Annotated in this window: 102 protein-coding genes and 4 pseudogenes (2 of these 106 running past the window's edge); 46 read left to right on the top strand and 60 right to left on the bottom strand. The window is 62.5% G+C overall.

All coding sequences use genetic code 11. The features are described from left to right. The 32 genes and pseudogenes from NLY44_RS16200 to NLY44_RS16045 form a co-directional block, all read right to left on the bottom strand. Positions 1-442 carry the 5' portion of an MFS transporter gene (locus tag NLY44_RS16200; RefSeq protein ID WP_023804741.1) on the bottom strand. The gene continues 1,202 nt to the left of window position 1, outside the view, so the window shows 442 of its 1,644 coding nt (coding positions 1-442); it begins with the start codon at positions 440-442; the stop codon falls past the left edge of the window. Positions 443-664: 222 nt separating this feature from the next. Then, entirely contained in the window at positions 665-2,533 is a 1,869-nt protein-coding gene (gene asnB, locus NLY44_RS16195; RefSeq protein WP_023691732.1) for an asparagine synthase (glutamine-hydrolyzing), read from the bottom strand. 71 nt (positions 2,534-2,604) lie between these two features. Continuing rightward, a complete protein-coding gene (fliQ, locus tag NLY44_RS16190) occupies positions 2,605-2,871 on the bottom strand; it encodes a flagellar biosynthesis protein FliQ (protein ID WP_023671896.1) in 267 nt (88 codons plus the stop codon). 24 nt (positions 2,872-2,895) lie between these two features. Next, positions 2,896-3,303 carry a flagellar hook assembly protein FlgD gene (gene flgD / locus NLY44_RS16185; protein ID WP_023671895.1) on the bottom strand — a complete coding sequence of 136 codons (408 nt, stop codon included), beginning with the start codon at positions 3,301-3,303 and terminating at the stop codon, positions 2,896-2,898. Further along, positions 3,303-3,746 carry a flagellar biosynthesis repressor FlbT gene (gene flbT / locus NLY44_RS16180; protein WP_023671894.1) on the bottom strand — a complete coding sequence of 148 codons (444 nt, stop codon included), beginning with the start codon at positions 3,744-3,746 and terminating at the stop codon, positions 3,303-3,305. Before flbT ends, flgD begins: the two co-directional genes overlap by 1 nt. Then, positions 3,743-4,090 carry a flagellar biosynthesis regulator FlaF gene (flaF, locus tag NLY44_RS16175; RefSeq protein ID WP_023671893.1) on the bottom strand — a complete coding sequence of 116 codons (348 nt, stop codon included), beginning with the start codon at positions 4,088-4,090 and terminating at the stop codon, positions 3,743-3,745. Before flaF ends, flbT begins: the two co-directional genes overlap by 4 nt. Positions 4,091-4,120: 30 nt before the next feature. Next, the gene (locus NLY44_RS16170) at positions 4,121-5,164 is read right to left on the bottom strand and encodes a flagellar hook-associated family protein (protein WP_023804742.1); all 1,044 of its coding nucleotides are present in this window, start codon (positions 5,162-5,164) and stop codon (positions 4,121-4,123) included. Positions 5,165-5,167: 3 nt separating this feature from the next. Then, positions 5,168-6,622, bottom strand: a complete 1,455-nt coding sequence (flgK, locus tag NLY44_RS16165; RefSeq protein ID WP_023686357.1) for a flagellar hook-associated protein FlgK — start codon at positions 6,620-6,622, stop codon at positions 5,168-5,170. Between the two features lie 176 nt (positions 6,623-6,798). Further along, entirely contained in the window at positions 6,799-8,052 is a 1,254-nt protein-coding gene (locus tag NLY44_RS16160) for a flagellar hook protein FlgE (RefSeq protein WP_023691731.1), read from the bottom strand. Positions 8,053-8,146: 94 nt separating this feature from the next. Further along, positions 8,147-8,815 carry a response regulator transcription factor gene (locus NLY44_RS16155; RefSeq protein WP_023683295.1) on the bottom strand — a complete coding sequence of 223 codons (669 nt, stop codon included), beginning with the start codon at positions 8,813-8,815 and terminating at the stop codon, positions 8,147-8,149. A 220-nt stretch (positions 8,816-9,035) separates the two neighbouring features. Beyond that, positions 9,036-9,623: a transglycosylase SLT domain-containing protein gene (locus NLY44_RS16150; RefSeq protein ID WP_023804743.1), complete on the bottom strand. Its 588-nt coding sequence runs from the start codon at positions 9,621-9,623 to the stop codon at positions 9,036-9,038. Further along, the gene (fliK, locus tag NLY44_RS16145; RefSeq protein ID WP_023804744.1) at positions 9,556-10,941 is read right to left on the bottom strand and encodes a flagellar hook-length control protein FliK; all 1,386 of its coding nucleotides are present in this window, start codon (positions 10,939-10,941) and stop codon (positions 9,556-9,558) included. Before fliK ends, NLY44_RS16150 begins: the two co-directional genes overlap by 68 nt. Then, positions 10,938-12,368 (bottom strand): MotC family chemotaxis protein, encoded by a 1,431-nt coding sequence (locus NLY44_RS16140; RefSeq protein WP_023804745.1) that lies wholly within the window; start codon positions 12,366-12,368, stop codon positions 10,938-10,940. Before NLY44_RS16140 ends, fliK begins: the two co-directional genes overlap by 4 nt. Beyond that, entirely contained in the window at positions 12,365-13,711 is a 1,347-nt protein-coding gene (locus NLY44_RS16135; protein WP_023686352.1) for a MotB family protein, read from the bottom strand. The genes NLY44_RS16140 and NLY44_RS16135 overlap by 4 nt, the downstream gene beginning before the upstream one ends. A 31-nt stretch (positions 13,712-13,742) precedes the next feature. Then, positions 13,743-14,369 carry a hypothetical protein gene (locus NLY44_RS16130; RefSeq protein WP_023686351.1) on the bottom strand — a complete coding sequence of 209 codons (627 nt, stop codon included), beginning with the start codon at positions 14,367-14,369 and terminating at the stop codon, positions 13,743-13,745. 3 nt (positions 14,370-14,372) lie between these two features. Further along, the gene (gene fliF / locus NLY44_RS16125; RefSeq protein WP_023804746.1) at positions 14,373-16,013 is read right to left on the bottom strand and encodes a flagellar basal-body MS-ring/collar protein FliF; all 1,641 of its coding nucleotides are present in this window, start codon (positions 16,011-16,013) and stop codon (positions 14,373-14,375) included. Positions 16,014-16,207: 194 nt separating this feature from the next. Beyond that, positions 16,208-17,091, bottom strand: a pseudogene (locus NLY44_RS16120) (flagellin N-terminal helical domain-containing protein). Positions 17,092-17,373: 282 nt separating this feature from the next. Continuing rightward, the gene (locus NLY44_RS16115; RefSeq protein ID WP_023683303.1) at positions 17,374-18,258 is read right to left on the bottom strand and encodes a flagellin N-terminal helical domain-containing protein; all 885 of its coding nucleotides are present in this window, start codon (positions 18,256-18,258) and stop codon (positions 17,374-17,376) included. A 210-nt stretch (positions 18,259-18,468) separates the two neighbouring features. Further along, the gene (gene fliP, locus NLY44_RS16110; protein WP_023686348.1) at positions 18,469-19,200 is read right to left on the bottom strand and encodes a flagellar type III secretion system pore protein FliP; all 732 of its coding nucleotides are present in this window, start codon (positions 19,198-19,200) and stop codon (positions 18,469-18,471) included. Then, positions 19,197-19,697 carry a flagellar basal body-associated FliL family protein gene (locus NLY44_RS16105; RefSeq protein ID WP_023673655.1) on the bottom strand — a complete coding sequence of 167 codons (501 nt, stop codon included), beginning with the start codon at positions 19,695-19,697 and terminating at the stop codon, positions 19,197-19,199. The genes fliP and NLY44_RS16105 overlap by 4 nt, the downstream gene beginning before the upstream one ends. 19 nt (positions 19,698-19,716) lie before the next feature. Further along, positions 19,717-20,418: pseudogene (gene flgH / locus NLY44_RS16100) on the bottom strand (flagellar basal body L-ring protein FlgH); the annotation flags it as partial. After that, a complete protein-coding gene (locus NLY44_RS16095; protein ID WP_027049841.1) occupies positions 20,415-20,996 on the bottom strand; it encodes a MotE family protein in 582 nt (193 codons plus the stop codon). The gene NLY44_RS16095 and the pseudogene flgH, both read right to left, overlap by 4 nt. 3 nt (positions 20,997-20,999) lie before the next feature. Continuing rightward, complete coding sequence (locus NLY44_RS16090) at positions 21,000-22,241, bottom strand: flagellar basal body P-ring protein FlgI (protein ID WP_023728375.1); 1,242 nt, start codon at positions 22,239-22,241, stop codon at positions 21,000-21,002. Then, a complete protein-coding gene (flgA, locus tag NLY44_RS16085; protein WP_023804747.1) occupies positions 22,238-22,765 on the bottom strand; it encodes a flagellar basal body P-ring formation chaperone FlgA in 528 nt (175 codons plus the stop codon). Before flgA ends, NLY44_RS16090 begins: the two co-directional genes overlap by 4 nt. Before the next feature lie 6 nt (positions 22,766-22,771). Beyond that, a complete protein-coding gene (flgG, locus tag NLY44_RS16080; RefSeq protein WP_023686343.1) occupies positions 22,772-23,560 on the bottom strand; it encodes a flagellar basal-body rod protein FlgG in 789 nt (262 codons plus the stop codon). Between the two features lie 12 nt (positions 23,561-23,572). Beyond that, a complete protein-coding gene (fliE, locus tag NLY44_RS16075) occupies positions 23,573-23,908 on the bottom strand; it encodes a flagellar hook-basal body complex protein FliE (protein WP_023737680.1) in 336 nt (111 codons plus the stop codon). Continuing rightward, positions 23,908-24,324, bottom strand: a complete 417-nt coding sequence (gene flgC, locus NLY44_RS16070; RefSeq protein WP_023686341.1) for a flagellar basal body rod protein FlgC — start codon at positions 24,322-24,324, stop codon at positions 23,908-23,910. Before flgC ends, fliE begins: the two co-directional genes overlap by 1 nt. 2 nt (positions 24,325-24,326) lie before the next feature. Beyond that, positions 24,327-24,707 carry a flagellar basal body rod protein FlgB gene (gene flgB, locus NLY44_RS16065; protein ID WP_023691724.1) on the bottom strand — a complete coding sequence of 127 codons (381 nt, stop codon included), beginning with the start codon at positions 24,705-24,707 and terminating at the stop codon, positions 24,327-24,329. Positions 24,708-24,791: 84 nt separating this feature from the next. Beyond that, entirely contained in the window at positions 24,792-25,658 is an 867-nt protein-coding gene (locus tag NLY44_RS16060) for a hypothetical protein (protein ID WP_031201355.1), read from the bottom strand. Continuing rightward, positions 25,645-27,066, bottom strand: a complete 1,422-nt coding sequence (gene fliI / locus NLY44_RS16055; protein WP_023804749.1) for a flagellar protein export ATPase FliI — start codon at positions 27,064-27,066, stop codon at positions 25,645-25,647. The genes NLY44_RS16060 and fliI overlap by 14 nt, the downstream gene beginning before the upstream one ends. Before the next feature lie 4 nt (positions 27,067-27,070). After that, positions 27,071-27,796 (bottom strand): flagellar basal-body rod protein FlgF, encoded by a 726-nt coding sequence (gene flgF / locus NLY44_RS16050; protein ID WP_023683481.1) that lies wholly within the window; start codon positions 27,794-27,796, stop codon positions 27,071-27,073. A gap of 7 nt (positions 27,797-27,803) precedes the next feature. Further along, positions 27,804-29,615: a DUF1217 domain-containing protein gene (locus tag NLY44_RS16045; protein ID WP_023804750.1), complete on the bottom strand. Its 1,812-nt coding sequence runs from the start codon at positions 29,613-29,615 to the stop codon at positions 27,804-27,806. Between the two features lie 144 nt (positions 29,616-29,759). Here NLY44_RS16045 and motA point away from each other — a divergent pair, with 144 nt between their 5' ends. The 6 genes from motA to NLY44_RS16015 are packed head-to-tail and all read left to right on the top strand — an operon-like array spanning position 29,760 to position 34,611. Beyond that, positions 29,760-30,635, top strand: a complete 876-nt coding sequence (motA, locus tag NLY44_RS16040; RefSeq protein ID WP_023671751.1) for a flagellar motor stator protein MotA — start codon at positions 29,760-29,762, stop codon at positions 30,633-30,635. A gap of 35 nt (positions 30,636-30,670) precedes the next feature. Next, positions 30,671-31,603, top strand: coding sequence for a FliM/FliN family flagellar motor switch protein (locus NLY44_RS16035; protein ID WP_023714015.1), 933 nt, complete (start codon positions 30,671-30,673; stop codon positions 31,601-31,603). Positions 31,604-31,636: 33 nt separating this feature from the next. After that, a complete protein-coding gene (fliN, locus tag NLY44_RS16030; protein WP_023714014.1) occupies positions 31,637-32,026 on the top strand; it encodes a flagellar motor switch protein FliN in 390 nt (129 codons plus the stop codon). A 38-nt stretch (positions 32,027-32,064) separates the two neighbouring features. Beyond that, positions 32,065-33,081 carry a flagellar motor switch protein FliG gene (locus NLY44_RS16025; RefSeq protein WP_023683476.1) on the top strand — a complete coding sequence of 339 codons (1,017 nt, stop codon included), beginning with the start codon at positions 32,065-32,067 and terminating at the stop codon, positions 33,079-33,081. Between the two features lie 13 nt (positions 33,082-33,094). Beyond that, the gene (gene flhB, locus NLY44_RS16020; protein WP_023683475.1) at positions 33,095-34,177 is read left to right on the top strand and encodes a flagellar biosynthesis protein FlhB; all 1,083 of its coding nucleotides are present in this window, start codon (positions 33,095-33,097) and stop codon (positions 34,175-34,177) included. Then, a complete protein-coding gene (locus NLY44_RS16015) occupies positions 34,174-34,611 on the top strand; it encodes a BspJ family T4SS effector nucleomodulin (RefSeq protein WP_023671756.1) in 438 nt (145 codons plus the stop codon). The genes flhB and NLY44_RS16015 overlap by 4 nt, the downstream gene beginning before the upstream one ends. A 31-nt stretch (positions 34,612-34,642) precedes the next feature. Here NLY44_RS16015 and NLY44_RS16010 read toward each other — a convergent pair whose 3' ends face one another. Together NLY44_RS16010 and NLY44_RS16005 are read right to left on the bottom strand one after the other, a co-directional pair. Beyond that, the gene (locus NLY44_RS16010) at positions 34,643-35,413 is read right to left on the bottom strand and encodes a helix-turn-helix transcriptional regulator (RefSeq protein WP_023683474.1); all 771 of its coding nucleotides are present in this window, start codon (positions 35,411-35,413) and stop codon (positions 34,643-34,645) included. Next, positions 35,410-36,120: a helix-turn-helix transcriptional regulator gene (locus tag NLY44_RS16005; RefSeq protein WP_023683473.1), complete on the bottom strand. Its 711-nt coding sequence runs from the start codon at positions 36,118-36,120 to the stop codon at positions 35,410-35,412. Before NLY44_RS16005 ends, NLY44_RS16010 begins: the two co-directional genes overlap by 4 nt. Positions 36,121-36,627: 507 nt before the next feature. Here NLY44_RS16005 and NLY44_RS16000 point away from each other — a divergent pair. Continuing rightward, positions 36,628-39,534 (top strand): M16 family metallopeptidase, encoded by a 2,907-nt coding sequence (locus NLY44_RS16000; RefSeq protein ID WP_286457648.1) that lies wholly within the window; start codon positions 36,628-36,630, stop codon positions 39,532-39,534. 64 nt (positions 39,535-39,598) lie between these two features. Beyond that, entirely contained in the window at positions 39,599-40,792 is a 1,194-nt protein-coding gene (locus NLY44_RS15995) for a TMEM43 family protein (RefSeq protein ID WP_023804752.1), read from the top strand. Between the two features lie 87 nt (positions 40,793-40,879). Here NLY44_RS15995 and NLY44_RS15990 read toward each other — a convergent pair whose 3' ends face one another. Together NLY44_RS15990 and NLY44_RS15985 are read right to left on the bottom strand one after the other, a co-directional pair. Beyond that, positions 40,880-41,911 (bottom strand): histone deacetylase family protein, encoded by a 1,032-nt coding sequence (locus NLY44_RS15990; RefSeq protein ID WP_023804753.1) that lies wholly within the window; start codon positions 41,909-41,911, stop codon positions 40,880-40,882. Positions 41,912-41,935: 24 nt separating this feature from the next. Beyond that, positions 41,936-42,589, bottom strand: coding sequence for a TetR/AcrR family transcriptional regulator (locus tag NLY44_RS15985; RefSeq protein ID WP_023804754.1), 654 nt, complete (start codon positions 42,587-42,589; stop codon positions 41,936-41,938). Between the two features lie 276 nt (positions 42,590-42,865). Between NLY44_RS15985 and NLY44_RS15980 the strand changes: the two genes are divergently transcribed. The 9 genes from NLY44_RS15980 to NLY44_RS15940 all read left to right on the top strand — a co-directional run bounded on the left by NLY44_RS15980 (position 42,866) and on the right by NLY44_RS15940 (position 53,734). After that, positions 42,866-44,545 (top strand): amidohydrolase, encoded by a 1,680-nt coding sequence (locus tag NLY44_RS15980; RefSeq protein WP_023686328.1) that lies wholly within the window; start codon positions 42,866-42,868, stop codon positions 44,543-44,545. 156 nt (positions 44,546-44,701) lie between these two features. Continuing rightward, a complete protein-coding gene (locus NLY44_RS15975; protein ID WP_023804755.1) occupies positions 44,702-45,802 on the top strand; it encodes an ABC transporter ATP-binding protein in 1,101 nt (366 codons plus the stop codon). Between the two features lie 2 nt (positions 45,803-45,804). Beyond that, positions 45,805-46,725: an ABC transporter permease gene (locus tag NLY44_RS15970; RefSeq protein ID WP_023686326.1), complete on the top strand. Its 921-nt coding sequence runs from the start codon at positions 45,805-45,807 to the stop codon at positions 46,723-46,725. Then, positions 46,718-47,518 (top strand): ABC transporter permease, encoded by an 801-nt coding sequence (locus NLY44_RS15965; RefSeq protein ID WP_023671766.1) that lies wholly within the window; start codon positions 46,718-46,720, stop codon positions 47,516-47,518. The genes NLY44_RS15970 and NLY44_RS15965 overlap by 8 nt, the downstream gene beginning before the upstream one ends. Before the next feature lie 23 nt (positions 47,519-47,541). Further along, on the top strand, positions 47,542-48,576 hold the full coding sequence (locus tag NLY44_RS15960) for an ABC transporter substrate-binding protein (RefSeq protein ID WP_023804756.1): 1,035 nt from the start codon (positions 47,542-47,544) through the stop codon (positions 48,574-48,576). 62 nt (positions 48,577-48,638) lie between these two features. Next, the gene (locus NLY44_RS15955; RefSeq protein WP_023804757.1) at positions 48,639-49,835 is read left to right on the top strand and encodes a serine hydrolase domain-containing protein; all 1,197 of its coding nucleotides are present in this window, start codon (positions 48,639-48,641) and stop codon (positions 49,833-49,835) included. 33 nt (positions 49,836-49,868) lie between these two features. Further along, positions 49,869-51,050 (top strand): serine hydrolase domain-containing protein, encoded by a 1,182-nt coding sequence (locus NLY44_RS15950; protein ID WP_023804758.1) that lies wholly within the window; start codon positions 49,869-49,871, stop codon positions 51,048-51,050. Positions 51,051-51,164: 114 nt separating this feature from the next. Continuing rightward, positions 51,165-53,486: a Tex family protein gene (locus NLY44_RS15945; protein ID WP_023804759.1), complete on the top strand. Its 2,322-nt coding sequence runs from the start codon at positions 51,165-51,167 to the stop codon at positions 53,484-53,486. Between the two features lie 65 nt (positions 53,487-53,551). Further along, positions 53,552-53,734 (top strand): hypothetical protein, encoded by a 183-nt coding sequence (locus NLY44_RS15940; protein WP_023671771.1) that lies wholly within the window; start codon positions 53,552-53,554, stop codon positions 53,732-53,734. An 11-nt stretch (positions 53,735-53,745) separates the two neighbouring features. On the opposite strand, the gene NLY44_RS15935 is transcribed toward NLY44_RS15940, so the two are convergent. Then, positions 53,746-54,657 carry a LysR family transcriptional regulator gene (locus NLY44_RS15935; protein WP_023686321.1) on the bottom strand — a complete coding sequence of 304 codons (912 nt, stop codon included), beginning with the start codon at positions 54,655-54,657 and terminating at the stop codon, positions 53,746-53,748. Between the two features lie 106 nt (positions 54,658-54,763). Between NLY44_RS15935 and NLY44_RS15930 the strand changes: the two genes are divergently transcribed. From NLY44_RS15930 to amaB, 11 genes are all read left to right on the top strand, one after another. Further along, positions 54,764-55,960, top strand: coding sequence for an acyl-CoA dehydrogenase (locus NLY44_RS15930; protein ID WP_023804760.1), 1,197 nt, complete (start codon positions 54,764-54,766; stop codon positions 55,958-55,960). Between the two features lie 247 nt (positions 55,961-56,207). Then, on the top strand, positions 56,208-59,567 hold the full coding sequence (locus NLY44_RS15925) for a transglutaminase family protein (protein ID WP_023804761.1): 3,360 nt from the start codon (positions 56,208-56,210) through the stop codon (positions 59,565-59,567). Between the two features lie 6 nt (positions 59,568-59,573). Further along, complete coding sequence (locus NLY44_RS15920) at positions 59,574-61,985, top strand: circularly permuted type 2 ATP-grasp protein (RefSeq protein ID WP_023696879.1); 2,412 nt, start codon at positions 59,574-59,576, stop codon at positions 61,983-61,985. Between the two features lies 1 nt (position 61,986). Then, entirely contained in the window at positions 61,987-62,871 is an 885-nt protein-coding gene (locus NLY44_RS15915) for a transglutaminase family protein (protein ID WP_023804762.1), read from the top strand. A gap of 101 nt (positions 62,872-62,972) precedes the next feature. Next, complete coding sequence (locus NLY44_RS15910; protein WP_023686317.1) at positions 62,973-63,908, top strand: glycosyltransferase family 2 protein; 936 nt, start codon at positions 62,973-62,975, stop codon at positions 63,906-63,908. Then, entirely contained in the window at positions 63,901-64,779 is an 879-nt protein-coding gene (locus tag NLY44_RS15905) for a glycosyltransferase family 2 protein (RefSeq protein WP_286457639.1), read from the top strand. The genes NLY44_RS15910 and NLY44_RS15905 overlap by 8 nt, the downstream gene beginning before the upstream one ends. After that, positions 64,776-65,537 carry a hypothetical protein gene (locus tag NLY44_RS15900; RefSeq protein ID WP_023686315.1) on the top strand — a complete coding sequence of 254 codons (762 nt, stop codon included), beginning with the start codon at positions 64,776-64,778 and terminating at the stop codon, positions 65,535-65,537. The genes NLY44_RS15905 and NLY44_RS15900 overlap by 4 nt, the downstream gene beginning before the upstream one ends. A 63-nt stretch (positions 65,538-65,600) precedes the next feature. After that, positions 65,601-66,701 carry a DNA topoisomerase IB gene (locus NLY44_RS15895; protein WP_023713995.1) on the top strand — a complete coding sequence of 367 codons (1,101 nt, stop codon included), beginning with the start codon at positions 65,601-65,603 and terminating at the stop codon, positions 66,699-66,701. Between the two features lie 82 nt (positions 66,702-66,783). Beyond that, entirely contained in the window at positions 66,784-67,158 is a 375-nt protein-coding gene (locus NLY44_RS15890) for a YciI family protein (protein ID WP_023671781.1), read from the top strand. Then, entirely contained in the window at positions 67,155-68,429 is a 1,275-nt protein-coding gene (locus NLY44_RS15885; RefSeq protein ID WP_023707663.1) for an RNA polymerase sigma factor, read from the top strand. The genes NLY44_RS15890 and NLY44_RS15885 overlap by 4 nt, the downstream gene beginning before the upstream one ends. Before the next feature lie 175 nt (positions 68,430-68,604). Further along, the gene (amaB, locus tag NLY44_RS15880) at positions 68,605-70,119 is read left to right on the top strand and encodes an L-piperidine-6-carboxylate dehydrogenase (RefSeq protein WP_023671784.1); all 1,515 of its coding nucleotides are present in this window, start codon (positions 68,605-68,607) and stop codon (positions 70,117-70,119) included. 207 nt (positions 70,120-70,326) lie between these two features. Here the strand turns inward: amaB and NLY44_RS15875 are convergent, their stop codons facing one another. Then, positions 70,327-71,196 carry a hypothetical protein gene (locus tag NLY44_RS15875; RefSeq protein ID WP_023804764.1) on the bottom strand — a complete coding sequence of 290 codons (870 nt, stop codon included), beginning with the start codon at positions 71,194-71,196 and terminating at the stop codon, positions 70,327-70,329. A gap of 626 nt (positions 71,197-71,822) precedes the next feature. Here NLY44_RS15875 and asnB (NLY44_RS15870) point away from each other — a divergent pair. The 4 genes and pseudogenes from asnB (NLY44_RS15870) (at position 71,823) to nadE (ending at position 76,617) form a co-directional block, all read left to right on the top strand. After that, positions 71,823-73,760, top strand: a complete 1,938-nt coding sequence (asnB, locus tag NLY44_RS15870; protein ID WP_023804765.1) for an asparagine synthase (glutamine-hydrolyzing) — start codon at positions 71,823-71,825, stop codon at positions 73,758-73,760. 25 nt (positions 73,761-73,785) lie between these two features. Beyond that, a complete protein-coding gene (locus NLY44_RS15865) occupies positions 73,786-74,046 on the top strand; it encodes an acyl carrier protein (RefSeq protein WP_023686311.1) in 261 nt (86 codons plus the stop codon). 23 nt (positions 74,047-74,069) lie between these two features. Next, positions 74,070-75,617: a class I adenylate-forming enzyme family protein gene (locus tag NLY44_RS15860; RefSeq protein WP_023737700.1), complete on the top strand. Its 1,548-nt coding sequence runs from the start codon at positions 74,070-74,072 to the stop codon at positions 75,615-75,617. Next, positions 75,614-76,617: pseudogene (nadE, locus tag NLY44_RS15855) on the top strand (NAD(+) synthase). The gene NLY44_RS15860 and the pseudogene nadE overlap by 4 nt, the downstream one beginning before the upstream one ends. A 134-nt stretch (positions 76,618-76,751) precedes the next feature. Here the strand turns inward: nadE and NLY44_RS15850 are convergent. The 5 genes from NLY44_RS15850 to NLY44_RS15830 all read right to left on the bottom strand — a co-directional run bounded on the left by NLY44_RS15850 (position 76,752) and on the right by NLY44_RS15830 (position 83,144). After that, entirely contained in the window at positions 76,752-77,867 is a 1,116-nt protein-coding gene (locus NLY44_RS15850) for a hypothetical protein (protein ID WP_023696870.1), read from the bottom strand. Then, positions 77,864-78,592, bottom strand: coding sequence for a N5-glutamine methyltransferase family protein (locus NLY44_RS15845; protein ID WP_023696869.1), 729 nt, complete (start codon positions 78,590-78,592; stop codon positions 77,864-77,866). Before NLY44_RS15845 ends, NLY44_RS15850 begins: the two co-directional genes overlap by 4 nt. 169 nt (positions 78,593-78,761) lie before the next feature. After that, entirely contained in the window at positions 78,762-79,868 is a 1,107-nt protein-coding gene (locus NLY44_RS15840) for a glycosyltransferase (RefSeq protein WP_023691695.1), read from the bottom strand. 1 nt (position 79,869) lies between these two features. Then, a complete protein-coding gene (locus NLY44_RS15835; RefSeq protein ID WP_286457630.1) occupies positions 79,870-81,471 on the bottom strand; it encodes a GumC family protein in 1,602 nt (533 codons plus the stop codon). Between the two features lie 215 nt (positions 81,472-81,686). Further along, complete coding sequence (locus NLY44_RS15830; protein WP_286457628.1) at positions 81,687-83,144, bottom strand: VpsF family polysaccharide biosynthesis protein; 1,458 nt, start codon at positions 83,142-83,144, stop codon at positions 81,687-81,689. 183 nt (positions 83,145-83,327) lie between these two features. Here NLY44_RS15830 and NLY44_RS15825 point away from each other — a divergent pair, with 183 nt between their 5' ends. Continuing rightward, on the top strand, positions 83,328-84,431 hold the full coding sequence (locus NLY44_RS15825; protein ID WP_196813817.1) for an acyltransferase family protein: 1,104 nt from the start codon (positions 83,328-83,330) through the stop codon (positions 84,429-84,431). Between the two features lie 42 nt (positions 84,432-84,473). On the opposite strand, the gene NLY44_RS15820 is transcribed toward NLY44_RS15825, so the two are convergent. Further along, the gene (locus NLY44_RS15820; RefSeq protein ID WP_502882058.1) at positions 84,474-85,133 is read right to left on the bottom strand and encodes a glucosamine inositolphosphorylceramide transferase family protein; all 660 of its coding nucleotides are present in this window, start codon (positions 85,131-85,133) and stop codon (positions 84,474-84,476) included. Next, positions 85,091-85,513 carry a hypothetical protein gene (locus tag NLY44_RS15815; RefSeq protein WP_286457624.1) on the bottom strand — a complete coding sequence of 141 codons (423 nt, stop codon included), beginning with the start codon at positions 85,511-85,513 and terminating at the stop codon, positions 85,091-85,093. Before NLY44_RS15815 ends, NLY44_RS15820 begins: the two co-directional genes overlap by 43 nt. Before the next feature lie 609 nt (positions 85,514-86,122). On the opposite strand from NLY44_RS15815, the gene wecB reads away from it, so the two are divergent. Genes wecB through NLY44_RS15800 form a run of 3 tightly spaced genes read left to right on the top strand, consistent with a single transcriptional unit; the run spans position 86,123 to position 89,407 of the window. After that, positions 86,123-87,277, top strand: coding sequence for a non-hydrolyzing UDP-N-acetylglucosamine 2-epimerase (wecB, locus tag NLY44_RS15810; protein ID WP_023804769.1), 1,155 nt, complete (start codon positions 86,123-86,125; stop codon positions 87,275-87,277). Beyond that, positions 87,270-88,607 carry a UDP-N-acetyl-D-mannosamine dehydrogenase gene (gene wecC / locus NLY44_RS15805; protein ID WP_023686301.1) on the top strand — a complete coding sequence of 446 codons (1,338 nt, stop codon included), beginning with the start codon at positions 87,270-87,272 and terminating at the stop codon, positions 88,605-88,607. Before wecB ends, wecC begins: the two co-directional genes overlap by 8 nt. Next, a complete protein-coding gene (locus tag NLY44_RS15800; protein ID WP_031195422.1) occupies positions 88,604-89,407 on the top strand; it encodes a WecB/TagA/CpsF family glycosyltransferase in 804 nt (267 codons plus the stop codon). Before wecC ends, NLY44_RS15800 begins: the two co-directional genes overlap by 4 nt. Positions 89,408-89,447: 40 nt before the next feature. Here NLY44_RS15800 and NLY44_RS15795 read toward each other — a convergent pair whose 3' ends face one another. Beyond that, positions 89,448-90,887: a lipopolysaccharide biosynthesis protein gene (locus tag NLY44_RS15795; RefSeq protein WP_023804770.1), complete on the bottom strand. Its 1,440-nt coding sequence runs from the start codon at positions 90,885-90,887 to the stop codon at positions 89,448-89,450. A 168-nt stretch (positions 90,888-91,055) separates the two neighbouring features. Between NLY44_RS15795 and NLY44_RS15790 the strand changes: the two genes are divergently transcribed. After that, the gene (locus NLY44_RS15790; protein WP_023671802.1) at positions 91,056-92,174 is read left to right on the top strand and encodes a glycosyltransferase family 4 protein; all 1,119 of its coding nucleotides are present in this window, start codon (positions 91,056-91,058) and stop codon (positions 92,172-92,174) included. 18 nt (positions 92,175-92,192) lie between these two features. Here the strand turns inward: NLY44_RS15790 and asnB (NLY44_RS15785) are convergent, their stop codons facing one another. The 3 genes from asnB (NLY44_RS15785) to NLY44_RS15775 form a co-directional block, all read right to left on the bottom strand. Then, positions 92,193-94,082 carry an asparagine synthase (glutamine-hydrolyzing) gene (gene asnB / locus NLY44_RS15785; protein WP_023728343.1) on the bottom strand — a complete coding sequence of 630 codons (1,890 nt, stop codon included), beginning with the start codon at positions 94,080-94,082 and terminating at the stop codon, positions 92,193-92,195. 222 nt (positions 94,083-94,304) lie between these two features. Further along, on the bottom strand, positions 94,305-95,063 hold the full coding sequence (locus NLY44_RS15780) for a glycoside hydrolase family 5 protein (protein ID WP_286457622.1): 759 nt from the start codon (positions 95,061-95,063) through the stop codon (positions 94,305-94,307). A gap of 14 nt (positions 95,064-95,077) precedes the next feature. Then, complete coding sequence (locus tag NLY44_RS15775; RefSeq protein WP_286457620.1) at positions 95,078-95,545, bottom strand: glycoside hydrolase family 5 protein; 468 nt, start codon at positions 95,543-95,545, stop codon at positions 95,078-95,080. 16 nt (positions 95,546-95,561) lie between these two features. Here NLY44_RS15775 and NLY44_RS15770 point away from each other — a divergent pair, with 16 nt between their 5' ends. From NLY44_RS15770 to NLY44_RS15760, 3 genes are all read left to right on the top strand, one after another. After that, positions 95,562-97,568: a heparinase II/III family protein gene (locus tag NLY44_RS15770; RefSeq protein WP_023804771.1), complete on the top strand. Its 2,007-nt coding sequence runs from the start codon at positions 95,562-95,564 to the stop codon at positions 97,566-97,568. Between the two features lie 203 nt (positions 97,569-97,771). Further along, positions 97,772-98,764 (top strand): sterol desaturase family protein, encoded by a 993-nt coding sequence (locus tag NLY44_RS15765; protein WP_023804772.1) that lies wholly within the window; start codon positions 97,772-97,774, stop codon positions 98,762-98,764. Next, positions 98,761-99,915: a GNAT family N-acetyltransferase gene (locus NLY44_RS15760; RefSeq protein ID WP_023804773.1), complete on the top strand. Its 1,155-nt coding sequence runs from the start codon at positions 98,761-98,763 to the stop codon at positions 99,913-99,915. The genes NLY44_RS15765 and NLY44_RS15760 overlap by 4 nt, the downstream gene beginning before the upstream one ends. 540 nt (positions 99,916-100,455) lie before the next feature. On the opposite strand, the gene NLY44_RS15755 is transcribed toward NLY44_RS15760, so the two are convergent. Genes NLY44_RS15755 through NLY44_RS15730 form a run of 6 tightly spaced genes read right to left on the bottom strand, consistent with a single transcriptional unit; the run spans position 100,456 to position 106,522 of the window. After that, positions 100,456-100,818 carry a EutQ-related cupin domain-containing protein gene (locus NLY44_RS15755; protein ID WP_023671808.1) on the bottom strand — a complete coding sequence of 121 codons (363 nt, stop codon included), beginning with the start codon at positions 100,816-100,818 and terminating at the stop codon, positions 100,456-100,458. A gap of 3 nt (positions 100,819-100,821) precedes the next feature. Then, complete coding sequence (locus NLY44_RS15750) at positions 100,822-102,255, bottom strand: NAD(P)/FAD-dependent oxidoreductase (RefSeq protein ID WP_023804774.1); 1,434 nt, start codon at positions 102,253-102,255, stop codon at positions 100,822-100,824. After that, positions 102,255-103,433, bottom strand: coding sequence for a M20 aminoacylase family protein (locus NLY44_RS15745; protein WP_023713984.1), 1,179 nt, complete (start codon positions 103,431-103,433; stop codon positions 102,255-102,257). The genes NLY44_RS15750 and NLY44_RS15745 overlap by 1 nt, the downstream gene beginning before the upstream one ends. Next, complete coding sequence (locus NLY44_RS15740) at positions 103,430-104,239, bottom strand: ABC transporter permease (protein ID WP_050588874.1); 810 nt, start codon at positions 104,237-104,239, stop codon at positions 103,430-103,432. Before NLY44_RS15740 ends, NLY44_RS15745 begins: the two co-directional genes overlap by 4 nt. Continuing rightward, complete coding sequence (locus tag NLY44_RS15735; RefSeq protein WP_023686279.1) at positions 104,236-105,435, bottom strand: ABC transporter permease; 1,200 nt, start codon at positions 105,433-105,435, stop codon at positions 104,236-104,238. Before NLY44_RS15735 ends, NLY44_RS15740 begins: the two co-directional genes overlap by 4 nt. Before the next feature lie 31 nt (positions 105,436-105,466). Next, entirely contained in the window at positions 105,467-106,522 is a 1,056-nt protein-coding gene (locus NLY44_RS15730; RefSeq protein ID WP_023696855.1) for an ABC transporter substrate-binding protein, read from the bottom strand. 121 nt (positions 106,523-106,643) lie between these two features. Between NLY44_RS15730 and NLY44_RS15725 the strand changes: the two genes are divergently transcribed. From NLY44_RS15725 to NLY44_RS15700, 6 genes are all read left to right on the top strand, one after another. After that, entirely contained in the window at positions 106,644-107,978 is a 1,335-nt protein-coding gene (locus tag NLY44_RS15725) for an aspartate aminotransferase family protein (protein ID WP_023713980.1), read from the top strand. Beyond that, complete coding sequence (locus tag NLY44_RS15720; protein WP_023713979.1) at positions 107,978-108,715, top strand: GntR family transcriptional regulator; 738 nt, start codon at positions 107,978-107,980, stop codon at positions 108,713-108,715. The genes NLY44_RS15725 and NLY44_RS15720 overlap by 1 nt, the downstream gene beginning before the upstream one ends. Positions 108,716-108,792: 77 nt before the next feature. Continuing rightward, entirely contained in the window at positions 108,793-109,821 is a 1,029-nt protein-coding gene (locus NLY44_RS15715; protein WP_023713978.1) for an ABC transporter ATP-binding protein, read from the top strand. A 31-nt stretch (positions 109,822-109,852) separates the two neighbouring features. Then, positions 109,853-110,788 (top strand): 3,5-dioxohexanoate:acetyl-CoA acetone transferase, encoded by a 936-nt coding sequence (kce, locus tag NLY44_RS15710; protein ID WP_023713977.1) that lies wholly within the window; start codon positions 109,853-109,855, stop codon positions 110,786-110,788. Further along, on the top strand, positions 110,785-111,258 hold the full coding sequence (locus NLY44_RS15705) for an acyl-CoA thioesterase (protein WP_286457608.1): 474 nt from the start codon (positions 110,785-110,787) through the stop codon (positions 111,256-111,258). Before kce ends, NLY44_RS15705 begins: the two co-directional genes overlap by 4 nt. Next, positions 111,230-111,667 carry an oligopeptide/dipeptide ABC transporter ATP-binding protein gene (locus NLY44_RS15700; RefSeq protein WP_050592897.1) on the top strand — a complete coding sequence of 146 codons (438 nt, stop codon included), beginning with the start codon at positions 111,230-111,232 and terminating at the stop codon, positions 111,665-111,667. The genes NLY44_RS15705 and NLY44_RS15700 overlap by 29 nt, the downstream gene beginning before the upstream one ends. A gap of 277 nt (positions 111,668-111,944) precedes the next feature. On the opposite strand, the gene NLY44_RS15695 is transcribed toward NLY44_RS15700, so the two are convergent. The 5 genes and pseudogenes from NLY44_RS15695 to NLY44_RS15675 form a co-directional block, all read right to left on the bottom strand. After that, positions 111,945-112,637, bottom strand: a complete 693-nt coding sequence (locus NLY44_RS15695; protein WP_023669865.1) for an amino acid ABC transporter permease — start codon at positions 112,635-112,637, stop codon at positions 111,945-111,947. A gap of 17 nt (positions 112,638-112,654) precedes the next feature. Further along, positions 112,655-113,371 (bottom strand): amino acid ABC transporter permease, encoded by a 717-nt coding sequence (locus tag NLY44_RS15690; protein WP_023669866.1) that lies wholly within the window; start codon positions 113,369-113,371, stop codon positions 112,655-112,657. A gap of 67 nt (positions 113,372-113,438) precedes the next feature. Beyond that, positions 113,439-114,265, bottom strand: a pseudogene (locus tag NLY44_RS15685) (transporter substrate-binding domain-containing protein). Between the two features lie 24 nt (positions 114,266-114,289). After that, complete coding sequence (locus NLY44_RS15680) at positions 114,290-115,030, bottom strand: amino acid ABC transporter ATP-binding protein (RefSeq protein WP_023669868.1); 741 nt, start codon at positions 115,028-115,030, stop codon at positions 114,290-114,292. Between the two features lie 57 nt (positions 115,031-115,087). Further along, positions 115,088-115,343 carry the 3' end of a peroxidase-related enzyme gene (locus NLY44_RS15675; RefSeq protein ID WP_023669869.1) on the bottom strand. The gene runs 308 nt beyond the window's last position, so only the last 256 of its 564 coding nucleotides appear in the window; its start codon lies off the right edge, out of view; the stop codon is at positions 115,088-115,090.

Below are 115,343 nucleotides of genomic sequence, written 5' to 3'. Positions count from 1 at the left end.
GCAGCTTGTTGCGCGGCACCATGTCGCCGACCGATGCCTGCCAGGACGGGTTGTTGAGCGCCGTGCCGCTGTCGATTAGGAAGGTGAAGGCAAGCAGCGTCCACGGCGTCATCCAGCCGTTCCAGGTGAACAGCGTTAGAAGTGCAGAGACGACCAGCATGAAGATTTGGGCGATCAGCATCACCTTGCGCCGGTTGAAGCTGTCGGCGATGGCGCCGGCGACGAGTGCAAACAGCATGATCGGCAGAGTGGCCGAGGCCTGGACCAGCGCCACCTGATAGGGCGACGTGGCGATGGTGGTCATCATCCAGGCGGCGCCGACGCCCTGGATCAGGCCACCGAAATTCGACACCAGGCTGGCCGACCAGACGGCGCGGAAGATGCCGTGCCGGAACGGCGCCAGCGCCGAAACGCGTTCGCTGTCCGGCTCGTCATCGATCATCAGACCTGTCCCACCTTAACGTGCTGGTTTCGTCCGCGGGGACGACAATCATGGCATCCGTTTGAAATAGAGCACGACATCCAAAAGGGCGAACGCGTCTTCGAAAAGATCATGGTCCAACAACAGGATAGCAAGGCGAAAATACGTCAGCCGGGAATGGTCCGCTACCCAGAGCGATGTTCTCATTGGTCCACTGCGCGGGGCTGTCGGCCGCGCGCGAAGTCAGCTTCTGTCCCGCGCAGCGGTATGCAAGGCTTCGGTCAGCGTGCCTGTCGTCTCGCCGCCGGCGTGAAGGCGCAGGAAAAGCTCCATGCCGACAAGCCGCAGCCTGGACGGTTGCTCGCGCCGCGCCAACTGGACCATGTCCTCCAAATTCGCGGCGGGCCATTTCAAGGCATCGCGCAGGAAACCGCCGCGTAGCAAAGTCTCCGTGCCGGCCGAAAATTGCGACGACATCTCGAAGCCGATCTTGCGCGCCTGGACGTTCTGGCGCGGAATATGCTTTTCAGCGACCTTTCGCAAAAGCCATTTTCCTGTTTTGTCGCGGTATTTCTGCCGCCTCGGCAAATGGATGGCGAAGTCGATCAGGCGGTTTTCCAGGAACGGGACCCGCAGTTCCACGGACGCCGCCATGCTCAGCCGGTCGTGCCGGTGCAGGATGTCCTGCAGATGCGAATAGAGGTCGTAGAGGCAACTACCGAGAAAGGCGCGATCCGCGGGCGGCATAACCGGCTCCAGGCGGTCGAAGATCTCGGTTTGCAGAAAATTCAGCTCCGGCGACAAAGCACGCAGGACCATGCTGCGATCCATTTGTGAGTGGCTTCCAGCCGAGACCTTGTAGGGGGCATGACGCTGTTGCTCGAATCTCCGGTCGAGCGAGCGCTTCGAATGGACCAGGCGCCGGGGCCACGACCAGGAACGCCACTTCTTCATGCTCAAGGCCTGCAAGGGGTAGCCGCCAAACAATTCGTCTGCGCCTTCGCCGGTGAGCAGCACCTTGACGCCATCGGCCCGGCATCGTTCGGCAAGCGCCAGCAGTGCGACATGGCTGGCGTGCCAGCCATCGCTTTCAAGATGCCAGATTACCCTTGGCCAAAGTTCGAAAAACCGGTTCCTGTCGACCGGCACCCGGCGCAAGGGCACGCCGACATGGCGGCCGGTGCGTTCGGCGTCTTCGGCCTCGCTGTTGCCGAGCTGCGGGTCGACGACATAACCGTGGACTTCCGGCCTGAACCGCTTTGCCAGCGCCGTTATCAGGCCGGAATCGACACCGCTGCTGCAGGCGGTGGCAACGCTGGTATCGGCGATGCAGTGAAGTCCGACGCTGTCCTTGAGCAACGCCTCGAGCGTCGCCATGTGTTCAGCATCAGCGGATGCATCGCCGGTAATGCGCGCGGTCTCCAGCACGTCCAGCACATGCCAGAAGCGGCGCTTCTCGATAACGCCATCGGTGATCTTCCACAGGCCGGCGGGCGGCAGGCGCTCGATGCGGTCGAACAGGCTGTAGCTGGAATCGCGGCTCTGCCAGGCAAGCCGCAAGGTGATCTCGCGGCTGTCGATGTCGCGCGGAAAACCGTCGCAGGCGAGGATCGCCTTGTCCTCCGAGGCGAACAGGATTCGCTCCGGCGTGTCGGCCACCGACATCGGCTTGATTCCAAGACGGTCACGCGCAAGCCACAGCGCACTGCTGCGAGCGTCGAAATAGGCGAAGGAAAACATCCCGTCGAACAGCGGCACGGCTTTTTCGGGGCCCCAGTGATGCAAGGCTTCGAGAACCACTTCGGCATCGCAGATGGTTCGAAAGACGACGCCTTGCGCCTGCAGCGTTTCGCGCAGCGAGCGGTAATTGTAGACCTCGCCATTGTAGACGAGAACGCCATCGCCGGAAGAAGTCAGCATCGGCTCACGGGCGGCGGGCGAGGGATCGATGATGGTAAGTCGGCGGTGACCGAGCGCCAGCCGATTGTTGTGCCAGCTGTCATGATCGTCGGGGCCGCGATGTACCAACGCCTGCATCATGCTGGCGACATCCGACAGGTCGTTGGCGTCGATCGGGTTTCGTTTGCGCCAGACGCCGGCTATTCCGCACATGGCCTGCCGGTGAGTTCTGCCTGAGTCATGGCCTGCAATCTAGCCGGAACACAGCCGCCTGCAAGCGCTGCCTAGAACCCGTTTTCAATGCGCTCGAAAATGACGTTGGTGAAGGCCGAGATCTGGCTGCCGATGAACGGACCGGTCAGCGCCACGACCAGCATGATGGCGACGATCTTGGGCACGAAGGTCAGGGTGATTTCCTGGATCTGGGTCAGGGCCTGGATCAGGGCAATGCCGATGCCGACCACCATGGCGACCAGCACCACCGGCGCGGAAGCAACAAGCACCGTCCATACCGCGTACTGGACGATGTCGAGTGCGTCGGCCTCGTTCATGTGAGCGCGCCTCTATGGAACTGTCTAGCTGGCCGGCTTTATCGAAACGCCCGCGCCGACCGGCACTTCGGTGCCGTTCTGCAACACGGCGATCACGCCGTTGCTTGCAAGCTTGACCGAGGCCACGACGCCGGTCGTCTTGCCGTCGGCCGAGGTGATCGAGCGGCCGATCAAGGCATCGGCCTGCGACAGCGCCGAGGACTGCATGATCTGGTCGAGCTTGGTGTTGGTCTGCACCGATTGCTCTACCTGCGAGAAGGTGGCGAGCTGGGCGACATACTGCGTCGAATCCATCGGTTTCGTCGGATCCTGGTTCTTCATCTCGGCGATCAACAGCTTCAGGAACGACTGGTAGTCGACCGCTGTCTTCGACGTCTGCTGGGTGCCCTGGTTGGCGCCCGTGGGGATCGTCGTCGTCATGTCCACATTCATCAGTATTGTGCTCCCACGGCCAGCGGGCGCTTCGCACCCTGAACATCGTCATTGCCGCCAAGTGCGCGGCGTTCGAGCGGATAAAGCGCACGGATAGCCTTCAGCGCTTCATAGATATGGTCTTCGCCGACCATGCGGTCGATCTGCTTCAGCGCGCCACTGATCTGCTCATCCTCGAAGCTTGCCAAAAGCAAGGGCAGCGAGCGGCGGAACATGGCGCGCGCCTCGATGGCGCCGGCCGGGTTCATCAGCATCACCTGCAGGATGAAATAGAGCTGCTTGAGCGGCGTCAAGGCATCGTCGGCCTGGATGACATGGTTCTCGAGCAGGAACTGTACGTCGTTCATCAGCTCGACGGTGACCTTGCGGTCGACGCGGATGACGGCGCCGTTGATGTAGATCTTCTCGTTCGGCTTCAGCGATATCTTCAGCGTGTTGGTCATTGAATGCCGTCCCGGATGATCTGGGACACTTCGATCAGCCCTTCGAAATTGTCGGTGCGGCCCTGGCGGATGTCCTCGGCCTCGCGCAGCAGCCACAGGCCGATGGAGATGAGGTTGGCGCGCAGTTCCTTGGGCAGGACATTGTCGCTGGAACCGAGATCCTCGACGAAGGTGGTCCAGACCCGGTTGGTGAAGTGCAGCGCTTCGACCGCCTCCATCGAGGTGTGGCCGACCGCCGCCGCCGCCGCCAGCATTTCGATCGAGCGGGTCAAAAGCTGCCGCTCGCGATCTTTCGCATCGGCAACGGAGTCGGTCTGGATGTCGGCGTAGGAGAATTGGTACATCGTTTGGCTCTACCGTTGCGGTTGAGATTGTCAGGTCAGGTAGTTCAGCAGGCTCATCTGCTGCAGGCGCGCGGTCAGCGCGAAGGACGTCTCGATATGCTGCGTCAGATCCGCGACGCGGGTGGCTGCCTCGGCGGGGTCGACGCCTTCCAGATCAAGGATATGGCGCTCGAACAGGTCGACCTGCGTCTTCATGCGGTCGCTGGCGTCGGAGACCCGCTTCTCGGCAAGGCCGGTCTCGGCCTGCAGTTGCCCTAGCCCGCCCAGCGCCTCGCCGACCATCGCCTGGGCGCGGCCGACAACGGTGGTCTTCGCCGCCTGGCTGATATTGCCGGACAGCAGGCCGGTGATCAGGGCGGAAGCCATGGCGAGCTTGCGGATGCTGTCGTCATTGGCGCTGGCCGAGGTTTGGGTGGTTTCGCCCAGCGAAATGCGGCTGACGATCTGCTGGTCGGTGGCGTTCGACCAGTTGGCCTGCCAGCCGGAGCCCATGAACTGCGGCAAGACATTGCTGGTGATGAAGCCGTCCATCTGGGCGGCGGTGATGTTGGCAGCGAGCGGATCGGCCTGCGTGAAGCCGAAATACGACGAGAAGGAAGCGTCGAACGCCGCCTTGGCCGGCGAGCCCGCGGCGGTGAAATCGTCGATCGGCTTGACGTCGGTGTTGGTGCCGGCAAACAGATATTCGCCGTTGACGCTGGCGTTGAGGATAGAGGTCATCTGCTGCACGGCGGCCTTGCCGGCTTGCTGCGTGATGGTGCTCGAGGAATTGCCGGCGGCGGTCAGCGCGGTCAGCAAATTCTGCGCAGTGTCGGAAAGCTGGCCAAGCGCAGCCTGCGTCGAGGACAGCCGCGCGGTGACCAGCGAATTGGAATCGATGATGACGTTCAACCGGTCGAGGTCGCGCGAGAAGGTGACCGCCTGCGAGGTGCGCGCGCCGAGCGCCAGACCGACATCGGCGACGGTGCCGGTCGTCGATTCCTTGGTGGCTTTGACCAGTTCGGCCTGCATGCGCATCTGCTGATAGCGCGCGGCGTTGTAGAGGGCGGCTGATGAGACGGATGTGGCTTTCATGGCTTATCCTACGGCATCGAGCAGGGCCGACAGCATGTCGTCGACGGTTTTCATCATGCGCGCCGAGGCCTGATAGGTGTGTTCGAGGTCGAGCAGCAGCGACATCTCCTGGTCGACATTGACGCCGGTGTCGTTGGACAGCGCCTCGGCGGTGCGCGATGCCAGCGCTTCCTTGGCGTCGGCGTTGCTCGAGGCCTGCTGGCGCTGGCCTTCGAACCAGCCAATGGCATTGGCGGCGTAGTCGGACACGCTGGACGTGACGGTGATGCCGGCCGCAGCGTCGAAAGGCATCGGCTTGTCGAGCTTGTCGCCATAGCCGATCAAGAGCTGCGAATAGGAGGCGTTGCCGGCAGTGTTGGCGATATAGGCCGCACCATTGGCGCCGCCGTCGCGCAGCAGCACCGGATTGCCGCCGACGCTCGAGTCCATTGCGGCGTTGACCTTGATCGAGCCGGCAAGCCCGTCGATCAGCGTGCCGGCGGCCGGAATGGCGGGCGCACCCGACCAGGTGAACAGGCCGGTTCGGTCGGGCTGCGAAGGTGCTGTTTCGGCAAAGGCGGTGATGAGGCCGCGCGCCACTTCGTCGAGCTGGCTCTGCATCGTCGCCGCGACGCCGTCGCGCAAGGTGATGAGCCCGGCGAGCTTGCCGTCGGCGCTGGTGTTGCCGCCAGCCCCGGCGCTGACCGGCACATTGTCGATGTAGATGGTGTTGCCTGGTGTGCCGGCCGTGTAGCCCGCCGACGGGGTGAAACTTACCGAGCGCGGAATGGTCTCGAACAGTGTCGTGCCATCCTTGGTGGTGATGACCATGTCGTTGTCGCCACGCGTGAAGGTCGACACCGGCACATAGTCCGCGATCTTCTTCAGCAAAGCGTCGCGCTGGTCGAGCGCGTCGGATGCGTCGGTACCCGAACGGGTTGCGGAGATGACCGCCTTGTTGGCGTCCTGGAACTGACTAAGCAGCGAGTTGAGATCGTTAACCGCCGTTGATATCTCGCCATCGGCCTGGGTGCGGAAATCCTGGATCGCGTTGGTGCCGTCGTTCAGAGCGCGCACCACCTGCTGGGCCGCGTCGATGACGCTGGAGCCGAGGTTCTGGTTGGATGGCGTAGCGGCGTAAAGCTGCAGCGCGTTCTGCAGCTTGCCGATCGCGGTCGAGGCAGAGGAGGCGTTGTCGACGCCGTTGACGGCAACGGCGAGGCGGTCAATTCCGCTGTAAAGCGTGCTCTGGCCGCTCCATGCCGATTGCGCGCTAAGGTTCTGGCGAAACAGCAGGGCGTTGGTGGCGCGCTGGATCTCGACCGAGCGGGCGCCGGGCGCGCTGCTGACGACGACCGCCGTGCGGCGGGCATAGTCGGGGTTGCTGGCGTCGGCAATATTGCGGGAAAGGACGCTGGTCTGCTTCGATGTGGTCTGAAGCGACTGTTGGGCTATGGTCAATGCGGAAGTCAGCGACATGCGGGTCTTTCACGAGGCCAGTCGGGAGGGGATGACGTCTCTGCCCTGTCGGCGGCGTCGGCGTTCGGAAACCTGCAATTCCAGACCACCCCGGCCGGTTTGCCGGTGTGGCCTTGAATTCGAAATCCGCGCACCGCGCTGCTCTGGTTTGGGTTCATTCCCCTGGCGCCCGTCGTTTATCTCTTCAGGTTGACAAGGACATCCATGAGGTCGGAACCGGTCTGGAACACTTTCGAGTTAGCGGTGTAGCTGCGCTGCGCCGCGATCATGTTGGTCAATTCCTCGGCGATATCGACGTTGGAATTTTCCAACGCGCCGGAGATGATGCTGCCGAGCTTGCCTTCATTGGCGAAGCCGATGCGCACGGTGCCGGAGTCAGTGGACTGCGCATAGACATTGCCAGGCAGTGCGGTGAGGTTGTCGGCGCTCTGGACGTCGGCCAGTGGGATCTTGAACAGCGGCTTGGTCGAGCCGTCCTGATACTGGGCGTAAATGACGCCGTCCTCGCCGATCTGGATCTTTTCGATCGTGCTGGGCGCGTTGCCGTTGACCTTGGCTTCGGAGACCGTGAAGCCGGTGCCGAGCTGAGTCAGCTTGGACAAATCGAGGTCGAGCGACGCACCGCCCGGTACGGGGATGGTAATCGAATCGACGGCGCCGGTGAGTTTGCCGGTGGTGGTGTCGAAGGTCAGGTTGGCCGTGGCCAGCGCGCCGCCCGTATAGGGGAAGGATGTGCCCGGCGTCGCCTGGGACTGGTCGAACACAGAGACCGACCAGGTGCCGGTCCCGGTGTTGGTGAAATAGAGGTCGAGCAGCTTCTTGTTGCCGAGATTGTCGTAGGTGACCATCGAGGATTTCGACGTGTATTCCGCCGTCGGGCTGTTGGTGGACGGCAGCGGACCGGCGGGCGGCGTGGCGCCGGCCGGCAGATTGGCGTTGAAGTTGCCCGCGGTGCTGGGCGTCGCGGTCATTTCCTGGTCGGAGATCTGGACCGGCACCAGCCCTTCGAAACCGTTGGCGGTGGCAGCCGGTGTGCCGTTGGCGTAGCTGTAGGCCATCAGCTGGTAGCCGGCGGCGTTGACCAGCCTGCCCTGAGCGTCGGGAACGAATGCGCCGGCGCGGGTGAGGAAAGGCGTTCCGCTGGGGTCCTGGACGACGAAGAAACCGTTGCCGTTGACCGCAAGGTCGGAAACCGAGGTCGTGTACTGCAGCACGCCCTGGGCGCTGATGGCCGAGCGGATGGTGGTGTTTACGCCGCCGGAATTATAGGCGCCGCCGACCTGCGGCATGATCAGCGTCGAAAACTCGGCCGAGGATCGCTTGTAGCCGGTGGTGTCGGAATTGGCGATGTTGTCGGCTGTGGCCGAAAGGCGGTTGGCCTGCGCGTTCATGCCGGAAACGCCGGTCCGCATCATTCCGTAAAGGCTCATCGAAACGTCTCCTCAATGCCCAACATCGTTGGGCCCATGTCTGTGGTCGCGAGGATATAATTTTTGTCTTGCGCGAGGCTGGCGCAGACCGGCATCAGAACACCAGCCGGTAGCCGAGGAAGCGCTTGGAATCTATCGGGTCCTGACCAAGCTTTTCGCGCAGTTTCTTGCGCAATTTGGAGATGTGGCTCTCGACCACGTTCTCCTCGACCTCTTCGTCGAAGATGCCGTAGATGGCGTTGAAGACCTGGGTCTTGGTGACGCGGCGTCCGCGGTTGCTCGCCAGATATTCGAGGATGCGGCGTTCGCGGCGCGGCAGAGGCAGCGGCTGGCCATCGATCTCGGGATCGCGGCCATCCATGAAGATGCGCATGGCGCCGATCTCGGTGTAGCTGACGTCCTCATGGGCGCGGCGGCGGATGGCGGTGATGCGGGCCAGGATCTCCCGGATATGGACCGGCTTGCGTATGACGTCGTCGACACCGCTCTCGAACAGCCGCAGCGTATTCTCGAGCGAGTGCTGTTCGCTCAGCGCAATGACCGGAGCGCCGGTGCGGTCGCGGATCTGGCGTGGCGAGATGGCGCCTTCGCGGCAGTCGCCGATGAGGAAGGCTCGGACCGATCGCAAATCCGTGTCGGCGGCCGATGTCACCCACTCGCCGAATTCACCGGACGCGAAGCCTGCACAGGCGACGCCCTCACGATCGAAAAGTGAATTATAGCCTTCAGTTACGAGCTCACGCTCGTCAACGATTACAATCATCGGCCCCGCCTCCGAATCAGATCATCTGCCCCGTGGGAAGAGCCGTAACCGGTGCCGGGAATCCTGAACAACCATCATTTCTTGTAGCTATTTTCTTGGGAGTTATTTCGAGTTTCGAAATAACCGCAATCAGGAGGTTGTATCGTTGGTTGCCGAACGGGTGACGTGGCACGTCACCCGCCGGGCGTGGATTTGCAACCGTTCGCAAGAGATTATTCACCTAAGGGTTGCAAAAGTTGCGGGCGTTCGGGGTCCATTTGCCGAAGCCGGTGGCGACCATATTGGCGATGACGCGGCAGACATAGAATTTCTGCGCGGGATCATTGTCGGGGCCGGCGTGGTAGCGGGCGACGGCCATCGACCAGCTGACATGACGCGCATGCAGGCTGGCCAGGAAGCGTGCGGCATAGTCGACATTCTGGCGCGGGTCGAGCATGTCGTCGACGCTGCGGAAATGCGCGGCGTGATAGTGATGGTTGATCTGCATGCAGCCGAGATCGATGAGCGTCTTACCCTCGCGCCGGGCTGCTTCGAAGGTGGCCAGGGCCTCGGTTCGGTTCCTTGGAAATACCGCTTTCCCCTCTATATTCAACGCATTAGGTTGCAAGCTACCCTTCTTGCCGGTCTCGGTCAGCCCGACCGCATAGAGGATGCCGGCGGGCACGCCATAGCGGTCGGCGGCACGCAAAATCTCGGGCTCGCAAGGGTTGGTGGCGGCGGTGGCCGGCTTGGTGGCGAGGCTAGATAAACATATCGTCGCCAGCGCGCTCGCCAGCAGGCGCGCCAGCGCGGCCGAATTCCTGGGCATCGTCATTGCGGTTTCTTCCCGACTGCTGGCCGTCCGAACCCGTATTGTTGCCGCTCGAGTTTCCGGGCTGAAAAGCGGACTGGTCGCGGCCTTGCGGCATTGGATGCGAGTTCGCTGCATCGCTGCGGGCCGCTGCGTGGATCGCTATCGAGGGTTGCAGGATGGTGACCTTGTCGACATCGAAGCCGAGCCCGCGCAACGACTTCACGATGGCGTCGCTATCGGTGGCGAGACGGCGGTAAGCCTCATGGGTTTCGGGCTTCAATTCTATCGAAAGTTGTTCTCCGGAAAGCCTGAGACTGGCGGTGACCATGCCGAGCTCTGCCGGGTGAAGCTCGATCTTCAATATATGTGTCGGAACGGCAACAGAACCGGCCGTCTGGGCGCTCGTCGACGGCGTCGAAACCGCTTGCCGCAGTCCGTTGTCCGAAGCCAGCACGTCGATAAGCGCCGAAGTCGTCTGGTTCATCGGGTTTTGCGCCGGGGCCGGGAAGCTCTGTTCGGCAACAATGTCGACGCGCGCAGCGAATGGCGGCTGTTTTCCCTGTGTGGCCGATGCCGCGGAATGGGCTCCATCGACGGACTTCGCCGACGGCGCGGACCGTTTTGCCTCGGGTGCCGAAACGTCGCTTGCCGTCTGGTCCGCCGGTAGAGGAGGCGTCGGACCATCCTGGTGCGGCAGTTTGCCGGACTGGAGCCCGATCGCGGGCAGCTTTTGCCCCTGATCCTGTGCGGAAACGCTGGTACCGGGCTTGGCCCGTTCCGATCGCGTCGTCGTGTCGAGTCTGTTGTCAATGCCGGACGCTGCGCGGTGTCTCTTCAGAGGCGACGTCTGTGCAGAAATGGCCTCGCCAGCGGGCGCCGGTTGCCCAGTCTGTCCATTCGTCGCGATGCCGTTCCCGCTTGTCCGGACCGTTGAGAAATGCCTGATATCGTGCAGCGCCAGCACCAGTGGCAAATGATCCTGCAGCGATCCTGCATCCGCGTCTCGTCCGGCCACCTCAGCGTCCTTGGATGGTTTGTCCGGGCCACTATCGGCATGTTCTTTTGCGGCCTTGCCGGCAGCGGATTTCGTCCCCGTTTTGCCAGACTGGGTGTGTGGGATTTCGCTTTTGCCGGGACCGGCAGGGCTGCGTTTGGCCCAACGCAGCTCGTGCGACGCGGCCTCAATTGCTCCCTGGCCTATCGGTGTCGGCGCATCGTCGTCGCCGCGCACCATGTCGCCGAAGCTTTTGTCGCCACCTTTGGCGTTTGAGGCCGACTGCTTCGATCCGGCGTGCGCGGGAGCCGGCAGGGCCTGGCCAACATTGGTGGTCATTTCGGGGCTGCTCCAAGCATCTGGTCGATCAAATCGAGTTGGTGACGCGTCCTCGCCATGGCGGCGTCGGTGGGATCGGTAGGCTCTACTGCGGCGGGGGCCGGCACCGATGCCGGCACGACCGGAGCCGCATCGCTGGCCGAGGCGACTGCAGGCGTTTCCGCCGCCTTTGCCTCTGGCGTGCTCGGTGCCTGCGCGGCCGGCTCACTTGCCGCCTTCGGTCGGTCGGTTGCGGGCTGTTCACTCGACGTTGTGGCGGCTGGCTGTTCCGGCATCGCGCCTTCGACCGGCGGCAGCTCTGGCTCGTCGGGTTTTTCCACGGCCGCGGTCTTGACCGGCTCCTGACTGGCCGAGGCAGGTGCGGGCTTTTCGGCAGGCAGCGGCGCCGGCGGGGCGATGACTTCACCCGCCACGGCCTGCGCGGCATCGAGCAGGTCGCGGTCGCTTTGCGAAAGCTGGTTGCGATCGATCTTGTCCAGCTTGGCGCGGACCTCGCCGATGGTGCCGGACGTTACCGTGGACAGGCTGGAATAGAGCTGGGCGCGCGGATCGTCCTGATTGTGGATGCCGTCGCGGCCCCGTTCAGCCCTGGCCGAGGCAAAGGCGGAGAGATCGGCAAAGCCGTCGATCGCGGCGCGGCGGGCGATGCGCAGATAGATCACCTTCTCGCGTTCTGGATCCATCATTGCGGTGATGTCGGCGAGCTTGTCCTGGCTGATCGCCATGTGCAGCGTGATGACGCCGGAGACGAAGGCGTCGGCGAACTGGCTGGCATAGGGCGAATAGAGGTAGTCTTCGACGTATTGGGTTGAGGCAAGCGCGAAACGCGCACCGTCGCCTTGCGCGGCGGCGATGCCGACCGAGCGGCGCAGTGCTGCTTCCTCGACCAGCGTGCCGGGGCTGAGCAGGCGAGCATCGTCGAGCAGCGCAAGCGCGCTGACCGGTTGCTCGGTGGCGAGAAGCGAGCCCTTGACCAGCGCCAGAAAGGCACCGACATCGGGGGGCAGGGTCATCGGATCGATCGGCTTCAGCGCCTCGATCGCAGCCGCCTGCCGGCCGTTCAGATAATCGACAATGCCCTTGGCGATGGTCAGGCTTTGCGGGTCGGTCTTGGCGCGCGACACCGCCGCCTCGACGGTGACGGGGTTGCCGCCACTCATGCCATAGACCAGCAAGGCGCGAAAATTCTTCGGGTCGCTGAAATCATCTGCGTCCGCCGCGCGCAGCCTTGTGTCGGCCATTTCGAGCAGCTTGGCCTGCATCGGCAGCGCGGCGTGATCGCCGGCGGCGATGCGGTCCTGCACAAGCTGCAGCGAGCGCACCAGCTGATAGGGCTGCAAGCCGTCCTCGGCGAAGGCCGATGGCGGATGGACAGCGCTCAGCAGCAGCAGCCCGACGGCGCGGCCGATGATGGCGGCGCGCCTCATCCGTCGGTCGCCATCAGGATTTCGATGCGGCGGTTCGCGGCCGCCATCGGGTCGGCTGCAATTTTCGGCTCGCGATCGGCGAAGCCGGCGACCTCGGTGATGCGGCGCTCGTCGACGCCGCCGCGCACCAGCATGTAATAGGCGGAATGGGCGCGCGCCGTGGACAGCCGCCAATTGTCGTAAGTGTCGCTGCGGAACGGCCGCGCGTCGGTGTGGCCGTTGATGCTGATCGTGCCTTTCTGCTCGTTGACGATGCGGCCGATCTTTTCCATCGCCAGCACCAGTTCACGCCTAGGCACCGCCGATCCGATCTCGAACATGCCGAAATCGAACTGGTCCGTGATCGAAATGACGACACCCTTGTCGGTGGCTTCGACGGAGACGCCATTATGCAATTTGTCGCCTGGCTTGAAGGCCTCGGCCAGTTCCTGCTTGACCTGCGCCGCGGCTCTAACAGTGGCGGCCGTCGGCGCTTTTTCCGCGGCTTCGGGTTTGGGTGCGGGTTGTGCTTCGGCGGCTTCGGCCTTTGCAATTTCGGCCTTCGCTGCTTCAGCCTTGGCCTCTGCTTTGGCTTCAGCCTTGGTCAGCGGCTTATCGGAAACGGATTTCGCCAGCGGCTCGAGCGGCGCCGCGGCCACTGGCGGCGCGGCCGGCACGGCCTTCACCTCCGCCACTTGCGTCTGTGCCGCCTTGTCACCCGGCTTCAGGGGATCGCCTTCGATCTTGGTGCGTTCGGCGGTGGCTTCGGCGCCTGGTGCAGCCACCTGCTGCGACCAGAAATCCGGCGCGAACGGGTCGCGGTAGGATTGGCCGCCGGATGCGCCGGTAGCCGGGCCGGACGCCTGCGCGCCGCCATCGCCCTTCTCGCTGACATTTTGCATGACGCCGGTGTCGGTGGCGATTTCCGACAGCACCGCATAGGGATCGGCAAACAGATGCTCGTCGGAAAGATCCGTCTTTGGCGCCGATTCCTTCGATTGCTTCTTGTCGGAAGTACCGGCGCCGCCGACGCCGTCCTGTCCGGCCTTGCTGGTCTTGTCCCGCGGGTCGTCCGCCGTCAGCCCGACCTTGCTCGGGCCATCGCCGAGGTCTTCGAGGCCCTTGCGGCTGGCGTTGCGATCGACCAGCTTGACCGGATTGAAGTAGCTGGCGACGGCTGCCTTGGTCTGCTCGTTGGCGGCGTTGATCAGCCACATGACGAGGAAGAAGCACATCATGGCAGTCATGAAATCGGCAAAGGCGATCTTCCAGACGCCGCCATGGTGGGCGTCGTCGTGGTCGTCGTGGTTGCGCCGCACGATGATGATCTCATGCCTGGCGTCTGCGGCCTCGACAACGCTCATGACGTCCACTCGTTCGTAAGAGGGCCCTCGCTCATGACAGGGCCTCCGACAAGGCGGCCGACCATTCGGCAATGCGGGTTTCGAACACCGCCTCGTCAATGGCGACGGTAAGGTCGAAGCCGGGCGCCTCGACGAAATCGAGATTGGCCGCGCGTGGGCCGAGCGAAGCCTTCAGCGTCTCGAACAATGACAGCGGTCCGCGCACGGCGATGCGCACCGCCTCGCTGTCGCCGACGGCTTCGCGGATCGTGCCGGCAAGGGTTTCCAGCGAACGCTTCTGCAGATCGTCGCTGACAAGGCCGCCAATGATGCGCGCAATGGTGGCGCCGACGAGGTCGCTGACCTTGGCCTCCATGATCTCGATACGGGCAGTGACGACCGCGCCGAGATCGCCGCCGAAACTTTCCAGAAAGGCCTTTGCTTCATCGGCGTTGGCCTGTCTCTGCGCCTCGAGCGCTGCCTGGTGGGCGATGGCAAGGCGGGCTTCAAGGGCGGCTTCGGCATCGATGACCGCTTCGGCGATCAGCGCGCCGATGTCGGCCTGCGGCGCCGACGTCTCCGGCCTTGGCTCGGCCATGGCGGCGAGCGAGGGCTGGCCGGCACGCTGGCTGCGTGCGCCGAAATCCGGCAAAAGGTCGAAAAGCGCTGCCGAGGCCATGGTCTATACCGCTGCTTCCTGGGCCGCCCATTTGCGCAGGATCTGCGCGGTGCGCTCCTCATTGATGTCGACCATGCGGGCAAGCCGCTCCTGCGGCGCCGGCCTGATCTTCTGACGAAGATCGTCGAGTGGAGTCGGGCCTGGGCGGCTGCCGGGCAAGGCAGCCGGCGCCTGTTCGGCGCCGGCGGCTTCGGGTGTCGGCAGTGAACGCTGGACGTCGTCGAAGCTCGGACCGGCAAGTGCCGGCGTCGGCCGCGCGCTCAGCGCGGTGGCCATCGGCCTCAGGCCGAAGAAGGCGACCAGGAACACCACGACGATGAAAGCGCCGGCGTTGATCATCGTACCGGCATGGGTTCCGATCGACGCCATTATGCCCGGCTGTTCGACCGCCTCGCCGTCGAGCCCGTCGATGAACTCGACGGCCGAGACATCGATGATGTCGCCGCGCTTGTCGTCGAAGCCAGTGGCCGAAGCCACCATCTTCTGGATGTCGGCAACGCGCTTGGCGATCTGCTCGGGCGTTGCGTCCTTGCCGAGGATGGTCATCAGCCGCTGCTGATTGACGACGACGGCGATCGACATCTTGGTGACGGAATAGCCGTTCGAGACTGTGGCGATCTTCTTGGAGTTGATCTCGTAATTGGTGATCTCCTCCTTGCGATCATTCTCCGATGACGTCTGCGGACCATCGGTGCTGGTCGCCTGGGTCTCGGGCAGGTTCTGCTCGACGGTGGCCGGGGTCGAGGCCTGCCTCTGATTGCTGTTTTCGTTGGCGCGCACCGACTGCACGGAACGCTCCACGCGTGACTCCGGATCGAAGATCGTCTCTTCGGTCTGGCGGGTGTCGGTGTTGACATCGGCCTTGACGCTGGCGCGGAAATTGTCGGGGCCGAGATAAGGCGTCAGCGCGCGGCGGATGTTGTCGCCGATCTGCGCCTCGACGGTCTGCTCGACGCCGAGCGTGCGGGCAGCACTTGTGTTGGAGGGATCGTCGCCAGCGGCGAGAAGGTTGCCGTTGGAATCGAGCACGGTAACCTTGTCGGCCGACAGGCCCGGCACGGCGGCGGCGACGAGATGGCGGATCGACATGGCGCTCTTTTCGGCGTCGATGCCGGAATAGCGGATGACCACCGAGGCGGAGGGTTGCTGTTCGTCGCGGCGGAAATTGGCGCGCTCGGACATGACGATGTGAACGCGGGCGGCCTTGATGCCGGATATCGACTGGATGGTGCGGGCGATCTCGCCTTCCAGCGCGCGCACGCGGGTGATCTGCTGCATGAAGGAGGTCAGGCCAAGAGAACCGACATTGTCGAACAGTTCGTAGCCGGCATTGGCGCTGGTCGGCAGGCCCTTTTCGGCGAGCAGCATGCGCGCCTGCGCGGTGGTGCCGGCCGGCACCAGCACGGAGGTGCCGTCGGAGCCGACGTCGAAGCCGATGCCGGCTTCGCCGAGCACCAGGCCGATCTGGTTCACGTCGGAGCGATCGAGCCCGACATAGAGCGTCTCATAGGCCGGGCGGTTGAGATAGACCGAGCCGATGCCGATGACGGCCATCACCAATGCGGCAATGCCGGCCAGCATGGCAAGGCGCCTGACGCCAAATGCCCTGAGATTCGAGATGATGCTCTGGATCTGTTGCGGCACGATTCAAGCGCTCCCAGCATGATATTCCGTGGGAACACTAGACCGCGAAGCTTGTGCGAAGATGATAGAGCATGTCGCCCGGAAGTGTGCAGCGGTTCCGGGTCAACGACATGCGTCAAAACACAGCCACAAAGCGAAAGGGCCGCGCTGTCGGCGCGGCCCTTCAATTCAAGAAGGAGAAAGCCGGGTCAGGCTTACTGCTTGAACAGCGCCAGGATCGACTGCGAGTTGCCGTTGGCGATCGACAGCGACTGGATGCCGAGCTGCTGCTGGACCTGTAGGGCCTGCAGCCGCGTCGATTCCTTGTTCATGTCGGCGTCGACCAGCGCGCCGACGCCCTTGTCGATCGAGTCCGACAGGTTCGACAGGAAGCTCTTCTGGGTATCGATGCGCGACTTGGCGGCGCCGAGATAGGCAGCGCCCGTGGACAGCTTGGCAAGCGCCGTTTCAACGGCGCCAAGTGCGGTGTCGATGGCTGCCGGAAGGACCTGGGTTGTGCTGGGATCGAAGAAGGTCGTCGCCAGCAGAGCGCCGACGATGCCGCCGGTGCCGGGAAGATCGAGGACCTGCGTGTCGGCCGCCTTGAGTCGATGGTGTCGATGGCGACGGTCGTGCCGGTGCGGTTATAGGACGCGACGATCTTCAGGTCGGAGGTCGCAGCAGCGTCGTTCTGCAGCAGGTTCGAGCCGGCATAGGAGGCGTTGGTGACCGACGACTTGATCTGGTCCTGGATAGCCTTGATCTCAGTGGCGATCTTCTGCTGGTCGTCCTTGCTGGCGCTGCGTGCAGTGACCAGCTTGGCCTTGATCAGGTCGACCTGGTCCTTGATGTCGGTGATGGCGGTGTAGGCGGTGTCGACCTTGCCGGCGCCGAGGCCAAGCGCGTCCTGAACGGCCGAAAGCGCCTTGTTGTCGGACTTCATCGTGGTGGCGATCGACCAGTAGGCGGCGTTGTCGCTGGCGGTGGCGACGCGGTAGCCGGTCGAAATGCGTGACTGGGTGGTTTCAAGCTGCTTGTTGGTGTTGTTCAGGCTCTGCAGCGCGGTCAGAGCCGAAGCGTTCGTCATGATGCTAGCCAAGATATTTACCCCTTTTCAAACACTGGCGTGTCCCGAACACGCCGGATCAACTTCATCAAGGGGGTAGGCATAAGCCCATCGACCGTATGGTCTGCCCGCCATGGAATGGTTAACCATGACTACCGGGATATGGTTAACGGCCTGTTAAACCAAGCCATTCAGGGCGCTGGCCAAGAGCAAAAATCGGCAGCCATTTAGCAAGAAAATCAACAGCCGCAAAAAGAAATTGGGCCGCGCTGTTGGCGCGGCCCGACGAATGGTGTCAGTCGTAATGTCGAGAGATCAGCCGCGGAAGAGCGACAGGATCGACTGCGAGTTGCCGTTGGCGATCGACAGCGCCTGGATGCCGAGCTGCTGCTGGACCTGGAGGGCCTGCAGACGGGTCGATTCCTTGTTCATGTCGGCGTCGACCAGAGCGCCGACGCCCTTGTCGATCGAGTCCGACAGGTTCGACAGGAAGCTCTTCTGGGTGTCAATGCGCGACTTGGCGGCGCCGAGCGAGGCAGCGCCGGTGGACAGCTTGGCAAGCGCGGTTTCAACAGTGCCGAGCGCGGTGTCGATGGCGGCGGGGGTAACCGCCGTGGTGCTCGGGTCGAAGAAGGCAGCGGCGAGCAGGCCGCCGACGATGCCGCCCGTGCCGGCGACATCGAGAACCTGCGTATCGGCAGCCTTGACGTCGATGGTGTCGATGGTGACGGTCGCGCCGGTACGGTTGTAAGCCGCAACGATCTTCAGGTCGGACGCAGCGGCAGCGTCGTTCTGCAGCAGGTTCGAGCCGGCGAAGTTGGCGTTGGCGACCGAGGACTTGATCTGCGCCTGGATGGCGTTGATTTCGGTCGCGATCTTCTGCTGGTCTTCCTTCGAGGCGCTACGGGCAGTGACCAGCTTGGTCTTGATCAGGTCGACCTGGTCCTTGACGTCGTTGATGGCGGTGTAGGCGGTGTCAACCTTGCCGGCGCCGAGGCCGAGGGCGTCCTGCACGGCCGAGTTGGCCTTGTTGTCGGACTTCATCGAGGTCGCGATCGACCAGTAAGCGGCGTTGTCGGAAGCGGTGGCAACGCGGTAGCCGGTCGAGATGCGGGCCTGCGTCTGCTCGAGGGATTTGTTGGTGTTGTTCAGGCTCTGCAGCGCGGTCAGCGCCGAGGCGTTCGTCATGATACTGGACATGGCTACTCGTACCTTGATTTTTACAGGGTGTTTTTGACATACCGGCTTTTCCGGTATGACGGAGCGGCATCATGCCAATGATCGTGAGATCCGATCACCCGCCATCTGCGAGCAATATGCGGGCAAGTCCCTACCAAAGGGCTAAACGGGACGGTTAACCGGAAATATATTGCATAAAATTTTAGCAAGGCGCCAAGGGCGCGCGGACGGTCAGGTGAAGGAGCGCACCAGGCTGCCGACAAGCAGGTTCCAGCCGTCGATGAGGACGAAGAACAGGATCTTGAAGGGCAGCGAAACGACGGTCGGCGGCAGCATCATCATGCCCATGGCCATGGTGATGGTGGCGACGATCAGGTCGATGACGAGGAACGGCAGCACGATCAGGAAGCCGATCTCGAAGCCGCGGCGAATTTCGGAGATCATGAAGGCCGGCACCAGGATGCGCAGGTCGACGGTGTCCCTGGCAACGACCTGGCCGCGTTCGCGGGCGAGATCGGCGAACAGGTCGAAGTCCTTGTCGCGGACATTGTGCAGCATGAAGGTGCGGAACGGGTCCGAAATCTTTTCGAACGCCTCGGTCTGGCTGATCTGGTTGTCCATCAGCGGCTTGACGCCGGTGTTCCAGGCCTGGTCGAAGGTCGGCGCCATGACGTAGAAGGTCATGAACAGCGACAGCGAGATCAGGATCAGATTGGCCGGCGTCGACTGCAGGCCGATGCCGGCGCGCAGGATCGAGAAGGCGATGACGAAGCGGGTGAAGCTCGTCACCATGATCAACAGGCCCGGCGCCACCGACAGCACGGTGATCAGACCGAACATCTGGATGATATAGCCGACGGTGGCGCCGTCGGCCTTGCCGATGCCGCCGAGATCGAGCTGCTGGGCGGCGGCGACAGAGGTGGCGGCGACGACGATCGCGGCGGCGAGGACGAGTTTTCTCATTCGAGCAGCAATGTCCTGATCAGAACCTGTTTGGCATGGCCACCGCTGCGGATTGCGGCGCGCTCCTCGAGGTCGGCTTTCAAATGCTGGTAGCCGCTGGCGCCTTCGATCTGATGCATCTTCAGGGTGCGGACCATGGCAAGCAGGTCCTGGTGAATGCTTTCGGTAAGTTCCGGCGGCTGCGGCGCATCGTAGACCACCGACGCTTCCAGCCTTATCCAGGTGTCAGCAGGCGAAGCCAGATTGGTGGTGATCGGCGCCAGCTGGACAAGCGTCGGCCCGGTGCCGGGAGCATGTTCGGCCGCCTTGCTCGGTTGCTCGGCATTGGACTGGTTCTCCGGTGCGGCGGGCACAGGCACCGGTCCCCCGACGCCCTTCAGATAGCCGCCGGACATCCAGCCCATGCCGATCGCGGCGCCCGTCACCGCCAGCAGCATCGCAAGCTGGATGACAAGCGACGGGCCCTTTTTTTGCTGAACCTGTTCGACATTTGCCACGGCGCCGTTCTCCAGTCCTAAAAGGGAGGACTTGGTCGAGGATCTGCTGACCGTAAGCGGGCTGCTGGATTTCGCTGACGCGGCCGCGGCCGCCATAGGAGATGCGCGCCTCGGCGATGCGTTCATAAGAGATGGTGTTTTCAGCGCCGATATCGGATGGACGCACCATGCCGGCGATGGTCAGCACTCTGAGCTCGTAATTGACGCGCACCTCCTGTGAGCCCCGGATCATCAGATTGCCGTTGGGCAGGACTTCGGTGACGACGGCGGCGACGTTGAGCTCGAGGTTCTCCGAGCGCTTGATTTCGCCGTCCGCATTGGTTTCGGTGGTGGAGCTCAGCCCCGCGTCGCCCTTGCCGCTGGTGGTGGCACCTTCCCATCCGAGGTTGACGTCATAGCCGAGCTTGCGCCCGGCGGTGCGGCTGCGATCGTTCTGGTTCTTGAAGTTGGCCTTGTCGTTGAGCTTGATCCTGACGGTCAGGATGTCGCCGTCGCGCAGCGCGCGCGGGTCGGTGAACAGCCGGCTCTGGCGGTCGTCCCACAGCGAGAATTTCTTCACCGGCGCGGCTGGCGTTTCGGGATAGGAGTAGGGCGCATTGACGCTGCCGGTAATGCCGGTGCCGACCGGCGACAGCGCCGGCTCCCTGCCGATCTCCCTGGGGTCGGAGGCGCAGCCGGCAAGTGAAGCCGTGGCGACCAGGGCGAGAATATGCGACTTCATGACGGATCTACCCTTCGGGCCGCGCTGGCCATGATGCCGGTGAGTGTGGCCGCTGCCTTCTGGTCCATCTCGTTGAGAATGACGCCGGCCTTGCGCGAATCGAGTTTCATCAGGATGGCGGCGGCGAGATCGGCGTTGACCATGGCCAGGCGCTCGGCCGCGGCATCCGGTTTCATGCCGGCATAGATCTTGACGACGCCATCCTCGGCGCGGGCCAGGAAGACTTCACGCCGTTTCAGCCATTGCTCGTATTCGGCGCGCTTGTCGTCCAGCGCCTTCATGCGCAGGTCGATGCCGGCCTGCAGCTGCTTCAGCTCTTCGGCCTGCAGCGCGTAACGGCGGTCGCGGGCGGCGTCGGCGATGTTGGAGCAGAAGCGCTGGATCTCGCTTTCATCGGGCACCTTCTCGCGGACCAGCTGCTGCACTGCCGCCGGCTGTTGCCCGCCAGGCAGAACCTGCCGCACCGCTTCTTCCGCGCGGACAGTGCCGCCGGCAAGGACGGTGGCGGCGATGACGCAAGCTGCCAAGGCTGCGCTGCGGCGGTGCTGCTTTTGGGAGAAGAAATCGATCATCGGCATGGCCTATTGGAGAACCAGATCGGCCTGCAAAGCGCCGGCCGACTTGATGCCTTGCAAAATGGCAATGATGCCGTCCGGCTTGACGCCGAGACGGTTGAGGCCCGACACCAGCGTTTCGAGGTTCGGTCCGTCGAGCACATTGACGCGGGCGTCAGGCCGCGTGGCATCGATGGTGGTGAAGGGTTCCTCCGCTGTCACGCCCTTGGAGAACGGTTCCGGCTGGACGATCTTCGGCTGTTCGGTGATGCGCACGGTGAGCGTGCCGTGGCTGATCGCCACCCGCGAGATCTTGACCTCGTTGCCGATGACGATGGTGCCGGTGCGTTCGTCGATGACGACGCGTGCCGGCGTGTCGGTCTCGACCACCAAATTCTCGATCTCGGCGTAGAAGCGCGCCGCCGAAACATTCTTCGGCCGCCTGATCTGCACGGTGCGTGCATCGCGCTCCGCCGCCACGCGCATGCCGAAGCGTTGCGAGGTGTAGCCGTTGATGGCGTCGGCGATGCGGACGGCAGTGGAGAAATCGGGGTTGCGCAATTGCAAGGTGAGCAGCGCCTGGTCCTCGAATTCGGCGCGCACAGTGCGCTCGACGATGGCGCCGTTGGGCACGCGGCCGGCCGTCGGCACGCCCTGCGTCAGCTTTTCGGCATCGCCCTGGGCAGTGAAGCCGGAAACGATGACCGAGCCTTGCCCGACAGCATAGATCTCGCCATCGGCCGCCTTCAGTGGCGTCATTATCAGCGTGCCGCCGGCAAGCGATGTGGCGTCGCCCATGGAGGAGACGTCGATGTCGATGCGGGCGCCCGACTGCACGTAAGGCGGCATGTTGGCGGTGACGATGACGGCGGCGACGTTCTTGGCCCGCGCGCTGCCGCCTTCGGTGGCGATGCCGAGATTTTCGAGCATGGCGCGGATCGACTGTTCGGTGAAGGGCGAATTGCGCAGGCTGTCGCCCGATCCGGCGAGGCCGATGACGAGGCCGTAGCCGACGAGCTGGTTGTCGCGCGAAGCCTGCAGCTGCGCAATGTCCTTGATGCGCGATGCGACCTGGCCGGGTGGCAGAGAGCCTGGGCCGTTGGAGACCCTGAACATGCGGTTGGTGGTGGCCGGATCGTATTCGGGATCGACAAAAGCGCCGCCATTCTGGCCGGCAAGATCGCGCTTTTGCTTCGGCGTAAGACCGTCGGCCAGCACCGGCTGCAGGCCGACAACGGCCGCGAGCAGAAGGGCAGCTCCGCGTCTCATGACGCGCTGACCCGGATGGTGCCGTCAGCCATCACCGTGCCGGAAAAGATCTTGCCGCTGTCTGTGTTGCGGACCTTTATCAAATCGCCGGCGGCACCCGGCTGCAGCGACACCGCCGTGGCCGAAATGGTGAGGTCGCCGGCGATGAAATAGACCTGCACGTCGGCGCCCTGTTCGACCAGCCAGGCGTCGCGGATGGCGGCGACCGGGATATAGCGGCCGGGCAGCAGCGTGCGCTTGGCGACCTTGCCCTGGAGTTCCATGGCCTGCGTGGCGACCGCATCCGGCCTGTGCTTTCCGGGGAGCAGCGTCACCGGTTTCAGCACGCCGGTTTCGATCATCTCGCCGGGATAAATGACCCGGTTGGGGATCAGAACGATCTCGCCGGTTGCCTGACTGCTCGCGACGTGGGTGCTGGTCTGCTGGTCTGCGCTCTCCTGGGCAAACGCCGGCACACCGCCGGCTACCAGCGCGAGCATCAGCGCGGTGCGGCAAAGCGCGGAGCGGGAGGCCGGAGAGAGCATCAAACCTTACCTGATGTTCTTGGACACGACGGAGGCCATGTCGTCGGCGGCCTGGATGACCTTGGAGTTCATCTCATAGGCGCGCTGCGCCGAGATCAGCTCGGTGATTTCCTTGACAGGATCGACGTTGGAGGCCTCGAGATAACCCTGCTCGACCGAGGCGAAGCCGGGATCGCCGGGCACGCCGACATTGGCCGGGCCCGAGGCCGGCGTTTCCTGGAACAGATTATCGCCGAGCGGCGCCAGGCCGGCTTCATTGGCGAAGTTGGCGAGTTGCAGCTGGCCGAGCAGCTGGAGGTCGGTCTGGCCGTCGATGCGGGCAAAGACCTGGCCGGTCTTGTTGACCACGACTTCGATGGCATCGGTCGGCACGGTGATGGCCGGGATGACATTGGCGCCGTCGACGGTCACCAGCTGGCCGGTGGCGTTGGTGTTGAAGGCGCCGGCGCGGCTGTAGAGTGTGCCGCCGTCGGCGCCCTCGATCTGGAACCAGCCTCGGCCGGTCAGCGCCATGTCGAAACTGTTGCCGGTCGAGGTCAGTTCGCCCTGGGTATGGACGTTGCGCACCGCCGTCGTCTTGACGCCGAGGCCGATCGACACGCCTTCCGGCACAAGCGATGAATTGGAGCGGTTGGGCACGCCCTGCGTGCGGTCGACCTGGTAGAGCAGGTCGGAGAATTCGGCGCGCGCGCGCTTGTAGCCGGTGGTGTTGATGTTGGCGATGTTGTTGGCAATGACTTCCAGATTTGTCTGCTGGGCATTCATGCCGGTCGCTGCGATGGCGAGTGCTTTCACGGCAAGTTCTCCTCAGATGCCCATACGGCTGATTTCGAGATAGGCGGAGACGACCTTGTCGCGGATCGCGATCGTGGTCTGCAGGGCCTGCTGGGCGCTCATGACGGCGTCGACGACCTGACGGGTATCGGCGTCGCCCCTGAGTGCCTGGATCGACACCTGCTCGGCATTCTGCAAGGTGTTGACGGTCTTCGAGGCGGCCTGGCTCAGCGCCTCGGCAAAGGTGGTGCCGATTTCGCTGCCGGCCATCGGCGCCTTGGTGCCCTGGAACAGGTCGGTCGTGGTATCGGCGCCACCGATCTCCGGCTTGAGGGGAAGCGATCCGATACCGCCAATGCCGCTGATCATTACTGGTTCCTCATCAGGTCGATGGTCATGGAGATCAGATCACGCGCCTGCTTGATGACCTGAAGGTTGGCTTCGTAGGAGCGGTTGGCTTCGCTCATGTCGGCCATCTCGACCAGCACGTTGACATTGGGCATCTTGACGTAGCCCTTGTCGTCGGCGGCCTCGTTGCCGGGCTGGAATTCGACGGGAAAGTCGCTGGGGTCGCGGTCGATGGAGTTGACCTCAACCGTCGTGCCACCCGAGGCACGATCGAGTTCCGAGACGAAACTGATGGTCTTGCGGCGATAGGGGTCGGCGCCCGGGGTGTTGCCGGTCGACTGCGCGTTGGCAAGGTTTTCCGAAACGACGCGCAAACGGTCAGACTGGGCGCTGAGGCCGGACGCGGCGATCTTGAGGGCTGAGGTCAAGGCGTCCATGGTCAGCTCTTCACCGCCATCATCATCATCGAATGGAAGGCCTTGACGATCGCGGTGTTGAGTTCAAACGAGCGGCGGACCTCGCCGGCCTTCATCAGTTCGTTCTCGACCACCACCGTGTTCTTCGAGGGCATGATGGCGCCGGTCGTCTCTTCTGGCTTGACCGTGAAGCCGGCATTAGTGGCGGCAGTGCCGAGGTGGCCTGCCTGGGTGGCGGTCAGCGACACTGCCGTGCGGTCGAGCACCTTCTCGAACGGCTCGACATCGCCGGCGGTGTAGCCCGGCGTGTTGACGTTGGCGATGTTGCCGGCAATGGCCGACTGGCGCACCGACAGCCATTGCGACTGCTTGGCGGCGAGATCGAAAAGATTGATGGGCTCCATGGGGATCTCCAGGCTGGTACGTACAAGACTAGGCTGCCAGTCTTGCGCGGACCTTGCGCGGGCCAGGCGTAAGCCGGTGTGCCGCTATTTGGAGAGTTCGATCACCTGGTCGGTGCTGGTGACCATGACCCACTTGCCGCCGCGTTGCTCGATCGACGAGACGACGCTGGAGTCGGGCAGCTTCGAGCCGCGCTGGACAATCCACAGGCCGGCATCGTCCTCGATCATGGCGCGGCCATTGGCGACATGAACCATGCGAAATTTGGGATCCGCCGGGAAGGGCTGCTCGTCGACGCCGGGAGGCTGGGTCTTGTCCTCGGGGTCCTGCAGCGTGCCGGTGGCGAACAGGTCGACATCGGGAACATCGTTTGCCGTCAGCGGCTGACCGCTGTTTTCCATCTGCGAACCGCCGCTGACCCGCCCTGCATTGGTGCCGCTGCCGCCGAACTTGATCGCCTGCACGCCGAACTGGTCCTGATTGAAGAAGATATACCAGGGAAACAGCGCGCAGATCAGGCCGAGCGTGATGCCGAGCGCGGCAAAGACGATATCGCTGCGGCGGTCGGATTTCTTGTCGAGCCTGGGATATTGCGGCCTTGGCGGCTGCGGCCATTCGGTGACCGGGAACAGCCCGTCGAGAAGCGAGTCGCGACTGGTCTCGATAGCTTCTTTGGGGCCGGCGCGAGGGGTCCTTGGCAATTCAGGCTTGACGACGCTGGGCAAGGCAGGCTCGGCCAAGCGAGGCACAGTGGACTCGACTACGCTGGCTACCCTGGGCAAGAATGGCCTGGCGGCCCTGGCCAGAATGGCCTCAGCCTTGGCGACCTTGTCGAGATCGGCCTTTGCCCTGACAGCTCTCGCTTCGTTGGCCCGGGCTTCCTCGGCGGCACTGGCCTCTGCGATCATCTCGCGCAAAAGCCGCTCGGTGTACTGAAGCTCAGTCTCCAGCATCGACACTTTGCTTGCCTTTCAGATGACGGGCGAGGTCGGAGAATGCGTCGCTCGAGGCGCGATCCCTGGGCGACTGCGTCAGCGCCTCGTAGATCAGCGGCACCTGGCGCACGGCAATATCGAGCTCGGCATCGGCGCCGCCCTGATAGGCGCCGAGCAGGCGGATGTCGCGCGTGTCCTCGAAGCGCGAGATCATCGACTTCAGCCTGGTCACCAGCATGCGTTGCTCGGGGCTCCATGCCTTGTCGGCGAGGCGCGAGATCGACGACAGCGGATTGACCGGGGGGTAGCGGCCCTGTTCGGCAATGGCGCGGTCGAGCACGACATGGCCGTCGAGGATGCCGCGTACCGAATCGGCGACCGGGTCGTTGTGGTCGTCGCCGTCGACCAGCACCGAGATGATGGCAGTGATTGATCCCTGTCCTTTGATACCGGGGCCTTCAGCGCCCGGGCCAGCGCGTTCGAGCAGCTTGGGCAGATCGGTGAAAACCGAAGCGGGATAGCCGCGGGCGACCGGCGGCTCGCCGGTGCCGGTCGCTACCTCGCGCAGCGCATGGGCAAAGCGGGTAATCGAATCCAGCACCAGCAGCACGCGATGGCCCTGGTCGCGAAAATGTTCGGCAACGCGCATGGCGGTATCCGGCGCGCGCCGGCGCATCATGGCGCTCTCGTCGCTGGTAGCGATGACGGCGACCGTCTTGGCCATGCTCTCTGCGCCGATCGTGTCTTCGAGGAATTCGCGTACCTCGCGGCCGCGCTCGCCGATCAGCGCCACGACCACGGTGTCGAAGGCGTCGGCGCCGGCCAGCATGGCGAGCAGCGTCGACTTGCCGACGCCGGAACCGGCAAAGACGCCGAGGCGCTGGCCGAGGCAGAGCGGCGTGAAGATGTCGATGACCTTGACCCCGGTCGTGAAGGCGGTGCCGACGCGCTGCCGCGCCATGGCGCCGGGCGTTGTGCCGTCGCCGCTCGCAGCCTCGCCGATCCTGATCAGCGGCGGGCCGCCGTCGATGACGCGGGTCAGCGCGTCGATGGCGCGCCCACGCCACGAAGCATGCGGCGTTACCGTCAGCGGGCCGCGGCGAAACACGGCGTCGCCGATGCCGGCGTCGGCGCTGCGTTCGAAAGGGGCGATGACGACTTCGTCGCGGCCGATCCTGACGATCTCGCCGCGGCGCGTGCCGGCATTGCCGCGCTGTTCGACGAGGTCGCCAAGCCTGGCGACTTCAGACAGGCCGCGCACCTTGTAATGCGTTGGCGAAACCTCCGAAACACGGCCGCCGCGCCGCAGCAACGTCTCGGTGTCATCGAAGCGGCGCCAGATCCGCTCCAGCGCAGCCAGCCGGTTTTCCGGTGCTGTCTCCGGTTGCCGTTCAAGCGCGCGTATCGATGATTTGCTGCTCGACATGCTGCTACGACTTGGAGCCGAGCGTCTTGATGGCGTCGTCGGTCGAGGCATCGGTCTGGCGCATCAGCGCCGCCGTGTTCTCGAAGGCGCGCTGGACCATGATCAGGCGCGTCATCTCCAGCACCGGATTGACGTTGGATTCCTCGACATAGCCCTGCGCGACGCCGAGATCGGAACGGTCGGTGACCGGCTCGGGCGCACGCGCGGGCACGATGCCAGAATTGCCGTAGCGGACGAAGTTCGGACCGGGGTCGAAATTGAACAGGCCGATGGCGCCGACAAGCTTGTCGCCCTGGCGCAGCGAGCCGTCGGCGCCCGCCTTGGGCGGACCGTCGCGCGGGTCGAGCTGGATCGGCGCGCCGCCGGCATCCAGCACCGGATGGCCCTCGAGCGACATGAGTTCGCCGTTCTCGTTGATCGAAAACCGCCCGTCGCGCGTCATCACGATGCCGGCCGGAGTGTCGATGCCGAACCAGGCATCGCCCTGGACGGCGAAGTCGAACGGGTTGCCGGTCTGCGTCATCGCGCCATGGGCGCCGGACAAATAGGTCTTGCCGGAGGACGCGAAGGACACGGACTTGGGACCTGTGCCGGAGACGACATCCTCGAACTTCACGCCGGTGGCGCGAAAGCCGATGGTCGAGGCGTTGGCGACATTATCGGCGATGGTGTCGAGACGGCGCTCAAGCGCGATCTGCGAGGAAAGGGCGACGTAAAGGCTGTCCTGCATAGTGTTCTCAGAATCTCAGTTTCTGCATGGCCATCATCAGATCGGTCGAGATGCCGACGGTGGTCGGCTGCGCAAACAGCACACCGACCGATGTCTGAGCGGTCGAGGTCGGATGATTGATTTCCCAAAGGCTGGTGAAGCGGGTGAGGAATTTCTCGAGCTTGGCCGGGTCGGTGAAATCGGTGAGGTCGAGCTTTGCCTCGAAGGCCTGCGCCTGCTTGTCGATATCTGCGGCAGCGAAGGAATCGGGCAGGCCGATGGCGGTGCGTACCACGCTGGCCAGGGCCGTGTCGGCCAGCACGTCGTACCAGTTGGTGATGGTCGAGGCCTTGCGCTCGAAATAGAGCGCCAACCGCACGCCCTCATTGGTCTTGCCGGCGTCTTCTTCCAGGGTCTGGCGCATGTATTTGTCGACCACCGGCTGCTGCGACGGGCTGCGGGTCGTTGCCGCTTCGCCGTAGGCCTCGAAATTCAACGAGGTGGCGAGCCTGGCATAGGCCTTGTTGGAGAGCTTGTTGGCGACACTGGCGGGATCGCGGACACCGCCCTCAAGGACATCACGGACGAGATCCTTGTTGGTGGTCGCCGGATCGAGCCCGCTTGCGGACAGAGCATAGTTATAAAGGCGGCTGTCGGCCATCAGGTCGTCGACCGATTTCACCTTGGTGATGTTGGCGAGGTAGTAGCTGGTCTCGGCCTGGACGGCGTCCGCATTCGGCTTGATGAGGCCAAGACTGGACTCGGTCGTGTAGAGCTTCGGCGTGGTCTTCAGCACCGCGTCGCGCGTGGTCGTCTGATCGCCATACTGGGCAAAATCAAAGGCGCTGACGAAGTTGGCGTAGCTCTTGTCGGTCAACAGGTTGGCGGGACTCAACGGATCGGTGACGCCGCCATTGACCATGGTGCGGATCTGCTTCGTCGTCTGGGTCGATGCATCAAGCCCATAGGCAGCCATGGCGAAGGTCAGCAGGCGCTTGTCCTTCAGCAGGTCTTCGATGGACTTCACCTTGGAGATGTTGGCTGCGTAGTAGTCGGCCTCGCCCTTGATGTATTGCGCGGTCGGCTTGACGAGCAACAGTCCGGTTCCGCCGATCACAGCCTTCGGCACCGCCTGCTGGACGGCGTCGCGCGCCGTAGCCTGGTCGCCATATTGGGCAAAGTCGAAAGCCGCGACGAAAGCCGCATAGCCCTTGTTTGTCGACGTGTTTGCGGGGCTGTTCGGGTCGGTGACGCCGCCTTCCAGCATGGCCCGCACGGTCGCAGCCGGCTCGGCGTCGGCGTCCAGGCCGAACGCGGCCATCGCATAGGTGAGCAGGCGATCGTTGCCCATCAGGTCGTCGATCGATTTTACGTTGGAAATGTTGCTCAGGTAGTACGAGGTTTCGCCCTTGTAGTAGGTGAAGCCGTTCTGCGAAGGGCCGACCGAGACCTGGAGACCATAATTGTTGGTCACGCCCTGCTGTGCCGAATTGTAGCTCGTGGCATTAGCGCCAAGTGCGGCGAAATTGAAGGCCGACACGAACTCGGCATAACGCTTGTCGCTCAGTTTGTTGGCGAAGCTGTCGGAATCCGACACCCCTTCCTTCAGGGCTTTGACCATGAAGGCCTTGGCGTAAGCCATGTCGCCGAGACCGAAGGCTTTCATGGCATATTTGAACAGCCGGTCGTTCTTGACGAAATCGTCGATCGATTTCACGCTGCCGATGTTCGCGAGATAGTAGTCGGTGTCGCGCTTGGTGATCGGCTCCGCCTCGATGCGGTCGATCGCCTTGGGGATGTCCCTGGCGATGAGCTGGTAGCTGGTAAAAGTGCTCAACACGACATGCCTCCGGTCGCAGCTTCAAAAGCAAGACTATGCGGACTTGCTTGCGCGAGGCTGAATCGCCTCACCTTGCATGATTCAAGCCTCACACAAGGCACGGGGGCTATCGGTTAGGCCTGACGTGATGCGGAAGGATCTGGCGTGGGCATTCTGATCGGACTTGTGGTGACGCTCGGCTGTGTTCTCGGCGGCTTCATGGCGATGGGCGGCCATCTGCATGTGCTGATGCAGCCTTGGGAAGCGGTGGTCATCTGTGGCGCCGCACTTGGCACCTTTCTCGTCGCCAACCCGATGAAGACGGTCAAGGACACCGGCAGGGGTATCCTCGAAGCGTTCAAGCAGGCGGTACCGAAAGAACGCGACTATCTGGAGACGCTGGGCGTGCTGCACAGCCTGATGCGCGAACTGCGCTCGAAGTCGCGCAGCGAGGTCGAGGCGCACATCGACAATCCGGAGGAGTCGGCGATCTTCCAGGCGTTCCCGACCGTGCTCAAGAACCACGACCTGACGAATTTCATCTGCGACTACTGCCGCATCATCATCATCGGCAATGCCCGCTCGCATGAGATCGAGGCGCTGATGGACGAGGAAATCCAGACCATCAAGTCCGACAAGATGAAGGCCTACCACGCGCTGGTGGCGGTGGGTGACGGTCTGCCGGCGCTCGGCATCGTCGCCGCCGTGCTCGGCGTGGTCAAGGCGATGGGCGCGCTCGACCAGTCGCCCGAAATCCTCGGCGGCCTGATCGGCGCCGCCCTTGTCGGAACCTTCCTCGGCATCTTCCTGTCTTATGCGGTGGTCGGACCGGTTGCCACCAAGATCAAGACGGTGCGCGAGAAGAAGAATCGCCTCTATATCATCGTCAAGCAGACGCTGCTTGCCTATATGAACGGCGCTCTGCCGCAGGTGGCGATCGAGTTCGGCCGCAAGACCATCTCGTCCTATGAGCGGCCGACGATCGACGCCGTCGAGCAAAGCACGATGAACACAGCTTCCGCCGAGAAGAAAGCGGCTTGAGCCATGCATGACGACAGACAGGACCGCACGCCGTCATGACAAGTCCTGGCAGCCCCTCGCAAGCCCGCTCGCTGATCATTGAGCGTCTGGTCGGTGACAGCGGTGAGGCCGCTCATGTCATCGGCACCGGGCGCTCGATGGGCGAGCGCGCGCTGCCGCTGCTGCAGAAGAGCCTGGCCGGCGAACTCGGCGCACCGGTCACCGTCGACCTGCGCGCGGTCGAGATCAGCCGTGTTCCCGATGCCCGCACGAATGCCGGCGATGCCTTTGCCATGGCCATCATAGCATCGCCGACGTCTTCGGATGCGATGACGCTGGTGGCAGATGCGCCGGCCATCGCCGTGATGGTGTGCGCGCTGTTCGGCGGCGATCCGGATCAGCCGGTTTCGCCGATCGAGCGCGCTCTGTCGCAGATCGAGACCGATGTTGCGACCACGGTCTTCCAGGAAGTTGCGCAGGCGTTGAACGGATCGGGCCGGCGCTCGCTCGAGCTGCGGCTGCCGGTGCCGCGGGCGCTTTCGGGCAGCGAAGCCAAGCGCCGCGTGCTGCGCGATGGCGCGGCGGTGCGCATCGTCTTCGGCATCTCGACGCCGACCGACAGCGGAACGGTCACGGTGATGATCCCGCAGCGCATCCTGCTGGCCACACGCGGTATCGCCGATGTCCACGACAGCGAAGGCACGACCTCCGACTGGCGGGCACGTTTTTCCGAAGAAGTGATGCGCTCGACGGTGACGCTCGAAGCGACCATGCCGTTGGCACGCCTGACGCTCGGCGACCTCGCCGGCTTCGAGCCGGGCCAGATCATCGAGTTCGAGGAAACCGCGCAGTCGCAGGCCAAGCTGAGCGCGCGCGACAAGACGCTGTTTGTCTGCGAGTTCGGTAAGCTCGGGCAGAACTACACCGTCCGGATCAGGCATCCTTACGATGCCGGTCAGGATTTTATCGATGGGCTCATGCCGGGCTGACGCCGGGCAAGCCCAAGCATTTGGAGACGACTGATGGCCAAGACCAAGGTGGAAGCCAATATCGACCAGCCGGACGAACAGCTCGACCGCGCCATCGAGGAATTGCGCGGTGTCCTCCAGGAGGAGGAAAAGCGCCCCGACGCCGCCTTGCGGGCTGCCACGTCCGGCGCCAATTCGAACATCATCATGAGCATCCCCGTCGATGTGCAGATCATCCTCGGCAGCACGGAAATGTCGGTGTCGGACCTGATGGCGCTGCAGAAGGGCTCGACGGTGGCGCTCAACCGGCGCATCGGCGAACCGGTCGATGTCGTGGTCAACGGCCGCAAGATCGCGCGCGGCGAAATCACCGTGCTGGAAAGCGATCCGTCGCGCTTTGGCATCAGGCTGACCGAAATTATCGCGGCGACCAAGGGCGCTTGAGCAATGAATGACATGCGGTCTCAGCAGGAGCGGATGCCATGACGACGCCGGTGACGCTCACGCGCCCGCAAAAGGCCGCCGCCATCCTGGTGGCGATGGGCAAGCCTTCGGCCAGCCGGCTGCTGAAATTCTTCAAGCAGGAAGAACTGAAGGCACTGATCGAAGGGGCGCGGCTGCTGCGCACCATTCCGCAAAGCGACCTCGAACGCATCGTTGCCGAATTCGAGGCCGAGTTCACCGAAGGTGCGGGCCTGCTCGATTCCGCCGACCGGATGGACACGATCCTCAATGAATCGCTGTCGCCCGAAGAGATGAGCGCCATCATGGGCGACAAGCGCTTCGAGGTTGCGCCGGAAGGACCACCGCCGATCTGGCCGGAGCTGGAAAAGCTCGAGCCGACGCGTCTGGGCACGTTCCTTGCCGCCGAGCATCCCCAGACCGCGGCCATGGTGCTGTCGAAGCTTGCGCCGCAAGCCGCCGCCAACATTTTGCTGACCATGGAAAAGCCGATGCGCAGCGAGATCATCAAGCGCATGGTGACGATGGCGACCATTCCGGACGCGGCCACCAGGATCATCGAGAACCAGCTGCGCGCCAGCGTGCTGGCGCAGACCGCGACCAAGGATATCTCGGCGGGACAGGCGCGCGTCGCCAGTATGCTCAACGAGATGGACAAGCCTCAGTTGGAAGAGGTCATGCAGGATCTGGAAGAGGCCGGCACGCCGGACCTCGGCGGTGTCCGCTCCAGGTTGTTTGCCTTCGACGATCTGCCGCTTTTGACGCAGAAGGCGCGGGTGCTTCTGTTCGACGGGCTGTCGACCGAACTGATTACGCTGGCGCTGCGCGGTGCGGCGCCCGCATTGACGGAATCGGTGCTGTCGGCGATCGGCGCACGGTCGCGGCGCATGATCGAGTCCGAGCTCGGCCAGGGCTCGGAAGGCATTCAGCTTGCCGACATCATGACGGCGCGCAAGAACATCGCGGTGGCGACAATCCGGCTTTCGCGCGAGGGGGCTTTCGAACTGCCCTCATCGCAGCAGAGCGAAGCGGCTTAACGCCGAGCGCTGAATGGCTGAAGCGGCGGACAAAGACTCCAAAACCGAAGACGCGACCGAAAAGAAGATCCGCGACACCGTCGAACAGGGCAAGCTGCCCCATTCGCGAGAGGCCGCACTTCTGGCGTCCTTCATCGCCATACTGGTGTTCACCGTCTTCTACGCCAAGGACGCGGTCGTTGATCTCGGCATGTTCCTGTCGATGTTCCTGGAAAAGCCCGAGGCGTGGCCGATGGACACCGAGACCGACGTCATCGCGCTCTACAAGACCGTGATGATGGAAATAGGCAACGCCGTCGTCAGCCTGCTGGTGCTGCTGGTGGTGGCCGGCATCGGCGCCTCGGTGCTGCAGAACATGCCGCAAGTCGTCGGCGAGCGGATCCGGCCGCAACTGTCGCGCATCTCGATAGCCAAAGGCTGGACCAGGATGTTCGGCATTCAGGGCTGGGTCGAGTTCCTGAAATCGCTGGGCAAGCTCGGCTTCGCCAGCATCGTGCTCTACTTCACGCTATCGCAGGACTACCGCCAGCTCCTGGCCGGCATGATCACCAACCCCGTCGCTTTCGGCCTCGTCATCAAAAGCATCACCGTCGACATATTGGTGGCGATCGTCTTCGTCATGGGGCTGATCGCGGCGGTCGACGTCGTCTGGTCGCGCTTCCACTGGAAGCAGGATCTGCGGATGACCAAGCAGGAGGTCAAGGACGAGTTCAAGCAGTCCGAGGGCGACCCGATCATCAAGTCGCGGCTGCGCTCGCTGGCGCGCGACCGGGCGCGCAAGCGGATGATGACGGCGGTGCCGCGCGCGACGCTGATCATCGCCAATCCGACGCACTTTTCCATCGCGCTCAGATATGTCCGCGACGAGGATTCAGCACCCATGGTGCTGGCCAAGGGCCAGGACCTTGTGGCGCTCAAGATTCGCGAGATTGCCAAGGAGCACAACATCCCGATCTTCGAGGACGTGGCGCTCGCCCGCTCCATGTACAAGCAAGTTTCGGTTGATAGCGTGATCCCGTCGCAATTCTACCAGGCCGTCGCCGAACTGGTGCGGATCGTCTACTCCAAAAAGGCTGAGCGGAGACAAATTTCATGAACCGCCAACCGCACGCAAAATCCCGCGAACTCATCGTCGCCAAGGCCATCGAGCAGGTGGTCGACGAGTTGCGGCTGATCGACGTCGCCGACTACATCGCCTTCATCCGGCTCGAGCATTTCGCTTGCCTGTCGGATCTGGTGGATTCGGCTGTGGAGCTTTTTTTCCTCCCAGGCACGCTCAGGCTCGGCCATGGCGGAGAGGCACATGTCGACTGGAGCGGCAGCCCGCGCATCGTGCTCGATCTCGAGCTTCGGCCGCCGGGCGTCACCGTCTATTTCCAGCTGACGCTGAGCGAGGAGAGGTCTTCGGTCGCGGTCAACTATGTGTCGTTCGAAAAGCCCGGGGAAGACCCCGAGCACAACACCGCTTTGCTGGAGACGGTGATCGAAGAGGCGCGAATCCGCAGGACCGAGCCGCTCGCCTATCGCTGATCTTTTGTCTTACTCCAACTGCCAGACGCGATCACTCGATCAGCCCCAGCCGCAGCGCCTTGGCCACCGCCTGGTTGCGGTTGACCGCGTTGAGCTTCTGCGTCGACTGGGTGAGATACTGGTTGGCGGTGTGGACCGACAGCTTCAACAGCCTGGCGATCTCTTCGCTGGTGTTGCCGTTGGCGGTCAGCTTCAGGCACTCCAGTTCACGCTTGGAGATCGACCGCATCCGGCCGGCATCGTTCGGACGAATGCGGGCGACGGCGGCGAACAGCGAAAAACAGCGGGCGTGGATTTCGTAGAGCGTGTCCTCCGGCAAAGCGATCGTCGAGCCGAGGAACACCACCAGCCCGCAATGGCCGCGATCGGCATGGACGGGAAAGCCAATGCCGTTGGTGCCCGGCGCCAGCGGCTCCGTCCGCTCCGCCCAGGCGAGGTTCTTGAAGACGGCGTCCGAGCCGGCGATGCCGTCATCGGCCCACCAGCGCGGCGCTGTCGAGGCGCCGCTGTGGCGAACCATCTCCTCACCGTTGGCGCCGGCAATGAATTTGGTTGTCACCGCGGTGGCGGGATAGTCGGAATCGAAGCTCGGCACCAGGCGCGCCCGTTCCGGCGAGGGGCTGACGAAGTAGAGGCCAAACGCCGACGCGTTGATGTCGACGGCGATCCAGCGGCAGCGGCGCACCGCGTCCGGGATGGTAACGGCATGGTGCGTCTCGGAACCGATGGAGAAGGCGCCGAACGGATTGCGCTGCTCGTTGAAAAGGGCTTCGGCCGCCGCCTTGATGTCAGCATGTTTCAAATGATGCCGCTCCTGATCGCCGTGGCGATGGCCATCGCGCGGTTCGACGCCGCGAATTTCTGGATGGCGTGGGTGATGTAGCTGTTGACGGTGTTGGACGAGACCCCGAGGATCACTGCGACCTCATCGGTGGTTTTGCCTTCAGACACCCAGAACAGGCATTCGCGCTCGCGGTCGGACAGCGGGTCCTGCATGGCGACGGCGGCGATCAATTGCGGGATGGCGGACAGCGCGTAACAGCACTTCAACTGAGCCTTCATCAGCGCCGGCTGGTCGATACTGCCGGCCTCGGCCGCCGAGAAAAGCGCAAACAGCCGCTGGCGGCCGACATTGAGCCGCAGTGAATAGACTTCGGCATGTCCAAGCACGTCGAGCAGGCGCGCCTCTTCGCCTGTGAGCAGTCCGCCGGCGTCGGGTGCCGCGGCGGCGACCAGGGGCCTCGGGCGGATGCCAGGTGCAACGGTCAGCGGTCCCTGGGCAAGGCCGGCGATCAGCCGCTTGCCGATCAGTTCAATGGCGTCGAAGATCCAGTTGGATGAGACGATGCGGGCGTCGTTGCGGTCCTGGTCGTGGACGATGGCGACGAGCATGTAGCTGTCGGCGCCGATCTCGGCGGCAAGCTGCATGAAAAAGGAGGTGAGATCGCCGCGCGATTCGAGGCGCGAGCCTAACGTATCGGATTGGAGAAGCGCGGCGGAACTGCTCATTGGATGCTTTGGTTGTATGTCATGGCCGGAGTCTTTTCTTGAGCCCGGACGCTGGGGTTAGCAGCGGCCGAACTTGAAGACGCATCACGTTTACGAAGCACTCACACGGCGCGGCGGTCGCGCTGATCGCCGAATCCATTCAGGGAACGCGAAGCCGTCCGCGTCTGGTGCCGGTCATTGGCCGGAACTTGAGACTTTGGGTGGTCGCCGCGCCCCCCAAGGACCGGCTGATTCGGGTCTAATCTACCCGCAGATGAATCCGACATCAAACGCGATTTGACAAAATCAATATTATTGGACTCAAGCGACTCAGGGGCTGCTTTCGCGGCCTTTTCCGCCGCAAAAGGCCTGAAACGCCGACACGAAAAAGCCAGAGGGTGTTGCGATACTGCCGTATCGAGGGCCGATCGATTCCGATAGGGTCTCGGCAGCCGGCAGGGGTGGGCATCCCTTCGGTCATACGGCGGATTTGGCGGCGCTTGCTCGCGGCCATCAGCATCGGGGGTCATGATGAAGCAGGTTTTCCTGGCGTTCACGGTGGTGCTTGCGGCTCTTGCCGGCATGGCAGCGCCCGCCAAGGCTGAGCCGACCGTTACCTATGCGCTCGACAACGGGCTGCAGGTGGTGCTGGTGCCCGACCATCGCGTGCCGAAGGTGGTGATGAACCTGCGCTACCGCGTCGGGTCGATGAATGAACCCGCGGGACGCTCGGGCTTTGCGCATCTGTTCGAACATCTGATGTTTTCCGGCACGCCGGCCTGGCCGAACGTGTTCGGCGCGCACGCCGCGCTCGGCAACGAGATCAATGCCTGGACCACCGAAGACGGCACGGTTTATTACGTCGACGGGCTGTCGTCGTCACTGCCGATGATCTTGTCGCTGGAGGCCGACCGCATGGCCAATCTCGGCCGCTCGGTGACTCAGGCCAAGCTCGATCTGCAGCGCTCGGTGGTCAAGAACGAGATGCGCCAGAACGTGCTCGACAAGGCCGGCGCATCCGGCTGGGAAGCTTTCTGGTCCGGGCTGTTCCCGAAGCCGCATCCCTATAGCCGCATGGTCATCGGCTCGGTCGCCGATCTCGATGCGGCGACGCTCGACGATGTCAGGGGTTTCTTCAACAGCTACTATCTGCCCAACAATGCGGTGTTGGTGCTGGTCGGCGACTTGGAGATCGACGACACCAAGGCGCTGATTGCCGACACGTTCGGCCGCGTGGCGCGCGGCGCCGATGTGGCGCGGCCCGCCGTGCCGGAACCGACGCAGGCCCGGCTCAAGCTGGTGCTCGAGGATCGCGTGCCAAGCCCCATCGTTGTGGTCGGCTTCAGTGGCCCGGTGGCGCAGTCGCCCGACAATGGTGCGCTCAGCATTGCCGCCGAACTGCTCGGCAACGGCGAATATGGTTTTTTGCGCAACCGGCTGGTTTCGCAGTTGGGCATTGCCACCTATGCCAGCGCGAGCTGGACCGGCGGTCTGCTCGGTGGCCGCTTTACCTTCGAGGCGGGTGCCGCCGAAGATGTGGCGCCGGAAGCGCTGGAAAGCGCGATGAAAACGGCGTTTGCGGATTTCCTGAAGACCCCGCTCGATCCGGTCGATGTCGAGCGTGCGCGCACCGGCATCTTGCAGGCAGCGCGGCTCGGCAGCGAAGCACTGAAGGATCGCGCCGGCGTCGTCTCCTACAATGCCGACGTGCTCGGCGATGCGCAGAGCGCGCTGGTGGACGACCCGCGGGTGAAGGACGCCAGCGTGGCGGGCGTCGAGGCAACGATGAAGCGGCTGTTGAAACCGGAAGACGCCAGCATACTGGTGCTGAAGCCCGGCCCGCGCGGCGGCTATCCCGATGCACTGATCGGGTCGTCCGGCACACCGCAGCCGTTCACCGCGCCGGAGCGAGCGGCGATCGACATTCCGAAGCATGCGGCCGGGCAAGCGCCTTCGGCAACACTGCCCGCCATGGAAACGGCGACGCTCTCGAATGGCATCAAACTCGTCCACTACACAATGCCGGAAGCGCCGATGGTCTATGTCGCGGCCAGTGCCGCCGGCGGCTGGAACAGCGTGCCGGAAGGCAAGGAGGGATTGCTGGAGCTTGCAGCAAGCATGGCGACACGCGGGGCCGCCGATCGCGGCTCGGCTGATTTCGCCAAGGCGGCCAGCGACATCGGCGCCGGCGTCGGCCACCAGGCCGGAACGCTGACCACGATGATGACGCTTGGCGTGCCGCCGGAAAAGCTCGACCAGGGTATTGGCCTGCTCGCCGACGCGGTGCTGAAGCCTCGTTTCGACAAGACCGAATGGACTGTGCTGATGGCGCAGACAGTCGACTGGCTAAACGGCCGCGAGGCGGATCTGCCCGGCGTTGCCGGCCGCATGGCAAAGGCGACGCTGATCCCGCAGGTGCCGGGCAAGGCAGCGGTGGACTGGTCGGCATTGGCGCTGGCCTCGATCTCGCTCGACGAGGCGAGGGACGCATTCAAGGCGGAGTTCACGCCGAAGGCGGTGACCTTCTACAGCGTCGGCCCGATGCCGGTCGCGACCGTCGCCGCCAGCCTTGAAAAAGCATTCGGCGCGTGGACAAGCGACACCGCCGGCTATGCCGTCGAGCCGTCGCCGGCGGCGCATTTCAACGGGGGACAGAAAGTGCTGCTGGTGCCCGAACCCGGCGCCAGCCAGTCGGCGCTGTTCGTGGCGCGGCCGGCGCCCGGCACCGACGAGAGCGAGCGCGCTGAATCGACCGCGGTCTCCAACCTGCTTGGCGCCGATTTCTCCAGCCGGCTGAATTCGGTGATCCGCGAGGAGAAGGGCTACTCCTATGGCGTGTCGAGCTATCTGATGAGCCCGATGAAGGCCGGCTCGGGATTGGTCGTGGCAACCACCGTCGAGCGCGCCAACACCGGGCCGGCGATTACCGAAATCCTGAAAGGATTTGCCGGCCTGACCACCTTGCCGGTGGCGCAGGACGAGGTCGACCGCACGGTGACCGTCTATCGCCGGGCGCTGGCTGGATCGGCCGAGACGTCGGCTGGTCTGTTCTCCTCGCTGATTGGCGCGGTCGGCAGCGGATCGACGCTGGAGGACCAGCAAACCCGCATGGCGGCGCGCACAAAGCTGACGCTCGATGCGGTTCAGAAACAGGCGCTGGCCCTGGCATCGCTCGATCCGTCGCTGATCGTGGTGGCGGGCGACCCCGATGTGGTGATGCCGCAGCTTGCCGCGATCGGCCTCAAGGACGTCGAGATCGTCAAGCGTGACGAGGCTGGCGAAGAGACGGCGATGCGGGCGCTCGATCTTCTCGGGGGCAATCGGCAGGCGCCGCTGTCTGCCTCGCCGTGGCGGGTTGGCGATGGCGGCACGACACGGGCGGTGCACGCCTGCGCCGGCGACAGGGATTGCGGCGCGCAGATCCACGCCGATTGACGGGCTAAACGCGCAGCCGCCGGCCGCGTTGTAATTTTGGGATAACTTTGTTTCGGGGGAAACGATGAGCGATTCATTTCGGGAAGTCACATCCGTCTCGTGGTTCGGGCGGATCAAGCGCGCGGTCGGCGGGGTCATCTTCGGCCTTATCCTGATCGTGCTGATGGTGATCGGGCTGTTCTGGAACGAAGGCCGCGCCGTGCAGACGGCGCGCTCGCTGGCCGAAGGTTCTGGAGCGGTGGTTTCGGTCGGCGCCGACAGCGTCGATACCGCCAATGACGGCAAGCTGGTTCATGTCAGCGGACTGGTGACGGCGGACAGCGGTCTGGCGGATCCGGATTTCGGCATTGCGGCGCAAGGGCTGCGGCTGTCGCGCAGTGTCGAGATGTATCAGTGGAAGGAAGAGTCCAAGTCGGAGACGACGAAGAAGCTCGGCGGTGGCGAAGAGACGGTGACCACCTACAGCTATTCCAAGGTGTGGGACGACAGCCAGATCGACTCCTCCGATTTCAAGAAGCCGGACGGCCACCAGAATCCGCCGATGGAAATCCACGGCCGGACCTTCCAGATTCCTGAGGGCAAGCTTGTCGCCTTCGATCTCGATACGCCGGTGCTGGACCGCATCGAGGGTGACAAGGACTATTCCCTGTCAGCCGACCAGTCGGCGGCGATAAAGGCTGCCTATACCGGAACGAAACCGCTCAGCATCGTCGATGGCAAGATTTTTCTCGGCAATGACAACACGACGCCCGCTTTGGGTGACTATCGAATCGGCTACGAACTGGCGCCGCTGGGCGTGGTTAGTATCATCGCGCGCCAGGCCGGCAGCCGCTTCGAGCCCTACCAGACGCAAGCCGGCGATGCGCTGCTGATGGTCGACACCGGCAACGTCCCGGCCGAAAAGATGTTCGCCGACGCCGTCAGCGCCAACACGCTGATCACCTGGCTGCTGCGCGGCGCCGGCTTGCTGTTGCTGACCATAGGCTTTGCGCTGTTCCTCAGCCCGATCGGGGTGATCCTCGATGTCATACCCTTCCTCGGCAGCATGGCGCGGATGGGTACCGGCATTATCGCCTTCGTCCTGGCGATCCTGGTCGGCACGGTGACGATCGCGATCGCCTGGTTCTGGTACCGGCCGTTGCTGGCGGTGGCCATCCTGGCGACAGGCGTGATTGCGGCGGTGATTGTATACCGCATCGGCCGGTTGCGAAGGCCAGCCGTTCCGGTGGTTGCACCCAACCCGGCTGCGGCCGCCTAGATGGTCGGGGCGGCCGGAGCCGCCCCATATCTCTTTGGCGCAATTCCGGCCGGAAAACCGCCTCACACTTATCCTGGAATTGCTTTCCTATTTGTCCTCGAAGCCGGTGAGCACGCCGACGGCGTTGATGCCGATCTCCTCGACGGCGTAGCCGCCTTCCATCACGAACAGCGTCGGCAGGCCGAGCTTGGCGATGCGATGGCCGATCTTCGGATAGTCCGGGCTTTTCAGCTTGAACTGGCTGATCGGGTCCTTCTCGAAGGTGTCGACGCCAAGGGAGACGATGACGATATCGGGGGCGTAGGCGGCGAGCTTGACGCAGGCATCCTCCAGCGAGGCGTTCCAGGCGTCCCAATTGGTGCCGAAGGGCATGGGATAATTGACGTTGAAACCTTCGCCGGCGCCGGCGCCGCGTTCATCGGCATGGCCGAGGAAGAACGGATACTCCACCATGGGATCGCCATGCAGGTTGAGAACCTGCACGTCGGCGCGTTCATAGAAGATCTCCTGCGTGCCATTGCCGTGGTGATAGTCGACGTCGAGGATCGAGACGCGTTTTGCGCCCTGATCGAGGAACCATTGCGCGGCGACCGCAGCATTGTTGATGTAGCAGTAGCCGCCCATGAACCCGGCACCGGCGTGATGGCCGGGCGGGCGGCAAAGCGCGAAGGCCGACCGCTCGCCACCCTTGACCAAGGCCGCCGCCGTCAGCGCCACGTCATAGGACGATTTGATCGCGGTCCATGTGCCTTCGACGAAGGTGGCGCCGGCGTCGAAGGAATAGTAGCCGAGCAAGGCGTCGACGCGCTTGGGTGGCACGTCGCCGCGCAGGCCGCGCGTCGGCCAGGTGAAGGGCATCGCCGTGCCCTCGAGGCCGGCGGCCTTCCACGCCGGCCAGACGGTCGGCAGGAAGTCGATATAGTCGGCCTTGTGAATGCGCTTGGCGGCTGTGAGATCGTGCTCGACCGGTCCGATGATCGGCCCCAGCTTCTCGCTCTCGACCCGCGCCTTGATGAACTCGGCCCGCGATGGCTTCTCGAAACCCGGCACGATGGCTGATGTCACCAGTTCCATCTGGCCGGCATGGCCGGCATGAAGCGGCGAATAGACAGTCTTCATGAATTTCCTCTCGAAATAGCGAAATCACTCAAGGTTGAGATAGGGGGTGACCAGAGCGAGCCACATTCTTTCCACATCGTCCTCGATGAGGTCGTATGTCTTGCGGTCTCTTTTCAGCCCCACAAGCCGGCAGGCGTGCCCGACATCCATCATCAGCACGCCGAGCCGGCTGGCGATCTTGTCCTCAAGGGCCGGGTTCACATGCTGCAGCCACGCGGCGTAAAGCGCGATGATCTGCTCGTCATATTCGTCCTGGATCGGCCTGAGGTCGGCATTGCCGGATATCGCCTCGATCACCGGCATCAGGGTGGCGTTTTCGAGATATATTCTGGAGGTATCGATGAAGAGCTTGCGCACTTCCTGCCGAAACTCGTCGCGGTTGGTGGGTGGGGTGACCTCGATGCGCCTGGCGATCACCTCGGGAAAGGACGACAGCCAGCGCCGGGCGAGGTCGAGGAGAATGGCTTCCTTATTGGGAAAGTACTGGTAGACCGAACCGACCGACAGGCCCGCGCGCCGGGCAATGGCGAGCGTCGTCGGCGTCTTGGTTCCCTGCTCCCGCGTCAGGATCAGCGCAGCGTCGAGTATCCTGTCGACCACCTTGCTCGACCGTTCCTGCCGCGGCTGCTTGCGCGGTTCGAGCGCCATCCTGGTTTCGCGGCTGAGACTGCGCTTCACGGATTGATGCCTTCGTTCCCAGCCGGTTTCAACACAGGTCCCGGTCTCAACATTGGCGTGGTGTGTTGTCCACAATACATTCGAAATTCGGCACGTTGACAAACGCGAATAATTAGTCGCATTCTTTTATCCACGCTGTTTTGAGAGATCACAAGGGGAATTTCGAAACAGCGCACTGGCATCAGTTTTCGTCCGATAACGCCGCTCCAGCGGAGTGGCAGCTTGTCGGACAAGAGGGTTGTCGTCTCAGCCAGTCGTCAAAAGCGCGGAGTCGCGATGTCTGTCACGGGTGCGGGTCAAAATGCTGATCTGATCGTCATCAATGGTCGCGTGCGGACCATGGACGATGACAATCCCGCCGCCCAGGCGATTGCCGTCAAGGACGGCGCCATCATCGCCATAGGCAACCACGCCGCCATCGAAAAACTCAAGGGAACGACCACAGAGGTGATCGACGCCAAGGGCGGTTCGGTCCTGCCCGGTTTCATCGAAGCCCACATGCATCTGTTCTCGGGAGGGGCCGAGCTCGCGCATCTTCAACTCGGCGGTATCCATGGATTCGAGGCGCTTCAAAGCGCCATCCGCGACTACGCAACGACGCGGCCCGAGGCGAAAATGCTTGTGGGACAGGGCGTCGACTACACCGTGCTCGGCGACGAGCGGGTGACACGCCATCATCTCGACGCCATCCTGCCCGACCGCCCCTTCTGCATGGCAGCGCCCGACCACCATACGATGTGGGCCAACACCAAGGCGTTGGAGATAGCCGGCATCCTGAAGGGACGCACGCTCGGTCCGGGCAACGAGATCGTGATGGGTGTCGACGGCCTGGCCGCGGGCGAATTGCGCGAGGGCGAGGCCTTCGGTCCGGTGCTCGACCTTGCCGGCGAAAGCCGGGTGCGGCTGGGGCTGTCGACCGGCGGCGAGCCGGACCCAACGCCGTCGGCCGCCGAGCGGGCCGCTGACCGTGACATCATGCGGCGCGGGCTTGCATGGTGCGCGCGCCACGGCATCACCTCGATCCAGAACATGGACGGCAATCTCTACCAGCTCGAACTGCTTTCCGAGATCGAGGCAGAGGAGGGATTGCCCTGCCGCGTCAAGATCCCGTTCCACTACAAGAACTTCATGACGCTCGACATGCTCGAGAAGGCGTCCGTCATGGCCGAGCGCTACCACAGCGAGTGGCTGTCGTCGGGCATGGTCAAGGTGTTCTATGACGGCGTGCTCGATTCCTGGACCGCTGTTATGGTCGAACCTTATGCCGACCGTCCCGACTGGGTCGGCGAGCCGCTGTTCACGCCGCAGCAATTTATCGATCTCGCCGTGGCTATCGACAAAGGCGGGCTGCAGATCGCCGTGCACTCGATCGGCGACGGCGCGGTGCGCGCAGTGCTCGACGGTTACGAGGCGGCGCAGAAGGTCAATGGCAAGCGCGACAGCCGGCACAGGGTTGAGCACATCGAGGTCACCACAGCAGCCGACGTGCCGCGTTTTGCCGAACTCGGCGTCATCGCCTCGATGCAGCCGTCGCATCCGCCCGGCGCCATGGATTTTCCGCTGGAGCCGACGGTGTCACGCATCGGGCCGGCCCGCTGGCCGCTGAGCTATGCCTGGCGCACCCTGAAAAGCGCCGGCGCCCATGTCGTGTTCGCCTCGGACTGGCCGGTGGCAGCGATCGACCCGATCCTGAGCATTCAGGCGGCAGTGCAGCGCAAACCATGGGCAGAAGGCGATCCTGACCAGAGTTTCTCGCTGCAGGAAGCGATTGCCGCCTACACGGTCGAGGGCGCCTATGCCGAATTCGCCGAGCATCGCAAAGGCGTTCTGAAACCCGGCTATATGGCGGATCTGGTGGTTTTGTCGGCCGATATCGAGAAGACGGCGCCGGCCGATCTACACAAGCTGCGGCCGGTGACGACGGTCTGCGGTGGCAAGGTCACCTACCAGGCCTGACAATGGCATGCGGCTTGCACAGCTTGCCGCTTGCAAGACGAAATGACCGACTGAACTGTGATTCAATGCCGGACTTGCCAACCTACCGGCCGTGTGGTCACATCGAACAGGGGAAAAACTCCGCCAGCAAGAGCGGGGTCAACAGTGAGGCGTATCGTGCCGGAAAAACCGGATCGGAATGCAATTGAAGTCGTAAACGTCAGTAAAATTTTCGGATCGGGTGAGGGGCAGGTCGCTGCCCTCGATACGGTCTCGGTATCCATCCGCGAGAATGAGTTCTTCACCCTGCTGGGACCATCCGGCTGCGGCAAGACCACGTTGCTGCGGCTGATTGCCGGCTTCGACTTTCCAACCGCCGGCGAAATCCTCCTCTACGGTCAGGACATCGCGCCGTTGCCGCCCTTCAAGCGGCCGGTCAACACCGTCTTCCAATCCTACGCATTGTTCCCGCATATGACGGTCGCCGACAATATCGGCTTTGGCCTGGAAATGCTGGGCAAGCCGAAGGCCGAGATCAAGGCGCGCGTCGCCGAGATGCTGAAACTGGTGAAGATGGAGGCGCTGGCGGGTCGCCGCACCAGCCAGATCTCCGGCGGCCAGCAGCAGCGCGTGGCGCTCGCCCGGGCGCTGGCGCCGCAGCCCAAGGTGCTCTTGCTCGACGAACCGCTCTCGGCGCTCGACTACAAGCTGCGCAAGGAAATGCAGATCGAATTGAAGCGGCTGCAGCACGAGACCGGCATTACCTTCATCTTCGTCACCCACGACCAGGAGGAAGCGCTGACCATGTCTGACCGCATCGCGGTGATGTCGTCGGGCAAGATCCTGCAGGTCGGCTCGCCGCGCGACATCTACGACCGGCCGGCCGAGCGTTTCGTCGCCGACTTCATCGGCGAGTCGAACTTCCTCAAGGCGGATGTGGTTAACGCGACTGGTGGCCGGGCGACGGTGAAGCTGCCGTCTGGTGTGGAAATCCCAGCCTCGCTGCCGGAAGGCTTCAGCCCCAGCGGCAAGGTCACCATCGTCGTGCGTCCAGAGCATGCGCAGTTGGGCACTGCCAGCCCGAGCGCTTCGCTGTCCGGCACCGTCGAAAACATCGTCTATCTCGGCACCGACACGCACTTCCATCTGCGCCTTGCCGGTGGCGAGCCGTTCATCGTGCGGCGTCAGAACAGCCGCGGCGCCGGTGACGGCTTCGTGCAGGGCGGCCAGATCGGCATCATGATCGGCAACGACGCCGCGCAAGTGCTGAAGGACTGATCATGGCGACCGCGGAACAAGTCGCCAAGGCAGCGCAGCGACGCGATGTGCGCGACCGCTGGCTGCTGTCAGCGCCAGCCTTGCTGGTGATCTTCCTCGCCGCGACCGGCCCCTTGCTGATCGTGCTGATCTACTCGTTCCTGACGCCTGGCCCCTATGGCGATGTGAAGTGGCAGTTCTCGCCCGATGCCTGGCTGTCGGTGTTCATGGAACGCGACATTTTCGACGATACGCTTTCGCTTGCGGCAGCGCACGTCACCATATTCTGGCGCTCGATCAAGTTGGCGGTGATAACGACGATCGCAACTTTGGCATTAGGGTTTCCAACCGCCTATTTCATGGCGACGCGCAGCGAGAAGACCAGGGATCTCTGGCTGTTCCTGATCACCATTCCGTTCTGGACCAACCTGCTGATCCGCACCTTCGCCGTGCTGCAGATCATCCGCAACGAAGGCATCATCAACACCATCCTTATGAAGCTTGGTATCGTCTCAGCGCCGGTGCAGATTCTCTTCACCGACACGGCGATTCTGATCGGCATGGCCTATGTCTATCTGCCGCTGATGGTGCTGCCGATCTATGCCAGCATGGAGAAGCTTGATTTTCGCCTCGTCGAGGCGGGCTACGACCTCTACGCGACCCGTTTCAATGTATTGCGGAAGATCATTTTCCCGCTGGTCAAACCCGGCGTCATTGCCGGCTCCATCCTGGTCTTCATTCCAGCCCTTGGCGCCTATGTGACGCCGAGCGTGCTTGGCGGCGGCAAGAATATGATGCTGTCTAACCTGATCGAATTGCAGTTCGGCCAAGGCCGCAACTGGCCGCTCGGCTCGGCGCTGTCGATCACGGTGATGATCATCGTCATGGTGGCGCTGCTTGCCTATGTGCGCAATGCCGGCAAGTCGGGGGCGCGGCATGGCTAAGAACTTTTCCATCAAGCACCAGACCGGCTTCACGGTGATCGCTGCGACCTGTTTTATCGTGCTCTATCTGCCGATCATCGTGCTGGTCGCCTATGCCTTCAACGCGGCGAACTCGACGTCCGAATGGGGCGGCTTTTCGATGCGCTGGTTCCAGTCGGCTTGGCAGAACGTGCAAGTTATCGACGCGACGCTACGCTCGTTCCAGATCGGCGCCGTCGCTGCGGTGCTGTCGACAATCTTTGCCACCATGGCCGCGCTCGCCACCACGCGCACCGCGTCCTATCCGGGCCTCACCTTCAAATATGCGGCGATCAACCAGCCGCTGATGGTGCCCGAGATCGTCACGGGCGTGGCGCTGCTGATCTTCTTCTCGCGCATCAAGATCTTCACCGGCTATTCCGGCATTGGCTATCTGATCGCCGCGCACACGGCGTTCTGCATCCCGTTCGCCTATCTGCCGATCCGGGCGCGGCTGGAAAACATGGACCTGACGCTGGAGCGCGCGGCCGCCGATCTGTACGCGACGCCTTGGAAGACCTTCCGCCGCATCACGCTGCCGCTTTTGTGGCCCGGCATACTGGCCGGACTGATGCTGGCCTTCGTCATCTCGCTCGATGACGTCGTCATCACCGAGTTTGTCAAATCGGGCGGCCAGGATACGCTGCCCACCTACATGCTCGGCCAGATCCGCCGCGGCATCACGCCTGAGATCAACGCGATATCGACCGCCTTCCTGCTGCTTTCGGTCGCGATCGTCACGTTGTTTTTCTTCGTCAGCAGGAAAAGAGACTGAACCGACAAATGGGAGCTAAAACCATGAACTGGAAAACAACGACAGCCGCCATGGGGTTGGCGCTGCTCGCAACGACGAGCCTGGCCCGCGCCGATGGCGAGCTGAACATCTACAATTGGGGCAACTATACCAGCCCCGACGTGATCAAAAAGTTCGAAGCCAAATACAACGTCAAGGTGACCATCACCGATTACGATTCCAACGATACGGCGCTCGCCAAGGTACGCCAGGGCGGCACCGGCTTCGACATCGCCGTTCCGTCGCAAACCTACGTGCCGATCTGGATCAAGGAGGGTCTCGTGCAGGAGACCGATCCGGGCAAGATGGAGAACTTCAAGAACGTGGCGCCGGAATGGGCCAATCCAGACTTCGACCCCGGCCGCAAATATTCCGTGCCGTGGGCGCTGGGCACCGTCGGTGTCGTCGTCAACACCGATGCCTACAAGGGACCAGCCGACAGCTGGGGCATCATCTTCAACACGCCGGACGAGCTGAAGGGCAAGACCAATGTCGTTCCCGAGATGAATGACGTTATCTTCGCGGCGATCAAATATGTCGGCGGCCAGCAGTGCACCGACGACAAGACGGTGCTGAAGAAGGTGCGCGACACGCTTGTCGCGGCCAAGCCGAACTGGATCGCCATGGAATACAACACCATCGAAAAGATGGGCGCCGGCGACTTCAAGGCGACCAGCGACTGGAACGGTTCGGCGCTGCGTCAGCGGCTGGCCAATCCGGCCATCCATTACAATTATCCGAAGGAAGGCTACGGCCTGTGGAGCGATAACGTCGTCGTTCTCAAGGAAGCCAAAAATGTCGAGAACGCCAAGCTGTTCCAGAACTTCATCATGGATCCGGAAAACGCGGCCGGCCTCTCGGCCTTCCATCGCTACGCAAACGCCATTACCGGCTCGGACAAGTACATGCCGGCCGATATGAAGGATGCCCCGGAAGTCGTCATTCCGGAGGCTGCGAAGGCACAAGGCGAATTCCAGAAGATGTGCGCGCCTGAGATCCAGGACATCTACACCAAGATCTGGACCGAACTGCAGAAATAACCGCAGTCTGACAGACCCGGCGGCATGCGCCGCCGGGTCTTTTCTTTTCCGGAATGGCTTTCATGGACTCCTATCGCAACAGCGATCCGCGGCCGTCGATCATGCAGGGCTCGCCGCCTCAAATGGTGCTGCCGAAGCTCGACTGGGACCGGCCGCCATGGAATCGCTGGGCCTTCCAACACATCCGCGAATTCCTGCCGACCATCGAGGTCTGGCGCGGTAATGGCCATCGCCATCGTCTTGAGCGCGCAGAGACCGATCTCGACGCGCTGCCGGTGGAAGACAGCAAGGGCCGTCCGACGACGCTCGTTGGCCTGCTCGACGAGACCTACACGGACGGCTTCCTGGTGCTCAAAGACGGCAAGGTCGCCTATGAGCGCTATTTCAACGGCATGGCCGAGCGCACGCTGCATCTGTCGCAGTCGATGGCGAAGTCGGTAACAGGCACCGTGTTCGGTATTCTGGTTGGGCGCGGCTTGATCGACCCGGTCAAACCGGTGACCGCCTATCTGCCGGAGCTCGGCGCGACCGGCTGGGACGGCGCCAGCGTGCAGCATGTGCTCGATATGACCACCGGCGTGCGCTTTTCCGAGGAATACACCGACCGTTACTCCGATATCGGCCAGGTCGATGTCGCCACCGGCTGGAAGCCGGTGCCGCCGGACAGCGATCCGGATTTCCAATGGCCGCCGCATCTGTTCGAGTTGATCCTGCAGCTGAAGGACAAGGTGCGGCCGCATGGCGCCGCGTTCGAGTACCGCTCGATCGAGACCGACGTGCTTGCCTTCATCATGGAGCGGGTCACCGGTAAACGGCTGGCGCAGCTGGTGTCCGAGGAGCTGTGGCAAAAGCTCGGCGCCGACGAGAGCGCCTGCTTCACGGTCGACAGCGCCGGCTATGCTCTGGCCGATGGCGGCTTCAACGCGACGCTGCGCGACTATGCCCGCTTCGGCCAGCTGATTCTCGACAAGGGCCGCGGCATCGTGCCGGCCGACTGGATCGAGGCGACGCGCAACGGCAGGCATGGGCCGGACTTCAATCCGAGCCTGCCCGAAGGCAGCTATCGCAACCAGTTCTGGATCGAAGACCCGCGCTCGCGCGCGCTGATGTGCCGGGGCGTGTTCGGGCAGATGATCCATGTCGACTGGGACACCGGCATGGTCGTGGTCAAGCTTTCGACCTATCCGGATTTCAGCAATGTCGCCTATTCGGTAGCAACGCTGAAGGCGGTGCACGCCATCGCCAAGGCGCTTGGTTGACCCACAACAAATCATCCCTCCGAGGAAACGTTCATGACTGGCAAGACCGCGTTCGAGACCCGCTACGGCTTCGCCCGCAATGAGGTGCTGCTCTCCAACTGGCGCGAAAGCCCGTTCAACCGCTGGTCGTTCCAGAACCTTGGCGAGCTGGTGCCGACCGCCCCCGTGGCGGCGACGCTGGGAAGCGTCGAGGCACCGGTGCGGGACCTGAGCGGCCTGCTCGGCGAAAAGGTTTCGATCGCCAGCGCCCCGGAAACGGTGGCCGAATTCCTCACACGTTCGAGCAGCGACGCGCTGACGGTGATGAAGGCTGGCAAGGTCATCGGCGACTGGTTCGCGCCCAATATGGATTTCGGCGCCCGTCACATCATCTTCTCGATCAGCAAATCGGTCACCGCCATCATCGCCGGCATATTGGAAGGCGAGGGCGTGTTCGATCCGGAGGTGCCGGTCACCCAGTACATTCCGGAAGCCGCCGGCTCGGCCTATGCCGATGCAAGCTGCCGGCATGTGCTCGACATGAGCGTCAGCCTCGACTTCGAGGAGGCCTATCTCGATCCCGAAAGCGCCTTTGCCCGTTACCGTCGCGCCACCCTGTGGAACCCGGGCGGCGGCACTGAAAGCTTGCGCGAATTCATTCTGACCTTGCAGCGGCTCGAAGAACCGCACGGCAAAACCTTCCGCTACCGTTCGCCCAATTCCGATCTGCTCGGCCTGCTGCTCGAACGAGCTTCCGGCCAGCGCTTCCCGGACCTGATGCGCGAGAAACTGTGGCTACCGCTGGGTGCTGTCAGCGAGGCTTCGATCGGCGTCGACATGGAAGGTACGGCGCGCACCGCCGGCGGCATTTCGGTGACGCCGCGCGACCTGGCGCGTATCGGCGAGATGATGCGGCAGGGCGGCACGGCCAATGGCCGGCGCATCGTGCCGGAAGGCTGGGTGCGCGATACGACCGTTGCCGGCGGCAGCGCGGAGGCCTGGCAGCGCGGCACGATGGTGCATCTGTTCCCGAAGGGCCGCTATCGCAACAAGTGGTACCAAACGGGTGCGGCAAACGGTGCTTTCTGCGGCATCGGCATCCACGGCCAATGGCTCTACGTCGATCCGAAGATGGAAGTGGTGATTGCAAAAATGGGGTCGCAGCCGGTGCCTGAAGATTATCCGCTCGAACGCGAGATCGTTGCCTTTTTCGAGGCGCTGAGCGGGATGGTCTGAGGACGAGCCAAAGCAAGGCGCTTTCCTGTGGACCTCTTTGACGCTTGAGAACACTGCGGTTGGCGTGACGGACATCAGCGCCTATGGTCGCCGCTCTTTGCGACAGGGACCAGCATGGCAGCAGACAGCAAACGCATCGCATCCATCATCGCGGCAGAGATCGGGGCGCGGCCGGAGCAGGCATCAGCAGCTATAGGGCTGCTCGATGAGGGCGCGACGGTGCCGTTCGTGGCGCGCTACCGCAAGGAGGTCACCGGCGGGCTCGACGACACCCAATTGCGCGACCTTGCCGAGCGATTGGCCTATCTGCGCGAACTCGATGCGCGCCGCGACACCATTCTCGGTTCGATCCGCGAGCAGGGCAAGCTGACCGAGGAACTAGAGGCCAAAATTGTGGCTGCCGCCACTAAGGCTGAACTGGAAGACATCTACCTGCCCTACAAGCCCAAGCGCCGCACCAAGGCCGAGATCGCCCGGGAGCGCGGGCTGGGGCCATTGGCGGAGGCTATTTTGGCCAACCGGTCGTTGGTGCCCGCCGAGGCGGCGCTGGCTTATGTGACCGAGGATGTGACCGACGCCAAGGCCGCACTGGAAGGCGCACGCGACATCCTGTCGGAACAGTTTGCGGAAAATGCCGATCTGGTCGGCAAGCTTCGCACCTACATGAAGGAGCGCGCTTTCATGCGTGCCCGTGTCGTCGACGGTAAGCAGGAGGCCGGGGCGAAATTCTCCGACTATTTCGAGCATGTCGAGCGTTGGGCAAATGTTCCGAGCCACCGCGCGCTGGCCATGCTGCGCGGCCGCAACGAAGAGGTGTTGTCGCTCGACATCGAGGTCGATGCCGACGATGCCTCTCCGGTGAAGCCGGTCGAGCGGATGATCGCCAATGCCTACGCCATCGGCGGCAGCCTGCCGGGCGACCGCTGGCTGATGGAAGTGGCCGGCTGGACCTGGCGGATCAAGCTTTCGCTGCACCTGACGCTCGATTTGATGCGCGACCTGCGCGAGCGGGCGGAGGAAGAGGCGATCCATGTCTTTGCACGCAACCTCAAGGATTTGCTTCTGGCAGCACCCGCCGGCTCGCGGCCGACCATGGGACTCGATCCCGGCATCCGCACCGGCGTCAAGGTCGCTGTCGTGGATGGCACCGGCAAGGTGCTGGCGACGACGACCGTCTATCCATTTCCGCCGCGGAACGATGTGCGCGGCACACAGGCCCAGCTCGCAGCACTCATCCGCCAGCATAAGGTCGAGCTGATTTCGATCGGCAACGGCACCGGCAGCCGCGAGACTGAAAAGCTGGTCGCCGACATGCTGTCCGACATGCCTTCGGATGGTGGGCCAAAGCCGCTCAAGGTGATCGTCAGCGAGGCCGGCGCCTCGGTCTATTCGGCCTCGGCGACAGCGGCGGCTGAGTTTCCCGGGCTCGACGTGTCGCTGCGCGGTGCGGTGTCGATCGCCAGGCGCCTGCAGGACCCGCTCGCCGAACTGGTCAAGATCGAGCCGAAATCGATCGGCGTTGGCCAGTACCAGCATGATGTCGACCAGTACCGGCTTGGCCGCTCGCTGGAGGCGGTGGTGGAGGACGCGGTGAATGCTGTCGGCGTCGATCTCAACACCGCCTCGGCGCCGCTTTTGGCCCGCGTGTCAGGCCTAGGCGCGTCGCTTGCCGATGCCATTGTCGCGCATCGCGATGCGACCGGGCCGTTCGCCAGCCGCAAGGAACTGCTCAAGGTGGCGCGGCTTGGACCGCGCGCGTTCGAACAATCCGCAGGCTTCCTGCGCATTGCCAATGGCAGCGAGCCGCTCGACGCCTCGTCGGTCCATCCGGAAGCCTATGGCGTGGCCAAGAAGATCGTCGCTGCCTGCGGCCGCGATGTGCGCTCGCTGATGGGCGACAGCGCAGCGCTCAAGGCGCTCGATCCGCGAGTCTTCGTCGACGAACGCTTCGGCCTGCCGACGGTGCGCGACATCATTGCCGAGCTGGAAAAGCCCGGCCGCGACCCGCGCCCCGGCTTCAAGACCGCAACCTTTGCCGATGGCATCGACGACATCAAGGATCTGAAGCCCGGCATGCTTCTGGAAGGCACCGTTACCAATGTCGCTGCCTTCGGCGCCTTCGTCGATATCGGCGTGCATCAGGACGGGCTGGTGCATGTCTCGCAACTGGCCGATCGTTTCATCAAGGACGCGCATGAGGTGGTGAAGGCCGGCGACGTGGTGAAGGTGCGGGTCGTCGATGTCGACATCAAGCGCAAGCGCATCGCGCTGTCCATGCGCAAGGACGGCGGCGAGGGCGGGACGCCGAAGGGGCCGCGCGACAATGGCGGCGGCAAGCCGGCGCAACCTTCGCCGATGCCGCGGCGTCAGCCGGAACGACCGGCACAGCAAGGCGCGTTTGGCGCAGCACTGGCCGATGCCTTGAAGCGGAAGTAGCCTCGAATGGTTCCTTGCAATCGCTAGAGCGTTATCTACCATCCTTGTGTGGAGATACGCGCGATATGGCAAGTTTCGAGAAAGTGAGTGTCCAAGAGTTGGGGCGTCTTTGGGACGAGGGCATGGCGAGTGGCAGTTCGGTCGATGGAGACCAGGCTTTCGCCCGGATCAAAAGCAAGCTCGATGCGAAAGTTGCCGAACGCAAGTCGCAAAAACGCTGCGCTTCCAGCCGGAAACCGAGCCGATGAAGCGGAAGTAGCTACCAGGCCAGAACGGCCGGTTCCTTCTCAACCTGGCCCAGCAGCCAGTCGCGAAAGCTGACGACGGGCGGGTGGCCGCGCTTGTCGTTCGGGACGACGAGGTAGTAGGCGCTGCGGCTTTGCATCGGCTGTCCCGGCGCCGGCACGAGCTGACCGCGCTGCAATTCGCCGGCGATAAGAACTTGCGGCAGGAGCGCGACGCCAAGCCCCGCCATGCAGGCTTGGGCAACGGTGCCGAATTGCTCGAACTGCATGCCGGGTCCGATCGGTGCGCTCAAGCCCTGTTCCTCGAACCATTCGCCCCAGGCGCCAGGGCGCGTCGCCATGTGCAGCAGCGGCAGGCGGCTGATGTCGGCCGCCGTGGTGATATCGCGGCTGGCAAGGAAGTCGGGCGAAACCACCGGCATCACGGTTTCGCGCATCAACAATGTGGAATCGGCGTCCGGCCAGTCCGGCTGGCCATGATGGATAGCGGCGTCGAGGCGTTCGCGGGCGAAGTCGAAGCGGCCGATGCGGGTGACGAAGTTGATGGTGATGTCAGGGTTTTCTGCGACGAAATCCGGGATCAGCGGCATCAGCCAGCGCGTGCCGAAGGTCGGCAGTATGGCGAGGTTCAGCATGCCGCTATGCCGATTGCTCATCAATCCGAGCGCGGCGTCGCGCAATTGCCCGAGTGCCGCCCGCACGGCTTCGGCATAGATTTCGCCCGCCGTGGACAGCCGAACATTGCGGCTGTCGCGCTCGAACAGCCGGCGGCCGAACTGTTCCTCCAGAAGTGCTATCTGGCGGCTGACGGCCCCTTGGGTCAAATCGAGTTCCTGGGCGGCAGCGGTGAAGGAGCCAAGGCGGGCCACGGCCTCGAAGGCGGCAAGGGCGCTGGTGCTGGGTAAAAGCCGGCGTTGGACGTTCATGATCCATTACTAAACCTCATTGATCTGTGATGCAATTTTGTTTGATTTTTCCGAAGCGGAGGTGGATAAGCCCGAGCACTTCAAGATTTTGGGAGAGAGCGAAGCCATGGCCGCCGACAAGAACGCGTTCGTCTGGGAAGACCCCTTCCTGATCGAGAACCAGCTTTCCGAGGATGAGCGCATGGTGCGCGATGGCGCGGCCGCCTTTGCCGCCGACAAGCTCGCGCCGCGCATCGAGGAGGCCTTTCTCGAGGAAAAGACCGATGCCGGCATCTTTCGCGAGATGGGCGAGGCCGGCCTGCTCGGCATCACCATCCCTGAGGAATATGGCGGGCTCGGCGCCAATTACGTCACCTACGGGTTGGTGGCGCGCGAGGTCGAGCGGGTCGATTCCGGCTACCGCTCGATGATGTCGGTGCAATCGTCGCTGGTGATGTACCCCATCCATGCCTATGGCACGGAAGAGCAGCGCAAGAGATACCTGCCGAAGCTGGCTTCGGGCGAATGGATCGGCTGTTTTGGCCTGACCGAGCCGGATGCCGGTTCCGATCCGGGCGGCATGAAGACGCGGGCCGAGAAGACGGCGAACGGCTACAAGATTTCCGGCTCGAAAATGTGGATATCCAACGCGCCGATCGCCGACGTGTTCGTGGTCTGGGCGAAGCTGAAGGGCGACAACGGCAAGGACGAAATCCGCGGTTTCGTGCTGGAGAAGGGCATGAAGGGGCTGTCGGCGCCGAAGATCGGCGGCAAGCTCAGCCTTAGGGCCTCGATCACCGGCGAGGTGGTGATGGAAGGCGTCGAGGTTGGCGAAGACGCGCTGCTGCCCAACGCCAGGGGCCTCGGCGGCCCATTCGGCTGCCTCAACCGGGCCCGCTACGGCATTTCCTGGGGCGCGATGGGCGCCGCCGAGGATTGCTGGCACCGGGCCCGGCAGTATGGACTCGACCGCAAGCAGTTCGGCAAGCCGCTCGCCGGCACGCAGCTGTTCCAGAAAAAGCTCGCCGACATGCAGACCGAGATCGCGCTGGGCCTGCAGGGCTCGCTGCGCGTCGGGCGGCTGATGGATGAAGGCAAGATGGCCCCGGAAATGATCTCGATCGTCAAGCGCAACAATTGCGGCAAGGCGCTCGACATCGCGCGCCAGGCCCGCGACATGCATGGCGGCAACGGCATCCAGATCGGCTACCACGTCATGCGCCATGCGCAGAATTTGGAGACGGTCAACACCTATGAAGGCACGCATGACGTGCATGCGCTGATTTTGGGACGGGCGCAGACGGGGATACAGGCGTTTTTCTAAGCTGTGCCGAATTCAAGTGAGGCCGGCCTGCAATGGCCGATACCTGCGCTTCCGGTGCTCGCGTGCCAAAAGTACGCTCTGCTCCGGTTCTCGGTATCAGCCATTTTCGACTCGGCCTGACCTGAATCTCGACACAGCGTAGCCGGCTTCGGCTGCTTAATTTAGGTGCAGCGCAACATCTCTGCTTGGAGAATGGCCAATAGATGTGTCAGGGTTCGGCTGAAGAAACGCCGATCTCCGGGGCCCCATGGCAATACTGGCAGCCGTCTACCACCTGACCCATTACAAATATGACCAGCCGGTGGTTCTCGGGCCCCAGGTCATCAGGCTGCAGCCGGCACCGCATTCCCGCACCAAGGTGCTCAGCCATTCGCTGAAGGTCGGGCCGGCGAACCACTTCGTCAATCTGCAGCAGGACCCCTACGGCAATTTCCTGGCCCGCTTCGTCTTCCCGGAACCAGTGACGGAATTGAAGATCGAGGTCGATCTCGTCGCCGACATGACGGTCTACAATCCGTTCGATTTCTTCGTCGAGCCATCGGCCGAGACCTTCCCGTTCGAGTACCCCGAAGACATCAGGGACGATCTCGCCATCTACCGCACGCCGGAGCCGGCGGGGCCGCTGCTGTCGGCTTTCCTCGCAACCATGGACCGTAGCGCCACCAACACCGTCAATTTCGTCGTCGACCTCAATGCGCGGCTGCAGCGGGAGATCGCCTATATCGTGCGGATGGAAACCGGCGTGTTCTCGCCGGAGGAAACGCTGGCCGCGAAAAAGGGATCGTGCCGGGATTCGAGCTGGCTGCTGGTGCAAATTCTCAGGAATCTCGGCCTCGCCGCGCGTTTCGTCTCAGGCTATCTGATCCAGCTGAAGCCCGATCTGGTCGCGCTCGATGGCCCAGCCGGAACCGCCGTCGACTTCACCGACCTGCACGCCTGGTGCGAGGTCTATCTGCCGGGCGCCGGCTGGATCGGCTTCGATCCGACGTCCGGCCTGCTCACCGGCGAAAGCCATGTGCCGCTGGCGGCCACGCCGCATTTCCGCAACGCCGCGCCCATTTCCGGCATGGCGAGCTTTGCCAATGTCGAGTTCGGCTTCGACATGCGTGTCGACCGCATTGCCGAACATCCGCGCATCACCAAGCCATTCTCGGACGAAAGCTGGCAGGCGCTGGATGCGCTGGGCAACAAGGTCGACGCCGCACTTCAAGCGGGTGATGTCAGGCTGACCATGGGCGGCGAGCCGACCTTTGTGTCGATCGACGATTTCGAGTCCGCCGAGTGGAACACCGCCGCCGTCGGCCCGACCAAGCGCGAAAAGGCCGATGCGCTGATCCGTAAATTGCGCGAACGCTTCGCGCCGGGCGGCTTCCTCCACTACGGCCAGGGCAAATGGTATCCGGGCGAAAGCCTGCCGCGCTGGACCTTTTCGCTCTATTGGCGCACCGACGGCCAGCCGGTGTGGAGCGATCCGTCGCTGATCGCACGCGAAAAGAGCGATGCAAAGGTGGGGCCGCAGCAGGCCGAGAGCTTGCTGACGGCAATCGCCGGCGAACTCGGCATCGACAAGGCGATGGTCAGCGAGGCCTATGAGGACCCGGCCGAATGGCTGCTGAAGGAAGGCAAGCTGCCCGACAATGTCGATCCGTCCAACTCCAAGCTGGAAGACCCGGAAGAGCGCAGCCGCATGGCGAAAGTGTTCGAGCGCGGGCTGACCAAGCCGTCGGGCTACGTGCTGCCGGTGCAGCGCTGGAACAGCCAGGCTTCGGACCCGCGCTGGCGCTCGGAGAAGTGGAAGACACGGCGCGGGCGGCTGTTCCTGGTGCCGGGCGATTCCCCTGTCGGTTACCGCCTGCCGCTGGGCACGCTGCCCTATGTGCCGCCGGCGCAGTTCCCCTATATTGTGCCGGTCGATCCGTCGCTGCCGCGTGGACCGCTGCCGGCGCGGGAAGCCATACTGCCAGAACCGGCTCCGGCCGAACTGGAAGGCGCCGACGAGATGGCGCGGCGCCAGCAGGCGGTATCGTTCACTGCGACGACCGGCCAGCAAGACCGGGTGGAGCAGGAGATCACCGAGATCGGCGGCGCGGTGCGTACAGCACTTTCGGTCGAGCCGCGCGACGGGCGGCTTTGCGTGTTCATGCCGCCGGTCGAGGCGCTGGAAGATTATCTCGAACTGGTCGCAGCCGCAGAAAACGCGGCCAAGGCGATCCGCCTTCCCGTGCATATCGAAGGCTATGGACCGCCGCACGATCCGCGCCTCAACGTCATCAGGGTGGCACCCGATCCCGGCGTCATCGAGGTCAACATCCATCCGGCTGCCAACTGGCAGGACTGCGTGGCGACGACGACGGCGATTTACGAGGAAGCACGGCAGACACGGCTTGGCGCCGACAAGTTCATGATCGATGGCCGCCACACCGGTACCGGCGGCGGCAACCATGTTGTGGTCGGCGGCGCAACGCCCAATGACAGCCCGTTCCTGCGCCGGCCCGATTTGTTGAAGAGCCTGGTGCTACAATGGCAGCGGCGCCCGTCGCTGTCTTATCTATTCTCCGGCCTGTTCATCGGCCCGACCAGCCAGGCGCCGCGCTTCGACGAGGCGCGGCATGACTCGCTTTACGAACTCGAGATCGCGATGGCGCAGGTGCCGCATCCCGACCAGGGCAACGCACCGCTGCCTTGGCTGGTGGACCGACTGTTCCGAAATCTGTTGACTGACGTCACCGGCAATACGCACCGCTCGGAAATCTGCATCGACAAGCTGTTTTCGCCCGATGGCCCGACCGGCCGGCTTGGGCTTGTCGAGTTCCGCGGTTTCGAGATGCCGCCCAATGCGCGCATGTCGCTGGCGCAGCAATTGCTGGTGCGCGCCATCATCGCCCGTGCGTGGAAGAACCCGCTTGATGGCCGCTTCGTGCGCTGGGGCACCTCGCTCCATGACCGTTTCATGCTGCCGCATTATGTCTGGGCGGATTTCCTCGACGTGCTCGACGACCTCAAGCTCAACGGTTTCGAATTCCGGCCGGAATGGTTCGATGCCCAGCTGGAGTTCCGCTTTCCGTTCTGCGGCGAAGTCCAGCATGCCGGCATCAAGCTGGAACTGCGGCAGGCGCTGGAGCCGTGGCATGTGATGGGTGAGCAAGGGGCCATCGGCGGCACCGTGCGCTTCGTCGATTCCTCGGTCGAACGGCTGCAGGTCAGGACCGAAGGCCTCAACCCGGAACGTCATGCCATTGTCTGCAATGGCCGAATCGTGCCGATGAAGGTCACCGACAATCGCGAGGTCGCGGTGGCCGGTGTGCGCTTCAAGGCCTGGCAGCCTTCGTCGGGCCTGCATCCGGCGCTGCCGGTCAACACGCCTTTGGTCTTCGACATTTACGACCGTTGGACGGGGCGGGCGGTGGGCGGCTGCGTCTACCATGTCGCGCATCCAGGTGGGCGCAGCTACGACACGTTCCCGGTCAACGGCAATGAGGCCGAGGCGAGGCGTCTCGCCCGCTTCGAGCCGCGCGGCCATACGCCGTCGGCCTATGTGCTGCGCAATGAAGAAGCCTCTGAAGACTTCCCCATGACCCTTGACCTCAGGCGGCCAGCAAGACTCTGATCAGCGATGGCAAAGGGGAATCAGAAAAAGGTCCGCGGCAAGCCGCTGAGGCACAGTCTGCTGGAGCACTACCAGCCGATTGACGGCGTCGTCGACGAGATGGTCGATGCTTCGGGCCATCCGCGTCCGGCGTGGGCGCCCTTCATCGAGGCGCTGGAGGAGCTGGGTCCCGAAAAGCTGGGCCAGCGCTTTGCCCGCGCCGACCAGTATCTGCGCGACGCCGGCGTTTATTATCGCGTCTACGACAAGGCCGGCGCCAACGAGCGCGAATGGCCACTGGCGCATATCCCGCTGCTGATCGAAGACAAGGAATGGGCCGGGATCAGCGCCGGTCTCGTCCAGCGCGCCGAGCTTTTCGAGGAGATAGTCGCTGATATTTACGGGCCGAACCGGCTGATCGAGAAGGGAATCCTGCCGGCAGGCCTGATTGCGGCGAGCCCCGAATATTTGCGCCCCGTCGTCGGCACCATGCCGGCCAGCGGTCATTTCCTGCATTTTTGCGCCTTCGAGCTCGGCCGTGGACCGGATGGAAGCTGGTGGGTGCTGGGCGACCGCACGCAGGCACCATCGGGCGCCGGCTTTGCGCTGGAAAACCGCGTCGCCACGACGCGGGCTTTGTCCGACATCTATGGCGAGATGCATGTGCATCGCCTGGCCGGTTTCTTCCGTCGCTTTCGCGATGCTCTGATCGGCATGGCGAAGGAGAATGACGGCCGCGTCGCCATTCTGACGCCGGGGCCGCTCAACGAGACCTATTATGAGCACGCCTATATCGCCCGCTATCTCGGCATCATGCTGCTCGAGGGCGAGGATCTGACCGTCGCCGGCGGCAAGCTGATGGTGCGCACGGTTTCGGGGCTGATGCCGATCAGCGTGCTGTGGCGGCGGCTCGATGCCGCCTTCGCCGATCCGCTGGAACTGCGGCCAGACTCGCATATCGGCACCCCGGGGCTGGTCGAGGCGATCCGCCGCGGCACGGTTTCGACGGTCAATGCGCTGGGTTCGGGCTTGATGGAAACCCGGGCGCTGCTCGCTTTCCTGCCGAAGATTTCGCGCGCATTGCGCGGCGAAGAACTTCTGTTGCCAAGCGTGGCGACCTGGTGGTGCGGGCAAGCAACCGAACGGGCCCATGTGCTTGCCAATATCGATCGCATGGTGATCGGTCCGGCGCTGTCGACGCGGCTGGCCTTTGAGGATGACGGCCAGACCAGGCTCGGTTCGGCACTGACGCCGGAGGAACGCATCGCGCTGATCGCGCGCATCGAGAGCGATGGCAGCGGTTTCGTCGGCCAGGAAGCGGTGACGCTGTCGACGACGCCGGTCTATGTCGGCGGCTGGCTGGAGCCACGGCCGGCAAGCCTGCGCGTTTATCTCGCGCGCACGCCCGATGGCTGGACGGTAATGCCCGGCGGTTTCGCCCGTGTCGGCCTTTCGCTCGACCCGACGGCCATCGCCATGCAGCGCGGCGGCCAGGCGGCCGACGTCTGGGTGGTCAGCGACCGGTCGGTCGAGCGCGAGACGCTGCTGCCGCAGGAGCATGACAGCTTCGTCCGCACCATGCCGGGCAGCCTGCCCAGCCGCGCGGCGGAAAACCTGACCTGGCTCGGCCGCTATATCGAGCGTTCGGAAGATACGGTGCGTATCCTGCGCGCCTATCATGTGCGGCTGGCCGAGACGTCCGATCCTGACATGCTGCTGCTCGCCGATATCAGGGACTATCTCGAACCCTTCGGCATCGATCTCGAAGCGGCCATTCCGCCCGGATTGATCGGCACGCTGGACAGCGCCGTCTACAGCGCCGGACAGATCCGCGACCGCTTTTCGCCCGATGGCTGGCTGGCGCTGAAGGACCTGTCGAAGACCATTCATCAGTTCGCCACCACGGTGGCGCCGGGTGACGACGCGACACGGGCGATGACGGTCATGCTGCGCAAGCTCGCCGGTTTCTCCGGCCTGTTGCACGAGAATATGTACCGTTTCACCGGCTGGCGTTTCCTCGAGATCGGCCGGCGGATCGAGCGCGGCATCCAGATCGCCCGTACGCTAGCCCGACTGACAAGGTCCGGTGCGCCGGACGGCTCGCTCGACATGATGCTGGAGATCGGCGACAGCGTCATGACCCACCGCCGGCAATATCCGGTGCGGGCCGGACGGCGCACGGTGATCGACCTCTTGGCGCTCGACCCACTCAACCCGCGCTCGATCCTGTTCCAGCTCGAACGGCTGAAGGCGGAGATCGGCCTGTTGCCATCGGTTGGGCCGGAGGGGCATATGTCGGTCGCGGCCAAGGAAATCCTGCAGCTCAACACGGCAATTGCCGTCATGGAGCCATCGGAGATGTCGGCGGAGGTGCTGGACGATCTCGCAACTGAGATCGGCAACCTCTATAGCAGCCTGGCTAAAGCGTATTTCGGTTAACATGCTGTACGATATCAGGCTTCATCTCAGCTACGATTATGACGCCGCGGCCGGTGGCAGCCGGCATCAGGTGCGTGTATTGCCGCCGACCATTGCCGGCGTGCAGCGCGTGATCGCGGCCTCGCTTTCGTTTGTGCCGACCCCATCGGAGCGCACGGATTTTGCCGATTTCTTCGGCAACAATGTCACCGCGATCGCCTTTCGCGACGTCCATGACGGGCTCGACATCAGAATGAGCGCGCGCGTGTCGGTGTCACGGCCGGAGCCTGGGCTCGACGTGTCGCCCGATCTGCAGCGCCTGCGGGAAGAACTCGGCGCCGTACGGTCACTGGCGCCGGATGCACCGCATCACTTTCTCGCCGCCAGCGATCATGCCGGCATCGATGCGGCGATCACCGCCTATGCCCGCGACAGCGCCGGCGGCTCGACGGTCGGCATGGCCATCGATCTGTGCAACCGCATCCACCGCGACTTCACCTATGACGGGGAAGCGACCACGGTGCGTACCGGGGCCAGCGATGCCTTCCGTTTGAAGCGGGGCGTGTGCCAGGACTTCTCCCACATCATGATCGCCGGCCTGCGCGGGGTAGGTATTCCTGCGGGTTATGTCAGCGGCTTCCTGCGCACCATTCCCCCGAAAGGGAAGCCGCGGCTCGAAGGCGCCGATGCCATGCATGCCTGGGTCAAGGTGTGGTGTGGGCGCGATGCCGGCTGGCAGGAATTCGACCCGACCAATGGCATGCGGGCCAGCAACGACCACATCACCGTTGGCTATGGCCGCGACTATTCCGACGTGGCTCCGATCGTCGGCGTGCTGAAAACCACCGGCGGCCAGGTCGGCGACCAGGCCGTCGACGTCATCCCGGTCGCGCTCGAGAAGGCCTGACAGCCTCGAAGCACAGCTTCTCAACAACGGCCATGCCCGTTATGCTCGGTCGAAACTTCGGGGAGGATCGGTCGGCAGGCATGCTGATGCGGAGTTCGGTATTGACGGCAATCAGTGTCATCATCCCGGCGCACAATGCGGCGGCAACCATTGCGGCCACGCTGGCCTCGCTTCGTTCCGAAGCCGAGGTTATCGGCGAGGTGCTGCTGGTCGACGATTCCTCCTCGGACGGGACGGCAGAAGCCGCGCTGAATGCCGCCACGCAATTCTCGTTGCCGTTGCGCGTGCTCAAGAGCAGCTGCCGGGACGCGGGCGGCTCCCGCAATGTGGCGCTGGCGCAGGCGCAATGCTCCTGGATCTACCTGATCGACGCCGACGACTTGCATCTGGAGGGCGGGCTGCGGTCGATGCTGGTCCGGGCGGGGGAGCAACCGGCCGCCGACATGGTGATCGGCGCCTACCGTCGGCGCACCGATGGCGAGAACCGGAACCTCAAGCTTCCAGCCGGCTACATAGAAGACGGTATAGCCAATGCCTCGGCCTATCTGGAAGGTCACATTCGCTCGATCGCCGTGGGCAGTGCGCTGGTTTCCCGGCGCGTCGTCGGCGACACGCGCTTCCCGACCGGGCTTGCCTATGACGAGGACACGCTGTTCTGGTCCAGGCTGATGGGCAGGGCGTCGCTTGCCCTGATCGTGCATCCCGTCATGATCTACCACGTTTCGGCAGTGCGTTCCGATGATCGCTTCATCACCAGGCCGGTGCGCCGCTTTCTCGACTGGCGGCTGGCGCTGCGCGAGCTGACTGACTGTGGCATCCCACTGTCGTCGCTAAAGACCAGGGAGGGGCTGGTCGCCCTCAAGATCGCCCGGGTTCACTATGCGCGCGGCGATCTGGAGACGGCGGCGCGGTTCCTGAGGATCGCGGCGGCGGCGCCGAAGGTGCGGTCGAACACCTGGCGTTGCAGGCGCTACCAGCTGAAGCTGGCGCTGCGGCGCTGGTTTTCCTCTCCGCGCGTCCAGTTGCAACGTGCCTGAATCAGCCCCGCCGCAGCTTGCCGTCATTGTCATCGGCTATCGCGCGCCGGCTCAAATCGTCGAGGCGGTGACATCCCTGCTGGATCAGGATGAGCCGCTCGAGATCATGGTGGTCAACTCGGGCGGAGGCGAGGTCCTGGCGCTGCTGACCGGCGCCGGGGTCAAGGTGCCAGTGATCGAGGTCGGTCGAAGGCTGTTTGTAGGCGCAGCCCGCAACCTCGGCATTGCGGCCACCAAAGCGCCTTTCGTTGCCTTTCTTGCCGATGATTGCCTCGCCTGTTCGGGCTGGGCCGAGGCACGGATGCAGCGGCATCTGGCTGGCGACCGCGCCGTGGCGAGCGCGATGGTGAATAGCCATCCGCGCAATCTGATCGCCTGTGCGGCTCATCTGATCATGTTCATGCGACGGCTTCCCGGTCTGCCGTCGGATCGTGCGCTGCGTTACGGCGTGTCGTTCGATCGGCGGCTGTTCGATGAATATGGCTTGTTCGATGAAACCATGCCTGCTGCCGAAGACACCGAATTTCTGGGGCGGCTGCCGCAGGAACTGCAGCCGGTCTGGGAGCCTAAGGTGCAAACCGTTCATCGCAACGAAACCCGGCTGTCCAGATTGCTTGCCGATCAGTACAGGCGCGGCTGTCGCCGCGGCGATTACCTCGCAGCGTCCGCCCTGAACACTCCGTTTCGGTGTTTTCGCGACACGTTTCGCGATCGGCGGAATGCCCGCAAGCTGGCGAAGATCGGGCTTTCCGATCGGGATCGAACTTTCGCGATGATGTCGATGCCAATTGTCTGGCTTGCCCTGCTGGTCAAATCCGTGGGTGTCTATATTGGCGTGCGAAATCGCGTGAAAGCGGCAACAAGAAAATGATAACGAGCCAAATCAAGCCTCGACGCTGGCGACGGAGCCGACTGTTCTGGACGCGCCAGAGAACGGTCGCAGTTTTCAGCTATCGTTATGACGCGCATCTGGTTGCCGATCTGATCACCAATATCGATCCGGTCGTTGACGGCTGGATTGCCTATGACGATCGCGGGGCGACCGGCGTGTTCAGCAGCGAGCCGCAGCGGCGGCGGATCTTGCTCGACGCAGCGCATGAAGCTGCCGCCGACTGGATCCTGGCTATTGATCCCGATGAGCGGCTGGAACGCGGTACCGCGGAGCGGATCGGACAGCTGACGGGGGATTACAGGCGCATGGCCTGGGGGTTCCGGCTCCGCGAATTGTATTCGCCGACTGAGTACCGGGTCGACGGGCTGTGGGCCGAAAAGTTCCAGTATCGTCTGTTCAGAGCCTACGATCCGGCGAAGTACCGACCAGAGGACCTGCACGGGCTCTGGTATCCTCCCGATCTTGGTTTCAAGGCCCGCAACAGCGGGCTCAACCTCTATCATTTAAAGATGATGGAGCCGAAGCGGCGGATCGCCCGCCGCAATCTCTACCACCACCTTGATCCAAAGGGGCTCCTGCAGGATGTGGGCTATGACTACCTTGCCGATGAGGCAGGGGCCGTGTTCGAACAGATTCCGCCCGGGCGCGACTACCATCCGCCTCACGTCGACGATGGCGGCCTCTGGATGGCCGTGCCGGCTGGTGCCACCATTGGTGGACCCGACCACATTCCATAGCAACGGGGTGGAACCAGCAGTCGGCTTAGCGCTTATCTACGAGAAAAATTTCGTGGAGCGGGCATGCTTGACAAATCTGGGACGCCATCCGGCCGGTCGGCTGCCGGACGGGGGGACGATGGAGCGCCGAAGAACGGCGCGCAGACCGCTGCCGAACAGGCCTCGCTCACCTATATCAGCGACAGCGAGCCGGGGATCCGGCGCCTGAAGGCGGGCGAAGGCTTTTCCTACAAGGGCGCGAAAGGACAGGCCGTCGGCGCGGCAGCCATTGCCCGCATCAAGGCGCTGGCCATTCCGCCGGCATGGACGGATGTGTGGATCTCGCCCGATCCCGCCGGCCACATCCAGGCGACCGGCCGCGACCAGCGCGGGCGCAAACAGTACCGCTACCATCCGCTGTGGGCCGCCGAGCGCGACGGCGCCAAATACTCCAGCCTTGTCGCCTTTGCCGAAAGCCTGCCGGAGCTGCGCCGCCGGATCGATGCCGATCTGCGCCGCCGTGGCCTGCCGGCCGAGCGCGTCGTGGCGGCAATTGTCTGGCTGCTCGACAACACGATGATCCGGGTCGGCAATGCCGCCTATGCCCGCGACAACAAGAGCTTTGGGCTGACGACGCTACGCGACCGCCACGTCGACATCAAGGGATCGAGCCTGCGCTTTGCCTTCAAGGGCAAGTCCGGCAAGGAATGGAAATTGAAGCTGGTCGACCGCCGCATCGCCCGGGTCGTGCGCGGCGCGCAGGATATTCCGGGGCAGCAACTGTTCCAATATCTCGACGAGGATGGCGAGAGGCATGGAGTGCGCTCCGACGATGTCAACCGCTATATCCGCGACGCGATCGGCGCCAATTTCAGCTCCAAGCATTTCCGCACCTGGGGCGGCACCATCCATGCCGCGTCGCTGTTTGCGCGGACGGAGCTTCCCGAAAGCCAGGCGCAGACCAAGCGTGTGATGAACGCGGTCATCGACAAGGTGGCCGAGCGGCTCGGCAACACACGCGCCGTCTGCCGCAAATGCTACATCCATCCACAGGTTTTCGAAGCCTGGGTGGAAGGGCGGCTGCTTAGCGAAATGACCGAGGCCAACAAGCGCAAGCGAGCGATCGACGGTCTCGATGATGAAGAGGCTCTTGTGCTGAGATGGTTGAAGGCAAGCGAAGGCTGACAAAAATGGCGTAACTTTTTTGTCGACGCCATGTCGGCACAGGCCCTACTGTTTCGTCCTTTGAGACAGAAAAGGACGTCCCATGCTCTACGCTATCCTCTGCTATGCCTCCGAAGATGTCGTCTCCTCCTGGAGCAAGGCACAGGATGACGAGGTCATGGCAAAGCTCATGCATGTGCAGGAAAAATATGCTCAAGCCGGCCGGCTTGGGCCGGTGGCGCGGCTTTTGCCCACCACCGCCGCGACGACGCTGCGCAAGGTCAAGGGCGAATCGGTCGTCATCGACGGCCCGTTTGCCGAGACCAAGGAACAGTTCCTCGGCTTCTACACGCTGGAATGCGCCGATCTCGACGAAGCCGTCGACTTCGCGCGCGAGCTTTCCGAGGTTAATCCCAGCGGCGGATCCTATGAGATCCGACCGGTTTCCGTCTTCAACCCAACCAGAGTAGCCACATGACAGACCTCGCCTGGATAAGCTCGGCGATCAGCGCTGCCCGCCCGCAGGCTATGGGTGCGCTGCTGCGCTATTTCCGCAATCTCGATACGGCGGAGGAAGCTTTCCAGGACGCGTGCCTGAGGGCACTCAAGAACTGGCCGCAGAACGGGCCGCCGCGCGATCCTGCGGCCTGGCTGATCTTTGTCGGCCGCAACACCGGCATCGACGCGGTGCGCAAGCGCGCCAAGCAGGCGCCGATGCCGGAAGAGGACCAGATCTCGGACCTGGAAGATGCCGAGAGCGATATCGCCGAACGGCTGGACGGCGCGCACTACCGCGATGACATATTGCGGCTCTTGTTCATCTGCTGCCATCCGGATCTGCCGCCTACGCAGCAGATCGCGGTGGCGCTGCGCATCGTCTCCGGTCTCACCGTCAAGCAGATCGCGCGTGCGTTCCTGGTCGGCGAAAGCGCCATGGAACAGCGCATCACGCGCGCCAAGGCGCGCATTGCAGATGCCGGCGTGCCGTTCGAGACACCCGGCGCGGTCGAGCGCTCGGAGCGGCTCGCCGCCGTCGCCGCCATGGTCTATCTGATCTTCAACGAAGGTTATTCCACCAACAGCGGCGAGGCGCCGGCGCGTGCGCCGCTTTGCGAGGAAGCGATCCGGCTGGCTCGCCTGTTGCTGCGGCTGTTCCAGACCGAGCCGGAGATCATGGGCCTGACGGCATTGCTTTTGCTGCAGCATGCGCGCGCGCCGGCCCGCTTCGACGAGAATGGCGAGATCGTGCTGCTCGACGACCAGGACCGCTCGCTGTGGAGCCGCAAGATGATCGACGAAGGCCTGGCGCTGGTCGACAAGGCCCTGCGCCACCAGAAGCCCGGACCCTACCAGGTGCAGGCGGCGATCGCCGCCCTTCATGCGCGGGCGGCAACCCCCGAGGAGACCGACTGGACAGAGATCGACCTGCTCTACAGCCTGCTGGAGGCGATGCAACCTTCGCCGGTGGTGACGCTGAACCGTGCCGTTGCGGTCGCCAAGGTGCGCGGGCCGGAAGCTGCCCTTGCCATGATCGAGCCGCTAGGCGAGAGGCTGTCCGGCTATTTCCACTTCTTCGGCCTCAAGGGCGGTCTGTTGATGCAGCTCGGCCGTGGCGAAGAGGCGCGTGTCGCCTTCGATCGCGCCATTGCGTTGGCCAACACGGCAGCGGAAGCCGCCCATATCCGCATGCATATCGACCGGCTGATGCGAGACGGAGCCGTGAAGGCGCCGGCGAAGACAGCGCACTAAGCCTGTTTCTCCTCTGGCTCAATCGTGCAATCCCGGCTTGGACCATGCCGGGGTGGCGATTTTCCCCTGAAACGAGTAATGGCACGCCATGACAGCGCCTGCGGCATGCGGGCGATAATGGCGCCAAGGCTCGACCGCCGCCCTATGACGGCGAGCGGATCTGAAAGGGATAAAAATGACGATAGCGAAGGAAACGGCCGAACTTCTGGCGAAACTGGGTGTGGCCAAGGACGCGCTGACCGGCGGCGACCTCGTCGTGCGCAGCCCGGTGACGGGTGAACAGATCGCGGCGCTGAAGACGATTTCGCCGGCCGATGCGGCCAAGACCATCGATGCCGCGCACACGGCGTTCCAGGCCTGGCGGATGGTGCCGGGTCCCCGGCGCGGCGAACTGGTGCGGCTGCTCGGCGAGGAGTTGCGCGCGCACAAAACCGAGCTTGGCCGGCTGGTGTCGATCGAGGTCGGCAAGATCCCGTCGGAAGGCCTCGGCGAAGTCCAGGAAATGATCGACATCTGCGATTTCGCCGTCGGCCTTTCCCGCCAGCTCTACGGTCTGACCATCGCCACCGAGCGTCCGGGACATCGCATGATGGAGACCTGGCATCCGCTCGGCGTCGTCGGCGTCATTTCGGCCTTCAACTTCCCGGTCGCGGTGTGGTCGTGGAACGCGGCGCTGGCGCTGGTCTGCGGCGATGCCGTGGTGTGGAAGCCCTCGGAAAAGACGCCGCTGACGGCGCTCGCCTGCGAGGCGATTTTTGCCGGCGCGGTCAAGCGCTTCGGCGCGGATGCGCCGCAGGGCCTGGCACCGGTGCTGATTGGCGACCGCTCCGTCGGCGAGATCCTGGTCGACCACCCGAAGGTGGCGCTGGTTTCGGCCACCGGCTCGACCCGCATGGGCCGGGATGTCGGCCCGCGTCTGGCCAAGCGCTTTGCCCGCGCCGTGCTCGAACTCGGCGGCAACAATGCCGGCATCGTCTGCCCGACCGCCGATCTCGACATGGCGCTGCGCGCCATCGCCTTTGGCGCCATGGGCACCGCCGGCCAGCGCTGCACGACGCTGCGGCGCCTGTTCGTGCATGACAGCGTCTATGACGCGCTGCTGCCGCGGCTGAAGAAGGCCTATGAGAGCGTCTCGGTCGGCAATCCGCTGGAGACGTCTTCGCTCGTCGGGCCGCTGATCGACAAGGCGGCCTTCGACGCCATGCAGAAGGCGCTCAAGGAAGCCACCGCTCACGGTGGCAAGCTGACCGGCGGTTCGCGGGTCGAGAATGGCCATCCCGATGCCTATTACGTGCATCCGGCGCTGGTCGAAATGCCGAAGCAGGTGGCTCCCGTCACCGAAGAAACCTTCGCGCCGATCCTCTACGTGATGAAATATTCCGATTTCGATGCCGTGCTCGACGAGCACAATGCGGTCGGCGCCGGACTGTCGTCGTCGATCTTCACCCGCGACCTGCAGGAATCCGAGCGCTTCCTCGGCGTCGATGGTTCGGATTGCGGCATCGCCAACGTCAACATCGGCACGTCGGGCGCCGAGATCGGCGGCGCGTTCGGCGGCGAGAAGGAAACCGGCGGCGGGCGCGAGAGCGGCTCCGATGCCTGGAAGGCCTATATGCGCCGCGCCACCAACACGGTGAACTATTCCAAGGCGCTGCCGCTGGCGCAGGGCGTGTCATTCGACATCGATTGAGATGCTGCGCCCGGCTTTTGACCAGTTGATCCACCCGAACCCGTCGGGCGGATCGCTGCCGCTCGCGCGGATCGTTCCGCTTTCAGGCTTCGCCCCCGCTGTCCAGATGTCCGTATCCCGACGGCGGAAAGGCCACCTCGGCCATGCGCCCGGACGGGTCCTCGCGGTCGGCACGATCGGCTGCGCAACAGCGTCTGCGCCGAACGTTCAGCCAGCGTGCGGCGACGCCGGTCGGCAGGCTTCGAACGCGGCATCGATGACGGCAAGTTTGGCGGCCTGCACGGTCATGTATTCCTGGTAGAAGCTGTTCGAGACCCACATTACGGAATGCCCGCGCCGGCCCAGCCAGCCGACGCTGCCGAGCTTTTCGGCGTCGCGCAATTTGCGCGCAAGATGGGTGCGCGAGAGTTTTAGCCAACTGGCGAATTCGCCGATCGAAACCACGCTGGTCGGGATCCGGTCGAGGGCGGCATTGTCGGGATCGATGCCGGACATCAGCCAATCCATGACGATGCCGCCATTGTTGAGCCAGATGAACAGCGAAAACGTCTGCTTGGGCTCACGCACAGGGTTGGAGGAGAGCAGGCCTTCCGCCACCATCGGCTGCAGCCTGGCAATCATGCCGTGCTGCTCGAGAAACGCGGCGAGGCGGTTGCCGCCGTCGAGACCGTCGAGCGTGCGCAGATGCGCAACCACCCAGCCGTCGAATTCCTTCAGCGTCGCTGCCGTCACCTGAAAGGGATGGGCTCGTCCGTCACCGGTGTGCGGCAGGTATTCGATGATGTGATAGTACAGCATCTCCTTGATGAAGGCTTCGGCCGTGTTGCGGCTAGCGACGGAATAGTGAAGCACGGCATCGATGAAGCGGGCCAGTGTCAGTTCCGTGCGGGGATCGCGCGGGTCGCGGGCGAAATGCAGGGCTAGGCCGGTGTGAGCCAGCAACCAGCGCTGTTGCGTGGCGAACACGGCGGCCAGGCGTGGGCTCGTTTCATAGATATGCAGCAACGCCTTCGACTGCGCCTCGACATGACGGTGCAGCGCCGGATGGCCGGCAATATATTCGAAATTCAGCGCCATCCTCCTCGTCCTCCGGCCAGCCCCCCGGCAGCGAAGACGTGCAATCACATTTCCAGCCTTAGCCGCCCGTGTCCGGCCATGCCAACCCGGACAAAAGGCCTAGAGCGATCAACCGTTCCACAGACACGTTGAAACCCCCGTCATCTCTTGATTTCGAGGCAAATTGCTTGAGAAGCGCCGCGCGCTTCTGCAGAGAAAACCGTGTCACACTTTTTTGGAAACGCTCTGCTCCGTTCGCGCCTAGGGCGTGTCGGAAAACGCTAAGCCATTGCAACCGTTGAAAAACCTACCGCAATAATAGTCAGCCCGGCAGCCTGCGGTTGAATTTGCCTTAAGATCGCCAGCACGTTGCGCGCGGTCCGTTTGTATCCAGGCGGTTCGCCACGTTGGAGCGCCTGGGCTATCGTTCCGGCTATTACGGCCGCACGCCCTGGAAGGGCTCGGCCTCAAAATTGTTTTCCACACACGCAACGCGAGGTGATGGAGAGCCATCGTGTCCTAGCCACGGAGACCACATCGTGGCAAACTTCTTGTTAACCACATGCTCGGTGAAATTATCGGATTAACCTCAGATGCCACTATCGAGGTTATGTTCCGTACCTTAGCGTTCAATATGAGTTCAAGGGATGTGTGGATTCGGGGGTTATTTCGGGTCAATCCGGGATGCGGAAGGCTTGCTCACGCACATGGTAGCCGCAATTGCCCATCGTGGGCCGGATGAGCAAGGGAAATTCGTAGCACCCGATGCCGGGCTCGGGCATGCGCGGCTGTCGGTGATCGGCATCGGCGATGGCCAGCAACCGATGTCCGACGAGGCCGGCAATTTGACGATTGCGTTCAACGGCGAGATTTTCAACTACATAGAACTGCGCGAAGGGCTGATCGCCAAGGGCCGACACTTTCGGACGTCGAGCGACACAGAGGTCATCCTTCAGCTCTATGAGGAGATGGGCGAACACTGCTTGTCTCTCCTGAACGGTGATTTCGCCTTGGCGATATGGGACAATCGGCAGCGACGAATGGTGCTTGCACGAGACCGGATGGGTGTCCGGCCGCTCTTCTACACAAGTAAGGACGGGGTGCTTTACTTTGCCTCGGAGATCAAAGCCCTGTTGAAGGTCCCGGGCGTCTCCGCTGAAATTGATCCGATTGCGCTGGATCAGATCTTTACGCTGTGGGCGCCGATCGCTCCGCGCACGGCGTTCCGCAATATCCACGAGTTGGAACCGGCAAGTGTGATGATCGCGACGCAGGGGCAGGTCACGGTCAGACGGTACTGGCACCTGGACTATCCGCATCGTGATGAGCCGTCGAAGATCACGAACGAGGACCACGCGGCAGAGGAATTGCAAGCCCTTCTGACCGATGCGGTGAGGCTTCGCATGCGGGCCGACGTGCCGGTCGGTTCCTATCTTTCCGGAGGGCTCGATTCGTCGCTCGTTTCGGCGCTTGCCGCCGGCATGACTCCTCGGAGACTGGAGACATTTTCCGTAACCTTCGACAGCGCCGAGCATGACGAAAGCGCCTTTCAGACCGAAATGGCCTCGGCGCTCGGCACGCGCCACCACGCCATAGAATGCGGCGCCCGCGATATCGCCAGCGTCTTTCCTGAGGTCATCCGCTTTGCCGAGCGGCCGATTATCCGCACGGCGCCAGCGCCACTCTACAAATTGTCCGCCCTGGTTCGCCAGGCCGGCCTGAAGGTGGTGCTGACGGGTGAAGGCGCCGACGAGGTCTTCGCCGGTTACGACGTCTTCAAGGAGGCGCGTGTCCGCCGGTTCTGCGGGCGGCAGCCCACATCGCGCATGAGGCCGCAGCTGTTCCGCCGGCTTTACCCGTATCTGCCGGGCCTGCAACAGCAATCGGTGGAGTATCTGGCTGCCTTCTTCGGCACCAGCAACGCTGCCCTCGACGATCCGCTGTTCTCGCATCGGCCACGCTTCAAGACCACGGCGGCGGCGAAAATCTTCTTTTCCGGCGACCTGCGCGCGACGTTGAAGGGTTATGACGCAGCTGAAGAGCTGACCAGCCGCCTACCCGAGGCGTTTTCCCTATGGCATCCGCTGCATCAGGCGCAATATCTCGAAACCCGCTTCCTCCTGCCCGGCTACATCCTCTCCAGCCAAGGCGATCGGATGGCCATGGCGCACGGCATCGAAGGGCGGTTTCCTTTCCTGGATCATCGCGTGGTAGAGTTCGCGGCAAGACTTCCGCCGGAGATGAAACTGAAAGGCTTGATGGAGAAGCACATATTGCGCAAGGTGGCCAGGCACCACCTTCCGGCGGCGATCGGTAAACGCACCAAGCAACCTTACCGCGCCCCGGAGGCCCGCTCCTTCGTCGGGGCGGAGGAACTAGACTATGTTCGTGACTGCCTGGGCGAGGCGAGCATTACCGCCGGCGGCCTGTTCAACGCCAAGGCGGTGGCCAAGCTCCACGAGAAATGCCGCATGGAGACCGCGACCGGATTTCGCGACAACGCCGCCTTCGTCGGCATTCTGTCGACGCAGCTGTGGCAGAAGAATTTCGCCGGCCAAGCGGTCGGCGCGGCAAGAGCGGCCTGAGACGGCGAGGAAAAGGAAAGACACGATGACGGCAATCAAGGACAGGGTCAGAAGCTTTATCGTCGACAACTTCCTGTTCGGCGACACCTCCTACAAACTGTCGGATTCAGCCTCGCTGATCGAGAACGACATTATCGACTCGACTGCGGTGCTTGAGCTGGTGGCCTTCATCGAGGACAATTTCGGCATCGCGATGGTGGATGCCGACATCGTTCCGACCAACCTGGACTCGCTTGACCGCATCTCGTCCTTCATCGAGGCGAGAGCACAAACGCTGGCAGCGTAAGCGCCAACGGCGAGGAACGTCCCGTGCGGATCGAGCATTTTCTGGTGGCGAAGGCTGCTGCCCACCCGGCCAAGACGGCATTGGTCACCAGGGGCAAAAGGCTGAGCTACGAAGAACTCGACGACCTTTCGAGCCGGCTGGCCACCGCTCTCTTCATGAATGGGATCAGGCGCGACGACCGCGTTCTGATCTTCATGGACAATTGCTGGGAGGCCGCCGTATCGATCTTTGCCGCACTCAAGGCAGGTGCGACCTTCAGTCCGATCAACCCCTCCACAAAGGCCGACAAGCTCGGTTACGTCATCGCCGATTGCGACGCCAGGGCGGTCCTGACGCAGGCGAAGCTGGTGCCCGTGGTCACCGAAGCCTGCGCATCGCAAGGCAAGACCGGCATCTTCGTGGCTTCCACCCCTGGGGCCGATGGGCAATGCCCGGCAGGGGCCGCGTCCCTGACTGACTGCCTGACGTTCGATGGCGCGGAGGTGAACCATCGCGGCATCGACGTCGACCTTGCGATGCTGATCTACACGTCAGGTTCGACCGGCCGGCCCAAGGGTGTGATGATGACGCATCGCAATTGCGACGCTGCCGCGGGGTCGATCGCCACCTATCTGCGCAACGCGCCGGACGACATCATCCTGAACGTCCTCCCGCTTGCCTTCGACTATGGCCTCTATCAGTTGCTGATGGCAGTCAGGCTCGGGGCCACGCTGGTGCTCGAGAAGTCCTTCGCCTTCCCGCACGAGATCTTCGAACGCATCCGCAAAGAGGGCGTCACCGGCCTTCCGCTGGTGCCTACCATGGCGGCGATGATCCTGCAGATGCGTGATCTGGCGCCGGGTTTCCTGCCCAGCCTCCGCTATATTTCCAACACCGCGGCCGCCTTGCCGCCAGCCCACATAGAACGCCTGCGCTCGCTGCTGCCCGGCGTCCGGATCTATTCGATGTATGGGCTGACCGAATGCAAGCGCTGCACCTATTTGCCACCCGAGGAACTTGACCGCCGGCCAGGGTCGGTCGGCATAGCCATCCCCAACACGGAAGCCTTTGTCGTCGACAACCTTGGACAACGCGTGCCGGCGGGCGTGGCAGGTGAGCTCGTTATCCGCGGTCCGCACGTCATGCAGGGCTATTGGCGCAACCAGGCCGCGACGGAACGAGCGCTCCGGCCGGGGCCTAACCCTTGGGAAAAGGTGCTCTATACGGGCGACCTGTTCCAGACCGACGAGGACGGCTTTCTCTATTTTGTCGGGCGTAAGGACGATATCATCAAGACGCGTGGCGAGAAGGTCGCCCCCAAGGAAGTGGAGGCAGTGCTCCACGCCCATCCAGGTATCGCGGAAGCGGTGGTCGTCGGCGTGCCGGATCCGGTGCTGGGGCATGCGATTGGCGCGCTCGTCGTGCGGTCCGATCCGGCGCTTGGCGGAAAGGACATCATTCGTCACTGCGCGCGGCACCTGGAGGATTTCATGGTCCCCAAAATCATAGAGTTCCGCAGCGAATTACCGAAGACGGAGTCGGGCAAGGTCAGCCGCCGGCTCGCGGCTGAGATGATGGAGGCCGAGCAATGAACATCGGCTCAACCCAGGATGCGCCGGCCTTCACGCAAGCCCTCGCCATCGATCCCGCCGCCGAAACGGACAGGATCGTGGCGGCCCTGCGCGAGCAGTTGCGCGGCATTCGCAAACGCGGCCTCGTGCTCGGTCTTTCGGGCGGTATAGATTCCAGCGTTTCGGCTGCATTGGCCGCGCGGGCCGTCGGCCACCAGAATGTGCTGTGCGTCCTCATGCCGGAAAGCGATTCCGACCCCGAAAGCCTGCGGCTCGGCCATCTGGTCGCCGACACTTTCGGCGTCGAGGCCGTTGTGGAGGATATCGGGCCGACCCTGCGGGCAATGGGCTGCTATGAACGCCGCGACGCCTTCATCCGCGAATTGGTCCCGGACTATGGCGAGGGCTGGGCCTCGAAGATCGTGATCGCGAACGTGCTCGAAGGCGAGGGCTACAACATCTCGTCGCTGGTGGTGCAGGACCCGCAAGGCAAGCAGACGAAACTGCGGATGCCGGTGGCGGTCTATCTCGGCATCGTTGCCGCCACCAACATGAAGCAGCGCACCCGCAAGCAGCTCGAATATTATCATGCCGACCGGCTGAACTTCGCCGTGCTCGGCACACCGAACCGGCTGGAATACGACCAGGGTTCTTCGTCAAGAACGGCGACGGCGCCGCCGACGTCAAGCCGATCGCGCATCTCTACAAGACGCAGGTCTATGCGCTAGCCGCCTATCTCGGCATTCCGGAAGAGGTCCGCAACCGGCCGCCGACCACCGACACCTACTCGCTGGCGCAGACGCAGGAAGAATTCTACTTCTCCCTGCCTTACGATCGGATGGATCTGTGTCTCTACGGCCTCAACAACGGCGTGTCCGCCGAGGTGGTAGGGCAAGCGGCGGGATTGACCGCCTCACAGATCGAACGCGTCTGGGCCGACATCGCCGCCAAGCGAAAGGCAACGCGCTATCTGCACCTGCGCCCGCAGCTCGTTGACGGCGTGGACGAAGTCGGCTCCTGACCTATGCATATCGAGCAAAAGTGATCCGGTCTTGCGATACGACATGCATGAAAGAAATACTAAGCTCTTGTCTTTACGCAATTCCGGACGGAAAGCCGCGCACCCTTTCCTGGAATTGCTGTAGGCGGAACGCTTCAGGTGAAGCGGCCGCCGATCAACTGGCTCCACTGCTCGCCCGCAAGCCCGTTCAGAAAGACCTGCGCGTTCTTCATGGCATCGAGAAGCTCGGGATCGCGTGAATGCACGACGGTCGAGGCGACCGGTATGAAGGCTATGCGTCTTACAAGCATGGCGTCCAGAAGCGCGGGCTGGACGCGGCCGCGCAAGCCGGAGACACCGCGCCGGGCGGCATGCTCGACCAGGCAATCGATCACCGGCCCGGCCTGGCCGGGAAGAGCGAGGACCTGCAGCACGCGGCCGATCCCGTCCGGTCGCGCGTAATAGGCGAAAGCGCCGACATTGGCGCCGTTCGGCGATGCCACCGACACGTAGACAAGCTCTCCGAAATCCGGCTTTTGCGCCGCATCGCCCAGAATATGGTTGAGCTGACCTTCCGCCCACTGCGGACGTAGCGGAAATTGGGCGCAAAGCGGCTCCAGCAGCCCCGCAAAGCTGCCGCTGTCGATCTCGGAGGTCCGAAATGCCCCCCGGCTCGATGCGTTGGCGACGACGCCGGTCCAGCGTCGTTGACTGCCCTTCATTTTGCGAAGGTAGAGCCGGTCGACGATCCGGGCGAGCGGGTTGAACATCCAGGCAAGCTTCATGTGATTGGCAAAAAGGCTGAGCATGAAGGTCGCCGGCCGCATCACGCGAACCCAGTCAAGGCTGTATTGCGGCAGCACAACGCCGCGAAGCCGCGTCCACAGTTTCACGGACGTATCATTGGCGGTTTCGCTGAAGGAGATGTCCTGCGGACCATCGAGGAAGGCCTTCAACAGGCGGGCACCGGCCATCGGATCGGTCTCGTGATCCTCGACCATCAGCGAACTGCAGATGGCAGCGTAGAGCTGCCGGCCGTTGAATTTCATCGGCAGCGCATGAACGCCGACGAACCCGGAAACCTGGCCGGCGTCATTGACATGGACAAGCGAACGGAGCCCGCTGCCCCAGTCGGGTGCGTCCAGATAAAACCGCCTCATGTAATCGACGAGGGAGGCCGGCGCTGGCCCCCGCTTCTTGCGCAGCATGCGTTGAAACATGCCCGCGACGGCCGCAAGGTCGGCCTGATCGAGGGCGCGGACGACGCTCACGCCGGGCTCCCGGTTCCGGGAACCCGGCCACCATGTTTGCGCGCCATGGCGACACGGGGCTGGCCGTCGGCCGTCACGGCAAAGGTTGGGGTTTCGTAGGATTTCGTTCTCGATAAAAGGGTTGCTATCTGCCGATCTTGACCTTCGCCGAACTCAAACAGCAGCCATCCGCCTGGCTTGAGGAAAGCTGCGGCATCCCGGACCAGCCTTTGGAGGATCGAAATACCGTAAGGGCCGCCGTCGAAAGCTTCCCGAGGTTCGTTCTCCAACAGATGCGCGCTTTCGCTATCGAGACGGGACGACGAAATATAGGGCGGGTTGCACAAAACCATGTCGGCAGCGCCGTGGAGGCCGTCACCCTCGATCGCGGCAAATAGGTCGCCTTGCCGGACCTTGATCCTGTCCTGCAGGGCGAGGCGCACAACATTGCGGCGGGCAAGCGAAACCGTGCTGTCGGTCAGGTCCGCCGCCCATGCCCGAGCCCGAGGACATTCGCTGACGATGCCCACGGCAAGATTGCCGCTGCCGCAGCACATGTCGATCAGGATCGTTTCGTGCGCCTGTTCGCCAAGAATGGCCGCGGCCGTCCGGCCAAGCAGTTCCGTTTCGGCTCGCGGCACCAGGACGTCAGGCGCGAGTTCCAGCTCAACCCGCATGAAGCGGTGCAATCGCGGCCAATTGCGATCGTTTGCACGGCCGGCAGGAAGGCTGTGATGCTGCGGCAAGGAAAATCCCTATCCTGAGGATAAAACGCGGGTTCCCTGTTGTTACCAACTCCGGGTAAATTGATGTTAAAGATCATGATTGGATTGGGAGTAACCGGCCTATGTTGGCGGCGTCCTGTCCCATCAATGGCGGATTCCTGTGCCGCCGCAAGCCGATCCATGCGCTAATTCAGAGCAACGCCTCGTACCGGTCTCCGATCTTTTCAATTTCGAAATCCGCCGCCCTGCTTTTCAGGATCGCGGCGGTTGTCGGCTGGTCGAGCATTCCGGCCATCGCCACTGCCAGGGCCGCGGCATCGCCGACCGGCACCAGGGCGCCGAAGCGGCCGTCATCAAGTATTTCGCGCGGGCCGTGCGGCGCGTCCGTGGAGACCACCGGAATCCCCGCTGCCATGGCCTCGACCAGAACATTGCCGAAGCCCTCGCTGGTCGATGATAGGACGAACAAGTCAGCTACGGCGTAGCAGGCCGCCGGATCATTGACATAGCCCGCAAACAGAACGTCTGCGCCGATACCGGATTCTTCGGCATAGGCGCGCAACTCGTCGGCCAGCGGACCCTCGCCGAAGATGACAAGCCGGGCCCGGCGCCCGGCGCGCAGCACAGCGAAGGCCCGCAGCAACGTCCAATGATCCTTAACGGGCACCAGGCGTCCGGCGGTGATGATGATGGGGCCGTCGCCCATCGCCGCGAGCTCTGCCTGCCAGGCGTAGGCGCGTTGCTGGGATGCCGCAGCCGGCGGCAGCGGGTTGTTGATGACCACGACCTTGGATTTCGGGAAGCCTCGGGCCACAAGATCGCCGCCGACACCCTCAGAAACCGCGATGGCCCTGGTGGCGCGGGCCGCAACCAGGGCCGAAAGCCAGACCGCCATTTTCGCGCCAAGGCTGCCGGAAGGCAGTGAGGCGGCGGCGTGGAAACTCGGGAAGAACCGCGCCCTGCTTCGCGCGAGGGAAAGCGCCAGCGCCACGACCAGATTGGCGAATTCCGGGGCGCTGTAGATCGCGTCGGGAGAAAGGCGGCCAAGCAGGCCCGCGCTTCGCACGATGCCTTTCAATGTCGCCCACTTGCCATAACCCTCGCCGCGAATGGGGAGGCCGAAATCGACCAGATGCACGGCAGGCGAAAGCAGGGCGGCATTGGGCCCCTGCGCGTTCCAGGTAAAAAGCGTGACGTTGTGGCCGCGCGATGCCAGCTCGTTCGCTATCAGGACGAACACACGCTCGGCGCCGCCGCCCCTGAGGCTGGCAATGTGAAAGACAATCCGCTTCGCCATTTCAGGCGCGGCTGGCAATGACATCCGGGCGGTTCGGCGGAAGCCGCATGTCGCGCACGATACCCAGGGTAATGGCGAGCAACATGCCGAGGATCATGCCGCCAATGGCCCCCAGGCCGATCATCACGACGGTGCGCGGGGGCCATGAACGGCCCTTTGGCGGCACTGCGGTGGAAATCACCTGCACATTGGTGCTGTCGATCTGTTCGCGCTCGGTTATCTGGCGTGCCCGCGACAGGAAGCTCTCATAGATAGCCGTCTTCGACGCGGCGTCACGTTCAAGCTCACGCAAGGCGACCTCGGAATCGCTATCCGAGAACACGTTGCCCTTCAAGTCATTCATCTTGGCATTGAGGGAGGCCGACGAGGTTTTGGCGGCATCGAGATTGACCTTCGCCAGGCGCAGGGTGCGCGCGTATTCGGCGCTGAGTTGCGCGCTGACCGTGTTGTACTCCGTCTTCAGCCTGACGATCGACGGATGACGGGGGCCAAAGGTCATCGACTGCGAATCGATCTGCTGGCGCAGGCCGTTGGCCGTTGCGCGCAGCGCCACAAGCGCCTCCGACGTGGCGGGACCGGAATTGGTGCCGTTTGCGCCGGCGGCAAGCAGGGCGTCGTAACTTGCCTGCGCGGCGATGACGCGCGATTGCGTCTCCACGATCTGGCCGTTGAGCTGGGTCATGGTTTGCGAGGAAACAAGCTGCCCATTGCTGGTGGCCAGATTGTGGCTGCGCCTATAGGCTTCGACCTTCTCTTCGGCCGCCTGCACATCGCTCTTGAGCTGGCCCAGCCGCCCGTCCAGCGCCGCCGCGGCACGGCTGGCGCCGGAAGCCTCGGCGCTGGCCAGCTCTTCCTGGAAAGTCTTGACGATATCCTGCGAAATCAGGATCGCCTTGGCGGGGGTTTCCGCCGATACCATCAAGGTCGTGACAAACGACTTTTCATCCGCGATGCTGCCAACCCGTTCCGCCAGGTTCTTCAGGGCGGTAAGCTTTGGATCGGGTTTGGCGCCGTCCGTCCCTGTGCGGCTACGGTCCGCGTCGAAGAACTCCGGGTCACTGGCCAGGTCAAGATCGTCTACAACACGTGAAAGCACGCTGCCCGAGGTCAAGATGCGCTCTTTGCTGCGCGCGCTGAGCAGCTGTCCATCGACCTGGGCCGATTGCGGGTAAAGATCGTTCGGAACAACCTGAAGATTGGCGGGATTGATGAGGATGTCCGTGGTCACGGTGTAGCGCTGCTTGCTCAGCAGAGCGTAGGCACCGCCGATGATCCCGCCGGCTATTGCCAGCAGGCATACCAGAGCGAGGCCGGCGCGCAGCCAGACAAACAGACGCCCGAAATCGAGTTCGAGAAAGGTTCCGATCTTGTTGAGCGTCACCGTCGTGACGGGCTCGGCTACAGGCGGCGCCACGGGTGCAGGCGACACAGGGGCCGACGTTACAGGGGCCGACGTTACAGCGGGTGCCGCCGCATGTGCCATGATCGGCGCGGTTTGTTGCGGCTTTGGCCTGCTGGCGCGCCGCGCATTTTCGATCCGTTCATAGGGGTTAATGCCGGCGGCGGCCGCGGCTGGAGGAGGACCGGAAGCGGCGGACATCATGCTAACCCTTTAATATTCAATACGCACAGCCTGCTTTACGGAAACATCGTTAACATTTCATTTTCCAGGCGTGTCAGGCGCGTTCCGGAACAGCGATCTATCCACCCTTGGTCGGTATTCTGCCACGCCCGTCGTAGCCTGGCAAAGCGTGCAGGCGTTTCAAATGGAAATACAAGAGGTCGTCGCGAGGGCACCCGCAAGGAGCGGGCTTGGCGTCATGTCGCTGTTGATGCTGGTTGGCCTTGAAGGGGCGTGCCGGTTTGGCGCCCATCCGGCTTTCGATAAGCGAGCAACAAGATGACGAGCAGCATGATATCCGGCGCCTTCGAAGAAAGGGCATTGTTTGACAATGCCGCGAGGATGGACGCGGCCGCTGCGATATGGGCGGCCCGAGGCGTATTGCGCAGGAGCTTGAAAAGGAACCGGAAGAAAGCAAACGCGAAGAGCAGGGCGATCGGCAGGCCGAACAAAAGCGTAAGAACGACCGGCGTGCTTTCGATGAAGGGGAGGTTGAGCTTTTCGTTGACGATCTTCAACAACTCGTTGGGATTCATGCCAAGCAGGATGTCCCTCCATTCAACGAACTTGAATACATCGTAGATCTTGACGCGCGCGTCGTAATTTTGATCAAAGAGCGTGTTGCTGAAGCGGTTCAGCAGCCCCGCCGAAAAGAGTATCGCAATCAGTATGGCGCCACCGGCCAGCGTCAGCATCAGCACCAGGAGTTTGGCCTGGCGTTGATGTCTGGGTGACAAGTCCGGCCAAGGCAGGAACACGAGCAGGAACAGGATCTCGCCGCAAGCGAGCAGCAGGGCGGTGCGCGCGCCCGAAGCGGCCGTGCCGATGAAGAGAATGAAGATGCAAAGCGCGCACACCCAGATACGCCACCGCGTCAATGCAACGAAACCTATGGCGGTGGTGCAAAGCGCGCCCAGCGCCAGCGGATGGGCCGACAGTCCGATCGGCCGAAAGTCCAGCTCAACGAGGGGATAGGGCAGGAATCGATGCTGGGTGACGGCCTCGATCGTTCCGATGATGGCGCTGAGGACGATCATGCCGACGATGACATTGCCAAGCGCCCTGCGCACATGGTCACCCAAGGCAAGCATGATCATCGCCGCGGCACAAGAGACCAGATAGGAATCGATTATGAAGCCGGCCGAGCCGGCACGGCCTATCACGAAGAGATAAGGCACCAGCCACAACAGCAGCAGCGAATATAACAATGTCGCCTTGAACAGCCTGACTTCATCGCCTTCGAGCCGAATTGGCCGGGTCGTGGCGATGACGACAAGCAGCAGAAAGATGGCATAGGTCCCGATATGCAGCTTTTCGGGAAACGACCCCCCTCCGTCGAATAGGACATCACCATATTCATCAACTGCGGAGAGATGGTCGAGCGGAGCAGGAAAGCGAAGGCCGCGAGGAGAAAGAACAGGAGTGTGAGGGCGTCTTGGCGGCTGGCCTGCGCGGTCACGAACTGTTGCTCTGTGGGGGTGACACTCACGATTATCCGACCAGCGTTGCGGCTTGCGATTGAGATGGCAGGGGACGAACGCGCCCCCGGGTACATTTTCCTGCACGAACGTAAAGGAATATGGATAACCCGATCTTAACAGTGGCGATGCCGGGCATGGGCCGCCACATGTCAGCTTTGCCGAAAAGCCGGACACCGCTCATTGAAATCTCACCAAAGTGCGCCGCGTGGGAACGAATGCACGCAATGCACTTGCGCGACATGCATCGGCAGCCGGATTTACGCTATTTCGTGAACTCGGTAACCCACACTTAATTGGCCGGTCGTATTGATGGCGATGCTTTGCACGGCGCCCGACGCGCTGCCTGTGGACGGCACAATGGCATCAGGCGCCGGCAAAGCGCAGGAGATCAAGGTGAAGAAATTCTATTCGATTCAGTATCTTCGCGCCTGCGCCGCCTTGCTGGTTCTGTTCGCACACGCCTTTTCCTATCAGATTGGCGTGGACAATCTGATTATTGTGACGGCGGGCCGCCTGGGCGTCGTTCTGTTCTTTGTCATCAGCGGTTTCATAATGGTCCATATTACGGGAGATGGTCCGTTTTCCGCTGCCACCTTCCTGAAACGCCGAGCAATCCGGATCATCCCCCTTTACTGGCTTTTCACCAGCCTCGCCGCGGTTCTGGCGGCGCTCGCGCCAAGTCTCTTCCAGAAGACCGTCTTTACATGGCCCCACTATCTTCAGTCGCTCCTCTTCATTGTTCACGAAGCGCCTGGACGGGATAGCGCCAGTCCAATCCTCTCACTCGGCTGGACGCTCAATTACGAGGTATTTTTCTATATCGCTTTTGCGGTGTTCGCATTCCTGTCCGTGACCTCGCGCGTATTTGTGCTGACGGTCTTTTTCATTGCGATGTGGATATCCGGGCTGTGGCTGGCTCCCACCAACCCTGTTATCCAGTTCTATCTCAACCCTTCTCCGGTGGCATTCGTAATCGGCATGTGGATAGGGCGGCGCTATTTGGACGGTGATTTCACTTCCGACATACGCCATGCCTGGATATTCGGCGTAATGACCGCTGCAGGCGTGGTGCTTTCATTCGTCGATGACGGTACGCCGCTCTTGGGTCAGATCAGCTTCGCGGGACAAGCAATGTGGGCGGCGGGCCTGCTTCATCTCAGCCTCATTCTGGAGCCGAAACTCAAGCACTGGAGCCTTCTCGAGCAGTTGGGCGACGCTTCCTACGCGCTTTATCTGTCGCATATCTTCGTGATCGGCGCTGTGGCGTACCTGGCCAGACGCACCGTCGGATACGAGCATCCGACAACGGTATGGTTGGTGTCGGTGGTCAGCATCGTGGCAGCCTGCCTCGTCAGTCTGGTGATTTACGAGATGATCGAGAAGCCGATTCTTCAGACCCTGAACGGCAGAAGGAAGACGAGAAACACACCGCTTCCTCATATTGCCACGGAGAACAAATAAGCAGGTCACGCAACGGGACGCTCACGGCTTTCAGCGCTTCAGTCAGCCCGCGCTGTCCACGACCTCGACATTGCCGGCGCGGTTAAGCGTATGAATGCCCGTGCGTGCCCATGCTGGACCCGCGCCGATCGGCCGGGGCGAGGCGAAGCGGACGTCTGACGCGTCGAGTCGCTCAAGCTGCATCAGCCCCAGACCACCGCCATAGGCCCTCGATCCGTTCTGCACCGGCAGCACCAGGGCATCGTCCTGGCGGATAAAGGCGCCGCCCGGCCGGGTGGCCGAATGATCGACGGCAATGGGATTGAGCGGATGGGCGACCCATGGCCCGCGCAGCGAGGGCGCGCAATAGACCGCCATCGTGTCCGACGCGCTGCCGTAGCCGAACCGCTCCGTTCCAACCAGCCAGAAGCGACCGTCGGATTCGAGCAGCGTCGCGTCGTTGAAATCCCTGTCCGTCATCAGCACCGTGTCGCGGACCCAGCGGTCGGGAAACTGCGCGGCGCGATAGAGCACAAGTTCGCGAGCCGAACCACTTTCGGGGATCATGAAAATCTCGCCATCGTGTGCGAACACCTGCGGATACGACAGGTGGTGCGCTTCCTCCAATACAACCCTTGGAACACCGAAAGTGCCATCGTCACCGAGCTCGGCGACGGAAATCACGCCGCGACTCGTCGCGTAGGGGAATTCCTCGACAAACAGATGATGGCGGCGGTCGGTCTCGAAGACGAACGGGTCGGCATAGAAGCGTTGGCCATCGTCCGGCAGGACTGTGAACGGTTGCCGTCGAGTTGCCCGGTTTCGGCGATGCCTGGTCCGTCGATCACCCGATAGGCAACCTGCCAATAGAAGGGGCGTCGTCCCCGCCTGATTTTTTGCACGGCGCGATCGATCAAAGCCCTGCCGAAAAGGGGCACATAGTGTCGAACAAAACTGTCGTTCTTCAGGATCGGCACCGGGTTGTCGCTTACCGGCACAAGCTTGCCCGCAAAGAAGCGGGCGACGGTTTGCATGATCAGCGACATGGCGCCGGCGAGCAGGTCGTTGCAGCTTCGAGATAGCCAGAGCCTGTCTGCCAGCATCGGTCTAGCCTGGGCCACGACAACGCCATCGAGGCGAGCGCCAAGTTCAGGCAATTGTCCGCTCGCCAACATTGCGGCAACGCCGGCTGGAAAGCTGTTGCGGCCGCAAAATTCGAGCCTCAGGACTGGCGCGCCTTGCCCCGTTGCGCTGGCAGTGAGATCTATGACGAGGTCCGGAGGGCCGCGATCGATGGGCGGCAGCGGCTCGGACCGGCCCGCCAGCGAGGGACCGAAACGCCGGCTCTCGATCGCCAAGACAGTGTCCAGCCCCCGAGCGGTTGGCGCCGCCGCCGGCGCGTTGCAACTCGAGACCACATAACCTGCCGCATCCAACCGCTTAAAAAGCTCATTTTCCCAGCGCCGGGATGCGACGGCGTGGCCGATGATTAAAATATTAGTCAACCCAAGTTATTCTCGTTAAAGCAAAAAATGGCTTTGCTTTGGTATCTTTCCCCACTGTTCCTGGCAAGGGTTGCCCAAGGGGGGCTGCGGACTCTAGCGTTAATCATACGTTAATTTTTTTGAATACGAAGGCGGTTCAGGGCGCTATTGTTAGGCTGTAAGCACATATCAGCCGGGCGCCCACGCTTTCGGTGACCAGGGTCAACCATGAACGCCGTTTCACATCCGAAATTGCCCTCAAGGCGAAAACTGCTGATCGTGTTCGGCACGAGGCCGGAGGCGCTCAAATGTTTTCCGGTGGCGCGCGCCGCGCTTGCCCATCCGGGCTTTACCACGGAAATATGTGTGACGGGCCAGCATCGCGAGATGGTCGATCAGGTCATTGAACTGACGGGCCTGCCGGTGCACTACGATCTCAACATCATGCAGCCAGGTCAGACGTTGTTCGACGTGACCTCGCGCGTGCTCCTCGGAATGGCGGGGGTGCTGGAGAAGGCGAAGCCGGACATCGTCGTCGTCCAGGGCGACACAACCACCGCGATGACCGCGGCTCTAGCTGCCTTCTACAAGCACATTCCGGTTGCCCATATCGAGGCGGGATTGCGCAGCCACAACATCAACTCTCCCTTTCCGGAGGAACTGAACCGCAAGATTGCCGGCAACATCGCCACCTGGCATTTTGCGCCGACCACCGAGGCGCGCGACAATCTCATCGCCGAAGGAAAGGCTGCGAACACCATCTTCGTAACCGGCAATACCGTGATCGACACGCTGCTGCATTTCTCCAGCGAGATCGATGCCGACAAGTTGATGAACGCCAAGCTCGCCGCTCGTTTCCCCTTCATCGATCCGACCAAGAAAATGATACTCGTCACCGGTCATCGCCGTGAGAATTTCGATGGCGGCATCCAGAGAATCTGCACCGCGCTGAAGGCATTGTCGGCGCGCAGGGATGTGCAGATCATCTACCCGGTCCATCCCAACCCGAATGTGCGCTCCGTGGTCGAGGCCGAAATCGGGACGGTGCCGAACATCCACCTGATCGACCCGCAGGACTATTTGCCGTTCCTGTACCTGCAGAAACAGAGCTACCTGGTGTTGACCGACAGCGGCGGCGTGCAGGAAGAGGCGCCTTCACTCGGCAAGCCGGTGCTGGTAATGCGGGAAAACACGGAGCGACCCGAAGGGATCGCCGCTGGTACTGCCCGGCTGGTCGGCACCGATATCGAAAAAATTCTGGCCAATGCCAATAGCCTGCTCGATGATGAGAGCGTCTATCGCGGCATGGCGGAGAGGCACAATCCATACGGCAATGGCCAAGCTGCGAGCCGGATCGTTGAGGAATTGCTGAATCATGGCTGAAATCAAAACCGTTTCCGTTATCGGCATGGGCTATATCGGCCTGCCGACCTGTGCCATTTTTGCCAGCCGCGGACTCGATGTCATCGGTGTCGATATCAACGAGGCGGTGGTCGCGAAGGTCAACCGCGGCGAAATCCACATCATCGAACCGGACCTGGATGGTTTGATCCAGAAAGTCGTCGCCAATGGCAAGCTCAAGGCATTCAGTACGCCTCAGCCGGCCGATGCCTATATTATCGCCGTTCCAACTCCGATCACCCCGGACCGCAAGCCGGATGTCAGCTACGTGCTTGCGGCAGCGCGAAGCATCGCTCCGGTGCTAAAACGGGACGACCTGGTGGTGCTGGAATCAACATCGCCGGTCGGTACGACGCGTGTCATGACAGCGCTGCTCGCTGAACTGCGACCCGATCTCAAATTTCCCGTCGCACATGGCGAGGAAGCTGACGTCCTGGTCGCCTACTCTCCTGAGCGCGTGCTGCCGGGAAAGGTGCTGACCGAACTGATCAACAATGATCGCTCGATCGGCGGGCTGTCCCGAAAGTCTTCGGAGCGGACAGCGGCACTCTATTCAAGCTTCGTCGCCGGCGACCTGTTCATAACCCAGGCCGAAAGCGCGGAACTGGTTAAGCTGACCGAAAATGCGTTCCGCGATGTCAATATCGCCTTCGCCAATGAGCTTGCGGCGGTGTGCCAGGATCTGTCGCTCAACGTCTGGGAGGTAATCGATCTCGCCAACCGGCATCCTCGCGTGAACATCCTGCAGCCGAGCCCGGGCGTGGGCGGCCACTGCATTGCGATCGATCCGTATTTTATCATCGACGCCGCACCGAACAATACGCGGCTGATCAGTTCGGCACGGCGCATCAATTCCGAGCGACCCTTGTCGGTGGTCAGGGACATCGAGGCATTGCTCGACCCGACCCGCAAGCAGACGATCGCCTGTCTTGGCCTCAGCTTCAAACCCAATATCGACGATATGCGCGAGAGCCCGGCTGTCGAGGTTGTTAAGCTTCTGTCCAAGATTCCCAATATCAAGATCGTCGCTGCCGAGCCCAATGCGCGTCAGTTGCCACACGAGCTCGAGGGCAGCGGCGTCATGTTCACCGATGCACTTTCCGCTATTGACCAATCCGATATCGTCGTCCTGCTGGTCGACCATCGACAATTCAATCTGATCGATCCCGAAGCGCTCAAGGACAAGAAGCTCGTCGACACACGGGGCCTGTGGACCTGGCGCAAGGCGCGCAAGCCCGACGCCCGCATCGAAGGCAAGAAATCCGAAATGGAACGCTCGCAGTCTCTCGCTCGCACCGGAGAAGCGGCATGAACTCGCATGACCCGGCATGGGCGCAACACTCTCTATTGGCATCACGCCGCCGCGAGTTTCTCGGTGCGACCATCCATGCGCTGACCATGGCCGAGACGCTGGCCATCGCAGACGAGGCGATGGCGACGCGGCGGCCGCTTCATCATGTTGTCGTGAACGTCGCCAAGCTTGTGAACATGCGCAAGAATGCCGAACTGCGCGAGGATGTCGTCGGGGCGGATATGGTCAATGTCGACGGCAAAGGCGTGCTTTGGGGCGCGCGGCTCTGCGGCGTCGAGTTGCCGGAGCGTGTGACCGGCGTCGACGTCATGATCAACCTGCTTGCGCTGTGCGCCAGGCGTGGCTATCGCCCCTACCTTCTGGGCGCTGAACAGCACATTCTCGACGCAGTTGAAAGCCGACTTGCCAGAGATCATCCGAGCCTGGCCATTGCCGGCAGGCGCAATGGGTATTTCAAGGCGGACGAAGAGGCCGCGATCGTCGAGGCCATCAACGCTTCAGGTGCCGACTGCCTGTTTGTGGCGATGCCGACGCCGAGCAAGGAGCGCTTTCTCAAGCGCTATCGCGACGTACTCGCTCCGAGTTTCGTCATGGGCGTGGGCGGCAGCTTCGACGTCTATGGTGGAAAGGTCGCCCGGGCACCGAAACTGGTTCAGGCGGCCGGCCTGGAGTGGCTGTTCCGTGTGGCACAGGAGCCGCGACGCTTGTGGCGCCGCTACTACGATACCAACACCGCCTATGCACTGCTGCTGTGGCGTGAGTTCTGGTCTCGCCGGGGACGCCGAAACGTCAATCCGTAGGCTCGCGACTTTCAGACAAGCATGCCTCATTGCGCGGGATTTATGCGATCCGGAGCCGTGCCCTTAGCTTGCCGATGAACTGCGTCACGGCCGCGGGGTGAAACAACCAGGTCAGTCCCAGGAAAGCCGCAGCGCCGGCGACACCGCCCGCCGCGAGCGGAAAGATCGCCGGCATATTGCCCAGCGCAGTGCTGGCAAGGCTGGCGGCCAGTCCGGTGCAGATAGAAATGATGGCCGAGACAGCGATGTCGCGCCAGGGAACCGGCACCGGCGTGAGCCTCTCGGCGATGACGATGCAGGCTGCAAGACCTGCCAGCGATCCGCCCGCCAACGCCAACGCCGCGCCAACCTCCGCCATGGTGGGAATCAACAGAAAAGACAGTGAAATCGTTGCCACCGAGCCGAAGGAATTGGCGATGATCAGCAACCACGGCCGCTTATGTGCGTGCACCACGACGCCATAAACGAAGCTTGTGAGATTGGCACAAAGAACGCTGAAGGCGATGATCGGAAACAGCAGACCGAAGCGACCATGATATTCCGCGGGCAGCAGGAGTCGCGTGATGTCGCCGCTGAGCGCGATAAGCGTTGCTGCGACCGGCAGGCAAAGGCGTATCATCAAGGCCATGAGTTGCGACAACAACCGCCCGGACGCCTCGGATCCCTCTTCGTCGAAGCGGCTGACCACTTCTGGAAATGCGCCCATGTTGATTGCGTTGGCGACCATATCGATCGGCTGCCGAGCCAATGCGTAGGCGGCTGCGAAGACAGCCACCGCGCCGGCATCGTAGTAGAGCTTGAGGAAGACGCGTTCAGCGCTGTTGAGACCGAAACCGACCAGCGCCATGATGACGAGGGGCACGCCGAGGGCAAAAAACTCCTTGTGGGTGAAGCGCGGCGGGCCGCCAATAACGCGCCCGGATGCCACCACGCACGCCACGATGCCGGCAATCAGCACGGCGAGGCTCGAGCCGAGCGATACCGTCAGAAACGAGCGTTGGAAGATAAGGATGGCGGCGATCGGCAAGGCGAGTTGCAGCAGGCCGCGCAGATATTCAAGCATCGAATAGAGGGAATGACGCTGCTGCATTTGCAGCACCGTCAACGCGAACCGGCTGATGGAGCCGGCAATCAGATAGCTGCAGACGGCGATTGCAAATTCGATCCAGCGCTCCGGCACGATCACCGCCGAGGCGATCACGGATATGATCAGGGCCAGCACCGTGGTGACAAGCAATACCTGTCCGGCAAGCATCAGGCTGCCACGGCTGACGTCGCCTTTTCCGCCAAGCCGCAGCAAGGCTATGCGCAGCCAGTTGGTAACGGCAACATCCGTCATTTCGCCCACGGTGACCACCAGGGTCAGCAGGCCATACTCGGTCTGGTCGATCAGCCGCGTCATGACGACCAGCAGGAGCAGAGCGGAAACCCGCGTCAGCAGAATAGCTGGGCCATAGATGAGTGTGGAACGGAGCAGCAAAGGGTTGTTCCCGGAAAATTTGCCGTCGATTAATCGTTGACCGACGGGAATTCCAGCATGATGACGGCAAAGGGTGAACGGATACAGTTTGAACCAAAAGATTTGTCGTAAACCTTTTTTGGAACGTTTGCTTTAGGGTCACCCGGCATCCGCAATCCAAATGGTGTCATGTTGCAGCGTCTCGCCCACAATAGAAAAATACATGTCTTGGTCGCAACGCCCTCGGGCGTTTCGGGACAAGGCGGCATCGACCGGATCATGGGGGCGCTGAAGCAGGAGTTCGAACGGCAAGAGATCGCCGACATCGATCTGCGCTTTCTTTCCAGCCGTGGCCCGGGACATGTCGGGCTTTCGATCTTCTACATGCTTGGTTTTTGCGCGCGGATGCTTGCGGCCCGCCTCGACAGACGCGCCGACGTCATTCACATCAATATATCGGTCTCCGGCAGCACCTATCGCAAGATGATGATCGCCGCCTGCGCCAGGCTGTTGTCGATACCATATGTCCTTCATCTGCATGGGGCGCAGTATCAGACATTCTGGAAAGATGATCATAGTTTCATGAGCCGCCGTATCAGGGCTCTGTTCGAGCATGCCGGCCGGGTGATTGTCCTGGGGGGGCTTTGGCGCGATTTCGTCGCCAGCCGGGCACCGGCGAACGGCGGCAATATTGTCATCGTTCCCAACGCCACGGCAGTTCCTTCCCTGGCGCATGTCGGCGGAGGCGATCACGTGCACATCCTGTTCCTCGGCCGCATCGGCGAGCGAAAGGGCGTGCCGCAGTTGGGCGAGGCGCTGGAGCGGATGAAACATCTCAGGGGTTGGCGTGCCACGATCGCCGGCGATGGTGAGGTCGAGCCGGCACGAGCGAGGTCGGTCGCTCTAGGGATTGCCGACCGTATTGCTTTTCCGGGCTGGGTGGGACCTGACGAGGTCGCATCACTGATCGCTTCGGCCGATATTCTGGTGCTCCCCTCGTTCGCCGAAAATCTGCCAATGTCGGTGATCGAAGGCATGGCGGCCGGCCTGGCTGTCGTGGCCACCCCGGTTGGCGCGGTCGAGGACATCATCACCCACGAACAATCCGGTCTGTTGGTGCCGCCCGGCGATGTGGCGGCGTTGACCGAGGCGTTAACTCGGCTGGTCGAGGATACGGCGCTGCGCGCGCGGCTTGGCGCCGCCGCCATGGCGGTGCACCGGGAAAGGCTTGAGCTTGCACCGTTTGTCGACGCGATCTGCGATGTCTGGAGATCGGTCGCGTCCGAGGCGCGATCGGTCAAGCGCTGACGCTGTCCTTCATTGTCGTCACTGCGGCGGGCCAAGCGCGAATTCGCGGTGGAATATCTCCAGGTTCAAAAGCGCCCATATCAGTTTTTCGTGGTCCGCGGCGCGCTCGGCGTGCTCCGTGACAATCTGGTCCAGCTTCTTGGCGCTCAAATAGCTACGGATGACCGAATGGGACGAACACAGATGGTCTCGTACATAATCGCTCATCGACCCGCGGAACCATTCGGCGACGGGCACCTTGAAGCCGATCTTTGGCCGGTTGAGGGCCTCGTCGGGAACCATGCCGGCCATGCAGTCGCGCAGGATCTGTTTGCTGCCCAGGAGACCGAGCCTGTAACGATCGGGCAGCTGGCTGACGAAGGAAACCAGATCGCGATCAAGGAATGGCATTCGCCCCTCGATTGAACCGGCCATCATCATCCGGTCGCCCCGTTCCAAGAGGTTGTCGGGCAACCACGATGTCTGATCAAAAAACAACACACGGCGCAGATGGGATTCCGTCACACTCGAAGAGAACGGGAAATCGTTGCGGTCATGGCCGCAAGTGGCCAACCCACCGAGGAGCGAATCGCGTTCCCGCGCCGTCATGGCTCCAAACCAGGAGATCATCCGGGTTGCAAAGTCCCGTTCACCCGCGCTTCGGGCAAATATGTCGAACTTGGCCGATGCGCCGGGCAATGCGCGCATCAAAGGGGCGAGGAGATTGTTGTGAAGCGACGCTGGAACAAGTGACCGGTAGACACCCGCCAGAGACTCTGCGCGATGTTTGGGGTAGCCGCCGAGAATCTCGTCCGCCCCTTCGCCCGTAAGCACCATCTTGACGTCCCGCGAGGCTCGAACCGACATCAGGTAAATTGGAATGTCCGTACTTTGTGAAACAGGTGCCCCCCGATGGCGGACCATCTTAGGCAGATGATTCATCAGGTCATCCGCCTGGATGACGATTTCGCAATGATCGGTCTTGAAATGATCGGCGACGCGCCGGGCGAATGGAAGCTCGCTGTAAGCCTGTTCGCTGAAACCGACCGAAAACGTACGAATCGGGTTGTCGCTGTGCCTGGTCATCAGGGCAACGATTGCCGACGAGTCGAGCCCCCCGGATAGAAAGGCGCCAAACCGCGCATCACTGCGCATCCTGATCTCGACAGAACGGTCGAGCAATTCCAGAAATCGTCGCTTGGCGGTTCCTGGATCGATATCCGCTGTCAGATCGGTCTGATCCGGGGGCGCATAGTAGCGCGTTTCCGTTACTTCCCCTTGCGACCACACAGCGTAGCTTCCCGGGTTGAGCTTGCGGATCTGTTTGAAAAGCGTCCGCGGTCCAGGCACGTAACGCCAGGTCAGATACTCGCGCACTCCATCCAGATCGAGCTGCTGGCCATCTGGCTGCGCAGACAACAACGCGCTGATCTCCGAGGCAAACGACAGCAAATTTCTGCCTTGCATGAGGTAAAGGGGTTTTTTTCCAAAGGGGTCGCGGGCGAGGATCAATTCGCGCCGTTGAGCGTCCCACAGCGCAAAAGCGAACATCCCGCTCAACCGGTCGAACATGGCCAGGCGCCACTGGTCATAAGCCCTGAGCAGCACTTCCGTGTCGGAGCGTGTGCGAAAACGGTGGCCGAGACCGATCAACTCCTCACGCAGCTCGATGTAGTTGTATATTTCGCCGTTGAAAATAATCCGGAGCCGTCCGTCCTCGGTCTGCATCGGCTGATTTGAATCGGCGTTTAAGTCAATAATCGCCAGGCGGCGATGCACCAATGCCAACTGGTCCTCGCCTGTGTTCAGGTCCAGGAGTTCGATGCCTTCGGCATCGGGACCACGATGCTGCAAGGCATTCGACATCCCGGCGGCCCGATCTTGTGGCTTCTCGACCCTGCGCCCAATCCAGCCGGCAATTCCGCACATTCTTTCCCTTGGCCCTCTTTCCCTTGTTTGCGTATGATCGAGGACACCAATCTACAGCGAATATATTAAATAGCTGCTCGGTGGAGTGATTTTAAAACTGAGCCTGATTTGGTTCGATCAGGCCCTCTCGGCTGCAACTGGAGACGACAGTCCTTGGGTTTCACGCGATTGATCGCCAGCAACCAGGCAGACCGCTCGAACCGATCCTGACCCGATGACGAGTTATGGCAGGCCCAGTGCCCGCAACATCTCCCGGTCCGGGATCGCAGGCCCCTTGGGTTGGATAACACTCATTCCGTAAGGATTGGAGAATTCCCAGGCCGACCACGGCATCGCGAAGCGTTCCGCCTCTCTGCGCACTGCCATGAGATAGCGCAGGCGATCAGCATCGAAAGCTCCCATGCGGCCATCCGCAGACATCAGGATAACGCCGAATTCGCCCACGAACAGGCGTCGGCTCGCTATGCCATGGGCTTCAGCCCAGTCGACCGCCTGACGGAAACCCGCTTCGAGCTGGCTCTGCCCCCAATTCTGCTCAAAGTATCGGGCGATCGTTTCACGCGCCGAGGCCATGTTCATCACCTCTTCGATCTGGCTCAAGCCGGCGGCGTCCATCTGCGCCTTGAGGGTTTCGGCGACCACTTCGGGCGTGCTGGCGTCGGCAGGCCAGGGAAGGCCGGAGGAGAAAGCGTTCTTGTCATCGGCCCGCTGGTGCGTGAAGCTGTGCGGATCATACATGTGGAAGCTGTAATAGACGTTGGGGTCGTCGAAGTTGGGGTCCAGGTTGACCAGTCCCGCGATGCTCCCGCCGCAGGCGCCGGTCGCGACGATGGTGAGTTCGCTGCTGACGGCGCGAATATCGCGAACCGTGCCTGCCATGATCCGCTGCCAGTCATCGCTGCCGCTTGAATCGCAAGGGTAGTAGGCGGGCTCGTTATAGGGCTCGAGGGCGACCTTGTCGGCGCCAATTTTGATCAGCATGGCAGCCACCGCCACTACCATTTGCGATAGCGGGCAACACCCTCGCTGTCGGCCCCGCCATAGATCATTTCCATGCTGTAGGCCGGAACCTGGCTGACGCCATGCAGATCGAAAACCACCTTGAGCCCGCTTGAAACCACCCGCTGCACCGCAGCGGCAAGCATGTCCAGCGCCTGTTGTCGTTTGGCGCCCTCGCTGGCAAGCAGAGGGCCAGGGTCGACACTCAGCCGGACAAAGTCGAAGCCCATGGATCGAATGCGATCAAACTGGTCGCCGTCCGGCCAATCGGTGAGCGGCCTGCCGCCCGCAAGCCATTCCTTCTCGCTGCGATAGGGCGGCCATTTGTAGGAACCATCTTTCTCCACCGGCGACCAGTTGAGCCATTCATGGACGCCGACGCCGCGCTCAAGCGGGATCGGCGCCGCCTCGGCTGACATAGCCATGCCAAGCGCGCACGCTATGACGTAGACAACTTTTCTCATCGCAAAACTCCGCGTCATGGCCGAAGATATTAACCGCGGGAACGGAAAAGAGGATGCCGCCACACGCTTTTTCGACGGGATGGTGTATGACGATCAAAATCTTGGCGGAGCGCGGATGAGGGTCGGGTGGTATTTCAACCGATTGCGCAGCATGGAGTTGGCCGAGATATTGCATCGGTTGGACGAGCAGCGCCGGAGGACCGTTTCGCGCCGCCGCGACGACGGCTGGCAGCGCTATGCGTCGCCGCAGTTGCACCCGGTGCTGCACGGATTGCGGAATGCTGTGCCGGCCGCTGCGACACCAGCCCAGCGGCAAGCTATCGAGGCGGCTGCGCAAAACACTCTTCGAGGCCAGTTTTCAGCACTTGGGCAGACCTGGCCACAGCGAGACCCCTATACTCTCTTTCCACCCGAGCTCTGGCGCCTTGATCCGGTGACCGGCCGGCTTTGGCCAGGCCCCAAGACCCATACTTTCGATATCGATTTTCGCCATGCCACCGGCCGTGGCGATGTAAAATATGTCTGGGAAATCAACCGGCTGCAGCAACTGCCGCCACTGGCTGCCCATCTGCTTCTCACCGGCGACGATCAATCCCGTGCGGCCATCGAGGCGGCGATCGAGAGCTGGCATTTCGCCAACCCACCATTTCGGGGCGTTGGCTGGGCCTCGGGCATCGAGGTCGCGCTACGAGCCATCAGCCTGATTGTCACGCTCGACCTCGTCGGCGACCGGCTTGGCGCGGCGACGCGAGAAAAAATCGGTGAAATACTGGCGGCAAGCGCCTATTGGCTGCCGCGGTTTCCCTCCCGTTTTTCGTCCGCCAACAACCATCTCGTCGCGGAACTGGCTGGCGAATATTTGATCGGTCTGGCTTTCGGGGCCGAGGTGGCTCGCGAGTCGCTCCTGGCTGAGGTGCTCAAACAGATCCTGGCCGATGGCGCCGGGGCCGAGCAGACCCCGACCTACGCCGCCTTCAGTGCCGAACTTTTCCTGCTGTGCGCTGCGGCGGCGCGCCAGGCCGGACTGCCTTTTCCCCAGCCCGTCGAAGCGCGTTTGGCCGCTTTCGCCAATTTCGCAGGCTGGCTCCCGCCGAAAACCAGCGGCTTCGGCGACAATGATGAAGGCCGCGTGATCACGCTGGGGGGCGAAACCGATTATGTCGGATCGGTCGCGGCCGCCATCCGTGGTTTTCTACGGATGCCGGGCAGCGCACCGGAGCCTGGCGATTTTCGTGCGCTTTTCTTCGGCGCGCCACCGCGGCCGGCGCCGGTGCCGAATGGATTGCATACGTTCACGCAAGGCGGGCTCTCCGTCTGGCGCGGCGAGATGAATGGTCGCAACGTCCATCTGACATACGACCACGGCCCGCTGGGCTACCTTTCGATAGCGGCGCACGGTCATGCCGACGCGCTGTCGCTCACCCTGTGCATTGACGGCGATCCGGTGCTGGTCGACCCCGGCACATGGCTCTATGGTTCGGGGGGAGGCTGGCGCGACTGGTTCCGCTCGACGCCGGCGCACAACACGCTGAACCTAGAGGGTAAAAGCCAAAGCATCATCTCCGGGGCGTTCAACTGGTCGCACAAGGCGGTTGCGACATTGGTGGAGAGCGAGCCGGGGCCGCACTGGAGGCTGTGTGCCCGACATGACGGGTACAAAGGCCGCTTCGGCGTTGTGCATCAACGCGCCGTGACACGCGATGGCGACGGCATCCTCGTGACCGACCAACTGCTCGGCGGCAGCCGCGTCGCTGAGATCGTCTTCCAACTCGCCGCCGACCTCCACGCCAACAGGGATGGAAACATTGTCACGATATTGCGCGGCGCTGAACCTTTGATGACTATCCACTTTCCAGACGCAGCGATCCACATCCGTTCCGGCGGCGACACACCGGGCCAGGGCGGCTGGGTTTCGCCGCGTTTTGGTGCAAGGCAGCCAGCCGAACGCCTCGCATGGCGTGGCCAAGTAGGCGAAAAGGGAGTAGTCATCCGGCTCGCGCCAAGTCCGCCGCAGACCCGATAACGGGCAGGTTGCAGGCGCAGCGTTCGACATTAATTACGTTCAGATATTTAGCGGTTTTGACACCGTTGATCTGCTAATTTGGCCATGATTGTTTTGCCAGTCGCATCCCGATACACAGTTGCGGGCAGCATATGATGGGCCTGGCAATATGTGCTTCGCGACGAGCCGGATCACCATTTCACCACCTAGGAGCCACTGCATCGATGTTTTCGGAATTCGCCAGAGTGATCGTGGAAAAACTCTCACACATCAATCTGCTGACACTCGGTCTCCTGTTGCTCACGGCGCTGGGGAGCGCGGTGGTCGCCTACTGGCGAACGGTCGAACAGAAATCCTTCCGGGACTTTTTCGACTTCGCCTTTCCCGCGGAAGTCATCATGCACCCATCGGCGCGAGCGGACGCATTGTTCTGGATCACGAAAAGGCTGGTGATGCCCTTCCTGCTCATTCCCGCCGGTGTCACCTTCGTTGCCGCCACGGGATATGCAACAAACCAGGCAGTCGGCTGGCTCTTCAGCATCTCGCAACCGCTGATACCCGGCCCCGCCGGCCCAGTGACGATCATCCTCTTCACCGCAACCATGCTCGCTGCTTACGATATCTCCTACTACCTATATCACGTTGCCCAGCACCGTTTTCCGTTCCTGTGGGAATTGCACAAGGTGCATCATTCGGCCGAAGTGATGGTTGGGATCACCAAGGACCGGGTTCACCCCCTGGACGATCTGATGAACCGGATCTGGGACGGCGTCATACCGGGGATCAGTTTCGGCTTGTGGAGCCTGATTGCGCTTAATCCGGTCGAGATCGCCATATTTGGCATCAACGTCTATGTCATTCGCAACATTCTCATGATGGACTTTGTTCGCCACACGCATCTGAAGATTTCCTTCGGCCGGTTGAACGGCGTCATCTTGTGTCCGCACTGGCACCAGGTGCATCACAGTGTCGACCCTCGCCACTACGACAAGAATTTCGGGCTGCTTTTTTCATTCTGGGATCGCATATTCGGAACGCAGTTCATCCCGGATCCGGACGAAGACCTCAAGTTTGGACTGATAGATCGCGACGTACGCGACTATCAGTCGCTTTTTGGACTTTACGTGCTGCCGCTCAAGAAAATGGCAAACCATATCGTGCGACTTTTTCAAAAGCGCATCGATGTCGCGCGGCCGCAGGACCGTCTCCAACCATGAACAAAATGGCTTCGATTGACGCTGTTGGTGCGGAGCGACTGGAAATCGTCAGTTCGACGGATCGCCTGGCCGCCATCGAAACCGAATGGGTAGACCTATGGCATCGTACCGATGCACTGATCTTTCAGAGCCATGCCTGGGTTTCGGCATGGTGGAGCACCGTGCGCGACCGCGACCGGCGCTCGCTGCGGATCGGTCTGGTATGGAGCGATGACAGGCTGGTCGCTGTCATTCCCCTGGCGATCGGCAGACGAAAAGGACTTCGGCTCCTCGAATGGGCCGCCAATAGCTATACGGACTATGGTGATATTCTTGTCGCGCCGGAATGCTCCCTATCGGCCCTCCAGAACCTCTGGAACCGGATCTGTTCGGCGGGTGGCTTCGATCTTGCTTTTATCAATCGTCTGTCTCCGGATGCGGCAGCCCGCAGGATTTTTACACCGGCCTCTTCCAGCGGCGTCAAGCTTCGCGCCAATCACCGGGAGGAAGTCAGTTATCGCGTCGCTGGACAGTGGGCCAGCGGAGCAGCGTGGCTGGCGGACCAGCCGAAAAAGATGCGCCAGAACTATCGGCGCGGCATCAAGATACTGGAAGAAACAGGCGAAGTGAAATTCCGCCTCCTGTCGGCCGACGAGCCGCTGCAGCCATTGCTGGAGCGACTGTCGGCGCTGAAGCGCAGATGGCTGGAAAAGCACACGCGTGAATCCGACCTTTTCGAAGAGGGCGAGCCGGTTCTTGCCGCCCTGGTGGACGCGCTGTCACGCGCCGGTGTGCTGCGCATTTTCGTACTTGAATGCAATGGTGCGATGGTCGCGGTTTCCATCAACATCGTCCAGCACAACGTCATGATGGCATTCGTTACCACCTACGACCCTGATTTTAGCCGAGCGTCGCCGGGTGCGGTCCTGATTACGGAGTATATACAGTGGTCGTTTGATCACGGCTTGGGATTGGTCGATTTCCTCTGTGGCGGAGAGGCCTTCAAACATAGGTTTGCAACACAGGCCGTTACCCTCCAATCCGTTCTTGGGGCACGCACTGTGCAGGGCGCGCTCGCTTCTCTCGCTGATCGTATCTGTCAGACGATCCGCGTACGCACACGCGGATTGGCGTCGGCGAATCCAGAGCGCCCGCCCGATGAGACTGCTTAATTTAGCTGGATAACTCGGGCATAAGCCGCCGAGCGTTGAGGGCTTGGCGTGCGACATGGGCGCGCCATTCGAAAATCCGCGTCTATTGCGCCTCGGAATCGGGACGAATGTGGTCCGCAGGTGGAGGCTTCAGCCAATTCTCGCAAATCACGTCTCTCGAGGCGCAGTTTGTCGTCTGCGAAGCGTCGCAACACGTTCGTTGGCGTCACAACGGTAGCAGGCTAGGTCCTGAAAATCATTGAAGATTTTTTCGGACAGGGCGCCTACCATAGGTCCGCGTTTTACTGTGATTCAACACCTTAGGTAGGCTGGTAGCGGGAGAGCGCTACCGCCTTTCCGCCCACTCGTCGAACTACCGGTTCCTGCTTAGGTGCTGCGGCTGAGCTGTGTCGCTGCAATCTCCCGCCAGACATGCGCGCCAGCATGACATATGATGAACGTGACAACCCAAGGAGTGTGAGCCGGAGTCGATGTCTGGACGCCCCGGGTTCGGAACTGCGCTGCGGATGGCCAACGCATGGAAAAGGAGTGCCTGTCAGTTCAGGGTTCTACCGTTCCCTGCCGCGCTGCCCAGTCGAACGGGTAAAGGCAATAGAAATAGCCGGTACGCTCGGTGGCGATGTATTTCAGGTGGGTGGCGTTTGGCAGCCAGACGATATCGCCGGGATTGCACTCATGGCGACCGTCGTCCAGTTCGATCGTCAAGGTGCCCTCGTGGATGAACAGCACCTCGTCGTAGGTCACGGTCCAGTCGATCGAGGCGTTCTCGAGATACTCGATGCCGCCGCCCATGGTCCGACTTATATCGGCATTGATGACGCGGGCAATCGAGGATGTGCCAGTCGGTGTGACCGACGGCTTCAGGGTCAATTCGCTGTGCTTGAAGATCTTGGCCTTGGACACCGTTTATCCTTTCCTTGCGCGGAGGTTGGCTTTCGAAGGGGTGACGCCGGACGGGGCCAGTCCCGCGAGCCATCTGGTCAAGAGGTCGGGTTTTCGGCCGGCATGTTCGAGATCGTCGCGCCGCCGCACCGCGCCACGAACGAAATGCGCGCCGACGAACCGGAATGGTTCGGATGGGAAGCCTCGCGTCACTGGGCGCACGAGCGCCGAATGGGTGAGCTCGGATTCGCCGCCGGTCAACAGGCCGGTCAGGATCTTGCCGCCGAGATAGGCCATCGTCGTGCCGTTGCCGGAGAAGCCGTAGCCGTAGACGATGTCGCGGTTGGCGGGCAGGGCGCCGAACAGTGGCACGCCGCTGACGGTCCGATCGATCGGGCCGTTCCATGATGTATCGAGCGGAAAGTCGGCGAGCGCCGGGTGACCATCCCGCAACGCGCGGCGCATGTCGGCGACCCGTGGCGATAGACCATGAAACCGCCTGTCGACGATGCCGCCGAGGCCGATGACGCCGCCACTGACGCCGACAGACAGCCGACCATCGCGCGTCGGCGACCAACCGCCGACGAAAACGCGGGAATCGATCATCAGCGGCGCGCGGCGGTAGCCGATCTTGTCGAGAAGGTCTGGAATGGGTTTTGACATGGCGTCGTCGCTGGAGATGTTGAAGATTGCCGGCGCCAGTTCTCGAATGGCGCCGGACCATGCATTCATGGCAAGCACAATCTTGCCGCAGGACACAGTGCCTCTCCCCGTCTCCACCTTGAGCGTGCCGTCGCGCGAAAACCGCGTCATCGGCGACTTTTCATAGATGCGCACGCCGCGTGTTAGTGCTGCCCGGCGCAGGCCGCGCACGAGGAAACCGGGATGCACGGTTGCCGACGACGCATCGAACGCGCCGCCGAGGTGGCTCGTCGTGCCGGCTATCGCTGCGATCTCGTCGCGCGAAACTCGTCGCGCCGGCACGTAGCCATGCGCCGCCAGCTTGTTCAACGCGTCGTCCCAGGCGCCAAGCTGGGCTTCGCACGTCGCACCCCAGATCCAGCCGATGCGATCAAACCAGCTGTCTATTCCCTCGGCCTTGCAGAAAGCCTCGATGCCGCGGATTGCGGCTTCGGATGCCTTGATGATCGAAAGTGCATCGTTTCCGTCGCGCAGCGCGGCGAGCGCGCTGTATTTCGTCCATGCCGAGAGCACCATGCCGGAGTTGCGGCCGCTCGGGCCACCGCCGCAAATGTCGCGCTCGACGATGACAACATCGAAGGCGGGATTGTGCTCCTTGAGGCGTATAGCGGTCCACAGGCCCAGATAGCCGCCGCCGACGATGCAGATGTCAGCCTGCGTCGCCTCTTCGAGCGGAGGCGCAAGGTCTGGGTCCTCGGGCAGGGCCTGCCGCAGCCAATGGCTTCGCCAGACGATGTCCTTTTCCGTCAGTTGCATCACGATGCGCCTCTGGCTGATAGGCGGCGCTCCACGAGCCTGACCCAAAGGCTCGCGCCAATCGGCAGGATTGCGTCGTTGAAATCGTAGTTGGTGTCGTGAGCCGCGGCCTGGTGCGCATCGTCGGCCTGGCCGAGCAGGAAATAGCAGCCGGGCCGCTGTTCCAGCATGTAGCAGAAATCTTCAGAACCCATCTCGGGAGGCGGATCGATGACGAGACTTGCCGGTCCCATCACCTCGTTCACAATCGCGATCATCGCGTCGGCTTGCGCCGCAGTGTTTATCGTCGGTGCGAAGGGCGTTTCGTAGCGGAGGTCGACGCCGGCGCCAAAAGCTTCAGCTTCGTTTTTCGCGATGCGGCGGATTGCCGTCTCCAGCGCCTTTTGAACCTGGTGGTCGAAGGTGCGCACGGTGCCGGTCAGAAACGCCGTATCGGGGATGGTGTTGAAGGCTTCGCCTGCGCGCAGGCTGCCAACGGTGACGATTGCGGGAGAATGCACATCGGTGACGCGGCCGGGCAGGGCTTCGATTGCCAGCAGGATGCGCGCGGCGATGGGGAGTGGATTGATCGCCAGATGCGGCATCGCCGCATGGCCGCCCCTTCCGTGGACGACGATCTCGAAGCGATCGGCCCCCGCGGCCACCGTTCCGCGGTGGACGGCGATCTCGCCGAGCGGCCGTTCGCAATTGTGCAGCGCGTAGACTTCATCGCAGGGGAAACGCTCGAAAAGGCCCTCGTTCAGCATGGCAAGCGCCCCACCTCGACCCTCCTCGGCCGGCTGGAAGATGAAATGCACCGTGCCGGCGAAGTCGGGCGAGCGAACAAGCGCCGAGGCTGCGCCGAGCAGCATAGTGGTATGGCCGTCATGGCCGCAGCCATGCATCCGCCCGGGGGTGCGGGACGCATGCGCCAGCGGCCGTGCCTCAGTCATCGGCAGGGCATCCATGTCGGCGCGGATGCCAAGGCTGCGACCAGCGCCAAGCCTGCCCCTGAGCGTGCCGACGACACCTGTGCGTCCGACGCCTTCGGTCGTCTCGATGCCCCACGCGCGCAGTTTGTCCGCCACGAAACGGGCCGTCTCGAACTCTTCGAAACCGAGCTCGGGATTGGCATGGAGATGCCGCCGCCACGCCGTCATCTCGGTCTCGAGTTGCTGCACCGGCGGAACCAGTTTCATGCCGATGCCTTTGCGCGGAGAGCTTGCGAGCGGCTCTGCAGGATAGCGATGAGCCCAAGCAGGATCGCCGAGAAAGCCATCAGCAGCACGGCGACAGCCGCGATGGCAGGGCTGATGGACTCGCGCACCCCGGAGAATATCATGCGGGGCAAGGTTCGCTCCGCGCCCGTCGAGAGGAAGCTTGCGACGACGACTTCGTCGAAAGAAATGATGAAGGCGATGATGGCCCCTGTAACGACGCCCGGCGCTATCAGCGGCAGCACCACCTTGAAGAAGGTGCGCATGGCGCCGGCGCCCAGCGATGCCGCCGCACGAACCAACGTCCGGTCGAAGGTCGAAAGACTGGCGACGACGGTGGTTAGCATCACAGGCACGGCCATCGCCGTGTGCACCAGAATGATTGATAGCTTGTTGCCAACGAGTCCCAGCGTGGCGAAGAATGAAAAGGCCGCGACGCCGACGATGACGACCGGCGTCACCAAAGGCGCGGCGATGATCGCGTAGAGGATCCGTTTCCCGGCAAAATCACCCCAGGCGAGCCCGATCGCCGCAGGTATTCCGAGCAGCAAAGCCAGAACCGTGGTGGATAGCCCGATGACGACCGAGTTCCACAGCGCGTTCGGCCAGCGCTCGTCGATCCACAGTTCGGCATACCAGCGCAACGACCAGCCCGGCGTCGGAAATGCCAGCGAATTGCTCGAGGTCAGCGACATGGGGACCACGATCAGCAGGGGCAGGATCATGAAAGCCAGCAACGTCGCCGCATAGGCATACATCAGCCCTTTCCGGAAGCGGTCGGCGCTCATGCGACATGCGCCTTGCTGCGGAAGAGGACGGATGCCGTCCAGAACAGGAACGCAAACAATACGAGGATCATCAGCAGTTGCAGGGAAAGCGCTGCGCCCATGCCCCAGTTCAGCGTGCTGTTGGTGTAGAAGGCTATGTAGCTGGAGATCATCTGGTCTGTCGGCCCGCCGACAAGCGTCGGGGTGATGTAATAGCCGAGCGCGAAGACAAAAACGATCGCCCCGCCGGACAGGATCCCGGGCAGGATCAACGGCAACTGGACGCGGCGCCACGCCGTGAGCCACGGCGCCCCCAACGACAGCGCCGCGCGCATGTAGGTGGTCGGAACCCGCCGCATGACGGCGACGACGGAGAGGACCATCATGGGCAGCAGAACCTGAACCATCGCCAGATACAGCGAAAAGCGGGTGTAGATGAGGTCGAGGGGTTCGCTGACGATACCCAATCCGAGCAGTGTGGAATTCACGGGACCGTTCTTCTGCAGCACGATGATCCAGATGACGGTGCGCACCAGCAGCGATGTCCAGAGCGGAAACAGGATCAGCGCGAACATCAGCTTCGACCAGGCAGGCGGCGCGCTGACGATCGCCTGCGCCAGCGGCACGGCGAGCACCGCGCAGATGACCGTCACCACGATGCTGATCCAGATCGTACGCAGCAGCGCGTCGACGAAGATGGCGCGGTCGGCCGAAACGGCTTCGATCGAATTGTCCGCGCCGCGCTTCAGGTCGAGGCTCGCAAGCAGATAATAGTCCGTTCGCGCGCTTTGCTGACGCGCTATGACCTGCCAGAGATCGATGTTTTTCCAGCCGGCCTGTTTGGCGAGCACCTCGTCGCGCACGGGGCGCATGCCGAGCTTGCCGTCGGCCGCATCCTTTGCCGTCTTGATGACGAGGAAACGGCTACCGACAACGCGCTGGTTCACGAGTTGCGCCAGGACGCCTTCCTTCCCGGCGCGCCGCGCGTCGGCCAGGTCCTCGACGAGTGCTGCAAAGACGGGTTCGCCAGGCAGGCCGCTCTCTGCTTTCCAGCCGGCAAGAGCGGCAATGGTGCGCGGCAGGTTGTTCGAGAAATCCGAGTTGTCGACGGCCAGAGCGAGGAAGCGCGCCACCGGCCACAGAAACAGAATGACGACGAATAATATAAGCGGAGCCGTCAACAGGGCGAGCATGCCGCCCCGTTGGCGTCGCTTCATAGCCGGTTTTGTCCCGACCAACATGCCCAAGTTACTTCGCGAGCCAGGCCTTGAAGCGTTCTTCCAACGCTTCCTTGTGCTCGGTCCAGAAGTCGTTGTCATAGGCGGCGCCGTACTGGAGGTGCTCCGGCGACGTCGGCAGGTTGGCCTTCCAGTCCGCGGGAATGAGGTCGGCGGCTTCCTTGCGGCCGGTGCCATAGGCATAGAGCTTGGAGAAGCCGGCCTGGTTTTCAGGGATGGAGAACCACTTGAGGAGATCCAGCCCGCCTTGCTGGTGCGGTGCGCCCTTCACCACGGCCCAGTAGTCGGTGCCGTAGAAGAAGCCGGCGTCCCACGCGATGGCGTAGGGCTTCTTCTCGTTGATGGCTTCGTTGGTGATGCGTGCATTGAACGCGTCGCTGAGCGTCACTTCGCCGCTGTCGAGGTTCTGGATGCCCTGCGTCGTGGTGGACCACCAGACGACGTTCGGCTTGATCTTGTCGAGCATGGCGAAAGCCCGGTCGACACCTTCCGGCGTGGCCAACACCTTGTACATGTCCTCGCGTTTCACGCCGTCGGCCATGAGCGCGTTTTCCAGCGTGAACTGCGCTTGCTGGTAGAGGCCGCGCTTTCCTGGAAATTTCTCGACGTTCCAGAAGTCCGCCCAACTCTTTGGCGCGGCGTCGCCCTTATAGACATCGGTGTTGTAGGCAAGAACCGTTGCCCATGTGTCGGACGCGACACCGCATTCATGCAGGGTGCCTGGGAGATAATTCGCCGCGTCGCCGGTGATCTCGGGCGTCAGCGGGACGAACAGGCCTTCGGCGCAGCCGACCTCCATGGCGGGCGCTTCCACCGAGACGACGTCGTAGGTAATGTTGCCCGCCTGCACTTGGGCACGCACCTTGGCGACCTCGCCGCCCCACTCTTCCATGATGATCGGGACGCCCGTCTTTTCGGTATACTTGTCCCAGACTCCATCCTTGTAGGCCTTGTCCCATGTACCACCCCAGCCGACCACCGTGACGGGATCGGCCGCGGACGCGGCAAAAGTCGAGGTCGCGAGGCAGATAGCGGCGGCAGATACGGCTTGCAGATAAGTCCTCATCGCAGTTCCCCTTTCTTATCGTTGCGGATTTGATCAAATTTCAAACGCAAAATGGATTGATTAGCAACAGGAATTTGCGATAGGGTGCAAAAAAGTTAAAAAGACAAGGGGATTTGATCGAATGCTGCAAGGCACTAGAGACGTGCGCGCCAATGTCAGTCTCGCTGCTGTTCTGGACGAGGCGCGACAGTGTTTCGCTGACGCCAACCCAAACAGCCTGGCGCGTCAGAACGAGGCCGCGGCATCGTTGCCGGGCGGCAATACGAGGGCTGTACTTTGGTACCCGCCATTCCCTGTTTCGTTCGTCTCCGGCGAGGGCTGCAGGGTGACCGATCTGGACGGCCATACCTATGTCGACCTGGTCTCGGAATACAGCGCCGGCTTCTACGGCCACTCCGACAAGGCGATTTCGGCGGCCCTTGTGGACGTCATACAGGGCGGCATCATGCTGGGTGCACCCAACCGCTACGAGGCGCGCCTGGCAGCGGCGGTGGTCGAGCGTTTTCCAGCCATCGAGCGCGTGCGCTTCTGCAACTCGGGCACCGAGGCGAACATCATGGCGATTTCCGCCGCTCGCGCCATCACGAAGCGTTCGAAGATACTCGCCTTCCGGGAAGGCTATCACGGCGGCGTACTGACTTTTGCGCATGGCGGCTCACCGCTCAATTTGCCTTTCCCCTTTGTTTTCGCCGACTACAACGATAGTGCAGGCGCCGTGGCGCTCATCAAGGAACAGGGCGACGAGCTTGCCGCCGTCATCGTCGAACCGATGATGGGCGGCGGCGGCTGCATCCCGGCGACACGCGAGTTCCTGCAGGCGCTGCGCACAGCGACGAAGGAGACCGGCGCGCTGCTGATCTTCGACGAGGTCATGACCTCGCGCCTCGACTATCGAGCGCTCCATGGTGCGCATGAAATTTTTCCCGATTTCGTGACGCTCGGAAAGTACATCGGCGGCGGTGCGAGTTTTGGCGCATTCGGTGGACGCGCCGACCTCGTCGACCGCTTCGATCCGGCTTTGCCTGGTGCGTTCTCGCATGGCGGGACGTTCAACAACAATATTCTCAGCATGGCTGCTGGTTTCACCGGTCTGACGCAGGTGCTGACGCAAGAGGCGAGCCGCGCCATCAATGCGCGCGGCGATCGCTTGCGTGAAGCGATGAACGTCTCCCTTGAACGACATGGCGTCGAGGGCATCGTCATAGGGCGCGGGTCGTTGATGAACCTGCATTTCGTCAGGGGGCCGGTGGACAAGCCGGCGCGGCTCGACGATGCCGATCCATCGGTGATTGCGCTGTGGCATATCGAGATGCTGTTGCGAGGGTACTACGTGACGCCGCGCGGCATGCTGGCGTTGTCACTGCCATTTGGCGACGCCGAACTCGACGGCTTCGCCGCCGCATTCGACGATTTCCTGTCGAGCAACCTCAAAATACTGCCCCGCCGGACAAACTGATGCTCGATCGCAAGGATGCCACCGCCGGCTCGGCCGCGCAAAAGACAGCTCATGTTCGTGTCCATACGGGCTTGAAGGAAGCACTGATGAACGGTGACTTCCTGCCCGGCCAAAGACTGGTCGTGCGACAGCTTGCCGAACAGTACCGGACCAGCGCCATGCCGGTGCGCGAGGCCTTGCGGCAACTCGTCAGCGACGAGGCGATGTTCGACCACCCAAACCGGGGCGTCATCGTCCCCGAGGCCACGGTGGCGCGTATTTCGGATCTCGTGCGTGTGCGCTGCAGCGTCGAAGGGACCGCGGCCGAATGGGCTGCGACGACCATCACGCCCGAAGAACTCGATGAATTGGCGAAGCTGAACAGCCTGATGCGCGAGTGCGTCGAGAGCAACGTCATGGCTAACTATCTCGGCCTGAACAGGCGGTTCCATTTCACGATGTACCATGCCGCGCGGTCACCTCTCATCCAGCAGATCATCGAGAAATTGTGGCTGCAGGCAGGACCGTTTTTGAACATCGTCCGCTCGGACGTGACCTACGGCCTGGGCCTGGACCATCACGACGAAATGCTCGCGGCGCTGCGTCGCGCCGATGGCGCGGCTGCGCGCAAGGCCTTGGTGGCCGATCTGCGCGAGGCCGCCGACATCATTCTTCGCGCCGCGGCGGCGGCTGAGGCGCAGCCTGCTCGAAAGCGCTCGACTTCGGTGCGCCGTGATCCGAAGGCGCAGGCTCGGTGATGGGCGGATCTCCGCGTGGGCCGGTTCACGTCGAGTTTCGCGGCGTCAGCAAGCGCTACGGGCATGCGGTCCAAGCGGTGCGCCAGCTCGACCTGGAAATCATGCGCGGCGAATTCCTGACGCTGCTAGGCCCTTCCGGGTCCGGCAAGACGACGGCGTTGATGATGCTGGCAGGATTCGAAGATACGACCGAGGGCGAAATTCTCATTGACGGTCAGCGCATCGACAACGTTCCCGCCAATCGTCGCGGCATCGGCATGGTGTTCCAGAACTACGCGCTTTTCCCGCACATGACGGTCGCCGAAAATCTGGCTTTCCCGCTCGAGGTCCGCAAACTTGGCCGCGAGGAGGTCAGGCGACGTGTCGGGAACGTTCTCGACATGGTCCAGTTGCCCGAATTCGGCAATCGGCGGCCAGCGCAGCTTTCGGGCGGGCAGCAACAACGCGTGGCGGTTGCCCGGGCCCTGATTTTCGAACCAAATCTTGTCTTGATGGACGAACCGCTTGGCGCCCTCGACAAGCAGCTGCGCGAGCAGATGCAGTTCGAGATCAAGGATATTCACGCCCGGCTGGGCGTGACCTTCGTCTACGTCACGCACGACCAGACTGAAGCGCTGACCATGTCGGACCGGATCGCAGTGTTCAGCGCCGGCCGCATCGAGCAACTGTCGACGCCGCGCGAACTGTACGAGCGTCCCGCGGCGAGCTTTGTCGCAAGTTTCATCGGCGAGAGCAACCGCATGTTGGGTGCCGTGCTGGCCGGGAGCGAGGATGGCGGCGTATCCGTCCGCCTCGACGACGGCGACGTTGTGTTGAACGCCATGTCCTGCGGTGCTGCGCTTTCTGCGGGTGTCAGGGTGACGCTGTCGATAAGGCCCGAGCGCCTGTCCGTTCTGCAGGACGGCGTCACGGCGCTCAACGAGATTCCGGCGACGGTCGTTCAATCAATCTACGTCGGCGATCATGTCCGGCTCGTCGCCGCGACCGCGAGCGGCCAGAAATTCATCGTCAAGCTAGCCACTTCATCGTCTCAGCCGAAGCTCGATCCAGGTACGGCGATCCGGCTGGGCTGTGGTCGTGAGGATTGCCTCGCGCTCGATAGATAACAACAAAAGGCAGACAAGGGAGACTCTAACCATGAAGAAATCGCCGAAAGTCGTCATCACCTGTGCGGTCACCGGCTCGATCCACACGCCGACGATGAGCCCGCATCTGCCCATAACGCCGTCAGAGATCGTCGATGCCGCCGTCGGCGCAGCCGAAGCTGGCGCCTCGGTGATCCATCTGCATGCCCGCGACCCCGAGACGGGCAAACCGACCCCCGATCCCAAGCTCTTCATGGACTTCCTGCCGCGCATCAAGCAGCAAACCAACGCGGTGATGAACATTTCTACCGGCGGCGGCCTCAAGATGACGCTCGACGAACGTCTCGAAGCCGCTCATGCCGCCAAGCCCGAACTCTGCTCGCTCAACATGGGGTCGATGAATTTTGCCTTGCACCACATCGCGCCAAAATACACCGAATGGAAGTTCGACTGGGAAAAGCCTTATCTCGAGGACACCAAGAACGGCATCGTCTCCAACACGTTCCAGCAGATCGAGCGCATCATCGTCGAGGTCGGCCAGGCCTATGGGACGAAGTTCGAGTTCGAGTGCTATGATGTCAGTCACCTCTACACGCTGGCGCACTTTCTCGACCGCAAGCTGCTGAAGCCACCGCTTTTCGTCCAGACGATCTTCGGACTTCTAGGTGGAATCGGCTCTGACCCCGAAGACATGATGCATATGCGCAGGACGGCGGAGCGACTGTTCGGAGACGACTATCTCTGGTCGATCCTTGCAGCCGGCAAGCATCAGATGAACCTTTGCACGATGGGAGCGATCATGGGCGGCAATGTGCGGGTTGGGCTGGAAGACAGTCTCTATGTCGGCAAGGGCGCGCTTGCCAAGAGCAATGCCGAGCAGGTCGCCAAGATCAAGCGAATCCTTGGCGAACTCTCGCTTGAAATAGCGACGCCCGAAGAGGCGCGGCAGCTGCTGGATCTCAAGGGTGGCAACGAGGTCGGGTTTTGACCGCGCCCGGCATTGAAACCTATGTCGGCGTCGTGCACCCTTGGATGTGCGACGCGATGGGCCATCTCAACGTTCGTCACTACGTCGCCATGTTCGATGATGCCAGCTTTCAACTGCTGGGCAGGATTGCCGCTCCCAATCTAACGCCGACTCTCGGCTGGGCGGACGTCAGGATGGAGATCGACTATGCGCACGAAACCGCGGTTGGAACCTTGGTCACCATTCGCTCGGTTGTCGAAAAGGTTGGGAAGTCGTCTCTGACCTATCTGCATGAAATGCGCGGCACGCTGGACGATGTGCTGCATGCACGCATGCGCACCGTAACGGTGCGCTTCGATCTTCAAGCGCGGAGCAAGATCGAGATCGAAGGCAAGGCCGACAAGCGAGCGCAAATCTCCCGAGGGGTGAAGCCGATGCGCATGCGTGGTCAGAGCGCAGATCATGAACCTGTTTCTGAAGCTGCGCGATGATTTCGGAATGTCATGTCTTCTCATTGCGCACGATCTGGCCATCGTTCGCCAGGCCGCACAGCGCGTCTACGTGATGTATCTCGGCCGCGTCATGGAAGAAGGTGAGAGCGGCGCGCTCTATAGCCAGCCCGCACATCCGTATACACAGGCGCTGCTCAGCGCGGTCCCGTCGACAAATCCAGTTGAGGAGCGCGAACGTCAGCGGATCATTCTAAAGGGAGATGTGCCAAGCCCTGTGAATCCGCCGACCGGATGCCGTTTTCGTACGCGCTGCCCTGCCGTGCAAAGTGTTTGTGAGACATCGCCTCCGGTCAACAGCTTGTCGGAATCGAATCTCGCAAGTTGTCATTTCGCTGGTCGGATCAAAGCGGGTATCCTGCAGGAATACGACGTGAGACAAGTCGGATAAACCGGCGTGGGAGACGGAGAGGCCCAGGTTCTCCAATATTGATGCGTACTCGCGGCGCCGAATACGGCTTGGGGATCTCCATGCCAGTAGCCGGAGACCGGATTCCTCTGGTCGGCACAGTCGCAACGTTGCGTCGGCGCGATCGGTGCTTCAGTCGGCATTCAGCGGTACATGCATCGGCTACTTGGGTTTCTCCTCAAGCTTTTCATCCCCGAAAGAATTGCCTCCCAGGTGCGGCTCGATATCCGAAGCTTGACGATTCTATCCCACATTCGCCTCACGTCCGCACCCTCAACGCCTGCTCCAGCCTGTCGGCAATCTGTGTGACGATATAGGCAATCACCATGTAGATCACGACGGCAATCACGAAGGCTTCGAGGTAGTAGTAGTTCAGGGCGGCGGTCAGCTGGGACTGGGCGAAGATATCGACGACCTCGATGGCGAATCCGAGAGAAAGCGCCTTCATGATGACCATCATCGAAGTCGTCAGGTCGGGAATTGCCGTGAGGGCCACCTGGGGAAACAGGATACGTCGAAACAGTTGGCCGCCCGTATAGCCGAGCGAATGGGCCGCGTCCGACTGACCGGTGTCGAATGCATTCAGGGCTCCCTTGATAATCTCGGATTGGAACGCGGCGACACAGCCGGTAATCGCAACGACAAGAATGACCCAATTGGGGGTTTCGTGAGCGTTGAAGTTGATCCCGAGCAACGAGAACAGGAACTGGAATGCGGGCGGCAGACCGAAATAGGCGAGGAAAATCACGATGACCATTGGAACGCCCTTGAAGACGATCTTGTAAGTCATGATGAGCTCTCGCAGAACCGGCACCCGTCTGTATTCGATCAGCGCGAATATGCTGCCGACTATCGTCGACAGGACGAAAATCAAGAGTGCCATTCCAACGGTCACGGGTACGGCACTCAGAATTTCCTGCGTGTCCTGGAGCAAAATATCGGTATCAAACATGGTTGAATACCCTTACGTCAGACGCTCGCGAGGAGCTCGTTCTTGATCTGAGTTGTTGTCGTTGCCTCTGGCGCTTGCATCGGTGATCGAAGCTCGAAGAAGCGCACGATGAGCCATGCGACCAGGCACATCAGCGAATAGATGACCGCCAGGACGAGGTAGGTTTCGAACTGGAACTGGTTGTAGTCGCGCTCCATGATCAAATGCGCAGTCGCCATGACGTCGGCGGCGCCGATGTACATGACCAGCGCAACGTTATGGATCAGGTAGATGACGGAGTTCCCGTAGCCCGGTAGTGCGAAGTGCACCCCTTGCGGGCCGACGACGCGAGTAATTTTCTGCCGGAACGTATATCCAAGGCTATCGGCCGCATCGTGCTGGCCGCGATCGACGGCAAGATATGCAGGCCGCATGACTTCCGACAGATATCCTCCATGGTAGAGGCTCAACCCCACCATGGCAGCCATCGTCGGCGAAATAAAATCTTTGGCGCCGAACAGGATCACCAACAGCGGAAGCCCATAAAACGCGACGAACAGCTGCAGGACGACAGGAACGCTCCGGGCATAGGACACGTAGAGGTCCACCAGGTGACTGATCAGTGGCACCCTGCGAACACGGAGTGTTGTCGCGATGAGAGCCAGACAGAACCCGGAAATGAGGGCCGTAAACGTGATGGCGAGCGTCAGCGGCAGTGCCGTTAGCAACTCGGGAATCATAGCAGATACATCCACTTTGAAACGCTCCTTCTTGCAATTCAGCCTTGCCGCTGACTAGCGAATATGGCCCTCAACGGCCGTGCTATTTCATGTACTGGACGATGCCCTCGCCGAACCACTTCTGCGAGAGCTTCTCGATCGTGCCGTCGTCTTTCAATTCCTTGAGAACCTTGTTCACATCGTCAGCCAGAACCTTGTTCTCGTCTGATCTGTGGATCAGCATGTAGGTGTTGTTGCTGAACACTGGTTCGGACGCCACGATATCGAGTTTCTTTTGCTCGATGACGGTCTGCTCACCGAGATTGGACGGCAAGACGAGAGCGTCGAACTTGCCGTTCTGAACTTCGTCCAGCCGGTTCGGGTAGGGAATGCCTGCACTCGATGCCGTGACATCGAGCTTGTATTGCGGGTTTTCTTTCTGCCAGTTCATGATGAACTTGTAGGTTCCACCGCCGGCCGTGGTCGGAACGATCCTCTTGCCGACCAGGTCTTTCATTTCCTTGATGCCGCTGTCTTCTTGCTGTAGATCTTCATCAGGCTGGCGCCCATGGGATTTTCCGGAATGAAGAACTGCTTGGAGCGCTCGGGCGACTTGTAGTAGCCACCCACCGCGATGTCGTACTTGCCCGTGGCGAGGCCAGTTTCCTGCGCGATGTCAGAGACACCTTCCATCTCGAACTTGTATTGCGGCAGCTTTGCGTTGATCGCCCTCAGGAGATCGGGCTCATAGCCTTGCGGCTCGACGCCGATCGCGCCCCATGCCAGCGGCTTGGATTCGGCAGACGTCGCGATCTTGATTGTCCGAACGGTCTGACCATAACTGACTCCTGCGGTTGCAAGGGCTATTGCGATGCCGCCGACGACAGCCAGGGCATGACGACGGGAAAAGCGGGATGTGATTACAGACATTTCTTAGGTTCCCTTGTTGTTGGATTATTGAAAAGCGAGTTCTGACTGCAGGAATTGAGCAAGTCGTGGGCTGGAAGGCGCGTCGAAGATATCAGCCGGGCTGCCATCGGCGGCGACCACGCCACGGTCCATGAAGACGATCCGGTTGGAGATGTTCCTTGCGAATTGCATCTCGTGGGTCACAAGCAGCGAAGTGATCCCTGACGAGGTGACGTCCTTGATCACCTTCAGGACTTCACCGACGAGTTCTGGATCCAGCGATGACGTAGGCTCATCGAAGAGTATCACGTCGGGACGAACTGCCAGGGCGCGCGCAATGCCGGTGCGCTGGAGCTGGCCGCCCGACAGTTGGGAGGGATAGCTGTCTCGCTTCGGGGTGAGGCCGACCCGCTCGAGCTCCCGCAAGGCGATCTCCCGCGCCTCGTCCGCGGACTTGCGCTGCACGACGACCAGTGGATCCATCACGTTCTGCAGGACCGTCATGTTCTTGAAGACGTTGAATTGTTGAAAGACCATCGCCGTTCGCAACCGGATCGCCTGGACAGCGACCTTGTCGGCACGCTGGTAATCCATCCGGATCTGATCGAACGCGATGGTTCCTGACGACGGCTTGGCCAGGTAGTTGATGCATTTCAGCAACGTGGTCTTGCCGGTGCCGCTGGGGCCGATGATCGAAACCACGTCACCCCGCTTTACCGAGAGATTGACGCCGTTCAGAACCTGCGTGCTTCCGTAAGACAGCTTTACATCTTTGAGTTCAAGCATTGCTGGTTGTCCCTTCGGAAAGTGTGAGACGGACTGCTTCGACCGCATGCGACATCATCACCCGCTCTCCGCATGGCCGAGAACGTGCATCAGCCGGTTTGCCCAGCCGAAGATCGATATGGCGTGGATCAGGTCGATAATCTCGCGGTCGTCCATGCCGACTGATCGAAGCGCGGCGATATCGTCTGCCGTCGCTTCCGACGGGGCCGCCGACAGGCGGCGGGCAAAACTGTAGATTGCCGCATCGCGTGGGCCGAGCGCTTCAGGTTTATCGAGATAGAGCGCGGTGACCACTTCGTCGTTCTTGGTCAGC

The sequence above is a fragment of the Mesorhizobium sp. C089B genome (assembly GCF_030323125.1).
Classification (GTDB): domain Bacteria; phylum Pseudomonadota; class Alphaproteobacteria; order Rhizobiales; family Rhizobiaceae; genus Mesorhizobium.
This window is presented reverse-complemented; position numbering and strand designations above follow the sequence as displayed.

Excerpts from the sequence above, each read along its gene's own strand:
- asnB (WP_023691732.1), bottom strand. The coding sequence starts at position 2,533 with ATGTGCGGAATAGCCGGCGTCTGGCGCAAACGAAACCCGATCGACGCC.
- fliQ (WP_023671896.1), bottom strand. The coding sequence starts at position 2,871 with ATGAACGAGGCCGACGCACTCGACATCGTCCAGTACGCGGTATGGACG.
- flgD (WP_023671895.1), bottom strand. The coding sequence starts at position 3,303 with ATGAATGTGGACATGACGACGACGATCCCCACGGGCGCCAACCAGGGC.
- flbT (WP_023671894.1), bottom strand. The coding sequence starts at position 3,746 with ATGACCAACACGCTGAAGATATCGCTGAAGCCGAACGAGAAGATCTAC.
- flaF (WP_023671893.1), bottom strand. The coding sequence starts at position 4,090 with ATGTACCAATTCTCCTACGCCGACATCCAGACCGACTCCGTTGCCGAT.
- NLY44_RS16170 (WP_023804742.1), bottom strand. The coding sequence starts at position 5,164 with ATGAAAGCCACATCCGTCTCATCAGCCGCCCTCTACAACGCCGCGCGC.
- flgK (WP_023686357.1), bottom strand. The coding sequence starts at position 6,622 with ATGTCGCTGACTTCCGCATTGACCATAGCCCAACAGTCGCTTCAGACC.
- NLY44_RS16160 (WP_023691731.1), bottom strand. The coding sequence starts at position 8,052 with ATGAGCCTTTACGGAATGATGCGGACCGGCGTTTCCGGCATGAACGCG.
- NLY44_RS16155 (WP_023683295.1), bottom strand. The coding sequence starts at position 8,815 with ATGATTGTAATCGTTGACGAGCGTGAGCTCGTAACTGAAGGCTATAAT.
- NLY44_RS16150 (WP_023804743.1), bottom strand. The coding sequence starts at position 9,623 with ATGCCCAGGAATTCGGCCGCGCTGGCGCGCCTGCTGGCGAGCGCGCTG.
- fliK (WP_023804744.1), bottom strand. The coding sequence starts at position 10,941 with ATGACCACCAATGTTGGCCAGGCCCTGCCGGCTCCCGCGCACGCCGGA.
- NLY44_RS16140 (WP_023804745.1), bottom strand. The coding sequence starts at position 12,368 with ATGAGGCGCGCCGCCATCATCGGCCGCGCCGTCGGGCTGCTGCTGCTG.
- NLY44_RS16135 (WP_023686352.1), bottom strand. The coding sequence starts at position 13,711 with ATGAGCGTTGTCGAGGCCGCAGACGCCAGGCATGAGATCATCATCGTG.
- NLY44_RS16130 (WP_023686351.1), bottom strand. The coding sequence starts at position 14,369 with ATGGCCTCGGCAGCGCTTTTCGACCTTTTGCCGGATTTCGGCGCACGC.
- NLY44_RS16115 (WP_023683303.1), bottom strand. The coding sequence starts at position 18,258 with ATGTCCAGTATCATGACGAACGCCTCGGCGCTGACCGCGCTGCAGAGC.
- fliP (WP_023686348.1), bottom strand. The coding sequence starts at position 19,200 with ATGAGAAAACTCGTCCTCGCCGCCGCGATCGTCGTCGCCGCCACCTCT.
- NLY44_RS16095 (WP_027049841.1), bottom strand. The coding sequence starts at position 20,996 with ATGCCGATGATCGATTTCTTCTCCCAAAAGCAGCACCGCCGCAGCGCA.
- NLY44_RS16090 (WP_023728375.1), bottom strand. The coding sequence starts at position 22,241 with ATGAGACGCGGAGCTGCCCTTCTGCTCGCGGCCGTTGTCGGCCTGCAG.
- flgA (WP_023804747.1), bottom strand. The coding sequence starts at position 22,765 with ATGCTCTCTCCGGCCTCCCGCTCCGCGCTTTGCCGCACCGCGCTGATG.
- fliE (WP_023737680.1), bottom strand. The coding sequence starts at position 23,908 with ATGATCAGCGGCATTGGCGGTATCGGATCGCTTCCCCTCAAGCCGGAG.
- flgC (WP_023686341.1), bottom strand. The coding sequence starts at position 24,324 with ATGGACGCCTTGACCTCAGCCCTCAAGATCGCCGCGTCCGGCCTCAGC.
- flgB (WP_023691724.1), bottom strand. The coding sequence starts at position 24,707 with ATGGAGCCCATCAATCTTTTCGATCTCGCCGCCAAGCAGTCGCAATGG.
- NLY44_RS16060 (WP_031201355.1), bottom strand. The coding sequence starts at position 25,658 with ATGCTGGAGACTGAGCTTCAGTACACCGAGCGGCTTTTGCGCGAGATG.
- fliI (WP_023804749.1), bottom strand. The coding sequence starts at position 27,066 with ATGTCGAGCAGCAAATCATCGATACGCGCGCTTGAACGGCAACCGGAG.
- flgF (WP_023683481.1), bottom strand. The coding sequence starts at position 27,796 with ATGCAGGACAGCCTTTACGTCGCCCTTTCCTCGCAGATCGCGCTTGAG.
- NLY44_RS16035 (WP_023714015.1), top strand. The coding sequence starts at position 30,671 with ATGACAAGTCCTGGCAGCCCCTCGCAAGCCCGCTCGCTGATCATTGAG.
- fliN (WP_023714014.1), top strand. The coding sequence starts at position 31,637 with ATGGCCAAGACCAAGGTGGAAGCCAATATCGACCAGCCGGACGAACAG.
- NLY44_RS16025 (WP_023683476.1), top strand. The coding sequence starts at position 32,065 with ATGACGACGCCGGTGACGCTCACGCGCCCGCAAAAGGCCGCCGCCATC.
- flhB (WP_023683475.1), top strand. The coding sequence starts at position 33,095 with ATGGCTGAAGCGGCGGACAAAGACTCCAAAACCGAAGACGCGACCGAA.
- NLY44_RS16015 (WP_023671756.1), top strand. The coding sequence starts at position 34,174 with ATGAACCGCCAACCGCACGCAAAATCCCGCGAACTCATCGTCGCCAAG.
- NLY44_RS16005 (WP_023683473.1), bottom strand. The coding sequence starts at position 36,120 with ATGAGCAGTTCCGCCGCGCTTCTCCAATCCGATACGTTAGGCTCGCGC.
- NLY44_RS16000 (WP_286457648.1), top strand. The coding sequence starts at position 36,628 with ATGATGAAGCAGGTTTTCCTGGCGTTCACGGTGGTGCTTGCGGCTCTT.
- NLY44_RS15995 (WP_023804752.1), top strand. The coding sequence starts at position 39,599 with ATGAGCGATTCATTTCGGGAAGTCACATCCGTCTCGTGGTTCGGGCGG.
- NLY44_RS15990 (WP_023804753.1), bottom strand. The coding sequence starts at position 41,911 with ATGAAGACTGTCTATTCGCCGCTTCATGCCGGCCATGCCGGCCAGATG.
- NLY44_RS15980 (WP_023686328.1), top strand. The coding sequence starts at position 42,866 with ATGTCTGTCACGGGTGCGGGTCAAAATGCTGATCTGATCGTCATCAAT.
- NLY44_RS15970 (WP_023686326.1), top strand. The coding sequence starts at position 45,805 with ATGGCGACCGCGGAACAAGTCGCCAAGGCAGCGCAGCGACGCGATGTG.
- NLY44_RS15965 (WP_023671766.1), top strand. The coding sequence starts at position 46,718 with ATGGCTAAGAACTTTTCCATCAAGCACCAGACCGGCTTCACGGTGATC.
- NLY44_RS15960 (WP_023804756.1), top strand. The coding sequence starts at position 47,542 with ATGAACTGGAAAACAACGACAGCCGCCATGGGGTTGGCGCTGCTCGCA.
- NLY44_RS15955 (WP_023804757.1), top strand. The coding sequence starts at position 48,639 with ATGGACTCCTATCGCAACAGCGATCCGCGGCCGTCGATCATGCAGGGC.
- NLY44_RS15950 (WP_023804758.1), top strand. The coding sequence starts at position 49,869 with ATGACTGGCAAGACCGCGTTCGAGACCCGCTACGGCTTCGCCCGCAAT.
- NLY44_RS15945 (WP_023804759.1), top strand. The coding sequence starts at position 51,165 with ATGGCAGCAGACAGCAAACGCATCGCATCCATCATCGCGGCAGAGATC.
- NLY44_RS15940 (WP_023671771.1), top strand. The coding sequence starts at position 53,552 with ATGGCAAGTTTCGAGAAAGTGAGTGTCCAAGAGTTGGGGCGTCTTTGG.
- NLY44_RS15935 (WP_023686321.1), bottom strand. The coding sequence starts at position 54,657 with ATGAACGTCCAACGCCGGCTTTTACCCAGCACCAGCGCCCTTGCCGCC.
- NLY44_RS15930 (WP_023804760.1), top strand. The coding sequence starts at position 54,764 with ATGGCCGCCGACAAGAACGCGTTCGTCTGGGAAGACCCCTTCCTGATC.
- NLY44_RS15925 (WP_023804761.1), top strand. The coding sequence starts at position 56,208 with ATGGCAATACTGGCAGCCGTCTACCACCTGACCCATTACAAATATGAC.
- NLY44_RS15920 (WP_023696879.1), top strand. The coding sequence starts at position 59,574 with ATGGCAAAGGGGAATCAGAAAAAGGTCCGCGGCAAGCCGCTGAGGCAC.
- NLY44_RS15915 (WP_023804762.1), top strand. The coding sequence starts at position 61,987 with ATGCTGTACGATATCAGGCTTCATCTCAGCTACGATTATGACGCCGCG.
- NLY44_RS15900 (WP_023686315.1), top strand. The coding sequence starts at position 64,776 with ATGATAACGAGCCAAATCAAGCCTCGACGCTGGCGACGGAGCCGACTG.
- NLY44_RS15895 (WP_023713995.1), top strand. The coding sequence starts at position 65,601 with ATGCTTGACAAATCTGGGACGCCATCCGGCCGGTCGGCTGCCGGACGG.
- NLY44_RS15890 (WP_023671781.1), top strand. The coding sequence starts at position 66,784 with ATGCTCTACGCTATCCTCTGCTATGCCTCCGAAGATGTCGTCTCCTCC.
- NLY44_RS15885 (WP_023707663.1), top strand. The coding sequence starts at position 67,155 with ATGACAGACCTCGCCTGGATAAGCTCGGCGATCAGCGCTGCCCGCCCG.
- amaB (WP_023671784.1), top strand. The coding sequence starts at position 68,605 with ATGACGATAGCGAAGGAAACGGCCGAACTTCTGGCGAAACTGGGTGTG.
- NLY44_RS15875 (WP_023804764.1), bottom strand. The coding sequence starts at position 71,196 with ATGGCGCTGAATTTCGAATATATTGCCGGCCATCCGGCGCTGCACCGT.
- asnB (WP_023804765.1), top strand. The coding sequence starts at position 71,823 with ATGTGTGGATTCGGGGGTTATTTCGGGTCAATCCGGGATGCGGAAGGC.
- NLY44_RS15865 (WP_023686311.1), top strand. The coding sequence starts at position 73,786 with ATGACGGCAATCAAGGACAGGGTCAGAAGCTTTATCGTCGACAACTTC.
- NLY44_RS15840 (WP_023691695.1), bottom strand. The coding sequence starts at position 79,868 with ATGGCGAAGCGGATTGTCTTTCACATTGCCAGCCTCAGGGGCGGCGGC.
- NLY44_RS15835 (WP_286457630.1), bottom strand. The coding sequence starts at position 81,471 with ATGATGTCCGCCGCTTCCGGTCCTCCTCCAGCCGCGGCCGCCGCCGGC.
- NLY44_RS15825 (WP_196813817.1), top strand. The coding sequence starts at position 83,328 with ATGGCATCAGGCGCCGGCAAAGCGCAGGAGATCAAGGTGAAGAAATTC.
- NLY44_RS15815 (WP_286457624.1), bottom strand. The coding sequence starts at position 85,513 with ATGCTGGCAGACAGGCTCTGGCTATCTCGAAGCTGCAACGACCTGCTC.
- wecB (WP_023804769.1), top strand. The coding sequence starts at position 86,123 with ATGAACGCCGTTTCACATCCGAAATTGCCCTCAAGGCGAAAACTGCTG.
- wecC (WP_023686301.1), top strand. The coding sequence starts at position 87,270 with ATGGCTGAAATCAAAACCGTTTCCGTTATCGGCATGGGCTATATCGGC.
- NLY44_RS15800 (WP_031195422.1), top strand. The coding sequence starts at position 88,604 with ATGAACTCGCATGACCCGGCATGGGCGCAACACTCTCTATTGGCATCA.
- NLY44_RS15790 (WP_023671802.1), top strand. The coding sequence starts at position 91,056 with ATGTTGCAGCGTCTCGCCCACAATAGAAAAATACATGTCTTGGTCGCA.
- asnB (WP_023728343.1), bottom strand. The coding sequence starts at position 94,082 with ATGTGCGGAATTGCCGGCTGGATTGGGCGCAGGGTCGAGAAGCCACAA.
- NLY44_RS15780 (WP_286457622.1), bottom strand. The coding sequence starts at position 95,063 with ATGCTGATCAAAATTGGCGCCGACAAGGTCGCCCTCGAGCCCTATAAC.
- NLY44_RS15775 (WP_286457620.1), bottom strand. The coding sequence starts at position 95,545 with ATGAGAAAAGTTGTCTACGTCATAGCGTGCGCGCTTGGCATGGCTATG.
- NLY44_RS15770 (WP_023804771.1), top strand. The coding sequence starts at position 95,562 with ATGGCCGAAGATATTAACCGCGGGAACGGAAAAGAGGATGCCGCCACA.
- NLY44_RS15765 (WP_023804772.1), top strand. The coding sequence starts at position 97,772 with ATGTTTTCGGAATTCGCCAGAGTGATCGTGGAAAAACTCTCACACATC.
- NLY44_RS15760 (WP_023804773.1), top strand. The coding sequence starts at position 98,761 with ATGAACAAAATGGCTTCGATTGACGCTGTTGGTGCGGAGCGACTGGAA.
- NLY44_RS15750 (WP_023804774.1), bottom strand. The coding sequence starts at position 102,255 with ATGCAACTGACGGAAAAGGACATCGTCTGGCGAAGCCATTGGCTGCGG.
- NLY44_RS15745 (WP_023713984.1), bottom strand. The coding sequence starts at position 103,433 with ATGAAACTGGTTCCGCCGGTGCAGCAACTCGAGACCGAGATGACGGCG.
- NLY44_RS15740 (WP_050588874.1), bottom strand. The coding sequence starts at position 104,239 with ATGAGCGCCGACCGCTTCCGGAAAGGGCTGATGTATGCCTATGCGGCG.
- NLY44_RS15735 (WP_023686279.1), bottom strand. The coding sequence starts at position 105,435 with ATGAAGCGACGCCAACGGGGCGGCATGCTCGCCCTGTTGACGGCTCCG.
- NLY44_RS15730 (WP_023696855.1), bottom strand. The coding sequence starts at position 106,522 with ATGAGGACTTATCTGCAAGCCGTATCTGCCGCCGCTATCTGCCTCGCG.
- NLY44_RS15725 (WP_023713980.1), top strand. The coding sequence starts at position 106,644 with ATGCTGCAAGGCACTAGAGACGTGCGCGCCAATGTCAGTCTCGCTGCT.
- NLY44_RS15720 (WP_023713979.1), top strand. The coding sequence starts at position 107,978 with ATGCTCGATCGCAAGGATGCCACCGCCGGCTCGGCCGCGCAAAAGACA.
- kce (WP_023713977.1), top strand. The coding sequence starts at position 109,853 with ATGAAGAAATCGCCGAAAGTCGTCATCACCTGTGCGGTCACCGGCTCG.
- NLY44_RS15700 (WP_050592897.1), top strand. The coding sequence starts at position 111,230 with ATGAACCTGTTTCTGAAGCTGCGCGATGATTTCGGAATGTCATGTCTT.
- NLY44_RS15695 (WP_023669865.1), bottom strand. The coding sequence starts at position 112,637 with ATGTTTGATACCGATATTTTGCTCCAGGACACGCAGGAAATTCTGAGT.
- NLY44_RS15680 (WP_023669868.1), bottom strand. The coding sequence starts at position 115,030 with ATGCTTGAACTCAAAGATGTAAAGCTGTCTTACGGAAGCACGCAGGTT.